This is a genomic window from Sphingomonas sp. NCPPB 2930 (assembly GCF_042867205.1).
Lineage (GTDB): Bacteria > Pseudomonadota > Alphaproteobacteria > Sphingomonadales > Sphingomonadaceae > Sphingomonas.
Genome location: NZ_JBHZQU010000002.1, coordinates 339,448 through 448,821, shown reverse-complemented (window position 1 = coordinate 448,821; position 109,374 = coordinate 339,448). Strand labels below are relative to the sequence as shown.

The 109,374-nt window shown below is 67.3% G+C and carries 80 protein-coding genes; 41 read left to right on the top strand and 39 right to left on the bottom strand.

What is annotated here, in order from left to right; genetic code table 11:
• The coding region (locus ACFX59_RS05215) for a hypothetical protein (protein WP_387430256.1) at positions 1 to 257 on the top strand (257 nt) is incomplete at its 5' end.
• 1,218 nt (positions 258 to 1,475) lie between these two features.
• On the opposite strand, the gene ACFX59_RS05210 is transcribed toward ACFX59_RS05215, so the two are convergent.
• The 5 genes from ACFX59_RS05210 to ACFX59_RS05190 form a co-directional block, all read right to left on the bottom strand.
• Entirely contained in the window at positions 1,476 to 22,304 is a 20,829-nt protein-coding gene (locus ACFX59_RS05210) for a cadherin domain-containing protein (RefSeq protein WP_387430254.1), read from the bottom strand.
• 291 nt (positions 22,305 to 22,595) lie between these two features.
• Positions 22,596 to 22,919, bottom strand: coding sequence for a PilZ domain-containing protein (locus ACFX59_RS05205; protein ID WP_309694170.1), 324 nt, complete (start codon positions 22,917 to 22,919; stop codon positions 22,596 to 22,598).
• A 5-nt stretch (positions 22,920 to 22,924) separates the two neighbouring features.
• Entirely contained in the window at positions 22,925 to 24,571 is a 1,647-nt protein-coding gene (locus ACFX59_RS05200; RefSeq protein WP_309694168.1) for a hypothetical protein, read from the bottom strand.
• A 5-nt stretch (positions 24,572 to 24,576) separates the two neighbouring features.
• A complete protein-coding gene (locus tag ACFX59_RS05195) occupies positions 24,577 to 25,341 on the bottom strand; it encodes a hypothetical protein (protein WP_387430251.1) in 765 nt (254 codons plus the stop codon).
• 49 nt (positions 25,342 to 25,390) lie between these two features.
• On the bottom strand, positions 25,391 to 27,538 hold the full coding sequence (locus tag ACFX59_RS05190) for an ATP-binding cassette domain-containing protein (RefSeq protein WP_387430249.1): 2,148 nt from the start codon (positions 27,536 to 27,538) through the stop codon (positions 25,391 to 25,393).
• A 170-nt stretch (positions 27,539 to 27,708) separates the two neighbouring features.
• On the opposite strand from ACFX59_RS05190, the gene ACFX59_RS05185 reads away from it, so the two are divergent.
• From ACFX59_RS05185 to ACFX59_RS05140, 10 genes are all read left to right on the top strand, one after another.
• Complete coding sequence (locus ACFX59_RS05185) at positions 27,709 to 29,082, top strand: HlyD family type I secretion periplasmic adaptor subunit (RefSeq protein WP_387430247.1); 1,374 nt, start codon at positions 27,709 to 27,711, stop codon at positions 29,080 to 29,082.
• 40 nt (positions 29,083 to 29,122) lie between these two features.
• Positions 29,123 to 30,577 carry a TolC family protein gene (locus tag ACFX59_RS05180; RefSeq protein WP_387430245.1) on the top strand — a complete coding sequence of 485 codons (1,455 nt, stop codon included), beginning with the start codon at positions 29,123 to 29,125 and terminating at the stop codon, positions 30,575 to 30,577.
• A gap of 277 nt (positions 30,578 to 30,854) precedes the next feature.
• Positions 30,855 to 31,280: a DUF983 domain-containing protein gene (locus tag ACFX59_RS05175; RefSeq protein WP_387430243.1), complete on the top strand. Its 426-nt coding sequence runs from the start codon at positions 30,855 to 30,857 to the stop codon at positions 31,278 to 31,280.
• Positions 31,258 to 31,596, top strand: coding sequence for a hypothetical protein (locus ACFX59_RS05170; protein WP_387430241.1), 339 nt, complete (start codon positions 31,258 to 31,260; stop codon positions 31,594 to 31,596). Before ACFX59_RS05175 ends, ACFX59_RS05170 begins: the two co-directional genes overlap by 23 nt.
• Before the next feature lie 68 nt (positions 31,597 to 31,664).
• Positions 31,665 to 33,065 (top strand): PLP-dependent aminotransferase family protein, encoded by a 1,401-nt coding sequence (locus ACFX59_RS05165; RefSeq protein WP_387430239.1) that lies wholly within the window; start codon positions 31,665 to 31,667, stop codon positions 33,063 to 33,065.
• 122 nt (positions 33,066 to 33,187) lie between these two features.
• Positions 33,188 to 34,579 (top strand): cytochrome ubiquinol oxidase subunit I, encoded by a 1,392-nt coding sequence (locus tag ACFX59_RS05160; RefSeq protein ID WP_387430237.1) that lies wholly within the window; start codon positions 33,188 to 33,190, stop codon positions 34,577 to 34,579.
• Positions 34,580 to 34,585: 6 nt separating this feature from the next.
• Entirely contained in the window at positions 34,586 to 35,593 is a 1,008-nt protein-coding gene (gene cydB, locus ACFX59_RS05155; protein WP_309703970.1) for a cytochrome d ubiquinol oxidase subunit II, read from the top strand.
• On the top strand, positions 35,593 to 35,715 hold the full coding sequence (locus ACFX59_RS05150; RefSeq protein WP_307104322.1) for a DUF2474 domain-containing protein: 123 nt from the start codon (positions 35,593 to 35,595) through the stop codon (positions 35,713 to 35,715). Before cydB (ACFX59_RS05155) ends, ACFX59_RS05150 begins: the two co-directional genes overlap by 1 nt.
• A gap of 75 nt (positions 35,716 to 35,790) precedes the next feature.
• Positions 35,791 to 36,423: a 2-dehydro-3-deoxy-6-phosphogalactonate aldolase gene (locus ACFX59_RS05145; protein ID WP_387430234.1), complete on the top strand. Its 633-nt coding sequence runs from the start codon at positions 35,791 to 35,793 to the stop codon at positions 36,421 to 36,423.
• Positions 36,416 to 37,456: a fatty acid desaturase family protein gene (locus ACFX59_RS05140; RefSeq protein ID WP_387430232.1), complete on the top strand. Its 1,041-nt coding sequence runs from the start codon at positions 36,416 to 36,418 to the stop codon at positions 37,454 to 37,456. The genes ACFX59_RS05145 and ACFX59_RS05140 overlap by 8 nt, the downstream gene beginning before the upstream one ends.
• A 6-nt stretch (positions 37,457 to 37,462) precedes the next feature.
• On the opposite strand, the gene ACFX59_RS05135 is transcribed toward ACFX59_RS05140, so the two are convergent.
• Positions 37,463 to 38,362, bottom strand: a complete 900-nt coding sequence (locus ACFX59_RS05135) for a LysR substrate-binding domain-containing protein (protein ID WP_387430230.1) — start codon at positions 38,360 to 38,362, stop codon at positions 37,463 to 37,465.
• Between the two features lie 124 nt (positions 38,363 to 38,486).
• Between ACFX59_RS05135 and ACFX59_RS05130 the strand changes: the two genes are divergently transcribed.
• Complete coding sequence (locus tag ACFX59_RS05130) at positions 38,487 to 39,161, top strand: DsbA family protein (protein ID WP_387430228.1); 675 nt, start codon at positions 38,487 to 38,489, stop codon at positions 39,159 to 39,161.
• 24 nt (positions 39,162 to 39,185) lie between these two features.
• Positions 39,186 to 39,794 carry an NAD(P)-dependent oxidoreductase gene (locus tag ACFX59_RS05125; RefSeq protein ID WP_387430226.1) on the top strand — a complete coding sequence of 203 codons (609 nt, stop codon included), beginning with the start codon at positions 39,186 to 39,188 and terminating at the stop codon, positions 39,792 to 39,794.
• A gap of 288 nt (positions 39,795 to 40,082) precedes the next feature.
• On the opposite strand, the gene ACFX59_RS05120 is transcribed toward ACFX59_RS05125, so the two are convergent.
• From ACFX59_RS05120 to pobA, 9 genes are all read right to left on the bottom strand, one after another.
• On the bottom strand, positions 40,083 to 41,033 hold the full coding sequence (locus ACFX59_RS05120; RefSeq protein ID WP_387430224.1) for a carbon-nitrogen hydrolase family protein: 951 nt from the start codon (positions 41,031 to 41,033) through the stop codon (positions 40,083 to 40,085).
• A gap of 85 nt (positions 41,034 to 41,118) precedes the next feature.
• The gene (gene pcaF, locus ACFX59_RS05115) at positions 41,119 to 42,321 is read right to left on the bottom strand and encodes a 3-oxoadipyl-CoA thiolase (RefSeq protein WP_387430222.1); all 1,203 of its coding nucleotides are present in this window, start codon (positions 42,319 to 42,321) and stop codon (positions 41,119 to 41,121) included.
• The gene (gene pcaD, locus ACFX59_RS05110; protein ID WP_387430220.1) at positions 42,321 to 43,502 is read right to left on the bottom strand and encodes a 3-oxoadipate enol-lactonase; all 1,182 of its coding nucleotides are present in this window, start codon (positions 43,500 to 43,502) and stop codon (positions 42,321 to 42,323) included. Before pcaD ends, pcaF begins: the two co-directional genes overlap by 1 nt.
• A 1-nt stretch (position 43,503) precedes the next feature.
• The gene (locus tag ACFX59_RS05105) at positions 43,504 to 44,646 is read right to left on the bottom strand and encodes a lyase family protein (protein WP_387430218.1); all 1,143 of its coding nucleotides are present in this window, start codon (positions 44,644 to 44,646) and stop codon (positions 43,504 to 43,506) included.
• The gene (pcaG, locus tag ACFX59_RS05100; RefSeq protein ID WP_387430216.1) at positions 44,643 to 45,338 is read right to left on the bottom strand and encodes a protocatechuate 3,4-dioxygenase subunit alpha; all 696 of its coding nucleotides are present in this window, start codon (positions 45,336 to 45,338) and stop codon (positions 44,643 to 44,645) included. The genes ACFX59_RS05105 and pcaG overlap by 4 nt, the downstream gene beginning before the upstream one ends.
• Entirely contained in the window at positions 45,328 to 46,035 is a 708-nt protein-coding gene (pcaH, locus tag ACFX59_RS05095) for a protocatechuate 3,4-dioxygenase subunit beta (RefSeq protein ID WP_387430214.1), read from the bottom strand. The genes pcaG and pcaH overlap by 11 nt, the downstream gene beginning before the upstream one ends.
• Positions 46,032 to 46,670 (bottom strand): 3-oxoacid CoA-transferase subunit B, encoded by a 639-nt coding sequence (locus ACFX59_RS05090; RefSeq protein ID WP_354295064.1) that lies wholly within the window; start codon positions 46,668 to 46,670, stop codon positions 46,032 to 46,034. The genes pcaH and ACFX59_RS05090 overlap by 4 nt, the downstream gene beginning before the upstream one ends.
• On the bottom strand, positions 46,667 to 47,380 hold the full coding sequence (locus ACFX59_RS05085) for a CoA transferase subunit A (protein ID WP_387430212.1): 714 nt from the start codon (positions 47,378 to 47,380) through the stop codon (positions 46,667 to 46,669). Before ACFX59_RS05085 ends, ACFX59_RS05090 begins: the two co-directional genes overlap by 4 nt.
• Positions 47,377 to 48,564, bottom strand: coding sequence for a 4-hydroxybenzoate 3-monooxygenase (pobA, locus tag ACFX59_RS05080; protein ID WP_387430210.1), 1,188 nt, complete (start codon positions 48,562 to 48,564; stop codon positions 47,377 to 47,379). The genes ACFX59_RS05085 and pobA overlap by 4 nt, the downstream gene beginning before the upstream one ends.
• A gap of 127 nt (positions 48,565 to 48,691) precedes the next feature.
• Here pobA and ACFX59_RS05075 point away from each other — a divergent pair, with 127 nt between their 5' ends.
• Positions 48,692 to 49,567: a helix-turn-helix domain-containing protein gene (locus tag ACFX59_RS05075; protein WP_309698292.1), complete on the top strand. Its 876-nt coding sequence runs from the start codon at positions 48,692 to 48,694 to the stop codon at positions 49,565 to 49,567.
• A gap of 39 nt (positions 49,568 to 49,606) precedes the next feature.
• On the opposite strand, the gene ACFX59_RS05070 is transcribed toward ACFX59_RS05075, so the two are convergent.
• Positions 49,607 to 50,551 carry a helix-turn-helix domain-containing protein gene (locus ACFX59_RS05070; RefSeq protein WP_387430208.1) on the bottom strand — a complete coding sequence of 315 codons (945 nt, stop codon included), beginning with the start codon at positions 50,549 to 50,551 and terminating at the stop codon, positions 49,607 to 49,609.
• A gap of 352 nt (positions 50,552 to 50,903) precedes the next feature.
• On the opposite strand from ACFX59_RS05070, the gene ACFX59_RS05065 reads away from it, so the two are divergent.
• From ACFX59_RS05065 to ACFX59_RS05035, 7 genes are all read left to right on the top strand, one after another.
• The gene (locus ACFX59_RS05065; RefSeq protein ID WP_387430206.1) at positions 50,904 to 53,690 is read left to right on the top strand and encodes a TonB-dependent receptor plug domain-containing protein; all 2,787 of its coding nucleotides are present in this window, start codon (positions 50,904 to 50,906) and stop codon (positions 53,688 to 53,690) included.
• 56 nt (positions 53,691 to 53,746) lie between these two features.
• Positions 53,747 to 54,730: a hypothetical protein gene (locus ACFX59_RS05060; protein WP_387430204.1), complete on the top strand. Its 984-nt coding sequence runs from the start codon at positions 53,747 to 53,749 to the stop codon at positions 54,728 to 54,730.
• Between the two features lie 115 nt (positions 54,731 to 54,845).
• Positions 54,846 to 55,850 carry a carbon-nitrogen hydrolase family protein gene (locus ACFX59_RS05055; RefSeq protein WP_387430202.1) on the top strand — a complete coding sequence of 335 codons (1,005 nt, stop codon included), beginning with the start codon at positions 54,846 to 54,848 and terminating at the stop codon, positions 55,848 to 55,850.
• Positions 55,847 to 57,124 carry an MFS transporter gene (locus ACFX59_RS05050; RefSeq protein ID WP_387430200.1) on the top strand — a complete coding sequence of 426 codons (1,278 nt, stop codon included), beginning with the start codon at positions 55,847 to 55,849 and terminating at the stop codon, positions 57,122 to 57,124. Before ACFX59_RS05055 ends, ACFX59_RS05050 begins: the two co-directional genes overlap by 4 nt.
• Before the next feature lie 55 nt (positions 57,125 to 57,179).
• On the top strand, positions 57,180 to 58,637 hold the full coding sequence (locus ACFX59_RS05045; RefSeq protein WP_387430198.1) for an aldehyde dehydrogenase family protein: 1,458 nt from the start codon (positions 57,180 to 57,182) through the stop codon (positions 58,635 to 58,637).
• Between the two features lie 68 nt (positions 58,638 to 58,705).
• Positions 58,706 to 60,418 carry a thiamine pyrophosphate-requiring protein gene (locus tag ACFX59_RS05040; RefSeq protein WP_387430196.1) on the top strand — a complete coding sequence of 571 codons (1,713 nt, stop codon included), beginning with the start codon at positions 58,706 to 58,708 and terminating at the stop codon, positions 60,416 to 60,418.
• A gap of 1 nt (position 60,419) precedes the next feature.
• A complete protein-coding gene (locus ACFX59_RS05035; RefSeq protein WP_387430194.1) occupies positions 60,420 to 61,541 on the top strand; it encodes an alpha-hydroxy-acid oxidizing protein in 1,122 nt (373 codons plus the stop codon).
• A 12-nt stretch (positions 61,542 to 61,553) separates the two neighbouring features.
• Here ACFX59_RS05035 and lldD read toward each other — a convergent pair whose 3' ends face one another.
• Together lldD and ACFX59_RS05025 are read right to left on the bottom strand one after the other, a co-directional pair.
• The gene (lldD, locus tag ACFX59_RS05030; RefSeq protein ID WP_387430192.1) at positions 61,554 to 62,735 is read right to left on the bottom strand and encodes an FMN-dependent L-lactate dehydrogenase LldD; all 1,182 of its coding nucleotides are present in this window, start codon (positions 62,733 to 62,735) and stop codon (positions 61,554 to 61,556) included.
• Between the two features lie 140 nt (positions 62,736 to 62,875).
• A complete protein-coding gene (locus tag ACFX59_RS05025) occupies positions 62,876 to 63,754 on the bottom strand; it encodes a LysR substrate-binding domain-containing protein (protein WP_387430190.1) in 879 nt (292 codons plus the stop codon).
• A gap of 103 nt (positions 63,755 to 63,857) precedes the next feature.
• Between ACFX59_RS05025 and ACFX59_RS05020 the strand changes: the two genes are divergently transcribed.
• Positions 63,858 to 64,961, top strand: a complete 1,104-nt coding sequence (locus ACFX59_RS05020; protein ID WP_387430188.1) for an FUSC family protein — start codon at positions 63,858 to 63,860, stop codon at positions 64,959 to 64,961.
• 23 nt (positions 64,962 to 64,984) lie between these two features.
• On the opposite strand, the gene ACFX59_RS05015 is transcribed toward ACFX59_RS05020, so the two are convergent.
• Complete coding sequence (locus ACFX59_RS05015; RefSeq protein ID WP_387430186.1) at positions 64,985 to 65,686, bottom strand: OmpW family protein; 702 nt, start codon at positions 65,684 to 65,686, stop codon at positions 64,985 to 64,987.
• Between the two features lie 127 nt (positions 65,687 to 65,813).
• On the opposite strand from ACFX59_RS05015, the gene ACFX59_RS05010 reads away from it, so the two are divergent.
• Together ACFX59_RS05010 and ACFX59_RS05005 are read left to right on the top strand one after the other, a co-directional pair.
• Positions 65,814 to 67,136 (top strand): radical SAM protein, encoded by a 1,323-nt coding sequence (locus ACFX59_RS05010; protein WP_387430297.1) that lies wholly within the window; start codon positions 65,814 to 65,816, stop codon positions 67,134 to 67,136.
• Positions 67,126 to 67,815: a Crp/Fnr family transcriptional regulator gene (locus tag ACFX59_RS05005; protein WP_387430184.1), complete on the top strand. Its 690-nt coding sequence runs from the start codon at positions 67,126 to 67,128 to the stop codon at positions 67,813 to 67,815. The genes ACFX59_RS05010 and ACFX59_RS05005 overlap by 11 nt, the downstream gene beginning before the upstream one ends.
• Position 67,816: 1 nt before the next feature.
• Here ACFX59_RS05005 and ACFX59_RS05000 read toward each other — a convergent pair whose 3' ends face one another.
• Both ACFX59_RS05000 and cydD read right to left on the bottom strand, forming a co-directional pair.
• On the bottom strand, positions 67,817 to 69,418 hold the full coding sequence (locus tag ACFX59_RS05000; RefSeq protein WP_387430182.1) for an amino acid ABC transporter ATP-binding/permease protein: 1,602 nt from the start codon (positions 69,416 to 69,418) through the stop codon (positions 67,817 to 67,819).
• Positions 69,415 to 71,049: a thiol reductant ABC exporter subunit CydD gene (gene cydD, locus ACFX59_RS04995; RefSeq protein WP_387430180.1), complete on the bottom strand. Its 1,635-nt coding sequence runs from the start codon at positions 71,047 to 71,049 to the stop codon at positions 69,415 to 69,417. Before cydD ends, ACFX59_RS05000 begins: the two co-directional genes overlap by 4 nt.
• Positions 71,050 to 71,173: 124 nt before the next feature.
• On the opposite strand from cydD, the gene ACFX59_RS04990 reads away from it, so the two are divergent.
• Genes ACFX59_RS04990 through ACFX59_RS04975 form a run of 4 tightly spaced genes read left to right on the top strand, consistent with a single transcriptional unit; the run spans position 71,174 to position 74,792 of the window.
• Positions 71,174 to 72,742 carry a cytochrome ubiquinol oxidase subunit I gene (locus ACFX59_RS04990; RefSeq protein ID WP_387430178.1) on the top strand — a complete coding sequence of 523 codons (1,569 nt, stop codon included), beginning with the start codon at positions 71,174 to 71,176 and terminating at the stop codon, positions 72,740 to 72,742.
• Positions 72,743 to 72,758: 16 nt separating this feature from the next.
• Positions 72,759 to 73,898 carry a cytochrome d ubiquinol oxidase subunit II gene (gene cydB / locus ACFX59_RS04985; RefSeq protein WP_387430176.1) on the top strand — a complete coding sequence of 380 codons (1,140 nt, stop codon included), beginning with the start codon at positions 72,759 to 72,761 and terminating at the stop codon, positions 73,896 to 73,898.
• A gap of 12 nt (positions 73,899 to 73,910) precedes the next feature.
• Positions 73,911 to 74,027, top strand: coding sequence for a cytochrome bd-I oxidase subunit CydX (cydX, locus tag ACFX59_RS04980; RefSeq protein WP_307104256.1), 117 nt, complete (start codon positions 73,911 to 73,913; stop codon positions 74,025 to 74,027).
• 57 nt (positions 74,028 to 74,084) lie between these two features.
• Complete coding sequence (locus ACFX59_RS04975) at positions 74,085 to 74,792, top strand: Crp/Fnr family transcriptional regulator (protein ID WP_387430295.1); 708 nt, start codon at positions 74,085 to 74,087, stop codon at positions 74,790 to 74,792.
• A gap of 7 nt (positions 74,793 to 74,799) precedes the next feature.
• Here the strand turns inward: ACFX59_RS04975 and ACFX59_RS04970 are convergent, their stop codons facing one another.
• Together ACFX59_RS04970 and ACFX59_RS04965 are read right to left on the bottom strand one after the other, a co-directional pair.
• A complete protein-coding gene (locus ACFX59_RS04970) occupies positions 74,800 to 75,336 on the bottom strand; it encodes a hypothetical protein (RefSeq protein WP_387430174.1) in 537 nt (178 codons plus the stop codon).
• Between the two features lie 85 nt (positions 75,337 to 75,421).
• On the bottom strand, positions 75,422 to 76,459 hold the full coding sequence (locus ACFX59_RS04965; protein WP_387430172.1) for a GAF domain-containing protein: 1,038 nt from the start codon (positions 76,457 to 76,459) through the stop codon (positions 75,422 to 75,424).
• Between the two features lie 186 nt (positions 76,460 to 76,645).
• Here ACFX59_RS04965 and adh point away from each other — a divergent pair, with 186 nt between their 5' ends.
• From adh to ACFX59_RS04925, 8 genes are all read left to right on the top strand, one after another.
• Positions 76,646 to 78,157 carry an aldehyde dehydrogenase gene (adh, locus tag ACFX59_RS04960; protein ID WP_387430170.1) on the top strand — a complete coding sequence of 504 codons (1,512 nt, stop codon included), beginning with the start codon at positions 76,646 to 76,648 and terminating at the stop codon, positions 78,155 to 78,157.
• Between the two features lie 69 nt (positions 78,158 to 78,226).
• Positions 78,227 to 79,261 carry a zinc-dependent alcohol dehydrogenase gene (locus ACFX59_RS04955; RefSeq protein ID WP_309694046.1) on the top strand — a complete coding sequence of 345 codons (1,035 nt, stop codon included), beginning with the start codon at positions 78,227 to 78,229 and terminating at the stop codon, positions 79,259 to 79,261.
• A gap of 50 nt (positions 79,262 to 79,311) precedes the next feature.
• Positions 79,312 to 80,826 carry an acetyl-CoA hydrolase/transferase family protein gene (locus ACFX59_RS04950; protein WP_309694043.1) on the top strand — a complete coding sequence of 505 codons (1,515 nt, stop codon included), beginning with the start codon at positions 79,312 to 79,314 and terminating at the stop codon, positions 80,824 to 80,826.
• A gap of 50 nt (positions 80,827 to 80,876) precedes the next feature.
• A complete protein-coding gene (locus ACFX59_RS04945; protein ID WP_387430167.1) occupies positions 80,877 to 81,389 on the top strand; it encodes a GNAT family N-acetyltransferase in 513 nt (170 codons plus the stop codon).
• Positions 81,390 to 81,565: 176 nt separating this feature from the next.
• A complete protein-coding gene (locus ACFX59_RS04940) occupies positions 81,566 to 82,813 on the top strand; it encodes a GTP-binding protein (protein ID WP_387430165.1) in 1,248 nt (415 codons plus the stop codon).
• Complete coding sequence (locus ACFX59_RS04935) at positions 82,810 to 83,373, top strand: superoxide dismutase family protein (RefSeq protein ID WP_387430163.1); 564 nt, start codon at positions 82,810 to 82,812, stop codon at positions 83,371 to 83,373. Before ACFX59_RS04940 ends, ACFX59_RS04935 begins: the two co-directional genes overlap by 4 nt.
• 10 nt (positions 83,374 to 83,383) lie before the next feature.
• Entirely contained in the window at positions 83,384 to 83,524 is a 141-nt protein-coding gene (locus ACFX59_RS04930; protein WP_387430161.1) for a hypothetical protein, read from the top strand.
• On the top strand, positions 83,517 to 84,689 hold the full coding sequence (locus ACFX59_RS04925; RefSeq protein ID WP_387430159.1) for a CobW family GTP-binding protein: 1,173 nt from the start codon (positions 83,517 to 83,519) through the stop codon (positions 84,687 to 84,689). Before ACFX59_RS04930 ends, ACFX59_RS04925 begins: the two co-directional genes overlap by 8 nt.
• Positions 84,690 to 84,740: 51 nt before the next feature.
• On the opposite strand, the gene ACFX59_RS04920 is transcribed toward ACFX59_RS04925, so the two are convergent.
• The 10 genes from ACFX59_RS04920 to ACFX59_RS04875 form a co-directional block, all read right to left on the bottom strand.
• A complete protein-coding gene (locus ACFX59_RS04920; RefSeq protein WP_309737031.1) occupies positions 84,741 to 85,136 on the bottom strand; it encodes a hypothetical protein in 396 nt (131 codons plus the stop codon).
• Between the two features lie 102 nt (positions 85,137 to 85,238).
• Positions 85,239 to 86,837 carry a PepSY-associated TM helix domain-containing protein gene (locus tag ACFX59_RS04915; RefSeq protein ID WP_387430157.1) on the bottom strand — a complete coding sequence of 533 codons (1,599 nt, stop codon included), beginning with the start codon at positions 86,835 to 86,837 and terminating at the stop codon, positions 85,239 to 85,241.
• 6 nt (positions 86,838 to 86,843) lie between these two features.
• Positions 86,844 to 87,140 (bottom strand): hypothetical protein, encoded by a 297-nt coding sequence (locus tag ACFX59_RS04910; RefSeq protein WP_307104233.1) that lies wholly within the window; start codon positions 87,138 to 87,140, stop codon positions 86,844 to 86,846.
• On the bottom strand, positions 87,137 to 87,412 hold the full coding sequence (locus ACFX59_RS04905; protein WP_387430155.1) for a hypothetical protein: 276 nt from the start codon (positions 87,410 to 87,412) through the stop codon (positions 87,137 to 87,139). The genes ACFX59_RS04910 and ACFX59_RS04905 overlap by 4 nt, the downstream gene beginning before the upstream one ends.
• Entirely contained in the window at positions 87,409 to 88,239 is an 831-nt protein-coding gene (locus ACFX59_RS04900) for an alpha/beta hydrolase (protein ID WP_387430153.1), read from the bottom strand. The genes ACFX59_RS04905 and ACFX59_RS04900 overlap by 4 nt, the downstream gene beginning before the upstream one ends.
• A complete protein-coding gene (locus ACFX59_RS04895; protein ID WP_387430151.1) occupies positions 88,233 to 90,395 on the bottom strand; it encodes a TonB-dependent siderophore receptor in 2,163 nt (720 codons plus the stop codon). Before ACFX59_RS04895 ends, ACFX59_RS04900 begins: the two co-directional genes overlap by 7 nt.
• A gap of 280 nt (positions 90,396 to 90,675) precedes the next feature.
• A complete protein-coding gene (locus tag ACFX59_RS04890) occupies positions 90,676 to 92,121 on the bottom strand; it encodes a TolC family protein (RefSeq protein ID WP_387430149.1) in 1,446 nt (481 codons plus the stop codon).
• Positions 92,118 to 93,191 (bottom strand): efflux RND transporter periplasmic adaptor subunit, encoded by a 1,074-nt coding sequence (locus tag ACFX59_RS04885; protein WP_387430147.1) that lies wholly within the window; start codon positions 93,189 to 93,191, stop codon positions 92,118 to 92,120. Before ACFX59_RS04885 ends, ACFX59_RS04890 begins: the two co-directional genes overlap by 4 nt.
• Positions 93,175 to 94,860 carry an ABC transporter transmembrane domain-containing protein gene (locus ACFX59_RS04880; RefSeq protein ID WP_387430145.1) on the bottom strand — a complete coding sequence of 562 codons (1,686 nt, stop codon included), beginning with the start codon at positions 94,858 to 94,860 and terminating at the stop codon, positions 93,175 to 93,177. The genes ACFX59_RS04885 and ACFX59_RS04880 overlap by 17 nt, the downstream gene beginning before the upstream one ends.
• A 146-nt stretch (positions 94,861 to 95,006) precedes the next feature.
• Complete coding sequence (locus tag ACFX59_RS04875; RefSeq protein ID WP_387430143.1) at positions 95,007 to 96,854, bottom strand: methyl-accepting chemotaxis protein; 1,848 nt, start codon at positions 96,852 to 96,854, stop codon at positions 95,007 to 95,009.
• A 234-nt stretch (positions 96,855 to 97,088) separates the two neighbouring features.
• Here ACFX59_RS04875 and ACFX59_RS04870 point away from each other — a divergent pair, with 234 nt between their 5' ends.
• The 5 genes from ACFX59_RS04870 to map all read left to right on the top strand — a co-directional run bounded on the left by ACFX59_RS04870 (position 97,089) and on the right by map (position 101,304).
• Positions 97,089 to 97,640 carry a TetR/AcrR family transcriptional regulator gene (locus ACFX59_RS04870; RefSeq protein WP_387430142.1) on the top strand — a complete coding sequence of 184 codons (552 nt, stop codon included), beginning with the start codon at positions 97,089 to 97,091 and terminating at the stop codon, positions 97,638 to 97,640.
• A 64-nt stretch (positions 97,641 to 97,704) separates the two neighbouring features.
• A complete protein-coding gene (locus ACFX59_RS04865; protein ID WP_387430141.1) occupies positions 97,705 to 99,825 on the top strand; it encodes a S9 family peptidase in 2,121 nt (706 codons plus the stop codon).
• A 97-nt stretch (positions 99,826 to 99,922) separates the two neighbouring features.
• On the top strand, positions 99,923 to 100,288 hold the full coding sequence (locus ACFX59_RS04860; protein ID WP_387430139.1) for a YbaN family protein: 366 nt from the start codon (positions 99,923 to 99,925) through the stop codon (positions 100,286 to 100,288).
• A 43-nt stretch (positions 100,289 to 100,331) separates the two neighbouring features.
• Positions 100,332 to 100,538: a ParD-like family protein gene (locus tag ACFX59_RS04855; protein ID WP_307104209.1), complete on the top strand. Its 207-nt coding sequence runs from the start codon at positions 100,332 to 100,334 to the stop codon at positions 100,536 to 100,538.
• A 1-nt stretch (position 100,539) separates the two neighbouring features.
• A complete protein-coding gene (map, locus tag ACFX59_RS04850; RefSeq protein ID WP_387430137.1) occupies positions 100,540 to 101,304 on the top strand; it encodes a type I methionyl aminopeptidase in 765 nt (254 codons plus the stop codon).
• A 170-nt stretch (positions 101,305 to 101,474) separates the two neighbouring features.
• Here map and ACFX59_RS04845 read toward each other — a convergent pair whose 3' ends face one another.
• Genes ACFX59_RS04845 through kdpF form a run of 6 tightly spaced genes read right to left on the bottom strand, consistent with a single transcriptional unit; the run spans position 101,475 to position 109,306 of the window.
• A complete protein-coding gene (locus tag ACFX59_RS04845) occupies positions 101,475 to 102,158 on the bottom strand; it encodes a response regulator transcription factor (protein WP_387430135.1) in 684 nt (227 codons plus the stop codon).
• Entirely contained in the window at positions 102,158 to 104,824 is a 2,667-nt protein-coding gene (locus ACFX59_RS04840) for a DUF4118 domain-containing protein (protein ID WP_387430133.1), read from the bottom strand. The genes ACFX59_RS04845 and ACFX59_RS04840 overlap by 1 nt, the downstream gene beginning before the upstream one ends.
• Positions 104,821 to 105,393 (bottom strand): potassium-transporting ATPase subunit KdpC, encoded by a 573-nt coding sequence (kdpC, locus tag ACFX59_RS04835; protein ID WP_387430131.1) that lies wholly within the window; start codon positions 105,391 to 105,393, stop codon positions 104,821 to 104,823. The genes ACFX59_RS04840 and kdpC overlap by 4 nt, the downstream gene beginning before the upstream one ends.
• A 54-nt stretch (positions 105,394 to 105,447) precedes the next feature.
• Entirely contained in the window at positions 105,448 to 107,484 is a 2,037-nt protein-coding gene (gene kdpB, locus ACFX59_RS04830; protein WP_387430129.1) for a potassium-transporting ATPase subunit KdpB, read from the bottom strand.
• Between the two features lie 15 nt (positions 107,485 to 107,499).
• On the bottom strand, positions 107,500 to 109,203 hold the full coding sequence (gene kdpA, locus ACFX59_RS04825) for a potassium-transporting ATPase subunit KdpA (RefSeq protein ID WP_387430127.1): 1,704 nt from the start codon (positions 109,201 to 109,203) through the stop codon (positions 107,500 to 107,502).
• Positions 109,204 to 109,216: 13 nt separating this feature from the next.
• Positions 109,217 to 109,306: a K(+)-transporting ATPase subunit F gene (kdpF, locus tag ACFX59_RS04820; RefSeq protein WP_037531783.1), complete on the bottom strand. Its 90-nt coding sequence runs from the start codon at positions 109,304 to 109,306 to the stop codon at positions 109,217 to 109,219.
• Positions 109,307 to 109,374 lie beyond the last annotated feature (68 nt).

Here is a 109,374-nt window from a genome sequence, read left to right as displayed (position 1 = left end):
TGCTTCACCTGCGCTCTTGCGCGACAACACCGGTCGGTCTCTGGTTGCCGCTGGTTGAAAGACTGGGGTCACGTCAATACTGGCCCGCAGCTATGGCGCTGCTCATCGAGGCCGGACAGATGACAGCATCCGACTACGTGCCGATCTACCCCGATTTACCGCTTGCATCCGAAGGGGCGTCCACAGAGGCCGTTCCGTTTTTCACCACCGATAGGCGTTCAAGCCCCCTACCTCATCATATAAACGAACGGGCATAAACCCCGACGGCTGTTCCAAAGCGGACGAACCGCTTTCCACCAGCTTCTCCTTGACGAATGGCAATTAGCGGGCTCATATCTTCATGCACGCGGGTACAGGCCGTGTGTACAAACCGATGGGCAAGCAACCCACGAAAACCGCAGAAATCCATGCTTTTCATGCTGGATTAACGCCTCCCGTAGGGGTCACCATTTCCAAGGCAAGAGCGGCAGATAACTGCGCTTTTTGCGGACATGGTGCGATTAGCGACATCGTCTGGTCCATTTAAAACAATCTGACCGCGATGGCTCGAAGCTCGCCCCTCATCGATCGAAATTTCTCGCTTAGGGGCATGCCATTGCGTCTCACATTCCAGCGCTAGCCATGTTCGAGAACAGGTTGATCCTGACCGAATTATGCCACTCGGCCTGAAGGTTGTTATGCACCTGCGGCGAGGGCGGCAGCCTGGTTCATCATGATGCAGTCCGGCAAGCTTCAACGTAGCGCTTATAGTCTTCGACGAGGCGGCGAAGCGGGTTGCCGATGCAAATCACCGCTCGCCCCAACCTTATGGCAGACGGACAAAGCCGCGCTATAAGGACAGCCAGCAGATAACCCGACGAGGTGACGGCCATGTGGATCTTCGAGGTCTTCTTCGGCTTGGCCCCGGCCATCAACCAGACCTTCGTTGTTACACCGTTACCCAAGTGGCAGATCGTTGGGCATCCGCCGCCACGCGGCGATTGTCTTCACGATGCTGCAAAGCACGTTGAACACCTCACACAGGTCGTGACTCCTGCTGGCCGACATCCTTGTGTAAAATAGCGGGCACGGCACATTCGGCGGCCATTCTCGCCGCATATGTCAGAGGGATATGGCTTGTGACAAACGCCTATCCCATCATGGATGAGCAGCAATCCCCGCAACTCCACACCAGCCTCTATTTCGCGGCTCTCCTCGCCCCGATTGTTCGGCTTCGAGCGATTGAACAGCTTCGCCAATCCTGCGATCCTGGCCCCAGAATATCCGTATCCCGGATAAGGATCCCTGAAGCGCTCGCCAGCCTCGTCCCGCACATCGCACCACAGGATGCCTAGGCGGCCGAAGTTTTCGTCGGAACAGCGGTGGTGCCGCGCATCGCATCATAGAGTCGATCGACGCCCGGCACACGACCGCTGACGAACGTCACGGTGAATTGCCGAGGCTTCGGACGGCTGGCGCAGCAACAGGCATTCGATTTATCCCGCAAGTGTCAAGGATGCGATCTGATGCAGGTGACTGCTATCGCTATAGAAGGTGTATTCGTTGCCGTTCTGAACCACGTTCCCGCCCATCGTCAGGGTGTCGTTCCCGTCCGTATGCAACGTCAAATGAGAACTATTGCCTGCACCAGCCAGAGCACGAATGAAATCCGCATCCACGGTCAGGTTCGCGCTGACATTGTTCTGCGTGAACGATATCTCTTCCACATGGCTTAGCACGGAGGTGAGATCGGTGTTCGTGACTGAACCGCTTCCGGGCGCAAGCGTCACCATGTCGTTCCCCGCCCCGCCGTCGATCGAAATTCCTCCCGACAGGCTGAGGACGAACTGGTCGTCATAATCCGTCCCGATGACCCGCTCGATACCGTTCAGCGTGTCGCCATTGGCGGCTCCGCTCGTACCGACACCCTGCCCCGACCCCATGCCGAGCGTCATCCCGATGCCGGTCGTGGCATCGGCGTAACTGACGGTATCGGTACCGGTACCGCCGATCAGCGTGTCGCCCCCGCCATGACCGTTCAGCACATCGTCCCCGGGTCCAGCATCGATGACGTTGCTACCGCTGCTGCCGAGTAGGACGTCGTTGTACAACGATCCGTTTATGTTCTCGATCCCCGCGAGCACGTCGCCCTGGGCATCGCCGCCGACCCCCGGTGTTCCGTCCAGATAGACCGTCACGCCCGCGGACGACTGGCCATAATCCACTTGGTCGCTGCCATCTCCGCCATCGAGCCGGTCCGCGCCGACACCGCCGATCAGGATATCGTTTCCGCCCAAACCGGAAAGGCTGTCGTTGCCGACGCCGCCATTCAGGAAATCGTCGCCGCTGGTGCCGACGACCACCTCACCTTGCACGTCACGCACGGTGACATGGGCATGCTGGATCGTCACCAGCGTGCCGTCCGACACCAGCACATCGACGTCATAAATGTTGTTGCCATCAGCGTCACTGGGCGCCTCGAAGTCGGGGGCGTTACGGAAACTGATCGCCCCCGTGGCGGAGTCCACATTGAAGAGCGCGCCGTCATTGCCGCCGCCCACCGCGTAAATCAACGACGCGCCCTCTGGATCACGCGCCTGGATCGTTCCGACCACAAGCTGGTTCTCGTCGATCGTGAAATCGCCGGAGGTGATGACCGGAGCCTCGTTGACGTCGGTGACGGCAACGCGGATCATCTGGCTGGTGGTTAGCGTGCCGTCCGATACGGACACCTGCACTTCGTTCAGATGGCTGCCGGTCTCATAATCCGGCGCGGTCTTGTACGATAGAACGCCGGTGGACGAGATCGAGAACAGCGACCGATCCGCCCCGCCCGTGATGGAATATTGCAGCGCATGCCCCTCGGGATCGCGCGCCGCGATCGTCATGACCGTGGTGCCGTTCTCCGCCACGCTCGCGCTGTTGGGCGAGGTGATTACAGGCGCTTCGTCCACGTCGGTGACGTTGACCGTCAGCGTCTGCGTCGTCGCCAGCGAGCCATCGGAGGCGAGCACCTTTACCTCGTAGCTATGCTGGCCGGCATCGTAATCGGGAGCGGTGCGGAAGCTGAGCACGCCGGTACGCGAGTCGATGGCGAAGACATTGGCGTCCGCGCCGCCTGCGATGGCGTAGACCAGCTGCGCACCCGCATCGGGATCATGCGCGACGATCGTCGTCACCGCCGTCTGGTTTTCCGCCACCGTCACCGTCGCGGTCGGGGTCAGCACAGGCGCTTCATTGACGTTTGTAATCGCCACATCGAAGGTCTGCGTCGCATTCAGCGTGCCATCGGACGCCGCGATGGTGACCTGATAATGGGCCGCTCCGACGGTTTCATAGTCCTGTGGCGACACCAGCGACAAGGCGCCTGTCCGGCTGTCGATCGTGAACAGGGCGGAATTACCGCCATTGACGATCGAATAGCTGACCGCGCCATGCTCTGGATCGACGGCCAGGATCGTCCCGACCGCCGTGCTGTTTTCCGGCACGCTGAGCGCTGCGCCCGTCACGAAAGCGGGAGCCTCGTTGATATCGGTCACAGTCACGGTGACCGCCTTGTCGCTGAAGAGCCCGGTCTGGTCCGTCGCACGCAACACGACCTGATACTGATTATCGCGATTCGCATCGGAGGGGGTGTCGTAATCCGGTGCCGCGACGAAGCGCAAAGCTCCCGTGCTGCTGTCGATCGTAAAGCGTGCCGCATCCGCTCCACTCGCGATCGACCAGCTGATCGTATCGCCCGCATTGGGATCGGTTGCGGTGGCCGTCGCGACACTGGTCCCATTCTCGGCGATCGTGAACGTCGCTGGCGAGGTGATCGTCGGCGGCCGCTGATCGCGCACCACGTCGATGGTCATCGCCTGTGTGGTGACATTGGTGCCGTCACTGGCCGAAACGACGATGTCATAGCGGTTGTTGCCGCCCACGTCCGTCGGGTGATCGAAATCGGGCGCCGCGATGAACCGCAACACGCCCGTCGTCGGGTCGATCGTGAACCGTGCCTCGTCGGTGCCGGACAGGCCATAGCGCAGCGTCTGTCCTTCCGGGTCCGTACCAGCCACGGTGGCGACCGCCGTCGTACCTTCCACCACGGTTGCCGCCGTGGCGGAGGTGATCTGGGGCGCCTCGTTCACATTGGTTACCGTCACCGCTAGGTTCTGCGTCACGACGTTGGTGCCGTCGCTCGCCGACAGCGTCAGATTGTAGACATTGTCGCGGCCCGCATCACGCGGTGCCTCAAAGTCGGGCGCGGTACGGAAGGTGATCGCGCCGGTCTGCGTATCGATCGCGAACAATGCCGCGTCGGTGCCGCCCAGCGAATAGGTAAGGACCGCGCCCGCATCGGGGTCGCTGGCATGCGCCACCTGCACCGCCGTGCCGTTCTCCACCATCGATACCGTCGTCGGTGTCGTGAACACCGGCGCTTCGTTGACGTCGCCGACATTGAAGGTCAGCGCCCGCGTCTGCGACAGACCGTGCGAGTCCGTCACGGTCAGCGTCAGGCTGCGGGTCGCCGCCTGCTCATAGTCGAGGCTGACGCCGTCCTTCAGGCGTACGGTATTGCCATCCACCATGAAAAGCGCCGCATCCGTACCGCCCAGCGTATAGGTCAGCGTATCCCCGGCATCGGGATCGCTGGCCACGAACGTCGCCACCGTCGCCGCGACCTGGTTCTCCATCACCGTGCCGACGCCGCTCAGCGTCAGCGACGGGGCCTCGTTGACGTTGGTTATCGTCACCGCCACGTTCTGCGTCACGACGTTGGTGCCGTCGCTCGCCGACACCGTCAGGTTGTACACATTGTCGCGGCCCGCATCCTGCGGTGCCTCAAAGTCGGGCGCGGTGCTGAAGGTGATCGCACCGGTCTGCGCATCGATCGCGAACAATGCCGCGTCGGTGCCGCCCAGCGCATAGGTGACGACCGCGCCCGCATCGGGGTCACTGGCATGCGCCACCTGCACCGCCGTGCCGTTCTCCGCCATCGATACCGTCGTCGGTGTCGTGAACACCGGCGCTTCGTTGACGTCGCCGACATTGAAGGTCAGCGTCCGCATCTGCGACAGGCCGTGCGAGTCCGCCACGGTCAGCGTCAGGCTGCGGGTCGCCGCCTGCTCATAGTCGAGGCTGACGCCGTCCTTCAGCCGTACGGTATTGCCGTCCACCACGAAAAGCGCCGCATCGGCACCGCCCAGCGTGTAGGTCAGCGTATCGCCGGCATCGGGATCGCTCGCGACGAAGGTCGCCACCGTCGCCGCGACCTGGTTCTCCATCACCGTGCCGACGCCGCTCAGCGTCAGCGACGGCGCCTCGTTGACGTTGGTGACGGTGACGGCAAGGTTCTGCGTGGTGACGTTGGTGCCGTCCGTCGCCGAGACCGTCAGGTTATAGACATTGTCGCTGCCCGCATCCTGCGGTGCCTCAAAGTCGGACGCGGTGCGGAAGGTGATCGCGCCGGTCTGCGCATCGATCGCGAACAATGCCGCGTCGGTGCCGCCCAGCAAATAGGTGACGACCGCGCCCGCATCGGGGTCGCTGGCATGCGCCACCTGCACCGCCGTGCCGTTCTCCGCCGTCGATACCGTCGTCGGTGTCGTGAACACCGGCGCTTCGTTGACGTCGCCGACATTGAAGGTCAGCGCCCGCATCTGCGACAGACCGTGCGAGTCCGTCACGGTCAGCGTCAGGCTGTGGGTTGCCGCCTGCTCATAGTCGAGGCTGACGCCGTCCTTCAGGCGTACGGTATTGCCGTCCACCATGAAAAGCGCCGCATCCGCACCGCCCAGCGTATAGGTCAGCGTATCCCCGGCATCGGGGTCGCTGGCCACGAACGTCGCCACCGTCGCCGCGACCTGGTTCTCCATCACCGTGCCGGCGCCGCTCAGCGTCAGCGACGGGGCCTCGTTGATATTGGTGAGGGTCACGGCCAGGTTCTGCGTCACGACGTTGGTGCCGTCGCTCGCCGACACCGTCAGGTTGTAGACATTGTCGCCGCCCGCATCACGCGGGACCTCGAAATCGGGCGCGGTGCGGAAGGTCAACGCCCCCGTGGTGGGGTTGATCGTGAAGAGATTGGCATCGGCACCGCCCGCGATCGCCCAGTTCAGCGTCGTGCCCGCATCAGGATCGCTGGCGGTCAGCGTTCCCACTACCGTTCCGTTCTCCGCCATCGAGAGGGTCGCTGGCGAGGTGATGACGGGCGCTTCGTTGACGTTGGTGACGGCGATGGTCACCGTCTGGATATGGGTCGATCCGTCCGCATCGGTCGCGGTCACCTGGACGTTGCGGGTCGCCCCCGCTTCGTAATCCAGCGACGCCCCGTTGGCGAGGACGATGGTGTTCCCCGACACCGTGAAGGACGCCGCATCGGGACCCCCGGTGATCGCATAGGTCGCGCTGTTGCCGTCCGCCATCGCCAGCGTAGCGGCGACGGTGCCGGCGGCGCTGTTCTCGGCGATGGTGCCGGTCGGCGTGATCGTCATCCCCGCAATCAACCGCGCCGCGCTTAGCGTGCCGTCGTCGAACCGGAACTTCTCGACATTGGTGACGGTGTCGTTTCCGTCCGGCCCGTTGATCGTATAGGTCTGTGTCGTGCTCGAATAGGTGACCGTATAGGCGGAACGATTGCCCGAATAGACCGCCGTATCGATGCCGCCGCCGCCATCGATCACGTCGTCGCCCGCACCGCCCCGGATGACATCGTCGCCGCCGACGGCGTTGGTGGCCCCGGCCCCACCGACTTGAACGAGGATGTTGTCGAAGCCCCAGCTTTCATCGCTGATGGGGGAATTGGCGTTGCTGCCGAAACCGATGCGAACGGATGTATCCCCCGCCGCGATCGGCGCATTCACCGTCAATTGGTAGATCGTATCGTTGGCTGTGTCACCGCCCCAGCCGGCGGAATAAATCCGCGTGGTCGCGCCACTGCTCAACGTCGCGGTCACCCCCGCATTGGGCAAAACCGTGGCCGTCGACGTGATCGTCGCGACGACCTTGCCGTTGACATAGACCGAGAGATTGTCACCTCCGTCAAGCGAGTCGATCCGAAGCGCGTCGAAGGTCAGCGTTACCTGCTGAGCACCGCCGCTATTGATCGCGAAGGTCTTCGAAATCTGTTCGGTAACGATCGCATTGTTACCCGATCCGCCCAGCGGCCCCAGATAATTGCCGCTACCATCCACGGCGGCAGTGACCGTCGCGCCGGTCCAGCCATTGAGACCGCCTTCGAACGTCTCGACCGGCGCAAGCGATGTCAGTGGCAGCGAGTCTCCATACAGGCGATCGTCGCCCGCACCACCGTCGATCATGTCATTGCCGGTGCCGCCGATGATGGAGTCGTCCCCATCGCCGCCATCGATCCGATCGTTGCCGGTGCCACCGATGATGGAGTCGTCTCCATCGCCGCCATCGATCTGGTCGTTGCCGAACCCACCATCGATGACGTCGCCGCCGCCGCCGCCCGATAGCGTGTCGTCGCCGCCAGCGTTGGCGAAAACGACCTTGTCCACCAGCAGGCCGTTACCATTGGTGGTAAATTCGATCTTGTCGCTGCCCCCCGTACCGGTGACGAGATAGGCGAAGCTCTGCCAGCCATTGGCGGCCACGACGGAATTAATCGTATCGATGATCGTGCCGTTGAACAGCACATTGATCGATCCGGCGGAGCCTCCGTTCCAGTTTCCCAGATCGAACTTCAGGATATAGGTTTCACCGGCGGTCGTCGTGACGTTCTGCCAAACGTCAGCGACTTGACCTGACTGAAGGCGCATCGCCTGGTTCTGCGGCGTTCCATCGGAATTGGTATAGTTGCTGAATATATCGATCCTTCCGATCGGACTGGTCCAGCCCGTCGCAGCGGTAGCCGTAAAGGACGTGGCGGAATGACCCGCCGCGCCCGTATAGGCTTCGAAACTTCCATTCACCAACAGATTGGCCGGGTTCCCAAAGGTGATCAGGTTCCGTAGATCGGCAGAGGTCGCCCCGTCGCCATAGATGGTGTCGTATCCATCGCCGCCGGCGATCGTGTCATTGCCCAGCCCACCCGTCAGGACATTGGCGTTGCCGTCACCGGTCAGCGTATCATTGCCGACCGACCCGGTGACATTCTCGATGTTTACCAGCGTGTCACCCTGCGCATCCCCGCCCAGGACAGCGCCCGTGGCGAGGTTCACAGTGACCGGCGCCGTCGACCCGGCATAGGACGCGGTGTCGGAGCCCGCCCCGCCGTCCAGCCGGTCCGCGCCGATGCCACCGATCAGGACATCGTCCCCCGCACCGCCGGAAAGCGTATCGTTGCCCAGCCCGCCGTCCAGCACGTTGTTACCGGCATCGCCGGTCAGCGTGTCGGCATAATCGGTGCCGGTCAGGTTTTCGATCGCCGACAGCGTGTCGGTCACCAGGCCGGAACCTTCCAGCCCCTTGGTCTGCATCGCGAGTTGCTGAATTTCCGCCTGGGTCAGTGCGGAGTTGAAGACGGCAAAATCGTCCATCTTCCCATCGAGCGGGCGAGCGCTCGAATAATCCCGACCGATATAGTTGTCATTGTAGGTGGTGTTCGTCAGCTTGGCCCCGGTATCCGCGCTGGCGACCACATCCCCGTTCAGGTAGATCGTCAAGCGGCCCGCCTGATAGGTGACAGCCACGTCGTACCAATTGCCTGCGGCGGTAAGACCGCCGCCCGTCTGCGCCCCGTAGATGGCGCCCGTCACACCGTCACGAATTTCATAGTACAGCCCCCCCGACGTGGTGCGGCTGAGAAAGATCTGGCCGGCGGAATTGGTGGAGTTGCTGATCCCGAAGCGGAATATTCCCTCGTTCGAGCCAGCAGGCTGATCGAAATTGACCTTGGTAGCGATCGTGAAGCTATCACCGAAGGTCAGCGCGCCGACCCTTGCATTGCTGTTGCCGTTCCCCGCGAAATCGACCGCCTTGCCGCCATGATCGTCGGCGACCCAGTTGGCGTTGCTCAGCACGATGCTCTGCGTCCCGCCAATCGCGGTGGCGGTATTGCCCGATCCTTCCGAAAAGCTCCAGCCGGCGATCAGGCTGGCATTGGCATAGGGCGTTGCCGCGCCGGGCGTGCCCGCATCGCCGCCAGAGGCGACGCCCGTCGCGAGGCTCGCGTTCACGCCGGAGCTGGACCCCGCCCAACTCGCGGTATCGGTGCCCCTGCCACCAATGAGGGCGTCCGCTCCCGTGCCGCCGATCAGGATGTCGTCCCCATCGCCGCCGAACAGCACGTCGTTGCCGCCGCCGCCGACCAGCGTGTCGTTGCCCGACGCGCCGTCCAGCGCATTCACGCCGCCATCACCCGCCAGATAGTCGGCGAAGTTGGACCCGATCAGGTTTTCGACATTCGTAATCTGATCGTTATTGGCCCAGCCACCCGATGCCTTGGTCGCCCCATTGCTGTTGGCGCCCAGATCGACCGTTACGCCGCCCCAGCTATTCGTTTCGATATAGGTCAGCGTGTCGATGCCCGCCCCGCCATCGATGCTGTTCGCATTGCTGTTCCCATAGATTAGGTCGTTGCCCGCGCCAGCCTGGAACCCATAAAGTTCCCGCCACCCCTTCAGAATGTCGCTGTATGCGGAACCTACCAGGATTTCGAAGTTACTCGTGATGTCCGCGCCGGCGCCGACGGTATTGCGCGGCAAATATTGCCAGACATTATTCAACCACCCGTTATAGTTCGCGACTACGATGACACCACTGGTCGCGCTGGCATAGCTCAGCGTGTCGGTGCCTGCACCGCCATCGAGCGTATCGTCGCCCGCACCGCCGTCGATCACGTCGTTGCCTGCGTCGCCGCTGATCTTGTTGTTATTCGCATCGCCGGTCAGCGTGTCGTTGAACGTCGATCCGAGCAGGCTTTCGATACCGGTCAACGTGTCGCCAGTGGCATAGCCGCCGGATGCGCTTCTGGTGGTCAGGTTGATCGTAACGGCCGCATTTGACCGCAAATAATTAACCAGATCATTGCCCGCGCCGCCATCGAAGACGTCATTCCCCGCGCCTGCGACCATGACGTCGTCGCCCGCGCCGCCTGTCAGCATGCCGCCCGAATCAGTAGCGTAGAGATAATCGTTGAACGCCGAACCAATGACGTTCTGGATATTGACCAGCGTGTCGCCCTCCGCATCGCCACCGACACCCTGACCGGCATTGGCATAGGTGCCGTTGACCAGACTCAGATTAACCGAAACCGCCGCACCCGATGCGGAATAATCGGCCGTGTTGCTGCCCGCGCCGCCGTCCAGCGTATCGGCGCCGCCCAAGCCCGCCAACACGTCGTTGCCGTCGCCACCCAGCAGGGCGTTGGCGTTGGCGTCGCCGGTCAGCGTGTCGTCAAAGGCGGAGCCGGTGACATTCTCAACATTCTGGATCAGGTCGCCCTGCGCGTCGCCGCCCAGATTGACGTTGGTGGTCAGGTTGACGGTGACACCCGTCAGCGAGGCAACATAGGTAATGGTATCGGTCCCGTCGCCGCCGTCGATCGTGTCGTCCCCGCCCAGCCCCACGAGCGTGTCGTTGCCCGCACCGCCGCGCAAGACGTTGTTGCCGCTATTGCCGGTCAGCATGTCGTCAAGCGCCGAGCCGGTCAGGTTCTCGATCCCGGTCAGCACGTCGCCGGACGCATCCCCCGTGGAGCTTTGCGCCGTCGCCACCCTCAGATCGACGGTCACGCCCGCGCCGGACCCGGCATAGCTCGCCGTGTCGCTGCCCGTGCCGCCGTCGAGCGTATCCGCGTCTGCGCCGCCCTCCAGAACGTCGTCGCCCGCGCCGCCGGTCAGCGTGTTCGCACCCGCATTGCCGGTCAGGATGTCCGCTTGCGCCGAACCGAGGATATTCTCGAAATTGCTCAGGATATCGCCCGATGCGTCCCCGCCCGACAGCTGCGCCGTGGTCAGGTTCAGGTTGACCGTGACGCCTTGCGCCGAATTGGCGTAGGACACGGTGTCGATGCCGTCCCCGCCATCGAGCGTGTCCGCGCCGCCCAGCCCCTCGATGATATCGTTGCCGGCAAAGCCCTTGATGATGTTGACGCCGCCGGTGCCGGTCAATGTGTCGGCGTTACCGGAGGCGTAGATGCCTTCGAGCCCGGTATAGGTATCGCCCTGCGCATAGCCGCCCGACCCGACACCTGTGGTGAGGTTCACGGTCACGCCGCCGTTGCTGTACGTATAGTTGACGAAATCTAAGCCGGCGCCACCGTCGATCTGATCGGCACCAACATTGGCGACCAGATTGTCGTCGCCGCCGCCGCCCTGCAACTTTCCTCCGCCTGCGGACGCGGCGAGAATGTCGTTATAGGCCGATCCGATCAGGTTCTGAATGTTGGCCAGCGTGTCGCCCTCGGCATCGCCGCCACGCCCCACCACACTGGTGACCATCCCCAACGGGGTCGCGATCTGAAGATTACCCAGCGTGACATAGACCGCCGCACCCGAGGCGCTGTAGTCGGCGGTGTTGCTGCCCGCGCCACCATCCAGCACGTCCGCGCCGCCTAGGCCCGCCAGCACATCGTCTCCGCCGCCGCCCTTGAGCAGGTTGACGCCCGCCGTGCCGGTCAGCACGTCGTTGCCGCTGCCGCCGGTGACGTTCTCGATCGCGATCAGCGTATCGCCATCGGCGTCGCCGCCCGACCCCGTGCCGGCCGTCAGGTTGATGGTGACGCCATTGGCCGACGCGCTGTAATCCGCCATGTCGGTGCCGTCGCCACCGTCCAGCACGTCCGCACCGCCCAGGCCCGCCAGCACGTCGTCGCCCGCGCCGCCGCGCAGGATGTTGCCGCCGCCATCGCCGGTCAGCGTATCGGCATAGGCCGTGCCGATGACGTTCTCGACATTGGTGATGACGTCGCCCTGCGCATCGCCGCCCGATGCCGTCTGCGTCGCCAGATCGACCGTTATGCCCGCCGTCGAGCCGGAATAGTCGATGGTATCATTGTCGGCGCCGCCGTCGATCGTGTCAGCCCCGGCGCCTGCAACCAGCGTGTCGTTGCCCGCGCCGCCCATCAGCGTGCTGCCCGTCGCCGCCGCCGTCAGCCGGTCGGCATAGGCCGAGCCCAGCACCTTCTCGAACCCGCTGAGGATATCGCCCGACGCATCCCCTGCGGACACCTGCGCGGTGGCCAGGCCCATATCGACGGTGACACCGACACCCGACCGGGCATAGGACACCGTGTCGATGCCAGCGCCGCCGTCGAGCATATCGGCGCCACCAAGCCCCTCGATCACGTCGTCGCCAGCGGCGCCACGGATATCGTTGCTGCCCGATGTGCCCGTCAGCGTGTCAGCGAAATTCGAGCCGTACAGAGCCTCGATCGCGATCAGCGTGTCGCCCGCCGCATAGCCGCCGCTGGCGGTGCCGAGCGAGAGGTCGATCACCACCCCTGCCGTGGAGAGCGAATAATTCGCGGTGTCGCTGCCGTCACCGCCGTCCAGCACGTCCGCGCCGACGGCCGCCAACAGAACGTCATTCCCACCGCCAGCGGACAGACGGCCACCTGACGCCCCTGCGATCAGATAGTCGCTGAACGCGGTGCCGATGACGTTCCGGATATTGCGCAGCGTGTCGCCCTGCGCATCGCCGCCCTGCCCCGAACCGGCCGTGATCGCACCGCCCGTCAGCTGGTTGGCGGTGATCGTCGCAGTCGACAGGTTGACCTGAACACCCGCCACAGACGCCGAATAGTCCGCCGTGTTGCTGCCAGTGCCGCCATCCAGCACGTCCGCACCGCCCAGGCCGGCCAGCACGTCGTCGCCGGCACCACCCATCAGCACGTTGGCGCCCGCGTCGCCGGTCAGCGTGTCGGCGTAGCGCGATCCGGTCAGGTTCTCGATATCGACCAGCACGTCGCCGGTGGCCTCGCCCGCGCTGCCCTGACCCGATGCAAGGCTGACCGCCACGCCCGCCGTCGCATTGGCATAGCTCGCGGTATCGTTGCCCGCGCCGCCGTCCAGCACGTCCGCGCCCACGCCGCCTTCCAGCATGTCATCGCCCGCGCCGCCAACGAGCATGTTGGCACCGCTGTCGCCGGTCAGCATGTCGGCGAAATCGGAGCCGACGACCTGCTCGATCGATACCAGCGTGTCGCCCTGGGCATCGCCGCCGCTATTGGTTCCCGTCGCCAGATTGACCGTCACCCCGGCGCTCGAGCGGGCGTAATCGGCGATGTCCGTGCCGCTGCCGCCGTCCAGCGTGTCGCTACCCGCGCCCGACACCAGCCGGTCGTCGCCCGCGCCGCCGGTCAGCCGACCGCCCGCCGCCGCCGCGGTCAGCACGTCGCCATAGGCCGAGCCGATCGCATTCTCGATCGAGACCAGCGTATCGCCCTGCGCGTCGCCGCCCTGCGCCGTCCCGGCAAGCAGATCGACCGTCACGCCCGCACCCGATGCGCTATAGTCCGCCGTGTCGTTGCCGTCACCGCCGTCCAGCACGTCCGCGCCGCCCAGGCCCGCCAGCACGTCGTCGCCAGCACCGCCGGTCAGCCGGTTCGACCCCGCATCGCCGGTCAACGTATCGGCCATCGACGAGCCGACCAGATTCTCGATGCGGACCAGGGTGTCGCCCTGCGCATCGCCGCCGATGCCCGTGCCGCTGGTCAGATCGACGGTCACCGCCGCCGCCGACCCGGCGTAGTTCGCCGTATCGCTCCCGGACCCGCCGTCCAGCACGTCGGCACCAGCTCCACCGGTGAGCAGATCGTCGCCCGCGCCACCGATCAGCGTGTTGGCATTGCCGTCGCCCATCAGCACGTCGTCGCCCGCCGAACCGATGACCCGCTCGATCGAGGTCAGCGTGTCGCCATCGGCATCGCCGCCCCGGCCGGTACCTGCGGCCAGATCGACCGTCACCGCCCCCGTGGAGGCGGAATAGTCCGCCGTATCGACGCCGCTGCCGCCGTCCATGACGTCCGCGCCGCCGCTGCCGACCAGCAGGTCGTCGCCCTCGCCACCGCGCAGCACGTCGGTGCCCACATCGCCTCTGAGCACATCCGCGCCGGCATTGCCGTCCAGCGTCGATCCCGTTGCCGCCGCCGACAGGCTGTCGTCATAGGCCGAGCCGACGACCCGTTCGATGCTGGAGAAGCTGTCCCCGGTCGCGTCGCCGCCGCTCGCGGTGCCGGTTTGCAGGTCGATCGTCACCCCGGCGCCCGAGGTCGCATAATCGATCGTGTCGAAGCCGTCGCCGCCGCGCAGCACGTCCGCGCCGACACCGCCCCGCAGGACGTCGTCGCCGATGCCGCCGTCCAGCACGTCATTGCCCGCACCGCCGTCCAGCATGTCGTTGCCCGCACCGCCGGTCAGCGTGTTGGCGGCGCCATTGCCGGTGATCGTGTCCGCCTGCGCGGTGCCGATCACATTCTCGACATCGCGCAGCACGTCGCCTTCGGCGTACCCGCCATGCCCGACCGATCCGTCCAGTCCGACGACGATGCCAGCGGCGGAGCCGGAATAATCGACGGCGTCGTTACCGTCGCCACCCGACAGCGTGTCCGCCCCGTTGCTGCCGACCAGGATATCGTCGCCCGCGCCGCCCAGCAGCGTCTCGGCACCGGCGGCGCCGACCAGCCGGTCGTTGAAGGTGGAACCAATGACCTTTTCGATCGAGATCAGGCGATCGCCCGCCGCATCGCCACCAGCCCCGGTGCCGGTCGACAGGTCTACGGTCACGCCGGCGCCCGAGGCGCTATAGTCCGCCGTATCGAATCCGTTGCCACCGTCCAGCACGTCGGCACCGCCCAGACCCGCCAGCACGTCGTCGCCAGCACCGCCCGTAAGGGTGTTCGCACCGCTGGTGCCGGTCAGCGTATCGGCCATTGCCGAGCCGGTGACATTCTCGAAATTCGCGATCTGGTCGCCGCTCGCGTCGCCACCGCTCGCCGTGTTGGTCGTCAAATTGACCGTCACGCCGCTCTGCGACGTCGCATAATCGAGCGTGTCGATCCCGTCGCCGCCATCGAGCTGGTCCGCCCCGCCCCCGCCGCGGATGACGTCGTTGCCAGCCCCGCCCAGCAGCGTATTGGCCCCGGCCGTGCCGCTCAGAACGTCGTCGAACCCGCTGCCGACCACCGCCTCGACGCTGCGCAGCACGTCTCCGGCCGCATAGCCCCCGCTCGCCGTCCCCGCAGCAAGGTCCACCGTCACCGCCGCAGTGGAGCGCGAATAGTCGACCGTGTCGGTGCCCGAACCGCCGTCGAAGCTCTCCGCCCCCGCACCCGCCTCCAGCCGGTCGTCGCCACCCTGGCCAGACAGGACATGCGCATTGGCGTCGCCGACGAAGACATCGCCCTGGTTGCTGCCGATCGCGGCCTCGATGCCCGAGAAGCTGTCGCCCTCCGCATCGCCGCCCTGGCCCGTACCGCTCGCAAGATCCAGCGTCACGCCCTGCGTCGACGCGCTGTAGTCGATCGTGTCGAAGCCCACGCCGCCTTCCAGCGTGTCAGCCCCTGCGCCGCCGACCAGCACATCGTCGCCCGCGCCCCCCGCCAGATGGTTGATGCCCGCATCACCGGTCAGCCGATCGGCAAAGGCCGAGCCGGTGACATCCTCGACGCCGGAGATGCGATCCCCCGTCGCGTCGCCGCCCGTACCCGTGCCGGTCGCCAGACTGACGCTGACCCCCGCACTGGAAGCGGAATAATCGATGCGATCGCTCCCCGCACCGCCGTCGATGGTATCCCCACCGGCCCCGGCATAGATCACGTCGTTACCGGCACCCGCGACGATCACCGACCCCGCTGCCGCCGTGCGGATCACGTCATCATGCGCAGATCCGATCGCATCCTCGATCGACACCAGCACGTCGCCCGTCGCATCGCCGCCGCTTGCCGTTCCCGCCGCAAGGTCGAGCGTCACGCCAGCGGACGAGGCGGAATAATCCACCGTGTCGCTGCCGTCGCCCCCATCCAGCACGTCCGCGCCGCCCAGGCCCGCCAGCACGTCGTCGCCCATTCCGCCGCGCAGCACGTTCGCGCCGCTGGAGCCCGACAACACGTCGTTGCCGCTGCCGCCGGTGACGTTCTCGAACCCGCTGATCTGATCGCCCTGCGCATCGCCGCCCGCTGTCGCGCCGGTGGCCAGGTTGACCGTCACCCCCTGTGCGGAAGTGGTATAATCGAGCGTATCGTTGCCGACGCCGCCGTCGAGCACGTCTGCCCCTGCGCCGCCGCGGATGACGTCATTGCCCGCTCCACCCGACAGCCTGTTGATGCCTGACGCGCCGACCAGCACATCGTCATGGGCGCTGCCCACCACGGCTTCGATGCCCGACAGCGTGTCGCCCTCGGCATCGCCGCCCAGCGCCGTGCCGGACGACAAATCGACCGACACGCCCGCTCCGGAGGCCGAATAATCCGCGGTGTCGACCCCGTCACCGCCCTGCAGCGTGTCGGCACCGGCGCCACCGACCAGGGTGTCGTCGCCCGAACCGCCGCGCAGCACGTCATTGCCCGCTCCGCCGTCAAGCCGATCGCTACCCGCTCCGCCCGACAGCGTGTTCGCCGCGGCATCGCCGATCAGCACGTCATCATTGTCGGACCCGGTCAGATTCTCGATCGAGATCAGGACGTCGCCCTCGGCATCGCCGCCATGGCCGACACCGGTGCCAAGGTCGACGCGCACGCCATCGGCCGATTGCGCATAGCTGGCGGTGTCGCGGCCATCGCCGCCGTCCAGCACGTCCGCGCCTGCGGCGCCGGTCAGCACGTCGTCGCCCGCGCCGCCCTGCAACGTGTCGGCCGCGTCCGATCCGGTCAGCGTGTCGTTGAACGTCGACCCGACGATCCGCTCGATGCTGTCCAGCACGTCGCCCTGCGCATCGCCGCCGCTGTTGACGCCGGTCGTCAGGTTGATCGTCACCGCCGCGCTCGACGCGCTATAGTCGGCGGCGTCGATGCCCGCACCGCCCTGCAGATCGTCCGCCCCCGCGCCGCCGATCAGCACGTCGTCGCCGGCGCCGCCAACCAGCGTATTGGCCCCGGCATTGCCGGTCAGCACATCGCCATAGGCGCTGCCCAGGACGGCTTCGATGCCGCTCAGCCGGTCGCTCTCGGCATCGCCACCCCGGCCGGTACCCGCCGACAGATCGACCGTCACCCCCGCACCCGATGCGCGATAGTCCGCAGTGTCGAAGCCCGCGCCGCCCTGCAGGCTATCCGCCCCGGCGCCCCCCACCAGAAAGTCGTCGCCCGAACCGCCGATCAGGGTGTCCGCGCCCGCACCGCCGGTGACGACGTCGTCGCCCGCGCCACCGTCGATGACCGCGCCGCCGTCCCCGCCGGTCAGCACGTCGTCATGGGCCGATCCGATCAGGCTTTCGATGCTGGTCAGCGTATCGCCGGTCGCATCGCCGCCATCCGCGCGGCCCGCCTTCAGGTCGACGGTCACGCCCGCCGCGGAATTGGCGAAGCTCGCGGTATCGATACCGGCGCCGCCATCCAGCCGATCAGCGCCCGCGCCCGCGATCAGCACGTCGTTGCCGGCCCCGCCGGTCAGGCTGCTGCCCGACGCTGCCGCGCGGAGCCGATCGGCGAAGGCGGTGCCGATGACATTCTCGATCCCGCTCAGTCGATCGCCTTCGGCATCGCCATATTGCGCGAAGCCGGTCGTCAGGTCGACCGCAACGCCGGCGGACGAGGCGGCATAATCGGCCGTATCGATGCCGTCGCCACCCACCAGCGTGTCGGCGCCCGCCCCGCCGGTCAGCAGGTCGTCCCCCGCCCCGCCGGTCAGGACATTGGCGCCGCCATCGCCGGTCAGCACGTCATTGCCCGCCGACCCGGTCAGGTTCTCGATGCCCGACAGCGTGTCGCCTTCGGCGTCGCCGCCATGGGCAAGGCCCGTCGCCAGGTTCACTCGAACCGCCGCCGCGGACGTGGCATAGTCCGCAGTGTCGCTGCCGCTGCCGCCGGTCAGCACGTCGGCGCCCTCGCCACCGACCAGATCGTCGTCGCCCTCGCCGCCGGTCAGCGTGTCCGCGCCAGCGCCGCCCATCAGACGGTCGTCGCCGCTGCCGCCCGACAGGATATCGTCGCCGTCGTTGCCGATCAGCTCGTCGGCACCCGCCCCGCCGTCGATCGTATCGGCCCCGGCCGTGCCGGTGATGCGATCGTCGAAAGAGGAGCCGATGACATGTTCGATCGAAACGAGCCGGTCGCCCTGCGCGTCACCGCCGCTGCCGACCGAGCCGTCCATGGCCATCGTGATGCCCGCGCCCGAATCGGCATAGCTGGCGGTATCGAAGCCCGCGCCGCCGTCCAGCGTGTCGGCACCCCCGCCGCCGGACAGCATATCGTCTCCCGCACCGCCCTCCAGCGTCTCGTCCGCGGCGCTGCCCTTCACCATATCGTTGAAGTCGGTGCCGACGACATGCTCGATCGAAATCAGCGTATCGCCGCCCGCCAGTCCGCCGGCGCCCGTCCCCGCTTGCAGGTCGACGGTGATCGCGGCGGAGGACGCATGATAGTCCGCGGTATCGAACCCGGCACCGCCATCCATCACGTCCGCGCCCAGCGAGCCTGACAGGATATCGTCGCCGCCACCGCCGTGCAGTTCGTCCGCGCGGTCCGAACCGCGCAGGCGATCATTCCATGCCGAACCGACCAGTGCCTCGATACTGTCATAGGCGTCACCCTCGGCGTCGCCGCCATGGTTGGCGTCACCGTCCAGCCCGATGTCGACCGCGCTCGTCGAGTCCGAATAATCCGCCGTGTCAAAGCCCGCGCCACCGATCAGCTGGTCGGCCCCGCCACGCCCGGTCAGCACGTCGTCGCCCTTGCCGCCGGTCAGCGTGTTGGCACCGCCATCGCCGCCCAGGTGATCGTCCAGGTCGGACCCGATCAGATTCTCGATGCCCGACAATGTGTCGCCCTGCGCACTGCCGCCCTGCCCGACGCTGCCGTCCAGAGAGACGGACACGCCCGCCGTCGAGCCGGAAAAATCCGCCGTGTCGATGCCGCCGCCGCCGACCATCTGGTCGGCGCCCGCGCCGCCGACGAACCGGTTGTTCTGGTCGTCGCCGATCAGGACGTCGTCGAACGCGGAACCGATGATGTCCTCGATCCCGCTCAGGCGATCGCCCTCGGCGTCCCCGCCATGCCCCTGCCCCGTCGACAGGTCGACCGTCACCCCGGCGCTGGAGGCGGAATAATCGGCGATATCCTCGCCCGCCCCGCCTTCCAGCGTGTCGGCGCCCGCGCCGCCCACCAAGACGTCGTCGCCACCACCGCCCGCCAGGTCGTTCGCCCCCGCGTTACCGACCAGCAGATCGTCATATCGACCGCCCAACACACGCTCGATGTTGATCAGCCGGTCGCCCATCGCTTCGCCAGTGGAGGCACGGCCGTCCAGATAGACGTTCACGCCGGCCGAGGCGTCCGAATAATCGGCGGTGTCGAACCCGTCGCCTCCGTCCAGCACGTCGGCACCCAGGCCGCCGACCAGCATGTCGTCGCCCGTTCCGCCGACCAGCACGTCGTCTCCGGCGCTGCCCTTCAGCACATCGTCGAACGCGGAACCATGCACCTCCTCGATGCCGGTCAGCATATCCCCATCGGCATCGCCGCCATGGGACACGGACCCGTCGAGCGCGACCTGCACGCCCGCCGCGCTGTTCGCATAGTCGGCGATGTCATGGCCCGCGCCGCCGTCGAGCGTATCGGCGCCCGCGCCGCCCACCAGCACGTCGTCACCGGCCCCGCCGCTCAGGCGGTTCGCGCCCGCGTCGCCGGTCAGAACGTCGTTGAAGACGGAACCCGTGACATTCTCGACGTTGCGCAACCTGTCGCCGTCGGCGTCGCCGCCCACACCGGCCGTTCCGTCGAGATAAGCCGTCACGCCCGCGCGCGAGCCGCTATAGTCGGCGGTATCCACCCCGTCGCCGCCGTCCAGCACATCCGCACCGCCCGCACCGACGAGATTGTCGTTGCCCGCGCCGCCGATCAGCGTGTTGGCCGTGTCGTCACCGGTCAGCACGTCATCGAAGGCAGAGCCTTCAAGCCCCTCGATCGAGACGAACGTGTCGCCCACCGCATCGCCCGTCATCGGCGATCCGCTGAGCGATGCCTGCACGCCAGACGCCGCACCGGCGTAACTGGCGATGTCGAAACCGTCGCCGCCCTTCAGCGTATCGGCCCCGGCCCCGCCTTCCAGGATGTCGTCGCCCTTGCCGCCGCTCAGAATATTGTCGGCGGCATCGCCGACCAGGCGATCGTTCAGGTCCGAGCCGACCAGGATTTCGATATTGGCATAGGTATCGCCCTCGGCATCGCCGCCATGGCTGACCCGCCCGTCGAGATAGACGCTTACGCCGACCTTGCTATCGGCAAAGCTGACGGTGTCGATGCCAGCACCGCCGTCGACATGGTCCGCCCCGGCCCCGCCGGTCAGCACATTGTCGCCCGCATCGCCGTATAGATTGTCGTCGAACGCGGACCCGACCAGATTCTCGATTCCCGACAGCTTGTCGCCGTCCGCGTCGCCGCCCCTGCCCGGCGTGCCGTCCAGATAGGCCGTAACGCCCGCGCTCGCGGTGGCGTAGCTCGCGGTATCGATACCATCACCGCCGGTCAGCGTGTCGGCACCGCCGCCACCGACCAGCAGGTCATCGCCCTTACCGCCCTCCAGCGTGTCGTTGGCCGCCGCGCCATAGAGGGCGTCGTTGCGATCCGAGCCGATGACATGCTCGACGTTGACGATCATGTCACCCTCGGCATCGCCGCCATGGCTGGCGGTGCCGTCAAGGTGGATTTCCAACCCCTTGGTCTTATCGGCGGGCGGGGTCTTCTCGTTGGCGAAGGCATCGGCATAGGACACGGTGTCGAAACCGCCGCCGCCATCGATCTTGTCCGCGCCCTCGCCGCCCTTCAGCACGTTGTCGGCGTCGCTGCCGGTCAGCGTGTCGTCGAACGCGGTGCCGATGACATTCTCCACCGACGCGTAGCTGTCGCCCTCGGCATAGCCGCCCTTGCCGGTCCCCGCCTTCAGGTCGACCGTCACCGCGGCGTTCGACATGGTGTAGCTGACCGTGTCGGTGCCGCCGTTGCCATCGATCTGGTCCGCGCCCGCGCCCGCGACGATCAGGTCGTTGCCGTCGCCCGCGTTGACGATATTGCCCGGCGGGTTCGAAAACAGCACATAGATCGGCGCGCCCGTGACTGGATCGACCGCCTTCATGTCGGCTTCGCCGGACACCATGTGGATGCCGAAATGCGTCGAAACGTCGACGGAATAGGTGTAATCGGCTCCCCCCGTGGACAGGCCCAGCGCGATCGGCAGAAAGAATTCGTTCTGGAATCCGCTGGACGCCACCGGCGTACCGAGTTTCGGCAGAACGTAGGTCAGCTGAACGTCGAAGGTGAAGTGCGTTTCCGTCGACGGATAGGTCACGGTCGCGCCCGTCGCATCGACGCCCGAGGTGACGACCTTGATATTGCCCTGGTCGATCGAGATGACCCAGCCCTTGTCGGTCTTGGTCGCGTTCTGGACCGAATAGCCGTCCGGCAGGGTGGGAACGAGCACTTGCTGCAGGGCGAGACTGCCCGCCGGCACCATCGCCTCGACATGCAGGGTGCGCGAGCTGGTGCCGGACGGCGCCTGCGCCGCACTGTCCACGACGATCACGTCGTCGCTGCCGGTTCCCGAAATCGTCTCCCGCGCCGATTGCGCTCCATAGGATTTGTCGGTGGACGAACTGGCCCCGCCCGTCGATCCGGTGATGTGGTTCGCCCCGCTCTCCGACGTCGTCTTGACGCCCTCCTGATTGTACAGGGTGAAGGTCAGCGTCGGCACGAGCTTGCCCAGCCCTATGCCCGTTCCCTTGTCGACAGTGTCCTTGGATTGTGAAGTGCCAGCCGGGTTGCCGCTGCTGGGTGGGGGCGAGGAAGACGCGTTGGTATCGCTGATCTTCTGCGTCAGCCGTTGGCGATCCTCGTCCGACTTGTGTTGCTGCTGCTGCTTCTGGACTTCGGCCTGCTGGATCTGGGTGGCATCCTGTGGCTGGATCTGGGACTGAGCCTGAGCCTGAGCCTGCGCCTGATCCTCTTTGGTGGCGGACGGTTCCTTGCGCGGCTTTGCGGCCTTCTCATCGGCCTGATCCGATGAGAGGCTGACGTTGATCAGCGCGCTCTTCTCGTTGATCTCGCCGACGGTGTTGATGACCTGCGCGGATGTGATCGTCTTATCGTTGAAGACCAAGGTCGGCGTTTGCCCGGAGAAGGTCGCTAGGGCCATGCCGGGAATGACGACCCGGCTACCATCGGCAAACACCAGGATGAGATCGACATCGGCGATCTGGGCCGTGAACGACGCATAGGGAATTCCCAAAAGCGCCTTTCCATCGGGGCCCATTTGTACGACCTTCAAGGCATCCAGGGACGGGATATCGCCCAGCATCGCCGCTTCACCGTTACCCGGCATCGCCGTTTGCGACGCCGTGTTGGTCTTATCCGGTTTGCCTGCGCCCTGCTGCGCTGCCTTGTTCGCCTGAACCATTTTTGACCTGCCAGACCGATTGAGGTTAAATATCAAATAAAACGGGTGAGCTCGTCATCATTCCGACAATGCCGCCCGTGTAATGCAATAGGCTTTTGGAGAAGACGCCGCCTTCGACTCGGATCAGGATATGATCGCGTCGAGTGACAACATCTCCCTGAAATGAACGCCATAGCCGCGCGGGGTGGTGTTTACGATCACACCTTCCACGACACTTTCTCCTACCGACAATCGCACAAAGCCTCCCGCGCGATTGAGGAGATAGACTTGCGGCGGACGAAACAAGGCCCCTTTGCTGGCAATATCCAGTATCTTTCCTTTCAGAACGATACCGCTCTCGATCAGTGTCAGACTGGCATCCAGCCGACATTCGAGCCGACGCTGAGATCGTGCGGCGGCATAATCCCGGTGGAAGACTTTCCAGACGACCGCCTTGGCGCGAGACATGCCCATCAATTTTTCCCCAGATTTTCGTTGATACGCGTCTCGGTGATGTCGTCACGCAGACGCTCCGCACGTGCGGTCAGAACATTCATATGCGCACGGGCATGCTCAAGCTCGCCCCGCACGGTCGCCGCCATTCCGCTGGCTTCGATCATCCCGGCCAGTGCGGAAAGACGTTCGCTTTCCTGCGCCAGCGCATCGAGAAGCGTGGCCGCCTTGACGCGGTCGGCCGAGACGGCATTCCGAAACCGGGCGACCTCCCGCTGCAATTCCTCTTGGAGACGATATTGCCGTTCCATCGTCTCCCGGATCTCGATGGCGAACCGGCGATAGTCACGCTTCGTCCGGATTTCGTCCCGGCGTCTGCCAAAAGCCGCCAGAAGACGATGATGCAGCATTCGCGCATCGAAGCGCGTGGATGCATCGTCCTTCATGACCGGCCATTGCAGGGTTACGGGTTCCCGATCGAGCAAAGCTTCCCCGCATGCGAGAATCTGGTCGAGCGTTCGGACGATACGATCCTCGCGTTCATTCTCGGCATGACGCTGCTGCCAGGCCATTTCGCGCAGCGACGTCATCACGTCATGCAAGTGGGCGCGGTCGAACCGAACCTCAGCGAAGAGCAATTCCATATCGGCCGCCAACCGAACCTGGTGCCGCCCCAGATCGGCCACGACATCGGCGATCGGCTGAAGCAGCGGTGTGGGGTCGGTAACGCGTGCCACCATGTTCGACAGGTCGGCCATGGCGTCGTGCAGACGGGACAATGTCACCTGTATCCCGAGGTCATTCCGCTGCCCCTGCTCCACCGCCTGGTGCAAGGTCGACAATTGACGCGCTGCCACGTCCATCGCGCGCACCAATGAAGGAGCCCCGGCCCCGACTACGCCTCGCGACTCCACTTCCGTGGCACCTTCGAGGGTCGTGACGCTCGACAGCCAATGCTCATAATCGTCCCTCAGCGACTTGGCCGCCTTGGTCATGCAACGCTCGAGCGCACCAAGCACCATCGATGTGGACAGGCCGAAGAGCGAAGAACTGAAACCCACCGACATACCGCGCAGCGGGGCCTTCATGCCTTCGATCATCTTGCCGAAGCTGTCGCCGCCCGCCGTGCCGGAGACATCCATACCCCCAATCAGGTCACCCACCGACCCGACCGTATGCATCAGGCCCATGAACGCGCCGATCAGGCCCATGAAGACCATCAGGCCCGAGAAGTAGAGAATGACCGACTTCTGTTCGTTGATGCGCTGGTCGACGCTGTGGACGAGCGATTCCGCCACCTTGGACGGCAGATTGACGACCCCGTCCTTGGCGAGCTGTTCCGCGATCAGGCGATAGCCCTGTCCCAGCAGGTGCGGCTCATGGAAGATGCTCGCGGGCGTTTCGTAGACGCTGTCGTCCGCCTCCAGGATCGCGCTGCTCTGTTGCAGCGCGCGCAGGGCCTGCACTTCGTTGCTCAGCGCCAGGACGTTGCGGAAGGCGATGATCGCTGCGACGGAAAACAACGCAAATATCGACAGGTTCAGCGCCATCTTGGCCTTGATGCCCGCGATGACGAAGTCGTGCGCATAGACGCCGACGCCGATCATGATCGTCATGACCGCCGACATCTTGATGAGTTCGTCGCGTATCTGGCGTTTCATGGCCATGCCCCTCAATTCTTGACGACGATGCGGACGGAGTTCGCGTCATCGGACTTGGGGTCCACCACGCGGGTTTCCGTGACGATATCATCGGGCTTGATACCGGCCTGGATCAGCAGGTTGCGGGTCGCCGCAGCCCGATAATATGCGATCCGCATCGGCTCGGAGATCGCCCCGGTACTGCTGACCAACGACCAGATCCCATATTTCCGGCCTGGCTGTGCCGCGCCTTTCAGGAAAGACTGCACCTTCGCCGCGTCCTCATCGGTGTATCGAACAGCGTTCGGATCGAAGTCGACCCGCAGGAGCGTCGAGGCGGTGGTGATGCGCATGCCCTTTGTCTCGCTGGGCCGCTCCGTCGACTTGGCAGCGATCCGCATCGTATCGGGCGTATCCCGGGTCAGGATGGACAACTGATCCTTTCCGTTCGTCGCGGTCTCAGACATCAGCGGAGAGCCGAGCTGCGCGATGGAACTGCCCGAAGCCGCATCGGACGGGGATTGGACAGGCCGCATGCCCTCGACACCCCGGCTGGCCGCCTTGTTCGCAGGGTTGCTCGCCGTCGGTGCCGTTTCCCCTGCCACCGCCCGCTGCCCGCTGCTCTGCTGCATCTCATTGATCTTCTGCTGCATGACCTGAACCGTCCGCTTGGACAGTTCCATGACCGCCGCACTCATGATGACCAGCAGAAAGGTCACGACCATGATCACCGCGGTCAGTACGTCCACGAATGCCGGCCAGTGATTGACTTCGCCGTCTTCAGATGCCCCTGCCACGTTACCCCTTTCCCTGATTGTCCGGTTGCTTGCCCGTGAATGGCGCCCTTCACGCGGCGCGTGCCGTCTGACGCTGGCGCAGGTGCGCCAGAAGCTGGTCCCTGGGTTGATCGGCCAGGATGCGTCCGTTCTCCATCCAAAGTACCCGGTCCACGAGGTCGAGCACGGCGAACCGATGGGTGGCGATGACCAATGTCCGGTCGGTGCTGAATTCCCGCAGTCCGCGGATCACGGCCTGTTCCCCATCGATGTCCATCGATGCGGTGGGTTCGTCCAACAACAGGATGCGGGGGTCGCGCATGAAGGCACGCGCCAGCACCACCGCCTGGCGCTGACCACCGGAAAGCCGGCAGCCCCCGCCGCCAACCGTGCGGCTCAGGCCCTCCTTCGACTGGGTGACGAACTGATGGACGCCCGAAGTCTTCAGGGCCCGCTCCAGCAATGCCGGATCGGGAGCCGCACGCCCCAGCACGATATTCTCATAGATCGTATCGTCGAAAAGCGTTGCATCCTGCGTTGCGAAAGCGATGTTCTCCCGCAGTAGAGAGGCCGCATATTGCTCTACGGCATGACCATCGATCAGGAACGCGCCTGAAGTGGGCGCGACCAGGCCCCCTAGCAGTTTGAGCAGCGTGGATTTGCCGGAGCCGGCCAGCCCGATGATCCCGATCTTCTCGCCAGGCCTAATCTCCAGGTTTATGTCATGCAGAACCGACGCACTTGTATCGGGATAGGCATAGCCTGCATTCTCGAAGGCCAATTGCCCGACAAAGGGACGGGCTTTGACTGCCATGTCCGACGTTTCGACCTCTGGCTCGAGCGCCAGGAGATTGGCGAGCGCCCCGAATTGCGTCAGACTCTGATAGCCCTTGCCGATGATTCCGATCGCCGACGAGACAAGGCCCATGGCGCGACCCGCCAACATGTTGCAGGCGATCAGCGCACCAGCAGTCATCACCCCGGCGCGGATTTGATAGATGCTGATGACGACGATCCCGATCGTCACCGCCTGGACGATAAAGGCCGAGGCGACCGCCGGAATCTCCTGCCAATGACGGGTGGCCTTGCCATTCATGCCGACATGGTCGGAGAGGATATCCCATCGGCGCAGAAAGCGCCCTTCGGCCTGATTGCTCTTGATCGTATGGAGGCTGCCGACGACGTCGGCGACCAGGTTGCTGCGCGCCTGCACCAACTTGCTGGACCGATGGCTGCCGAACTTCAGTCCATAGGCCGAGGCCAGTCCGATCAGGGACATCGCAAGCGCGCCGAATAGCGGCACCACCGCCACCCAGCCGCCGATCATGGCAATCAGGGCAAGGAAGGCGAAGAAAAAGGGAATTTCCACGCAGAAAGTGGCCGCCGCATGCGGTGCAAGCATCGCCATCGATTCGATATCGCGAAGCGCCGTCATCAGGCTTCCGACGGTCCAGTTCGACTTGTCGATCCGCGCGTGCAACACCGAGGCCATGGCGCGATGCTGTATGCCCTGACCGACGCGCAGACCGATCGCGTCGATGAAAACCGACCGCGTCTGCTTGAACAGGCATTCGAAGACCAGGATGAGCAGAGCGCCGAAAGAGAGCGCCCACAGGGTATCGACGGCCAGGTTCGGCACCACCCGATCGTAAATGGCCCGCATATACAATGGGATGGAGAAAGCGCACATGTTGAGCAGCAACGCGGCCAGCAACAATTGCGCAAAATTTCGCCGTTCCGAAAGGAAACATGAGAACAGCCAAGTGCGGGGATTGGCACGTATGCGTTCACGCTGGTCGCAGGCCAAACTACCGTTGACGGAATCGACATGGCCCACGATCAGCATCTGATCGGTGGTCGCTGCGGCAACCTCATCGATCGGGACAAGTCGTTCGCCCGTACCGTCGATTATCGTCAATTCTCCGGCGCTGGATTTCGACCTGGCGACCAGATAGCCCCCATCGATCAGGCAAAGCACCGCAGGCAGATGCGCCTCGGTCAGCTTCCGCACGTTGCGCCGTTCCCATCTGGCGTCCAGATCCACGCGCGCGCATGCGAACGGTGCGAACCGGGCATCGAGATCACCACCGCTCATCGGCAGTGACGCGCTCAGATCGACAGAGCCGACAGTAATACCCGAATTTTCGGCAATTTTTACAATTGCATCAACCAGCCCAAGCCGAACAACGCCGTTAAGTTTCGTGCCCTGGAAGCTCACGCGACTCCGCATCACAGTCGCGATAACCATTTGAAAGTATGACTTTCGCTTCCTCATAACAAGCACGATTCCCTCATTGCATCTCCACATCTACATTCTTTTTATATATTAAGCGTAAATCACAGGCAAACAGGATACCGCAAGGGCATATTCGAACAATGCTAAGACGCATGACTCGATTTCTGACTATTTTATCATGCTCTAGCAGCAGGATATTCCGCGCCGATGGCGGTTTAACGCAGGAAAACCTAAATTTTACAAGGATAGACGGACTTCAACCTTGGAGTGCAAGGATTGAAACCTCCAAGTCTTTCAACATCTTGAAAGTGCTGGCCGTTGCTCTTGCGAGCCTCCTGCTATGGGCGGCGCTGTTCCAAATCGACAAGGTCACGCGTGGCACCGGTCGCGTCCTGCCCTCGATCCAAAACCAGGTGGTCCAGCATTTGGAAGGCGGGATCGTGAAGCAAATCCTGGTTCGCGAAGGACAACGCGTCCACAAGGGCGATATCCTTCTGCGCCTATCCAACCAGCAATCGAACGCCGAACTCGACAACGCACAGACCGACGTTGCGGCGAAACATATCAGCATCCTTCGCCTTGAAGCCGAAGCATCCGGCGCAGATCATTTTACTGCGCCGCCCGAACTGGCACGATTGGCTCCTGATATCGCTCGGTCGGAAGAGGCATTCTTTGCGTCCCAGCGCGCCGATATTCAGCAGCAAATCAGCGTATACGACCATCAAATCCAGGGTTTCCGTGCCGACATCGCAAGTTCCACGGCGCGACTGGCCAGCCTTCGCAAAGAAGAGGGCACGGTCGAAACGCAACTGGAGCGGCTGCGGCGTGCCCTGGCATCCGAAGCGGTGTCGGAAAATGCCGTGCTCGAGAAACAGGGCGAACTGCAGCAGGTCCGCACCCGTATCTCCGATACGATCACGTCAATTCCCAAATCCCAGGCCGGGCTTGCGGAGGCGACGGCGAAGCGCGGCGAAGCCTGGACGAAATATCTGTCCGACACCCGCGAAAAAGCCGCGACCCTGAGACTGGAAATGACCAAGGCCGGGCACGCGCTCAACGCCTTTCAGGATCGCAATTTTCGCGAGGAGGTTCGCGCCCCGACCGACGGCTATGTCAACAAGCTGCTTGTCCAGACCCTGGGCGGCATCGCCAAGCCGGGCGAGCCTCTTGTCGAGATCGTGCCCGTCGACGACGCCGTGATGATCGAAGCGCGCGTTTCGCCGCGCGACCGCGGCAACATCTGGATTGGCCTACCGGCGGTCGTGAAGATCAGCGCGTATGATTCCACCATCTTCGGCGGGCTCGATGCCAGGGTCGAGGATATTTCCGCCGATGCCCTGCAAGATCCCAAGGGCGAGCTTTATTATCGGGTACGACTGCGCGCCGATACACGCCGGTTCGACAAAACAAAGCCCGTGCTGCCTGGCATGACCGCAGAAGTAGACATCCGGTCCGGTCACCAGACGGTGCTCAGCTATATTTTGGGGCCTCTGATCCGCGTGCGGGATGGGGCTTTCCGCGAATAACGATGATCCACCAATCTTTCTTTCCGGGGGGAATGCGACAATGACGAATAAATCCAAGCCGTCGTGGTATGCCGGGAACGGGCTTGTTCTTGGGGTTGCAATTGCGATAGCCGCACAGGCCGGTGGCGCGGAGCCACGCTCTCCGAATAAGCAAGGCGGGAGGCGCAGCGCCGCCGCCGCCGCCCCCACGACCACCGTTCAGCCTGATGCTCAGCCGAGTGCCGTGGCGAAGGAGTCGCTCCGTGACGCCATCGTCGCGTCGCTCAAGCAGAACCCGGATATCCAGATCGCCCTCGCGCAGCAGGACGACGCAAAATATGGCGTGAACGAAGCACGCGCGGCATATCTTCCCCGGGTCGACATGACGTTGGCCAGCGGTCCCGAATATGTCCAACCGAATGCGGCTAGCGACTCGCTGCTCCAGCGACGCGAGGGCGTGCTGAATATTCATCAGAACCTATGGGACTTCGGTGTCACGATCAATGACATCAAGCGTGCCAACGCCGCTTATGCCAGTGCGCGATGGGGCACGCGCAAGAAGATCGAACAGATATCGTTCGAAATATCATCCGCCTATCTCGGCGTTCTGGAAAAGCAGAAGCTTGTCGACCTGATCGGCGAAGAGATCGAGACGCAAGCGAAAATGTCCAAGATGATCGCGGTGCAGAAGGATCTGGGCCTTACGACCAGCGCGGATGTCAGCCGCGCACAGGTCCGACAGGACAATCTTCAACAGTTGCTGCTCGACGCGCAGAGTCAGCTTCAACAACAGCGCGAAGCCTATCGCCGTTTGACAGGGCGCCTTCCCGACCGGGCGACCGATCTGCCACCCGTCGACTCCGCCCTGCCGCCCAACCCCGATTCCGCCGTCGATGTGATCGAACAGCGAAACCCCGATCTGGCGCAGGCGAGCCAGGATCGCCGCTCGATCGAGCGTCAGCTTGCCAGTCAAAAAGGCAATTTCTTCCCGCGCATCGGCCTCGATCTCCAAGGCAACCATCGCTACGAGGTCCTCGGTCGCACGGGACGCGCCGACGATGCTCGCGCCGTCGTCACGATCAGCTACAATCTGCTTAACGGTGGCGCGGACATGGCGCTGAAACGCAGGATCGAAGCAAGGCTGCGCGAGGCGGATTACCAGTTGCTGAAAGTTCGGCGTGACGTCGAACAGGATCTGAGAGTCGATTTCCAGTCGCTCAAGGCAGCCAATGAGAAAATGACGACGATCGAGTCACAGATCGATGCTGCTCAAAAGGTGGTAACGCTCTACCGCGAACAGTTTCGATCCGGTCAGCGGTCCGTGTTCGATCTGCTCGATAGCCAGCAGGCTCTATTTCAAGCGAAGCAGAACCAGCTTTCGAACTATACGCAGAAACAGGTCAGCGGCCTCCGGGTATTGCAGAAGATGGCAGAATTGTTCCGCTTTGTGGGAGGAGGCGAACCGCCGCCGCTGAGCACCCCCGCACCCATTATCGTCGGCGTGCCGGCGCGTTAGGGCCAGGGTTTATGATTTGCACCCACTTGGCGATGGCGTCCCGATAATTTCGAGGGGTGATCGCCAAGTGGATGCAGGTCCCGTTCGCCCCCTTGGATCCAGACTCCTTGATCCCATCCAGAAGATGACAGTGGCAGCGAGGCCGATCCGCCGGTCGGCGACCTGACGCGAGCGGCTTGCGACCGGCGTGGGGGAAATCCGTCCAGCCATACATAAGATTCGACAAACCAGACATAATGCATTATGCATGGATAAACGACCATGCGATGGTGCTCCTATGCCTGCAAATATCCTTTCCGACGGCTTTCGCCGGATCCTGAAGAGTGGCTGGAAGGGGCTCTGCCCCCGATGCGGCCAGGGCCGGATGTTCGCGTCCTGGTTGAAGCTCGCGCCCCAATGCGAATGCTGCGGCCTGAACTATCGCTTTGCCGCCCCCGATGACGGGCCGGCCTTCTTCTCGCTGTGCATCGTCGCGTTCCCGCTGACCTTCGTGGTGGTGTGGATACAGGTCGCCTATAGCCCGCCCTGGTGGGTCCATCTGCTGACCTCCATGCCGCTGATGCTGCTCGGCTGCCTCCTGCCGCTGCGTCCGATCAAGGGGTGGCTGGTCGCATCGCAATATGTGAACCGGTCGGTGGAGGCGGGCACCGAAACGCTTTGGAACCGGATGGATGGACGGGATGACAACCGCTTTGGCGACTGACCGGGTGACCGGCGAATTGCGGGAGGAGGCCCGTCGCGCGGCGGCACAGCTGCTGGAAAGCCTCGGTCGGCACGAGGATGCGCGGATCATCCGGGCGGGCGGCGGAGACGATTTCCCGGAAGTCCGCGTCGCGCTTCTTGCGCTCTGCGGCATGGCCGCAAAGGTCCAGCGGCTGGAACGCGCCCTGCGATGCTATGCCGACGAAACCCTGTGGGAAGCACACCCGCATAGCGAACCGCTGGCCGTGCATGACGGTGGCGCCATGGCTCGCGCCGCGCTGGCGGGCCGTGAGGCGTTCGAGCTGCACCGCGACTGACCGCACAAAATGTCCAGCCCATGAATTATGCATGGACATTGCATGGATAGAAGAATAAAGAAATCCCCATGCAAAGCTGGACACCCGATATCGATTCGTCATCCGGACCCAAATATCTGGCGATTGCGGACGCGCTGGCCCGCGATATCGAGGCCGGAATGCTGGGACCGGGGGACCGCCTGCCGCCGCAACGCGCGCTGGCGGAGACGCTGGGGGTCGACCTGACGACGGTGACGCGGGCCTATGGCGAGGCGCAGCGGCTCGGACTGATCGAGGGGGACGGCCGCCGGGGCAGCTTCGTGCGCGAACAGCCCGTCCGATCGGCCGCACCCGACATGGCGCGGCCTCCTTTGGTCGAGCGGATCGATCCGGGCATGAATGCGCCGCCCGAGCTCCCCGGTGGAGAGCTGGTCGATGCCTTTCGCCAGACGACCGCCGCCCTGCTCGGCGGGCCGGACGGCGGCGCGCTGTTCCAGTATCAGCCGACCGGCGGCCTGCCGTCGCTGCGCGAAGCCGGGGCGGCGTTGCTGCGGCGGCGCGGCATCGCCACGCAGGAGGACATGGTGCTGCTCGCCGCCGGTGGCCAACAGGCGCTGCACGCGTTTTTCGGGGCCGAGCTGGTGGCGGGCGATCGCGTGGCGGTGGCGCCGTTCGCCTATCCGGGCCTCCTGGCGCTGGCGCGGCGCTACGGCGTGCTGCTCCAGCCGGTTGCGGTGGATGCCCAGGGGATGCTCCCGGACGCGCTGGACGCCGCCTGCCGCGCGGGGACGATACGCGCCGTCTATATCGTGCCGACCAATGACAATCCGACGACCGCGACGATGGGCCTGGATCGTCGCCGCGCCGTCGCCGAGGTGGCGGAGCGGCACGGACTGATGGTGATCGAGGACGACGCCTATGGACTGTTGCCGGAACGGCCGCTCGCGCCAATCGCATCCTTTGCCCCCGACCGGACATGGCATATCGCCAGCGTGTCGAAAATCCTGTCGCCGGGCCTGCGCGTCGCCTGGCTGCATGTGCCGGACATCGCCAAGGCCTGGCGACTGGCGGCGGACATGCACGAAACCGCGATCATGGCCCCGCCCCTCAATGCCGCAGCGGTCGCGGACTGGGCGGGCGGCGACACCTTCGCGCGCCTGGTGGCGGCGGTGCGAAGGGAGGCGCAGGCCCGCCAGGCGATGGTGCGCAAATGCCTGCCCAAGGGAAGCTATCATATGCAGGACGAAGGCTATCATCTGTGGGTTCCCCTGCCCGCCGATGCCGACGCCGGATTGATCGCGCAGACGGTCCGTCCGCATGGCCTGTCGGCCATTCCCGGCGAGGCCTTTGCGGTCGATCGTTCGGCGGTGTCCTCGGCGCTGCGGGTGTCGATCGGCGGGATGCTGTCCCACGACCGGCTGGAGCGGGGCCTGCGATTGCTCGGTGCGATGATCGCGCCGGACGCCACGCGAAAGATATCGCTGATCTGAGTTGATTTGATCCGATCCGGTCCGCCGGACCGAACGCACCGACGCATTTTCTTTGCCGCGTGGCGAAAGCCATGCCGTGTTGTCACGCGCCCCGACGGCGCGCCCGAGACAAGGAGTTCGCCATGGGTGACCAAGCCCTGTTACTGGCCCGTGCGCAATTCGCGTTCACGGTTTCCTTCCACTTCATATTCCCGGCCTTTTCGATCGGGCTGGCCAGTTTCCTGATGGTGCTGGAGGGGCTTTGGCTGCGGACCGGGCGCGGCGTCTATGCCAATCTCTATCGCTATTGGCTGAAGATCTTCGCCGTGGCCTTCGGCATGGGCGTGGTGTCGGGGATCGTCATGTCCTACCAGTTCGGCACCAACTGGTCGGTCTTCTCCGAAAAGGCGGGGCCCATCGTCGGCCCGCTCATGGCCTATGAGGTGCTGACCGCCTTCTTTCTGGAGGCGGGGTTCCTGGGCGTCATGCTGTTCGGCATCACCAAGGTCGGGCCGCGGCTTCACTTCTTCGCGACCTGCATGGTGGCGCTCGGCACCTTCATTTCCGCCACCTGGATCATCAGCACCAACAGCTGGATGCACACCCCGACCGGGTTCGCGATCAACGCGCAGGGGCAGTTCGTCCCCGCCGGATCGTGGCTTCCGATCATCTTCAACCCCAGCTTCCCCTATCGCCTGCTGCACGTCGTCATCGCCGCCTATCTCACCACCTCGCTCGTCGTCGGCGCGGTGGGCGGCTGGCACCTGCTGAAGGACCGGACCAATCCGGGCGCGCGCAAGATGTTCTCGATGGCGATGTGGATGGTCGCGATCGCCGCCCCCGCCCAGATCCTGGCGGGCGACGCGCACGGGCTGAACACGCTGGAGCATCAGCCGGCCAAGATCATGGCGATGGAGGGTCATTATGACAGCCATCCCGACGGCGCGCCGCTGATCCTGTTCGGCATTCCGAACCCGGCCACGAAGCATATCGACTATGCGATAGAGGTGCCCAAGGCGTCCTCGCTCGTCCTGAAGCACGATTGGAACGCGCCGCTCGCCGGTCTGGACACCGTTGCCGACGACCGCGAGCCGCCCGTGGCGATCCTGTTCTGGTCGTTTCGCGTGATGGTCGGGCTGGGCATGGTCATGCTGTTGCTGGGGCTGGCCAGCCTGGCGGCCCGGTTCCGTCGCAAGCTCTATGACTGGACGCCGCTGCACCGTCTGGCGATCGCCATGGGGCCGTCCGGCTTCGTCGCGGTGATCGCGGGCTGGATCACGACCGAGGTCGGCCGCCAGCCCTTCACCGTCTATGGCTATCTGCTGACCGCACAATCGCATTCGCCGCTCAGGGCATCGGCGGTCGCCACGTCGCTGCTGACCTTCGTGGTCGTCTATTTCGTCGTCTTCGGGGCGGGCACCTATTACCTGCTCCGCCTGATGGCCAAGCCGCCGGAGGCGCACGAGACCGAGCCCGCCTCCACCCCGCAACGCGCGGCGGGCATCACCCCCGCCCCCGCGCTCGACAAGGAGTGACCGGCGATGTTCTACGATTATGATCTCGCCACCATCTGGGCGTTCATCATCGCCTTCGCCGTGTTCGCCTATGTCGTCATGGACGGCTTCGACCTGGGCATCGGCATCCTGTTTCCGACGCTGAAGGTCGGCGAAGAGCGCGATCAGGCGATGAATTCGATCGCGCCGGTCTGGGACGGGAACGAGACCTGGCTGGTGCTGGGCGGCGGCGGCCTGATGGCGGCCTTTCCGCTGGCCTATGCGATCATCCTGCCCGCCACCTATCCGCTCGTCATCGCGATGGTGCTCGGCCTGATCTTTCGCGGCGTCGCCTTCGAGTTTCGCTGGCGCGATCCCCGGCACCGGGCCTTTTGGGACATCGCCTTTTGCGGCGGTTCGGTGGTGGCGACGCTGGCCCAGGGCGTGATGCTGGGCGCGGTGTTGCAGGGCATCCGGGTCGCGGGCCGGGCCTATGCGGGCGGTTCGTTCGACTGGTTGTCGCCCTTCAGCCTGTTAACCGGCGTCGCGCTGCTGGCGGGTTACGCCCTGCTGGGTGCGAGCTGGCTGATCGGCAAGACGCATGGCGACGTTCAGGACCATGCGCGGCGCATGGCGTTCCGCCTGGGCATCGCCACGCTCGTCGCGATGGCGGCGGTCAGTGCCGCGACGCCGTTCCTGGCGATCGACTATTGGCACCGCTGGTTCCGGATGCCCGGCGTCCTGTTCACCGCGCAGGTGCCGCTGGCCACGATCGTCTTCGGTTTCATCTTCTTCTGGAGCCTGAAGCGCGGTCGCGAGACATTGCCCTTCCTGGTCACGCTCATCCTGTTCGCGCTGGGCTTTGTCGGCCTGGGCATCAGCATGTTCCCCTATATCGTGCCCCGCGCGCTGACCATCTGGGACACCGCCGCACCGGAGAAGAGCCAGATCTTCATGCTGGTCGGCACCGTCTTCATCCTGCCGATCATCATCACCTACACGGCATGGGCCTATTATGTGTTTCGCGGGAAGACCGTCACCGAGGGCTATCACTGATGGTCGGCCAGCCCCCCGCGCCGCTGTGGCGCCGCCTCGGCTGGATGGCCGCGATCTGGCTGGCGAGCGTGCTGACGCTCGGCATCGTCGCCAGCCTCATCCGCCACTGGCTCCTCCCCTGATCCCGAACGCTGCGACGGAGCGAATGACATGACCGGCGATACGACCTGGCCGACCACCGACATGGAGGCGGCGGCATGAAGACTCTTTTTTCCGAGATCATGGCGGACCTTCCCTTGGTGGCGATCCTGCGCGGGATCACGCCAACGGAGGTCGAGGCGGTCGGCGACGTGCTGGTCGAGGCGGGCTTCCGGTTAATCGAGGTGCCGCTCACCTCGCCCGATCCGTTCGACAGCATCGCGCGTCTGGCCAGGCGATGGGGACAAAACGCGATCGTCGGCGCGGGGACCGTCCGCCGGATCGACCAGCTCGACCGGCTGATCGAGGCGGGGGGCCGCCTGATGGTCACGCCCCATGGCGATCCTGCGCTGATCGCCGCCGCCTGTGCGCGCGGACTCGTCACCCTGCCCGGTGTCGCGACCCCCACCGAGGCGTTCGCGGCGCTGGACGCCGGGGCCGACGGGCTGAAACTCTATCCGGCGGAGATGATCCCGCCGAGCGCGGTGAAGGCGTTCCGCACGGTGATCGGCCCCGGCGTCCCGCTCTGCCCGACGGGCGGCATCGAGCCCGAGGACCTTGCCCGTTATGTCGCGGCGGGTGCCGATGGCTTCGGGCTGGGCGGCGCGCTCTACCGCCCCGGCGACACGGCCGGGGATGTGGCCGTCCGGGCGGCCGCCTTCGTCTCGCGCTGGAAAACGCTTCATGGATGACCCGACGGCGCAGCGCCCCGAGGATCGCGAATTGCTGGCGGCGGCCGCCGCGATCGGCCGCGACCTCATGCGGCCCGATCCGCGCATCTACTGGGCCGACCTGCTGCTGACCGCCATGGTGGCCTATGCCAGCCTTGCGGGCGTGATCCGGCTTCCGCTCGGCGGCGCGACGATCGTCCTGGGCCTGGTCGCCATGCTCGCCTTTTATCGCGGGCTCAGCTTCATCCACGAGCTCGCGCATCTCCGCCGGTCGCAGCTTCCGGGGTTCACGGCTGCCTGGAATCTCCTGTTCGGCATTCCGTTGCTGACCCCGTCCTTCCTCTATGACGACGTCCATGTCCGGCATCATGCCCGAACCATCTATGGCACGACGCGCGACCCGGAATATCTGCCGCTGGCCTCGATGCGACCGCAGCATCTGGTCCTCTTCCTCGTGGCGGCGGGGTTGGCCCCGCTGGGCCTGCTGATCCGCTTCGGCCTGCTGGCGCCGCTCGGCATCGGCAGCGCCCGCCTGCGCCGGGCGACCGTCGCCCGCTATTCCGCGCTGGCGATCAACCCGGCCTTTCGCCGGACCGAGCCGCAAGGACAGGCGCGTCGCGAATGGCTCCGCCTCGAAATCGCGGCCGGCGCATGGGCCGTCGCGGTCATCCTGCTGGTCGCCACCGGAACTGTCGGCGTGACACAGGCGGGGCTGGCTCTCATCCTTGGCTCGGGCCTGGCGGTCATCAACCAGTTCCGCACGCTCGTCGCGCATCTGTGGGAGAATGAGGCGGGCACGCCGATGAGCCTGACCGCGCAATATCTCGATTCAGTCAATGTGCCGCCCCCCGCGCTACTGCCCGCGCTCTGGGCGCCGGTCGGTCTTCGCTATCACGCGCTGCATCATCTGTTGCCGTCGGTGCCCTATCACGCGCTCGGCACGGCGCATCGGCGGCTGTCGGCCCGGCTGGGGCAAACGCCCGAACGCGCGCGTGTCGACCATCGCAACATGCTGGCGCCGCTGCGTGCCATTTTCCGCACCGCAGGCCGCTGAGCCGGGCTAGGCCGATCGCCTGCGCTCGATTTCCGCGAGCACATCGATGAAATGCCGCACCCGCGCCGACCGGAACCGCGCCTCGGGAAAGACCGCATGGACGCCCCCATCCGGCAGCGACCATTGGGGAAGCAGATGGACGAGCCGTCCCGCCGCCAGGTCCGCCGCAACCACGAAGTCCGGCAGCACGGCCAGCCCGCACCCGGCCAGGACACAGGCATGGGTGGCGGGCGTCTTGTCCGCCATGACCACGGGCGACCCGGTGCAGCGACGCTCCTCCCCCTGGCGGGAAAAAGTCCAGTCGAGCGGATGCCGCAGCATCCGGTTGCCGATCCACGGCATCGCCTGAAGCGCGTCCGGCGACAGGGCATCCGCAGCGCGGCGCGCCATGCCGGGCGTGCAGACCAGCAACTGGCGAAAGCTGCCCAGCCGACGCATCTGCAACCCGCTGTCCGGCAACCAGCCGAGCCGGATGGCCACATCGACCTCCGCATCGATCAGATCGAGGACGGCGTCGTCGAACGTCACCTCGGCCCGGACAGCCGGAAAGCGCGCCAGGAACGCCGCCATGGCGGGCGCGACCACCACCCGGCCATAATCGCTGGGCGCCGTCACCGTCAGGGTGCCGGTCGGCGTCTCCACCCCCTGCGCCGCCTCGGCGAACGCATCGTCCGCATCGCGCAGGATCGCCATCGCGCGTTCGTGGAAACGCCGCCCGGCATCGGTCAGGTGCAGCTTGCGCGTGGTGCGCTTGAGCAGCGCGACACGCAGTTCCTCCTCCAGACGGGCGACCTGATGGCTGACGACCGTCTTGGCGACGCCCAGCCGCTCTGCCGCGCGGGTGAAGGAGCCCGTCTCCACCGTCGCGGTGAAATAGCGGAGGCGATTGAGATTGGGGGCGTCCATCGCATGATTGTCCTGTTTGGACTTACAGTGTGTACGATTTGTACCGATTTATCCAGATCATCGGACCGCCTATCTCCGTCATCGACAGGGCAGCCTTATGCTGCCGAGCCACAGGACGATGACCATGACCGGCATAGGCGACATGCAGTTCCGCTATTTCTTCGATCCGCTGTGCGGCTGGTGCTATGCCAGCGCGCCCGCCCTCGCCGCGCTCGCCGAGCAGGCGGGCGACCGGCTGGCCATGATGCCGTCCGGCCTGTTCGCCGCGCCCCGGCCGACCGCGTCGATCGCGGATCATGCCTGGCACAACGACCAGCGCATCGCGAGCATGACGGGCCAGCCGTTCAGCGAAGCCTATCACCAGCGCGTCCTCCAGGCGCCCAGCGGCGTGTTCGATTCCTCCGCCCTGACCCATGCACTGGTGGCGCTGGGCGAGTGGCAGCATGGCCTGGAGCCACGCTTCCTGCATCAGGCGCAGGTCGCTCGCTATGTCGGCGGAGAGGATACGTCGGACGCGATGGTGGTGGCGCGGATCGCCGCATCGGTCGCAGACCAGGCGGGAATCGCGCTCGACGCCGCGGCGCTGGCCGATCGCCTGCGCCACGACGCGGACCTGCACGCCCGGACCGACGCGCGGATCGGCGAGACGCAGCGGGCGATGGCGGCGCTGCGGATCAGCGGGGTGCCGCAACTGGTCGCGATCGTCGGCGGTCGGCACGTCATCGTTCGCGGGGACGATATCTATGCGGGCGGCGATCGCCTGCTCACCGCTCTGGCCGCGCTGGACCGCGCGGCGTAATTTCACAAGAAGGGACGTAACATCATGAATATCGCCTTAATCGGTGCATCCGGCAATGCCGGTTCGCGCATCCTTGCCGAACTCGTCCGCCGCAATCACATGGTGACCGCGATCGCACGCGACACCGCCAAGATCGCCAACGCTCCGGGTGTCCGCGCGGTCGGTGTCGACCTGCACGACGGCGCGGCGCTGGCCGACGTGCTGCGCGGCCATGACGCGGTCATCAGCTCGGTCCATTTCCTCGCCAGCGGCCCCGACGCGCTGATCGATGCGGTGAAGGCATCCGGCGTGCGCCGCTATCTGGTCGTCGGCGGCGCGGGCAGCCTGGAGGTCGCGCCGGGCCAGCGCCTGATCGACAGCCCCGATTTCCCCGCCGCCTATCGCGACGAGGCGCTGGCCGGGGCGGCGTTCCTCGACAAGCTGCGGGGTGAGACGGATCTCGACTGGACGTTCCTGTCGCCCTCGGCGGCCTTCGCCCCCGGCGAGCGGACCGGGACGTTCCGGCTCGGCGGCGACGCGCTCCTGACCAACGCGAACGGCAGCAGCATCTCGTTCGAGGATTACGCGATCGCGCTCGTCGACGAACTCGAGGTTCCGGCCCACATCCGGCGGCGTTTCACCGTCGGCTACTAAGGCCGATCGACATTCGGCGATGCCTTCTCTTCCCTCGCCCCTCGCAGAGGGGAGAGGGTTGCGCAGACTTGGTCTTTGCAAGAGCAAAGGCTTAGTCGGAGCTGGGTGAGGGGTGGGCGCTCGCTTGGCGAGCGCGCGAGCCTTTAGGCTCGCTCAACCCCTCACCCAAGCTGCGCTAGCCAGCAGGCTGGCAAGCTTCGCTAACCCTCTCCCCTGTCCAGGGGAGAGGGAAAGAAGACGCAATACTGAATGGCGATCCGACATGACGCGATGTCGGATCGCCACGCCTCATGCGGGCGAAGCGCCGTCCTCCGCTTCCACGGAGACCGCCGACCGGGGCGTCGCATCGACACGCAGCGCGAACACATCCGGCCGGGAATAGTGACCGGCCACGTCGAGATCATATCGCCCGCGCACGACGTCATCCAGGTCGATCGTCGCGGCCAGCACGCCTTCGCGGCCATGAAGCGGCCCCGCCACGATCTCGCCCATCGGATTGACGATGATGCTGCCGCCCTTGATCAATTCCGCCGTCGCATCCTCCCCGGCGAATGCGGCATAGTCCGCAGGCGCGTCGGCGCGGGTCATATATTGGCACGCGCTGAGCAGGAACATGCGTCCCTCATAGGCGATGTGGCGCATCGACGCCTGCCAGATGTCACGCTCGTCCACCGTCGGCGCACACCAGATTTCGACGCCGCGCGCGTACATCGACTGGCGCAACAGCGGCATGTAATTCTCCCAGCATATCGCCGAGCCGATCCGGCCGACCGGCGTCTGGAGAACGGGGATCGTCGAACCGTCGCCCTGCCCCCAGACCAGCCGTTCGCTGGCGGTCGGCATCAGCTTGCGATGCTTGCCGATCAGCGCCCCATCGGGCCCGAAGAACAGCGCAGTGCAATAGAGCGTGGCGCCCTCGCGCTCGATCACGCCCGTCACCAGATTCGCCTTCATATCGGCTGCGAAGCCGCCGATCGTACGGACTTCCGGCCCGTCGATCTCGATCGCCGCGCGCCAGTAGCGCAGATAATCCTCCCGCCCCTCGGCCGTGCGCGAGCCGATGCGCGCGCCGAAGTCCAGCCCCTTGGGATAGCCGCCGATATAGGCTTCCGGAAATACCGCGAGTTCGACGCCGTCACGTTTAGCGGCCTCGCAATGGGCGGCCATCCGCTCCAGCGTATGGGGGGTGTCGAACAGGGTCGTTCCAGCCTGCACGACGGCGACGCGATGTTGACGCACGCTATGTTCCTCTATCGTTCGGTGTTCTTCAAAACGGGTCCATCGATGCCCCTGGGCCGATGTCCTATAGTAATTGCGGCCTCGATCAGATTCGCTCGATCATCAAGGCGATCCCCTGCCCCACGCCGATGCACATGAAGGCCATGGCATAGCGACCGCCGGTGCGATGCAGCTCCTCGACCGCCGTCATCGCGATGCGCGCGCCCGACATGCCGAGCGGATGGCCCAGCGCGATCGCACCGCCATTGCGGTTCACGCGCGGATCGTCGGGCGCGATGGCCAGGTCGCGCAAGGTCGCGATCGCCTGCGCGGCAAAGGCTTCGTTGAGTTCGATCACGTCGAGCTGGTCCAGGCCTATGCCTGTATTCCGACACAGCTTGCGCGCGGCCTCGATCGGTCCCGCCCCCATGATCCGGGGCGCGATGCCGGCCGATGCCAGCCCCAGGATACGCGCGCGCGGCGTCAGGCCGTGGCGGGCCGCCGCCGTTTCCGAGGCGATCAGCATCGCCGCCGCGCCGTCGTTGAGGCCCGACGCATTGCCCGCCGTCACCGTGCCGTCGGCGCGGACGACGGGTTTCAGCTTCGCCAACGCCTCCAGGCTGGTGGCGCGGGGGTGTTCGTCCTGCGACACGACGATCGGCTCCCCCTTTCGCTGGGGGATGGTGACCGGCACGATCTCCACGGCCATGCGACCGCTCGCGATCGCCGCCGCCGCCTTTTGCTGGCTGGCAAGCGCGAAGGCGTCCTGGTCCTCGCGACCGACCCGCCATTGGTCGGCGACGTTTTCCGCCGTCTGGGGCATGGTGTCGACGCCATACGCCGCCTTCATCGCCGGATTGACGAAGCGCCAGCCGAGCGTGGTGTCCTCGATCTGCTGGGCCCGGTCGAAGGGGCCCGCCGCCTTGCCCATGACATAGGGTGCGCGGGTCATGCTCTCGACACCCCCGGCCATGACGAGTTCGGCATCGCCGCTGCGGATCGCCTGCGCCGCGATGCCGACGGCGTTCAGCCCCGACCCGCACAGCCGGTTGACCGTCCCGCCCGGCACCACCTCCGGCAGACCGGCGAGCAGCACCGCCATGCGCGCGACGTTGCGATTGTCCTCGCCCGCCTGGTTGGCACAGCCCAGCAGCACGTCATCGACGCCCTGCCAGTCGACGTGGCGGTTGCGCTCCATCAGCGCACGCAGCGGAATGGCGGCAAGGTCGTCGGCCCGAACGCCCGCCAGCGCGCCGTTCAGCTTGCCGATGGGGGTGCGGATCGCATCGCAGATATAAGCGTCGGGCATCAGGCGTCCTGTTCCAGCATGTCGATGATCTTCTGCGCCTCGGCAAAGCCGGTATTGGCGGCGGGCACGCCCGCATAGATGGCGGCCTGCATCAGCACTTCCTTCAGCTCGTCGCGGGTAAAGCCGCCCTGGGTCAGCCCGGCGCGCACATGCAGCGCGAACTCCTCCCAGCGCCCCAGTGCGCAGGTGATCGCCAGCACGATCAGGCGGCGGGTCCGATCGTCCAGCCCCGGGCGACCCCAGATCTCGCCCCAGGCGATCCGAGTGATCATGGCCTGGAAATCGGCCGTCAGGGGCGTGCGCTTCGCCAGGCTGCGTTCGACCCATTCGTCGCCCAGCACCCGGCGGCGGTTGATTAGCCCCGCCTCGAACAGTGTATCGCTCGCCGCCTCGACCGTTTTGTCGGCGGTCAGGAAGCGGCGCAGCGCGGTGGCCAGCGCGGTCGGCGCCTCGATCGGCGGCAGATGCGCACCGTCGACTCCGACATGCCGCGCACCCGGAATGGCCGCGACCAGATGCTCGCCATGCCCGGCATAGGGGGTGGAGACGTCGCGCATCGCGGTGACGACCAGGGTCGGCACGGCCAGCCCCGCAATCCGCTCGAGCAGCGCCATGTCGCGGATCGCCGCGCCCGCCCCGGCATAACCCGTATCGGCCTGGCGCGCGATGCCGTCGCGCAGCGTCGCGGCGATGTCGGGATGCTGCGCGGCGAAGTCGGGTGACAGGAACCGCCCGACCGCCATCTCGGCGATGGCGCCGGTGCCCTTTGCGCGCACCGTGTCGATCCGCGCGCCCCACGCCGCCGGGTCCATCGTCGCCGAGGTGCAGATCAGCGCCAGCGCCGACACCCGTTCCGGATGGTCGAGCGCCAGTTGCATCGCGACCATGCCGCCCAGCGACACACCCGCCACCGCCGCCGTCCGGATGCCCGCATCGTCCATGATCGCGGCGACATCGGCGGCCAGCATCGCCAGGCTATAGTCACCGTCCGGCGCGTCCGATCCGCCATGCCCGCGCGCATCGATGCGCAACAGGCGAAAGGCGGGGAGCAGCAGCGGCACGGTCCGGTCCCAAAGGCCGATATCCGTACCGATCGAGTTGAGCAGCACCAGCACCGGACGATCGTCCGCGCCCTCCAGCCGCCAGTGCAGGCGGGTGCCGCCGCGTGTCGTGAACGCCATATCAGTTCCCTTCGAACCCCAGCAATTCGGCGATGATGGCCGCGCTTTCGCCCAGGTCGTCGCCCATGCCCGCGCTGGCCAGATTGCGCGCCACCGCCGCGCGGTCGATCTCCAGCCCCTCGGCCACCACCGCCATCGCAGCGGCGCTGCCCGAGGCGAGCAGGAACAGCTCGGCCAGGACCGGACCCTCCGCCTGCCAGCCGCCGAGCCCGCGTTCCTGTTCCTGCGGCATCCCCGCCAACAGCGCGGCGACGAGGCCCGGCGCGCGGATCGCGGCGGACAGCGCGACCTGACAGCCGGTCGGATTGCGCTTGTGCGCCATCGCCGAGGAGCCGCCGCGTCCGGCGATCGCGGGCTCCCGCGCCTCGCCTACGCCGTTCTGTGCCAGCAACGACACGTCGCGGGCCAGCTTGCCGAGCGCGCCGATCAGGATGCCGATCGCCGCGCCGATCGACGCCACGCCCGTCCGCCGCGCATGCCAGGGCACCCCCGCCGTCAGCCCCAGGGTCTGCGCCATATGCGCCGCGATGGCCGCGCCGTTCCCGCCCGATCCTGCGCGCGTTCCCGCGGCGCCGCCGAACTGGATGATGGCATGGCGTTCCACGGCCTCTTCCAGTTGATCGAGCGCCTCTGCGATCCCCGCCGCAGCCTGCGCCAGCCGCAGGCCGAAGGCGACCGGGATCGCGTCCTGCAGCAGCGTGCGCCCGATCGCCGGGGTCGCACGATGCGTCGCCGCGAGGTCCGCCAAGGCCGTGACCACCCGGCGGCCATCATGCGCGATCAGGGGAAGCGCGGCGCGGACCTGCATCATCATCACGCTGTCCGCCACATCCTGGCTGGTCGCGCCTCGATGCAGCGCCCTGCCCGCCTCGCCCGACAGCGCGCCGCCCAGATGCTCGACCAACGGGATGGCCAGCGTCCCCGCCAGGGCCGCCGCATCCGCCAGCACGGCCGGGTCGATCCGCACCTGGGAGACACCCTTGGCGATGGCCTCCGCCACCGCTGCCGGGATCAGCCCATGGTCGGCCTGCGCCTGTGCCAACGCCACCTCGAAGGCGCAGGCATGGGCGATGGTCGCCGCGTCGTCGAATATCGCGATCATCTCCGGCGTCGCGGCCGGGCGGAGGCGCAACAGGCTGGTCACAGGTCGAACATCACCGTTTCGCGCGCCCCCTGCAGCACGAGGTCGAGCGACCAGACGCCCGGCGCACCCTGCACCGCGATCAGCGTGGCGCGACGCTCCGGCGGGACGAGCGCGAGGACCGGATCGGTGTCGTTGCCGTCCGCCCCGTCGAAATAGATGCGGGTGGCCAGCCGCCTGAGCAGCCCGCGCGCAAAGATCGACACCGCCAGATGCGGCGCCTGAAGGCCATTGGCCGGTCCCGGCACCCGGCCGGGCATGATCGTGCGGAAACGGAAGCGGCCCTCCTCATCGGTCGCGGACCGGCCGAAGCCGACAAAATGCGGATCGATCGGCAGCTCCTGCCGGGTATCGTCCAGGCTGCGATAGCGACCCGCCGCATTGGCTTGCCAGATCTCGACCATCGCATCGGGCACCACGGCACCCTGTCCGTCGAGCACGCGGCCGGTAACCTCGATGACCTGCCCCTCGGGCGTGCCGGTGGGCGAGGACAGGTTGAGCACATAATGCGCCTCGGGCATCAGTTCGGGCCGTGCGCCCATGTCCGACCGGCCGACCAGGTCCGCGCCGCCCCGCCAAGGCAGACCGTAGTGGAAGAACGGCCCGACCGTCTGGCTGGGCGTCTGGCCGAACAGCGCCGGGTCCTGATTGTCGGCGCGCGCCTGGGGGCGCAGGTCGGCGGGATCAATGGTCATGATGATCCTCCTCGAAGGGCGTCTGCTCGCGTCCCTTCAGCACCACGTCGAAGCGATAGCCGAGCGCCCAATTGGGCTCGGTCACATCCATGTCCAGCCGCGCGACCAGCCGCTGGCGGTAGGGCATCGGCACCGCATTGGCGATCGGATCGATCTCGATCAGTGGGTCGTCGGGGAAATAGAGTTGCGTCACCAGCCGCGTCGCGAAGGCGGGGCCGAGCAGCGAGAGATGGATATGCGCGGGCCGCCAGGCATTGCGGTGGTTGCCCCAGGGATAGGCGCCGGGTCGCACCGTGACGAAGCGATAACGCCCCTCCGCATCGGTCACCACCCGCCCCGCGCCGGTGAAGTTCGGGTCGTGCGGCGCGTCCCATTGGTCCTTGGCATGGATATAGCGTCCGGCGGCGTTGGCCTGCCAGATTTCCATGACGGTATCGGGCACCGCGCGCCCCTGTTCGTCCAGCACGCGGCCCGCGACGATGATCCGCTGGCCCAGCGGCTCGGCCTTGTGCTGCTTCGTCAGGTCGGCGAGCGCCGATCCCATCAGCCGGTCCCAGCAGCCGCCGGGCCCGGTCGTCTCGGTCAGCGTCGGCGGGATCGCGATCGGCGGCCGAAGCGGTGCCCGCGTCGCCGTGGAGCGATAGTCGGGCACCAGCAGCGGCGGCGCGCCCGCATCGTCCCTGCTATAGCCGATCATGCCGGCTGCTCCGCGAAAGGCGCACCCGTCTTGGCGCGCACCTCGTCCAGCGTCACGCCGGGCGCCAGTTCGATCAGCCGCAGCCCAGGCTTGTCGCACGCCATCACGCACAGGTCGGTAACGATCAGGTCGACACAGGCCTTGCCGGTCAGCGGCAAGGTGCATTCGGGCAGGATCTTGGGGGTCCCGGACTTGCTGGCATGGTCCATCACCACGACGATGCGCTTGACGCCCGCGACCAGGTCCATCGCGCCGCCCATGCCCTTCACCATCTTGCCCGGAATCGTCCAGTTGGCGATGTCGCCGCCCGCCGACACCTCCATCGCGCCCAGCACCGCCATGTCGATATGGCCGCCCCGGATCATCGCGAAGCTGTCCGCGCTGGAAAAGAAGCTGGAGGTCGGCAGCGTCGTCACCGTCTGCTTGCCCGCGTTGATCAGGTCCGGGTCCGCCTCGCCTTCATAGGGAAACGGCCCGATGCCCAGCAGCCCATTCTCCGACTGCAAGGTCACGTCGATCCCGGCGGGCACATGGTTGGCGACCAGGGTCGGGATGCCGATGCCCAGATTGACGTAGAATCCGTCCTGCAGCTCGCGCGCGGCGCGCGCCGCCATCTCGTCGCGGGTCCAGCTCATGCCGCATCCTCCCGTGCGCGGGTCGTCAGCTTCTCGATCCGCTTCTCGTTGATGGTCGAGCGGACGATCCGGTCGACGAAGATGCCGGGCGTGTGGATGCAGTCGGGGTCGAGCGCGCCGGCCTCGACGATCTCCTCGACCTCGACCACGGTCACCTTGCCGGCGGTCGCCATGTTCGGGTTGAAATTGCGCGCGGTCTTGCGGAACATCAGGTTGCCCGCCGGGTCCGCCTTCCACGCCTTGATGATCGACAGGTCGGCACGCAGCCAGGTCTCGCGGACATAATCCTGCCCGTCGAACGTCTCGACCGGCTTGCCCTCGGCCACCACCGTACCGACGCCGGTCTTGGTGTAGAAAGCCGGAATGCCCGCACCGCCCGCCCGGATTCGCTCGGCCAGCGTGCCTTGCGGGTTCAGTTCCAGCGCCAGTTCGCCCGACAGATATTGCTGCTCGAACAGCTTGTTTTCGCCGACATAGCTGGAGATCATCTTGGCGACCTGGCGGCTTTCCAGCAACATCCACAGGCCGAACCCGTCCGCGCCCGCATTGTTGGAAATGACGGTCAGGCCCGTCACCCCGCTCGCGCGGACCTCCGGGATCAGGCTTTCGGGGTTGCCCGACAGGCCGAAACCGCCAGACATGATCGTCATGCCGTCGAACAGCAGCCCGTCGAGTGCAACCGCAGGGCTGTCATAGATCTTGCTCTTCATGCCATCTCCAGGGGCAGGCCCACATAATTCTCGGCGAGCGTCCGCTGCGCGGCGGGCGAACCGCGCAGATATTCCAGCTCGGCCATCTGGATGCGCCGGTCGAAGCCATCCATCGTCGGGAAACGGTGGGTCACCGAGGTGAACCACCAGGAAAAACGCTCCGCCTTCCACACCCGCGCCAGCGCGCGGGCCGAATAATGGTCGATCCCCGCATCCGACCGTTCGTGATAATGTTCGGTCAGCGCACGACCCAGCATCGTCACGTCGGACACGGCCAGGTTCATGCCCTTGGCCCCCGTCGGCGGCACGATATGCGCCGCGTCCCCGGCCAGGAACAGCCGCCCCCAGCGCATCGGCTCGGCGACGAAGGAGCGGAGCGGCGCGATCGCCTTTTCGAAGCAGGTTCCGCGCGTCACCCTGGCCGCCATGTCCGGGCCGAGGCGGACGCAAAGCTCGTCCCAGAAGCGATCGTCGGACCATTGCGCCAGGTCCTCGTCCAGCGCGCACTGGACATAATAGCGGCTGCGCGTCGACGAGCGCATCGACGCCAGCGCGAAGCCGCGTTCGTGATTGGCGTAGATCAGTTCGTGATCGGCGGGCGGCACATCGGCCAGCACCCCCAGCCAGCCAAAGGGATAGACCCGCTCGAACACCCGCAGGAGGTCGGCCGGGATGGCCGCGCGACTGATGCCGTGAAAGCCGTCGCAGCCGACCACGAAGTCGCAATCGAGCTGATGTTCCGCGCCATCCTGCCGCCAGGTCACGCTCGGCCGATCGCCGTCCAGCCCGGACAGGGTGACGTCCGCCGCGTTCCAGACGATCGACACGCCGCGATCCTCGGCGGCGTCGAACAGGTCGCGCATCACCTCCTGCTGGCCATAGACGGTGACGGTCGATCCGCCCGTCAGCGCCGCCATGTCGATGCGGAAGACCTCGCCGTCGAGCGCCAGATTGGTGCCGCCATGGACCAGCCCCTCGCGCTCCAGCCGCGCCGACAGGCCCAGCCGCCGCATCAGCGCGACCGTTCCCTGTTCCAGCACGCCCGCGCGGACCCGTCCCTCGACATAGGAACGGTCGCGTCGTTCGATCACGACGGCGTCGATCCCTTCGGCGTGGAGCAGATGGGCCAGGAACATGCCCGCCGGTCCCGCCCCGATTATCGCCACCTGTGTCCGGTGCCTCATATCCATCCTCTCGACTGTCGGCCTGTCCGCCGACTTGTGCCGATCATGCGCCTTGCGATGGCGGCGCACGATGGACGGGGCGCGCAAAAAGTTGGACGATCCGGTTGCCGCGCAATAGCATGGCCGGATGGTGTCCGCGGCCATTCCCAGCTTCTATCTCTATGGCGAACCGCACCGCGCGGTGGAGGAGGGCTTCGTCCATGCCGAACGGCTGGACAGCCGCTCTCGCCCGCATGAATGGACGATTCTGCCGCACGCCCATGCCGATCTGGTCCAGCTCTTCCTGCTGGAAGAGGGCGGCGGCACCATGCGCGCCGAGACGAAGAGCCTCGCCGTTAGCGCGCCCGCGCTGGTGATCGTACCGGCGGGGATCGTGCATGGTTTCGACTGGCATCACGAGTCGGCGGGTGCGGTCGTGACCTTGTCGGTCCGGCATCTGACGCTGCTCGATAGCCGCTATCCGGGACTCGCCGCCGTCTTCGAACAGGCTGGGGTCATCGGCTCGGACGATATGCCGACCGACCGGATCGGCGCGCAGATCGCGACGCTGATGCGCGAATTGCTATGGTCGGGACCGGGGCACCGCGCGGCGGTCGATGCTGCATTGCTGACGATCCTGGTCGAGACGCTGCGCTCGCTCGACAGGATGCGCGACCATGCCCCCGCCATCCCCGGCCATCACCACAGCCTGGTCGCCCGCTTCCGCGCCAGGATCGACGAGCGTTTCCGCCTGCGTGAGCCGATCGCCGACTATGCCGAGGCGCTGGGAACCAGCGAAAGCCGCCTGCGCGTCGCCTGCGCGCGGGTCGCGGCGCTGTCACCCGCCGCGATGCTGGACCAGCGCGCCATGCTCGATGCCAAGCGCGCGCTTCTCTATACCAATATGTCGGTGGCGGAGGTCGGCTATGCGATCGGCTTTTCCGACCCGGCCTATTTCACCCGCTTCTTCAGCCGCCATGCGGGCGTGTCTCCCAGCGCCTATCGCAAGGCGGCGGGCGACTGACGCCCGGACGCGGCATCGGCCATTCCGGCGGAGTGGAGGTCAGCGCCGTGCGTAATCGCGCGGGGTCATGCCGTATTTTTCCTTGAAGGCGCGGCTGAAATGCGCGGGATCCTTGAACCCGCAATCATAGGCGACCGACGTGACGGACGACCGATAGGCCAGATTGCCGCGAAGATCGCGCTTGGCCTTTTCCAGCCTGAGGTGCCAGATCCGTTCCGACAGCGACCGTTCGCTTTCCGCGAACAGCTTGCGCAGATAGCGCTCCGACAATCCGAAGGTTTCCGCCACGCGCTCGCACGTCAGCGTCTCTTCGCAGAAATGCGTGTCGACGAACTGGACGATACGGGTCATCAGCACATGGCGCTGTTCGCGCAGCGGCGGGCGCCGGTCGGAGGTCTGTTCGGTGAAGGCCGCGCCGACCAGATCGATCAGCGCACCATGGAGCGCCGGTGCACTGCTGGGATCGATATGGCCCAGCTGATCCTCGAGATCGCAGATAAAGCGTGCCGCCAGCCGTCCGGTGCCCCGCGCGCCCGAGATGGGGCAAGCGGTCAGATCATCCAGGCTGCGGATCTGGCGGGCCATGTCCTTCCGGCTCAGCCGCAGGACGGTCTGGACGAAGGGTTCCTCCACGAAGAAATCATAGGGCCGCGTGCTGTCGTAGATCGCCATGTCGCCGACCTGAAGACGCGCCTCGCGGCTGCCCTGACAGATCGTCACCCGGCCCTCGACCAGCACGGTCAGCAGGACATATTCGTCATGGTCGGATGCGATCCGACGCCGATCGCGCGAGACATGGTGGCGCCCGGCGGCGACCTTGGCGATGCGGGTTCCCAACAGGTCGCAACTGCTGATCGAGGCGTGGAACGGGCCGTCATCCGCGCGCGCGCAATCGAGATCGACGATCTGCTCGCGCACCGTCTCCCGCCAAGCGGCAAAGCTGACGGCATCGACCTGCCTGCGCTTCATGCTTTCAACGTCCACGATGCATCCTCGTGTGCCGGAGGGCTCAAGGCAGCGATGCTCTCATAGGGACCGGTTCGGCCGCAAGCCCTTATTCCATGGCCCGGTCGCCAGCGCCCCGACCGGCCCCCAGGGACGCCGAGGCCCCTTTTCTGCGCCGCTCCAAACCTGAAAACAGGCCGTCCCGTACAAGTTTTTCCGATCGTCCTCGCAGACTATCCGTCTTGTGGGTCGGGCTTTGCAGGTTCGCACCCATAGGCCGACATCCAGCCCGAAAGAGGCTCGAGCGGCGCCGTCAGGAGGTCCTGGTTCATAGGAAGGGGGCGTTATGCGCGTGCAATATAGTTCGATGTTATTGGCCGGTGTTTCCCTGATGGCGTTGCCGCACGCGGCACTAGCGCAGGAGGCGACACCCACGACCGCCACCGGGATCGAGGCCCAGGCCAGCCCGGCGAACGACGGCGCCGATGGGCAGAAGGACATCGTCGTCACCGGATCGCGCGTGGTGCGCGACGGCAGCAAGTCGCCCAGCCCCGTGACCGTCCTGAGCGCGGGCGAACTGACCCGCACCGCGCCCAGCAACATCGCCGACGGGCTCAACCAGTTGCCGCAGTTCAGCAATTCGGTCAGCCAGACCAGCTATGGCCAGACCAACGCCAACACGCCCAGCAACGGCAACTATCTGAACCTGCGCGGCATCGGGCCCGCCCGCGCGCTGATCCTGTTCGACGGGCGGCGGTTGCCGCCAACCAGCTTCGACGGCAGCGTCGACGTCAACACCCTGCCCCAGATGCTGGTCCAGCGCGTCGACGTGGTCACGGCCGGTGCGTCGGCGACCTATGGTTCGGACGCGGTCAGCGGCGTGGTCAACTATGTCCTCGACAAGACATTCACGGGCGTCAAATACACGCTGCAAAAGGGCGTCTCGACGCGCGGCGACGCGCCCAGCCTGCGCGCGGGCGTGGCGGTCGGGACGGGGCTGCTCGGCGACCGGGCGCACCTGATCGTGAGCTTCGAACATTACGACTCGGCCGGTATCTTCAGCCGTTACGACCGACGCTATGCGGGCAATCTCTACAGCCTGGTGGGCGCCGGGACCGCCGCCAATCCCTATGTCACCGCGGCCAATACCCGGCTGAGCTTTTCGTCGTTCGGCGGGTTGCTGCCTGCGCTTGGCCTCGCCTTCCAGCCGGGCGGCGCGCTGACCGCGTTCAACGGGGGGACGGCGACGGGCAATCCGTCGATCAATATCGGCGGCGACGGGGCCTATTTCGATCAGCTCGGCCTGACCGGCAGCCTGAAGACCAACCAGGCCTTTGCGCGCCTGTCGATGGACGTCGCGCCGGGCGTCAACGCCTTCGTCCAGGGCAGCTACGCCGACTCGCGCAATATCGGCTATTATGGCTCCGACTTCCATTTCGGCAGCATCCTGTTCTCGCCGACCAACGCCTTCCTGTCGGCGCAGCAACAGGCCCAGCTCACCGCCGCGTCGGGCGGCGCGCCGATCACGATGTCGCGCTACAGCCGCGATCTGGGCCAGCGCGTGTCCGACGCGTTCAACCGCAGCTACAATGTCACGGCGGGCGTCGACGGGCGCTTCGGCGATTATCGCTGGAACCTGGCCTATTCCCATGGCCGCACCCAGCTCGACGTGAAGGGGCTGGAGGTCAACAACCAGAAATTCTACGCCGCGCTCGACGCGGTGAGGGACGGCAGCGGCAATATCGTCTGCCGCGTCAGCCTCACCAATCCCGGCCTCTATCCGGGCTGTGTTCCGCTCAACCTGTTCGGAGAGGGTTCGCCGTCGGCCGCAGCGGTCGCCTATGTCAACGACTATTCGCGCTACCGCGTCGTCAACGAACTGGACGTGGTCAGCGCCTCGATCTCGGGTTCGCCCTTCTCGTCATGGGCGGGGCCGGTGTCGGTGGCGGTCGGCGGCGAATATCGGCGCCAGTCGCTGGTCGAGACCAGCAATTCCGATCCCGGCGTGGCGACCGACTTCACCGGCATCCGTTTCGTGCCCAGCGGGACGCTCGGCCACAGCTTCACGAACGTCGGCAGCGCCAAGGGCCGTTACGACGTCAAGGAGGTGTTCGGCGAGGTCGACATTCCGCTGGCCAAGGACAGCGCGCTCGGCCGCTCGCTCAACCTGAACGGTGCGGTCCGCTATACCGACTATAGCACCAGCGGCGGCGTGACGACGTGGAAGGCGGGCCTGGTCTATCAGCCGGTCGACGATCTGGTCATCCGGGCGACGCGCTCGCGCGACATCCGGGCACCCACCCTGTACGACCTGTTCGCCTCGCGCTCGATCAACGTCTTCGGCCTGTCGATCCCCGGCGTGGGCAATTTCCCCACCCAGGCGATCTCGGGCGGCAACGCCGCGCTCAAGCCCGAGAAGGGGCTGACCACCAGCGCGGGCTTCGTCTATTCGCCCTCCTGGCTGCCCGGCGCCCGCCTCGCCATCGATTATTTCGACCTGAAGCTGCGCGATGCGATCACCGTGCAGGACGCGCAACAGGCCTATGACGATTGCCAAGCCAGCGGTGGAAACGCCCCGGTGTGCAACCTGATCGTCCGCACGTCCGGTTCGAGCGTGCCCACGGCGATCCTGGTTTCGCCGCTGAACAGCGCCTCGCTGCGGACGCGGGGGTTCGATTTCGAATCCTCCTACACCTTCGGCGTGGGTCGGGGGCAACTGGCCCTGCGCGCCTTCGCCAGCTATGTGCCGGTGCTCAGGTTGCAGACGAGCGCGACGCAGCCGGCCGAGGAACTGGCGGGCACCGCGAACACCTCCGTCGGCGGCAACGGCGCGGGCTATCCCAAATGGCGGGGCAACCTGTCGGTGAACTACGCGAACGGCGGCTTCAACCTGAACGTGCAGGAACGCTGGATCGGCCGCTATGACCGCTCGACGCGGGCCAGCTATGTGATCGCCGACGCGTCCAACCGGATGCCGAACGTGTTCTACACCGATCTGAACATCAGCTACGACGTCGCGGGCGGCCAGTTCTCGCCGTTCATCAACGTGCGCAACCTGTTCGATCGACAGGCCCCGCTCTACGCCAGCGCGCTGCCGGGCCTGTCCTATCCGGCCAATCAGAGCCTGCACGACGTCGTGGGACGCTACGTCACCTTCGGCATTCGCGGCAAATTCTGAAGGATCGGGGCCGATCGCGCGTCGGCCCCCTTTCCTTCCGCCAGAGAGATCATTCGATGAAACCATGGTTCCCGGCCTTCGCGGCGGTGGTGGCGGTGGTGGCGGTGGCGACACCCGCTGCCGCCGCGCCCCGCACGCCCGCATCCCCCGCGCCCGCCGCCCGCTCGGGCTGCGATCGCGGGTGCCTGCTCGACATGACGAACCGCTATCTGCTGGCGCTGGAGGCGCATGACGCCGCCCGCCTGCCCCTCGCCCCCGGCGCGATGGTGTATGAGAATGGTCGGCCCGGCAGGCTCGACGACGGCGTGTGGAAGGACGCCACGATCATCACCGGCCGATCGACGATCGTCGACCCGGAGGCGGGGCAGGCGATCTTCTTCGGCATCGTTCGCCGCAAGGACGCAGGCCAGGCGCTGTACGTCGCCCGGCTGAAGGTCGCGGACGGCCGGATCACCGAGGTCGAGCAGCTGACGGCTGGCAAGGACGACCTGCTCTTCAACCCGGACGGCGTTCATTTCCCCAAGCCGATCTGGTCCGACGTCCTGCCGCCGGAGGAACGCGTCCCCGCCGCCGAGCTGCGGCGCATCGCCAACCTCTATTTCCAGTCGATCCAGGAGCATGATCCGACGATCGTGCCGTTTCATCCCGACTGCAACCGGACCGAAAACGGGACGCCGACCACCAATACCAACCGGCCCGACGTCATCACCTCCGACAGTTGCGACATCGGCGTCACCAAGTTCGGCTGGATCCCGGTGGTCCGCGAACGCCGCTTCCCGATCGTCGACACCGCGCGCGGCCTGGTCATCGGGATCAGCCATCTGGACGTGGTGCCCGGCATCAGCAGCAACAACGGGCCCAGGGCCGATGCGCCCTTCACCTTCGTGATCTATGAGATTTTCAAGATCGTCGACGGCCGCATTCTCGATATCGAATGCTTCATGATCACGCCCAAGGACCGGCGCTCGATCTGGCCGGTGGGGCCGTTCTACGAAAAGCTCCATCCCTATCGGCGGGCGGCCTCGCCCGCCGCGAAATAGCCCGCATGCGGCGGCGCGCCATGCCGGTCCGGGCCATTTTTCGGGCCGCAGGCGGCAAGCGCGGTTCGATGCCGCCGCTAGCCTTCATTCCATATCAGCGAGGGGGAAGAGTGCGTTGACGAAGCCCATGGTTCGGCTCGCCGTCGTACAGGCGGCGCCAGTCTATCTCGACGCGCAGGCGTCCACCGACAAGGCCATCGGCCTGATCGCCCAGGCGGCGGCGAACGGCGCGAAGCTGATCGCCTTTCCGGAAATCTGGATCCCGGGCTATCCCTGGTGGATATGGCTGGGCGCACCGGCATGGGGGGCGCAGTTCCTGCCGCGCTACCACCGCAACGCCCTGGCCGCCGACGGCCCCGAACTGGGCCGCATCCGCGAGGCCGCCGCGCGGCATGGCATCCACTGCGTCATCGGCTATGTCGAGCGCGCCGACAGCACGCTCTACATCAGCCAGATGCTGATCGACGACACCGGCACGACGGTCTTCAACCGGCGCAAGCTGAAGCCGACCCATGTCGAGCGCACCGTGTTCGGCGAGGGCGACGGGTCCGACCTGAAGGTCGTCGACACCGCCATCGGTCGCCTGGGCGCGCTATGCTGTGCCGAGCATGTCCAGCCGCTGAGCAAGTTCGCCCTCTATGCGCAGGGTGAGCAGATCCATGTCGCCTCCTGGCCGTCCTTCACGCTCTACAAGGGCATCGCCTATGGTCTGAGCGCCGAGGCGAACCTGGCCGCCAGCCGCGTCTATGCGCTCGAAGGCGGATGCTTCGTCCTTCATGCGACCGGCGTGATGTCGCCCGACGTCTATGACACCCTGTGCGACACGCCCGACAAGGTGGCGTTGCTCAACGCGGCCGGTGCGGTGCAGGGCGGCGGCAATTCGATGATCTTCGGACCCGACGGCCGCTCGCTGACCGAGCCGATGCCGGAGGATGAAGAAGGGCTGCTCTATGCCGATGCCGATTTCGACGCGATCGTCCATGCCAAGAGCGCGCTCGATCCGACCGGCCATTATTGCCGCGCCGATGCGACGCGGTTGCTGCTGAACGCCCGACCGCGCCGCCCGGTGGAGCCGTTCGGCGCGTCTTTGCCCGATGGTGACACATGGGAGGCGCTATGACCCCCTCCCTCACCGCCAATGGCGGCGCCTTGAGCGGCGACCGCCGCTATGAGTTTCGCGCGATCGCGCTGCTCGCCTTGGGGTTCGGGCTGGTCGGGCTCGATCGTTGGCTGGTGATGCCGCTCGCGCCGCAGATCATGCGCGACCTGAAGCTGGATTATCAGGACCTCGGCAACCTGGCTGCGGCGGTCGGCCTGTCATGGGGCGTGTTCGCGATCCTGATGGGCAATCTGGCCGACCGCATCGGGCGTCGCCGGATCGTGATCGCTGCCGTGATCGGCTTCTCGCTGCTGTCGGGGGTCAGCGGACTGGCGGGCAGCCTGGCGATGCTGATGGTCGCGAGGCTGGCGATGGGTATCGCGGAGGGGGCCTATTGTCCCGCGAGCTACGCCGCCGCGCTGGATGCGTCACGCCCGGCGCGACGCGGCCTCAACCTCGGCATCATCCAGGGGGCGTTCGCGCTGTTCGGGCTGGCGCTCGGCCCGATCATCGCGACGCAGCTGGTCGCGATCGTCCCGTCGTGGCGCGCCGTCTTCCAGATCGTCGCGGTGCCCGGCCTCGTGCTGGCGGGTGCGATGTTCGTGGTGCTGCGCGATCCTCCCCGCGCGGCCCGCCCCGCCGTGACGGACGATCCCGCCGCCCGCGCATCGTGGCGCGACGTGCTGGCGCGGCGCAACGTGCGGGTCGCCATCCCGGCGATCTTCTGCTCGATGAGCGGGATCTTCGTCCTCGGCGCGATGACGCCGGTGTTCCTGACCGATGTCGTGCGGCTGGACGGCCCGCAAATGGGGCTGGTGATGTCGGGCCTGGGCTTTGGCGGTTTCGTCGGACAGATCGCGCTTTGCGGCATATCGGACGTGATCGGTCGCCGCCCGGCGCTGGTCGCTGCCTTTCTCGGCGGGGCGGCGGCGCTCGCCGCGCTGGTGCTGACCGCGCACACGCCGCTGCCGCTGTTCGCGCTGCTGTTCCTCGCCGCCTTTTGCTGCTGTGGCGCGAATGCGCTGCTGGCCGGGCCGGTGGCGGGCGAGGCCGTGCCCTATACGCTGTCCTCGACCGCGATGGGACTGGTGGTGGGGCTGGGCGAGATTTTCGGCGGCGGGATTGCGCCGAGCATCGCGGGGCGCATCGCCGTCACCACCGGGCTGCCGACGACGCTGCTCACCGTGTCAGGCGTTCTGGTCCTGGGCGCGGTCGCCAGCATCGCACTGATCGAGACCGCGCCGCGGCGCGGCCATGGGGCGGCCCGCCCCGAAACGCCCGCCATCGCCGTTTGAGGCCCGACCCGCGACCGGCATAGCATCGACCGACAAGGAAAAAAGGAGTGAGAGGATGACCCGCTACAGCTTCGAGGCGCAATATATCGACGGGACATGGCGGCCCGGTTCGGGCGAGGAAACCATGGAGGACCGCAACCCCTATTCGGGCGAGTGCCTCCTCCGCCTGCGCGCCGCCGACCTTACCGACGTCGATGCCGCCTATCGCGCCGCCGCCAAGGCGCAGCGGGAATGGGCGCAAACGCCTCCGGCGGTCCGGGCCGACCTGTTCCGGCGCGCCGCGAATATCGTCCAGGCCCGGCGCGACGAGATCATCGACTGGCTGGTCGCGGAATCGGGTTCCACCCGGATCAAGGCCGGGATCGAATGGCAGGCGGTGATGGGCGGTCTGAACGAGGCCGCGTCGATCCCCTATCGCATCAACGGCCGCATCCTGCCGATCGACCTGCCCGACACCGAAAGCCGCGTCTATCGCCGCCCCATCGGCGTCGTCGGGGTGATCAGCCCGTGGAACTTCCCGCTCCACCTGTCGCACCGCACGATCGCGCCCGCGCTGGCGGTGGGCAATGCCGTGGTCGTCAAACCGGCCGAGGACACCCCCGTCACCGGCGGCCTGCTGCTGGCGCGCATCTATGAAGAGGCGGGCCTGCCGCCCGGACTTTTCAACGTCGTCACCGGCAGCTCGCGCGTCATCGGCGACGGCTTCTGCACGCATGATGTCCCGCGCTTCCTGTCCTTCACCGGCTCGACCGGGGTGGGGCGACGTATCGGTAGGCTGGCCATCGAGGCCCCGGTCATCAAGCGGGTCGCGCTGGAGCTAGGCGGCAACAACCCGTTCGTGGTGCTGGCCGATGCGGACCTCGACCAGGCGGCGCAGGCGGCGGCGTTCGGCCGGTTCCTGCACCAGGGCCAGATTTGCATGAGCACCAACCGCGTGATCGTGGAGGACAGCGTCCACGACGCCTTTGTCGAGAAGTTCGCCGCCTGCGCCGCGCGGCTGAAACATGGCGATCCCGCCGAGGCGGACACGCTGATCGGCCCGGCGATGAACGCGAAGCAACTGGCCGCGAACCTCGATCACCTCGCCGCCGCCAAATCCCGCTTCCGCCTGGTCCTGGGGGGCGAGCCGTCGGGCGCGGTCGTCCCGCCGCACATCTTCGCGGATGTCGACAATGACGATCCACTGGCACAGGCGGAGATGTTCGCGCCGATCGCCTTCGTCATCCGGGCGCGGGACGAGGCGCATGCGCTCGAACTCGCCAACGCCACCGATGCGGGCCTGTCCAGTGCGGTCTTCACCCGCGACGAGGCGCGCGGGCTGCGCTTCGCCCATGGGCTCGACGTCGGGATGACGCATGTCAACGACATGACCGTCGCCGACATGCCGTTCAATCCGTTCGGCGGCGAGAAGAACAGCGGCATCGGCCGTTTCGGCGGCGACTGGATCGTGGAGGAGATGACCACGACGCACTGGGTGACGATCCGGCGCGGTGCGGTCGACTATATCCCCTGATCGCCGCCTCTTGCCCCGACGACGACCCCCGCCGGGCGACCGGCGATGCGACAAGGCCCAGCCCCCCGATGTACACCACCTCCAGCGCCTTCCTCGATGCCCTGATCGAGCATGGCGTTTCCCATGTCTTCGCCAACCTCGGCAGCGATCACCCCGCGCTGGTCGAGGCGATCGCGGAGGCGCGCGCCGCCGGGCGGCCGATCCCGCGCATCGTCACCTGCCCCAATGAAATGGTCGGCATGAGCGCCGCGCACGGCTTCTGGCTGGCGAGCGGCGTGGCGCAGGCGGTGGTGGTGCATGTCGAATGCGGGACCCAGGCGCTGGCGGGCGCGGTCCACAACGCCGCCAAGGGGCGCGCCCCGATGCTGATCTTCGCGGGTGCGTCCCCCTTTACCCAGCATGGCGAGTTGAAGGGATCGCGCAACGAGTTCATCCAGTGGATCCAGGATGTCCATGATCAGCGCGGACTGGTGCGCGGCTATATGCGCTATGACAACGAGATCCGCACCGGGCGCAACGTCAAGGAACTGGTGCACCGCGCCTTTCAGTTCGCCGGGTCCGATCCCAAGGGCCCCGTCTATCTGATCGGCGCGCGCGAGGTAATGGAGGAAGAGGTCGCGCCGACCCCCGACGAGGCGGCGGCGTGGCGCTGCATCGGGCCGGGCGCGCTGCCGCCCGAGACGGTCGCCCTGATCGGCGAGGCGCTGTTGGCGGCGCGACGGCCGCTTGTCGTCACGTCCTTCCTGGGCCGCAATCCGGCGGCGGTCGCGCCCCTGGTGGCGCTGTGCGAGCGGCTGGGGATCGGGGTGCTCGAATCCGTGCCCAATGCGATGAACTTCCCGCACAGCCACCCGCTCTATCTCGGCAACCAATGGAATCAGCCGCAGCAGAATGCCGATCTGGCCGCGGCAGATATGGTGCTGGTGATCGACAGCGACGTGCCGTGGATCCCGACCGTGTCGGCGCCGGGCGATGCCGCGCGGATTTTCCACATCGATGTCGACCCGCTGAAGGAACAGATGCCGCTGTGGCGGATCGGGGCGGAGGCGGTGTGCCGCGCCGATGCCGCGACTGCGCTCGCCCAGCTGGACGACTGGCTCGCCGCGCAGCCCCTCCCCGCCGCGCGCATCGAGGAGCGGCGCGCGCATTATGCCGATCGCCACGCGGCGCGCGAAACGGTGCTGCGATCGCGCGAGGCGGTTCCGGCGGGAACCATCACGCCGGAATATTTTGTGTCGCGTCTGCGGGCGGCACAAAGCGATGACATGCTTTTCGTCAACGAGGCAATCTCGAACTATGGCGTGGTGTTCGATCACCTGCGGCTCGACACGCCGGGGGCGATCTCCACGAGCGGCGGCGGATCGCTGGGGTGGAATGGCGGCGCGGCGATCGGCGTCCGGCTGGCCAGGCCCGACGCGACGGTGGTGGCGCTGACCGGCGACGGTTCGTTCCTGTTCACCGTGCCCAGTTCGGTGCACTGGATGGCGCGACGCTATGACGCGCCATTCCTGCAGATCGTCTTCAACAATCGCGGCTGGAAATCGCCCAAGCTCTCGACGCTGGCGGTCCATCCGGACGGCTATGCCGCGCATGCCGACGATCTGGACACCTCGTTCGACCCCGCCCCCGATTATGTCGGCATCGCCGCCGCGTCGGGCGGCGCATGGGGTCGACAGCTTCGCGACCCGGCGGAGATCGACGATGCCATCGCCGAGGCGCTGCGGGTCGTGCGCGAGGAACGGCGCTGCGCCGTGCTGGACGTGTGGCTGGACCATCACTGACATGACCCGCGCGCTCATCACGCTCGACGATTATCGCGATGCCGCGCGTCGCCGGTTGCCGCGTATCGTGTTCGACTATCTGGAGGGCGGTGCCGGTTCCGAGCGCGGCCTTTCGCGCAACCGCGAGGCTTTCGCGCGAACCCGGCTGGTGCCGGATCGCCTGACCGATGTCTCGCAGCGCCGACAGGCGATCGCGCCGTTCGGCCGCCCCTGGGAAAGTCCGTTCGCGGTCGCGCCGATGGGCCTGACCGGCGTGGTGCGACCGCAGGGGGACCTGATCCTGGCCCGGGCGGCGGCGCGGGCGGGCATCCCCTTCTGCCTGTCCACCGCGGCGACCAGCACGATCGAGGCCGTGCGCCGCGCCTCGGACGGGGAATTGTGGTTCCAGCTCTATGTCGTCCAGCGCGCACTGGCGGATCGACTGGTGGCCCGCGCGCGCGAGGTGGGGTGCACGACCCTGGTCCTCACCGTCGATGTCGCGGTGAATGGCGACCGGGTGCGCGACCGGCGCAACGGCTTCGGCGTTCCCCTGCGCATGACGCCGCGCATCCTGCTCGACGGTGTCCGCCATCCGGTCTGGTCGCTCCGGCAGGTGCGCCAGGGCTTTCCGCAGCTCGCCCATTTCGTCGCCGCCGGTGACGGGGACGTGGAGGCACAGGCCGCGCTGATGGCGCGCCAGATGGATGCGAGCTTCGACTGGGCGGCGCTGGCGCGGCTTCGCGACGACTGGCGCGGCACGCTGATCGTCAAGGGCGTCGTCTCCGCCGAGGATGCGCGCCGTTGCGAACGGCTGGGGGTGGATGGTGTCGTCGTCTCCAACCATGGCGGCCGCCAGTTGGAGGACGCGCCCGCCCCCATCGACCTTCTGCCCGCCGTCGCGGATGCGTGCGGGCTGCCCGTGCTGATGGACAGCGGGGTTCGGGACGGTGCCGATGTGGTGAAGGCGATGGCCGCCAGTGCGAAGGGCGTGCTGGTCGGCCGCCCGCTGCTCTATGCGCTGGCGGCGGATGGCGAGCGCGGCGTCGATGCCGTACTCGCCATGCTGCGGCGGCAGGTCGATACGACGCTGGCGCTGCTGGGGACGCCCGACGTCACCCGACTGGAGCGCCGCCATTTGGCCTGAGGCGGCCGCTTGTCACCCGCCGCCCCGGAGTGCCTCCGACCGGCCCTGCACCGAGGGCGGCAATCCGGCGAGACTGTCTCGGGTGATCGCGCCGGGACGATCGGCCCCGATCAGGGTCATCGTCACCCGCATGTCCGCCGCGATCAGGTCGAGCAGTTCGCTCACCCCCCGCTGCCCCCGCGCCGCCAGCGCATAGATATAGGCCCGGCCGAGCAGCACCGCATCCGCGCCCAGCGCCATCATGCGCACCACGTCGATCCCCGAGCGCACGCCGGAATCGGCCAGCACCGCGATCGCTCCGGCGACCGCATCGGCGATGGTGGGAAGCGCCGTGGCGGTGGGCATGGCCCCGTCGAGCTGCCGCCCGCCATGGTTGGACACGATGATCCCGTCCGCCCCGAAACGGACCGCCTCGCGCGCGTCCTCGGGGTCGAGAATGCCCTTGAGGATCAGCGCGCCCTTCCAGTCCTGGCGCACCCATTCCAGATCGCGCCAATGGATGGTGGGGTCGAAGTTGCGCGCCAGAAAGCCGGTATAGTCGGCCATGCTCATCGAATGGCCGACATAGGCCTCGATATTGCCGAAGGAGAGCGGGCGGCCGCGCAATCCCACATCGATCGCCCAGCGCGGATGGCGGAGCGCCTGCGCATATTGGCGCAGCGTCGCGGCGGGCCCGGCCATGCCGGAGCGCCGATCGCGATAGCGCGAGCCGGGCGTCGGCATATCGACGGTGAACACCAACGTCCGCATTCCCGCCGCCCAGGCCCGGTCGAGCGCGTTGCGCATATAGCCGCGATCCTTGAGCACATAGAGCTGCGACCAGAGCTGCCCCGGCGCGTCGCGCGCCACCTCCTCGATCGACGCGACCGAGACGGTGGAGAGGGCATAGGGGATGCCCGCAAGGCCCGCCGCCCGCGCCGCCTGCACCTCACCGCGCCGGGCATACATTCCCGTCGCCCCGACCGGCCCCAGCGCGACCGGCATCGCCCATGGCTGGCCTAGCACCGTCACCGCCAGCGACGGGTTCCCCGCCCCCTTGAGGACGCGTTGGCGCAGCGCCACCCGCTGCAAGGCGTCGACATTGCCGACCATGGTGGACTCAGTGACGGCACCGCCATCGATATAGTCGAACAGGAAGCGCGGCAGGCGGCGCCGGGCCGCCTCGCGGAAATCCGTGGGGGCGGAAATGATCATCGAAAGACCTCGCTTGACGGGTCACCGACCCGGTAAGCGACGAAAATAGGCCAAGGGTCGGGTTGCGAAAAACGAAAGCTCCGACTGGCCTCTATTCCCAAATCGACTGGCCCGGAGGGATCGCCGCCCCGGCCGACCGGCTAATCCGCCTGGTCGGCCACCATCTGCAACCAGGCGCGCGCGGCGTGCGACAGGAAGGCGCCGTTGCGCCAGACCATCGCCAGCCGCCATTCGATATAGGGTTCGGTCACGAGCACGCCGCAGATACGCTCCGCATTGAGCTGGTCCACCAGCAACCGGGGCAGAAAGGCGATGCCGATCCCCGATGCGGCCAGTTCGAGGATGAATTCCACCTCGCTGCTCTGGACCGCGATGTTCGGCTTGAACCCATGGCGGTGGCACGCATCGACCACCATGCGATGCAGCACGAAGCTGTCGGAAAACAGGATGAACGGCTCGTCCCGCAAGGCGTCAAGCGACAGCGACCCGGCCTTGGCCAGCGGGTGATCGCGCGCCATCACCGCCATCACCGGATCGCGCCAGACCTCCTGACTATGCCATTCCGGCGCATTGGGATCGACCGTCGCCGCCAGCTCGATCTCGCCGGTGCGCACCATGTCGAGGAGTTGGTCGCCGCCATGCTCGCGCAATTCGATGGCGATGCCCGGATAGGTCCGGCGATAGCGGGCCAGCATCGGCGCGAAGATCCGCGCGCTGCCGACCGGGGGCAGGCCGATCCGGAGGCTGCCCCGCTGCAATCCGCGTATCTCGTCCAGTTCGACGAGCAGGTCGCTGCGTTCCGCCAGCAGGCGCGCGGCGCGCGGATACAGCGCCTCGCCAAAGGTGGTCAGCTTCACGCGCGGACCGATCCGGTCGAACAGCGGCGCGCCGAGTTCGTCCTCCAGCTGCTTGACCGCCTTGCTGACCGTGGACTGCGTCGCGAAGATCGTCCTGGCCGCCTGCGAAAAGCTGCCCTGGCGAACCACTTCGACAAAGGCGCGTAGCGTTCGGAACTCCATGTCATTCCTTTAAGGAATAGCGCCCATGCCAACAAGTCGCTCCAGGCGTGACCGCAAAACGGCTATCGGGGCGTGTTCCCCTCGGTTATCCAAAGAGCCCGTCGTGCCCGTGCCGCCCCCTTCCGTCCCTGCCCGTGATCGGGCGATCGCCCGCCGCCTGGTCACCGGGCTGGCGCGTCGTGGCATACAGTTCCGCGCGGGCGAGTTCGCACTGCTGGAGGGCGCATCGGGCAGCGTCGCGGTGCTGGCGATGATCCTGTGGGCGCAGGCGTCCCATCGCCCGGCGGATATCTGGGGGGCCTATGCCGCGTTCTGGGCCTGTCTGGCGGACAACCGGCTCCATGCCGCATCGCGCCTGCGGGCCATGGCCTTGTTCGTCATCGGCGGCGCGGTGCTGGCGACCGCCATGACGGCCATGGTCCATCCCGCCCTTCCGCTGACCGCCACGCTGGCGGCGGTGGCGGTCGCGACGATCACCTTTGTCGCCAGCCGGTCCTATGGCATGGCCACGGTGGGCATGCTGCTGGGCGTCGTGGTGGTCGTGGCGGCGGAATGGCCGGTCGATGCGGCAGGCCCGATGGCGGTCGGCATCGCGTTCCTGGCCGGTGGGGGCCTGGCGCTGCTGCTTCGGATCGGCAGCGTCTATGTGCTGGAGCGGCCAAATCGTGATCGCGATGCGGCGCCCCCCGCCCCGCCCGAGCTTCCCTCGACCCGGTCGGCGCGGCTTCATGCCGCCAGCGCCGGTGTCGCGGTGTTCGCCTGCTTCCTGGCGGCGCATGGCCTGGGGCTGGCCTATCCGCAATGGGCGACGATGACGGCGGTGGTCGTCATCACGGTCAATATCCGCACCTCGTCCTGGCGCGTGGTCGAGCGGATCGCGGGGACGTTGATCGGGACCGCGATCGTGATGGTCCTGATCGGCCACGCCAACGGCCCGGTCGCGCTGGAGGCCCTGGTACTACCGCTGGCCGCGCTGACGATCGCGCTGCGTGCGGTCAACTATACCATGTTCGTCGGATGCGTGACGCCCCTGTTCGTCGTGATCGCCAAGATCGCCCTTCCCCTGCAAAGCGCGGGCGCACCCCAGGCCCGCGCCGTCGATACGATCGTGGGCACGTCGATCGCCCTGATGATCTGTACGCTGATCGCGGGGCTCGTGCGATGGATCGACACCAGGCGCAGCCCCGCGCCCTCAACCCGCCGATAGGCCTCGACGCCGACCGGCCATTCTCACAGGCGCAGCCCCAGGCCGATCCCGAACACCAGCGGGTCCAGCGAGACGTTCACCCGCTGGCGGCCCAGCGCCGCATTGTCCAGCCGCGCGGTGGTGTCGATATCGATATATTTGACGTCGAGGTTCAGAAAGACCCGGCGGGTGAGGTCCATATCGACGCCCGCCTGCACCGCCCAGCCTGCGCTGTCCTTCAGATGGACCCTGGTCGGCCCCACCGCGCTTTCCAGCCCGTCCGAAGCCGCCTCGTTCCAGAAGATCGTATAGTTCACGCCCGCACCGACATAGGGCCGGACATGCCGGGTCGGCGTGAAGTGATATTGGACGGTCAGGGTCGGCGGCAGGACCCAGGTGGAGGCGAGCCTGCCGATACCGCCGGTCGTGCCCCGCACCCCGCCGATCGCATGCTTCGTGGTCGAGGCGATCAGTTCGACGCCGATATGGTCGGTTGCCATATAGGTCGCGTCGACCTCCGGCATCACGCGGTCGTCGACCTTTACCGGCTCACCGGGGAAGGCGGGCAGGATGCTGCCCGACCGCTCATTGGGCGCGACGAGGATGGCGCGGGCGCGGAGCAGCACGTCCCCGGCGCGAGTCCCGACCCGAGCGTCGCGTCCCCCGCTATCCTGCGCCCATGCCGACGTACCGATTCCCGTCGCGGCGAGCGCGAACAGGGTGGCGGCGGTTCTGATGACGGTCATCCCATGTCTCCTGTGAGGCTGTGGACGTCGGGATAGGAGCGCCCCCGCCCCGCCGCCTTGACCATCGACAAGCGCCGGTTTGACGGCGGTCAAAGGCATGCGCGCACCGCCGGGGCACGGCATGGGCATGTGGCCCTATCATCCCGATCTGCTCGCCCGGCCCGTGCCGCGCTACACCAGCTATCCCACCGCCGCCGAGTTCGGCGACCATGTGGACCATGCCGACATGGCGGCGGCGCTCGACATGGTCGGGGCGGACGAGATCGTGTCGCTCTATCTCCACATTCCCTATTGCCGGGCGATCTGCTGGTATTGCGGGTGCAACACCGGGGCGGCGAACCGGACCGCGCGGCTGGACGCCTATCTCGCGCGGTTGCATGCCGAGATCGATCTGGTGGCCGCCCGGCTGAAGGGACGCGGACAGATCGCCCGGATCGCCTTTGGTGGCGGAAGCCCCAATGCGATCCCGCCCGTGGCCTTCGCCGCGCTGGTCGCCCATCTGCGCACCGCCTTCGCCAGCCAGGGCGCGACTCTGTCGCTGGAGATCGATCCGCGCGGTTTCGATGCGGACTGGGCGAGCGTCATCGCGGAGACCGGCGTCGCGCGGGCCAGCCTGGGGGTGCAGACCTTCGACCCGGCACTTCAGGCGGCGATCGGTCGGGTCCAGCCGCGCGACCAGATCGTCCGCGCCGTCGCCCTGTTGCGCACCGCCGGGGTCGGATCGATCAATTTCGACCTGATGTACGGCCTGCCCGGCCAGGACGACGCGACGCTGGCCGCGACGCTCGAGGAGACCATCGCGCTGGCCCCGGAACGGCTGGCGGTGTTCGGCTATGCGCATGTGCCGCACCTCATCCCCCGCCAGCGCCGCATCGACGCGCGGGCCCTTCCGGGTGCGGCGGCGCGTTTCGGCCAGGCGGCGCTGGCGCATGACCGGCTGACGCGCGCAGGCTACCGCGCCATCGGCTTCGACCATTTCGCGCAAGGCCATGACCCGCTGGCAAGCGCGGCGGCGAACGGACGGCTGCGCCGCAATTTCCAGGGCTTTACCGACGATCCCGCCGACATCGTGATCGGCCTGGGCGCCAGCGCGATCAGCGCCTTTCCCGATCGCCTGCTCCAGAACGCCAAGAATGCGGGGGCATGGCATCAGGCGATCGGCGCGGGTCGGTTCGCGACGGCGCGCGGCCTTCATCGCGGCCCCCTGGAGCAGCGCCGGGCTCGGGCGATTGCGGGCGTGCTGTGCCACGGCGTCGCGAACCTCGATGGCCTGCCCGAGCGGACCGCCATTCGCGAACGGCTCGGTCGGTTCGAACAGGTCGGGTTGATCGCCTGGGACGGGGCATGCCTGCGGCTGGCGGCGGAGGCCCTGCCCTATGCCCGCACCATCGCGGCGGCCATCGATGCCTGGCGCAACGAGGACGATACCCGCTTCAGCCATGCCGTCTGACCTTCCGCCGCGCTGCGCGGCCTGTGCCGGGCGGAGCATGGCGCTGTGCGACGGTCTGGACGAGGCCGCCCTGGCCGCGATCCATCATATCGGTCACCGCCGTCGGCTGCACGCGGGGCAGGCTTTCGGCTGGATCGGCGATCCCGCACGCCATTGCGCGCATCTCGTCTCCGGCGTGCTGAAGGTGACGCGCATGCAGGCGGATGGCGGCGTCCAGATCGTCGGCCTGCTCTATCCCGGCGATTTCGTCGGCACGCTCTTCGCCGACCGGTCCGCCGATGCGATCACGGCGCTGGGCGATGCCGATCTGTGCGTCTATCCGCGCCAGGCGCTGGAGGAGATGCTGGTCCGCCATCCCGCCGCCGGACGACTGCTGCTGCGCCGGACGCTGGCGACCTTGGGCGAGGTGCGGCGCTGGATGCCGATGCTGGCCCGCGCCCGCGCCGATGCACGGGTGGCCGCGCTGCTGCTCGACATGGCGCGGCGCTGCGGAGCGGAGGGGGACGGCATGTTTCGCCTGCCCCTGTCACGCGGCGCGATGGCGGAGGCGCTGGGCCTGGCGGTCGAGACGGTCAGCCGCCACATGACCGCCCTCCAGAATGACGGGGTGATCCAGCTTTGCGGTCTGCGCGGCGTGCGCCTGATCGACCGGACGCGCCTCGCCATCGTCGCGGGTTAGCTCAGGCGGCGGAGCGGCGGGACGCATCGTCCGCCGCCCATTGCCGTTCGCACAGCGCGCTGAGCACGGGGCGATGGCTGACGAGGATCATCCCCTGCCCGGTCCGCTCCAGCCGGGCGGCAAGGCGACGCGCGACCTCCGCCGCGACATCGGCGTCCAGCCCCTCGCCCGGTTCGTCGAGCAACAGCCAGGGCGCATCGCCCAGATAGGCGCGGGCCAGCGACAGCCGCCGACGCTCTCCGCCCGACAGTCGCGCGCCATCGTCGCCCAGCCATGTGTCGAGCCCCTCGGGCAAGGCGCGCACCACGGTATCGAGCGCGGCATCGTGCAACGCCTGCCACAGCCGATCCTCGGTCGCATGCGGGTCGGCCATGTGCAGATTGTCGCGAACCGTGCCCGCGATCAGCATCGCCTCCTGCGGCGCCCAGGCGAAGAGAGCGCGCAGCGTCGCGGGCGGCAGATCGGCCGCATCCCGGCCATCGATCCCGATACGCCCGGACCCTAGCGGATGCAGCCCGAGCAAGCCTTCGATCAACGTCGTCTTGCCGCAGCCCGATGGCCCGGTCAGCGCGATCCGGCTGCCCGGCATGCACCGGTCGCCATCGAGGACGAGGGTCGGCTGGCCGGGCGCTCCGACGGCGGGACGCGGTTCCGCCGCCGCATCGAAGACCGCATCCAGCCGCGCCTCCGCCTCGCGCAGCCGTCCCCTTTCGATCGACGCCCGCAGGATCGGCGCGAGCCCGTCGACGGTCATCGCCGCCGCCAGCGCCGCGAGCGCCGCAACCGGCGCACCGGCGTCGAGCGACAGCATCAGGGCCGACGCCGCCGCCACGGCCACGCCGGTCGCGTGCAGCGCCTCGAACCGCGCGGCGACCGCGGCCTGCCGGATCTGCGCTTCGGCTAGGCGATCGCTCGCCGCCGCGACGCGCGCGGCCGCCCAGTCCTCCAGCGCGAAGCAGCGCAGCTCCGCCGCCGCGCTTCCCAGCATCGCCACCTCCTCGCGCAGCGCGCCCGTCGCCCGTTGCACCGCGCGGCCGGGCTGCTCCAACCGGCGCGCGCCCTGAAGGGTCAGGGCCAGGACGCCCCCGGCACAGGCCAGCGTCGCCACCATCGCCGGCCAACCACCGAGCAGGGTCAACGCCGCCCCCGCCATGATCGCCGCGACGGCGCCCCACGGCCCCGACAGACGGACGAAGCGCCATTCCACCGCATCGACATCGCCGATCAGCCGCGCGGTCGCCTCGCCCCGCCCCAGCGCCAGCGCGACCTGGGGCGGGGCGGCGGTGATCGCGCGGTAGAGCGCGGGGCGCAGCCGGGCGAGCGCACCGAACGCCGCGCCATGGCTCGCCAGCCGCTCGCCATAGCGCGCGCCGGTCCGGACGATCGCCAGCAGGCGGATCGCGGCGGAGGGCAGCATATAGTTGAACGCCTGCGCCGCCACGATCCCGGCCCCGCCCGCCAGCGCGGCGGCGGTCAGGAACCAGCCCGACAGCGCGAGCAGCAGCACCGATGCGGCCGCCACCGACGCGGCACAGCCACCCGCCCGCCACAAACGGCGACGCTCGCTCCGGCGTTCGGCGGCGATCCATGTGCGAAGGGTCATGCGGCTGGTCCCAGATGGATGACGCGCGTCGCGATGGCGGCGAGCGCGGGGCTATGGGTGGCGATCAATGTCGTGCGCCCGCGCGCCGCCCCGCCGATCGTCCGGATCAGCGCGGCTTCGGCCACCGCATCGAGATGCGCGGTCGGCTCGTCGAGCAACAGGAAGGGCGCGGGGTTCAACAAAGCGCGGGCCAGGGCAATGCGCCGCCGTTCGCCGCCCGACAAACCGCTTCCCCGCGCATCGAGGGGCGCATCCAGGCCGCCCGGACGACGGCGAAGCATTGGCACCAGCCCCGCGACGACGACGGCCCGTTGCAGGGCCAGCGCCGTGGCCTCGGGATGGGCCAGCAACAGATTCTCGCGGATCGTGCCCGCGATCAGCAGCGGATGCTGGCCGACCCAGCTCGCCTGCCCCGCCAGCGAAGTCAGGGCCACGCCGCCCATCTCGACCGTTCCGGCCGATAGCGGCGCAAGGCCCAGCAGCAGGTGCAGCACGCTGGTCTTGCCGCTGCCCGACGGCCCCAACAGCGCCACCGTCTCACCGGCCCCGACGGACAGGGAAAGACGCGAGACGGCGGGCGTATCGCTGCCGGGATAATGGATCGTGACGTCGCGCAGGGTCAGCACCCCGGCCGCCGCCACGACCGGAACCGCGCGCTCCGGCTCGCCCAGCGGCATCAGCGTCTCGGCGGCCGTCTCCGCGCCTTGTTTGTCATGATAGGCGGCGGCCAGGCGGCGCATCGGCGCATAGAATTCCGGCGCCAGGGCCAGCACGAAGAAGGCGCGCGGCAAGCTCAGCGTCTCGGGGGCCGCAAAGGGCAGCAGGCCGAGCAGCGAGAAACCGCAATAGACCGCGACCAGCGCGACCGACAGCGCCGCGAAGAATTCCAGCGCGGCGGACGACAGGAAGGCGATCCGCAGGACCCGCATGGTCCGCTCCGCCAGTTCCTGCGCGGCGGCGCCGATCGCCTGGGTCTCGCGCGTCTCGGCGCGGAAGGCCAGCACCACGGGCAAGGCGCGCACCCGGTCGGCGAAACGCGCCGACAGACGATGCAGCGCAAGGAACTGCCGCCGCGACTCGTCCGCCGCCGCGCCGCCCGCCAGGATCATCGCCGCGACGAAGGGCAGCAGCGTCGCCGCCAGGATGACGGCCGCGACCGGGCTGGCACAGGCCGTCGCGGCCAGGACCAGGACCGGCGCGATGGCGGCGGCCCGGCGTGCGGGGAGGAAGCGGGCGACGAACCCGTCCAGCGCCTCGACCGCATCCACGGCCTGCGTCGCCAGCTGGCCGCTATCCACCGGCATGCCCGCCTCCCGAAACAGGGCGGCGGCGACGACGCGCCGCCGTTGCGCCCGCTTGACCAGTCCCGCCCGCGCGGCCCCCTGTCGCACCGCCAGCATCGCGAACCACCCGCGCGCCATCCCCATGCTGATCGCGAGCAGGGCCCAGGGCAGCACCGCCCCCCGGTTCGCCACCGCCGCCACGCCCCCCGCGATCCCGGCCGCAAAGCCGATGGCGGCCAGCGTATCGAGGAGCAGCAGGCCCGGCGTCCCGTCACGGCCCGCGGCCGCATCCTTCAACCAGCGGCTCCGCATCCGGGCGGCGGCGGCATCATGGGCGATCGTCGTCATGCCGCGACCGTCGCAGCGGCGTGGGCGGGCGTCTTTGACCGCGGTCAATGTCGGGGGGCGGACCGGGGCGTAGCGAATCCGTGGACAAGGGGCCGGGGGGCGGCTCCTTTTATGGAGACATGCCATGGACCCCGGGGTCGTCGACCTGTCGCGGCTGCAATTTGCGGCCACCGCCTTGTATCATTTCCTGTTCGTGCCGCTGACTCTGGGCCTGTCGATGATGCTGGTCATCATGGAATCGGTCTATGTCATGACCAATCGCCCGGTGTGGCGGGTGACGACGCGCTTCTGGGGCAAGATCTTCGGCATCAACTTCGTGCTGGGGGTCGCCACCGGGCTGACCATGGAGTTCCAGTTCGGCACCAACTGGTCCTATTTCTCGCATTATGTCGGCGACATCTTCGGCGCGCCGCTGGCGATCGAGGGACTGATGGCCTTCTTCCTGGAGGCGACGTTCGTCGGGCTGATGTTCTTCGGCTGGGACCGGCTGTCGAAGCTGGGCCATCTGATCGTCACCTTCCTGGTGGCGCTGGGCACCAATTTGTCGGCGCTGTGGATCCTCATCGCCAATGGCTGGATGCAGAACCCGGTCGGCGCGACCTTCAATCCCGACACGATGCGGATGGAGGTCGCGGATTTCGGCGCGGTGCTGTTCAATCCGGTGGCGCAGGCCAAGTTCGTCCATACGGTCAGCGCGGGCTATGTCTGCGCCTCGGTCGTGGTGCTGGGCGTGTCGGCCTTCTGGCTGTTGAAGGGGCGTTTCGTGTCCGTCGCGCGCCGGTCGATGACGGTGGCGGCGGCGTTCGGACTCGCCTCCTCGCTGTCGGTCGTCGTGCTGGGCGACGAGAGCGGCTATGCGCTGACCGACAACCAGAAGATGAAGCTCGCCGCGATCGAGGCGGTCTGGCACACCGAACCCGGCCCGTCGGGGCTGACGCTGTTCGGGCTGCCCGACATCAAGGCGCATGAGACGCGCTACAAGGTCGAGATCCCCTGGGTCCTGGGCCTGATCGCGACGCGCAGCCTGGACGGCACGGTGACGGGCATGTCCGAACTGGTGCTGAAGGCGCAGGAGCGGATCGCATCGGGCGTGATCGCCTATGACGCGGTACAGCGGCTGAAGGCCGATCCGCAGGACCTGGCCCAGCGGGCGCGGTTCGAGGCGCATAAGCGCGACCTGGGCTATGCCCTGCTCCTCAAGCGGCAAATGGCCGATCCGCGCAGCGCGACGCCGCAGCAGATCGAGGCGGCGGCATGGGACACGGTGCCCGATGTCGGCCTGCTCTTCTGGAGCTTTCGCATCATGGCGGGGATCGGCTTTGCGATGATCGCGCTGTTCGCGACCGCCTTCGCCCTGTGTTCGCTGCGGATGCACATGGACGCACGCTGGTTCCTCAAGCTGGCGGTGGCGGCGATCCCGCTGCCCTGGGTGGCGATCGAGCTGGGCTGGCTGGTCGCCGAACTGGGGCGTCAGCCCTGGGCGATCGAGGGCGTGCTGCCGACCTTCCTGGCGACCAGCTCGCTGTCGCGCGGCGCGCTATGGACCACGCTGGCGGGCTTCACCGCGCTGTACGGCGTGCTGGCCGTGATCGAGGTCCGGCTGATCCTGGCCGCCATCGCGCACGGGCCGGAGGAACGGGACGACCAGCCCGGCCCCGGCCCGATCCCCGCCGCCATTCCCGTTGCAGCCTGAGCCGAAGGACTGGGATATGTTCGATTACGAGATGTTGCGCCTGATCTGGTGGGCGCTGCTGGGTATATTGCTGATCGGCTTCGCGCTGACCGACGGCTTCGACCTGGGGGTCGCCGCCCTCCTGCCCTTCGTCGCGCGGAACGATGCCGAGCGGCGGATGGTCATCAATTCCATCGGGCCGACCTGGGAGGGAAACCAGGTCTGGTTCATCCTGGGCGGCGGGGCGATCTTCGCCGCCTGGCCCTTCGTCTATGCGGTCAGCTTTTCGGGCTTCTACCTGGCGATGTTCCTGGTCCTCGCCGCGCTGATCCTGCGGCCCGTGGGGTTCAAATATCGCAGCAAGCGGCCCGACCCGGCATGGCGCACCCGCTGGGACTGGGCGCTGTTCGTCGGCGGACTGGTGCCCGCGCTCGTCTTCGGCGTCGCGGTTGGCAATGTCCTGCTGGGCGCGCCCTTCCGCCTCGACAGCGATCTGCGCGCCTTTTACGACGGAACGCTGCTGGGCCTGTTCACGCCCTTCACGCTGCTGTGCGGGCTGTTGTCGGTGGCGATGCTGGTGCTGCACGGCGCGGCGTGGCTGTCGATCAAGGTCGAGCACGGGCCGGTCCACGACCGCGCCCGGACGTTCGGGACGGTGGCGGCGATCGCCGCTATCCTGCTGTTCGCGGGCGGTTTTGCCTTCGTCGCCTGGGGCGGCATGGGCTATCATGTCGTCGGCGCGGTCGATCGTCTCGGCCCGTCCAATCCGCTGCACATGACGACGGAAGCGGCGGGCGGCGCGTGGCTGGACAATTATGCCGCCTATCCCTGGATGATGGCGCTGCCCATTCTGGGCTTTGCCGGGCCTGTGCTGGCCCTGATCGGTATCAGGAGCAGGCGCGAGAGCGTCGCCTTTGCCGGGTCGTCGCTGGCCGCGACGGGCATCATCGCCACGGTCGGCTGCTCGATCTTCCCCTTCATCCTGCCCTCCAGCATCGACGCGCATAGCAGCCTGACGGTGTGGAACGCCTCGTCCACGCAGAAGACGCTGGGCATCATGCTGTTCGTCACCATCGTCTTCCTGCCGATCGTGCTGGCCTACACCGCCTGGGCCTACCGGGTGATGTTCGGCCGCGTGACGGCGGACGCGGTGCGCACCAACCCCGACTTCTACTGAAAGGCCTCGTCCATGTGGTATTTCTCCTGGGTCCTCGGCCTCGGCCTGGCCATCGGCTTCGGCATCCTCAACGGCATGTGGCATGAATTCCATTTGCCGCAGGAGGAGGATGTGTCGCCACGACACTGACGGATGGGACAATCCGTCCGACGACAAGGGATCATGGCCATGCTATCGGGCAAGGCCATGATCCCGAACGACGTTTGTGCCGACTGCGCGGTGCGCGACCGGGCCCTGTGCGGCAGCCTCGACGACCGCGAGCTGATCGCGCTCAACACGATAGGCCAGCGCCGCCATGTCGCGCGGGGCCAGACCATCGCCTGGGCGGGCGACGAGGCGGTGCTCTGCGGCAATCTGCTCTCGGGGGTGCTGAAACTGGTCGCCGCCACCGCCGACGGGCGCGAACAGACGGTCGGCCTGCTCTATCCGGCCGATTTCTTCGGACAGCCCTATGCGGGCGATGTCGACTTCACCCTGACCGCGCTGACCGATGCCGAGCTTTGCGTCTTTCCGCGCGCCGCCTTCGAGCGGGTGCTGGAGGATCACCAGCGCATGGAGCGGCTGTTGCTCCAGCGGACCTTCGAGTCGCTGAACGAGGCGCGCGGGCGGATGCTGGTGCTGGCGCGCCAATCAGCGGGGGAGAAGCTGGCCGGGTTCCTGCTCGACATGGCGGCGCGTGCCGGAGCCGGCGGGTGCCGGGCCAGCCGCGACGGGCCGCTCACCTTCGACCTGCCGCTGACGCGCGGACAGATCGCCGACGTGCTGGGCATGACGATCGAGACGGTCAGCCGCCAGCTGACCCGGATGAAGCAGAGCGGGATCATCGGCCTGCCCGGCGGCCGGGCCATCACGATCAGCGACCGCGACGCGCTGGCCGCCCGCGCCGCGGCCTGAGAGGCGGTCAGGCCGCGACGTTGTCCGCCAGCGCCTCGACCAGCAGCGCGCGGGCCTCGCGCGTCAGGCGGTGCCCGGCCAGGGCGATGATGGTCAGCTGCTCGAAATCGACCGCGCGGCGGCACCCGGTAAAGAAACAGCGCAGCATATGGCCAAGCGCCTCGGCCCCCATGGCGGCATCCGCCCCGTCAAAAGCCTCGATCAGATCGCGCGCCGCCGCGCCGTCCGCCATGTGCCGATGCCGGACATGGTCGAGCAGCGTCCAGGCGAGCGGGTCTTCATGCCCGTTCAGCAGCATCGCCGCCAGATAATCGGCATCGACCCGCTCCCCCTTCGCCACCAGCCCCTGCAAGGCGGTCAGGAATGCCGCCGTCATCGGCGCATCGGGCCGCGCCGGCAGTCCGTCCGCGATCGCCTCCGCCTGGTCGCACAGGGCCAGGCGACGGCGATGTTCCTGGATCAGCCGGACCAGGTCGATTTCGTGGATGACGTGCCAGCGACGCGCGAACGGCACGACGCTGCCTTGAAGCGGGTTGCGGTCCATCGCGCAGGGTCTCCTTCGCCGCCCTCGTGACGCAGGAGAGCTTCGCCGACATTGACGATGGTCAAAATGCGGGCGCCCGGCCCCTTCAACGCTGGCGGGCGAGATGCCGGTGGATCGTACTGCGGTGGACGCCCAGTTGCCGCGCCGCCGCCGAGACATTGCCGCCATGGGCCGCCAGCGCCGCGTCGATCGCCTCCGCCCGGTCATCCGCCAGCGGACGCGCGACCGACAGTTCAATGCCGCCGCTTCGCGCCTCCGCATCCCAACCGCCAATCAGCGTCGCGCCATTGGCCAGGCGCAGCTGCCCCTTCGCCGCCTGGCCGCGCATGTCGACCAGCTCGGCGAGCGCGGTGTCGTCCAGCGCCTCCCAGCTACGCCCGACCAGCGAGAGGCCGCGCCGGTTGGCCGCGACGAGCCGGTCGTCGCGAAACACCAATATCCCCTCTCGCGCCGTGCCCAGCATCGCCGCATCGTCGTGCATGCGCAGCACGCGACAATCCGCAAAGCCGGTGCGGAACAGCCGATGCTCGATCTGGTCGACCGCCAGGCGGATCAGCCCCAGCGCATGCCCGTGCCCGCTGACCGAAGGGCCGGAAATGTCGAGCGCCCCGACGATCGCACCGCGCGGATCGAGGATCGGCGTCGCGGCGCAGCTCAGCACCGCATGTTCGGCGAAGAAATGCTCGCCACCATGCACCGCGATCGGGCGACGCTCGGCGATGGCGGTGCCGATCGCATTGGTGCCGGTGCTCGCCTCGGTCCAGGACACGCCGGGCCGTAGCGCCACCTGCGCCGCCCGCGACAGGAAGCCGGTGTCGCCGATGGTGTCGAGGATCATGCCGTCGGCATCCGCCAGGATCACGACGCTGCCCGTGTCGCGCGCCTCGCCCGCCAGCATCTCCAGTTCGGGACGGCAAAGGCGGCGCAGCGACTCGCGACGCTGGCGCAGGGCATGGAGTTCGCCCTCGGTCAGCGGCCCGCCATCGCGCAGCCGCCCCTGCGCCAGCCCCATGTCGGTACAGCGCAGCCAGGAGCGCAGCACCGGCTGGCGCACGCTCTCGAGCGGCAGCTGCCCCTCGTCGAAATAGGCTCGCCGGCCCTGTTCTATCCCGGCGCCGTCCATCGCCGCATCCTTCTCCGACTGTCGCAAAGTGCGACACCGGCGCGGCTTTTGCGTCGCGCCGTGCGACACATGCTACGCCTTGCCGACGGAAAGTCCATCGGCGCCGCGCATCTCGTCGCGGATCGGCTTGCCCCATGCGCCGCACAGGCAGAGCCTTGGCGTCATAACAGACCAAGGAGAGGTTCCATGACGATCCAGGAAAGCATCAAGGCACGCACCGCGCCGTTCAAGGAACGCTATGCCAATTTCATCGGCGGCCGCTGGGTCGATCCGGTCGACGGACGCTGGTTCGACAACCGATCGCCGATTGACGGACAGGTCATCTGCCAGGTCGCACGCAGCCAGGCGGCCGATATCGAACTCGCGCTCGACGCCGCACACAAGGCCAAGGACGGCTGGGGCCGCACCAGCGTCGCCGAGCGGGCGCTGATCCTCCACCGCATCGCCGACCGGATGGAGGAGAATCTCGGCCGCCTCGCCACCGTCGAGACCTGGGACAATGGCAAGCCGATCCGCGAGACGACCGCCGCCGACCTGCCGCTGGCGATCGACCATTTCCGCTATTTCGCGGGCTGCATCCGCGCACAGGAAGGCGGAATTTCGGAGATCGACCACGACACGGTCGCCTATCATTTCCACGAGCCGCTGGGCGTGGTGGGGCAGATCATCCCGTGGAACTTCCCGCTGCTGATGGCCTGCTGGAAGCTGGCGCCCGCGCTGGCGGCGGGCAATTGCGTGGTGCTGAAACCCGCCGAGCAGACCCCGGCGTCGATCATGGTGCTGGCCGAACTGATCGCCGACCTGCTGCCCGACGGCGTGCTCAACATCGTCAACGGATATGGCGTCGAGGCGGGCAAGCCGCTGGCGCAGAACCCGCGCATCGCCAAGATCGCCTTTACCGGCGAGACGACGACCGGGCAGCTCATCATGTCCTACGCGTCGGAAAACCTGATCCCGGTGACGCTGGAGCTGGGCGGCAAGAGCCCCAATATCTTCTTCGGCGACGTCGCGGCCGAGGATGACGATTATCTGGACAAGGCGATCGAGGGCTTCGCCATGTTCGCGCTCAACCAGGGCGAGGTCTGCACCTGCCCCAGCCGCGCGCTGGTCCACGAATCCATCTATGACCGCTTCATGGAAAAGGCGGTCGCGCGGGTCGAGGCGATGATCCAGGGCGATCCGCTCGACCCCGCCACCATGGTCGGCGCGCAGGCGTCGCAGGAGCAGATGGACAAGATCCTCGGCTATCTGGACATCGGCCGCGACGAGGGCGCGAAGGTGCTGACCGGCGGCACGCGCAACCGGCCCGAGGGGCTGGAGGGCTATTATGTCAAGCCGACGGTACTGAGCGGCAACAACCGGATGCGCGTGTTCCAGGAGGAGATTTTCGGGCCCGTCGTCTCGGTCGCGACCTTCAGGGATGATGAGGAGGCGCTGCGCATCGCCAACGACACGCTCTATGGCCTGGGCGCGGGCGTTTGGACGCGCGACGGCACCCGCGCCTATCGCATGGGCCGCGCGATCCAGGCGGGGCGGGTGTGGACCAACTGCTATCACGCCTATCCCGCCCATGCGGCATTCGGCGGCTATAAGCGCTCGGGCATCGGGCGCGAGACGCACCGGATGATGCTCGACCATTATCAGCAGACCAAGAATCTGCTGGTCAGCTACTCGGCCAAGAAGCTCGGCTTCTTTTGACCGCGGTCAAGGCGGGGATCGGCCGCCGCGCCCATCCCCGGCCTATCCTCATTCGACAGGAGAAACACCATGGCGAAGACGATGAAGGCGGCGGTCGTCCGTGCGTTCGGCGAACCGCTCAGCATCGATGAAGTCCCCGTTCCCGAAGTCGGCGACGGCATGATCCAGGTCGCGATCCAGGCGTCGGGCGTCTGTCACACCGATCTGCACGCGGCCGAGGGCGACTGGCCGGTCAAGCCCAACCCGCCCTTCATTCCGGGGCATGAGGGCGTCGGCTATGTCTCGGCGGTCGGCAAGGGCGTCAAGCACATCAAGGAAGGCGACCGGGTCGGCGTGCCCTGGCTCTACACCGCCTGCGGCCACTGCGTGCATTGCCTGGGCGGGTGGGAGACGCTGTGCGAAAGCCAGCTCAACACCGGTTATTCGGTCAATGGCGGTTTCGCCGATTATGTCATCGCCGACCCCAATTTCGTCGGCCACCTGCCCGCCAATATCGGCTTTACCGAGATCGCGCCCGTGCTGTGCGCCGGGGTCACGGTGTATAAGGGGCTGAAGATGACCGACACCAAGCCGGGCGACACGGTCGTCATCTCCGGCATCGGCGGCCTGGGCCATATGGCGGTGCAATATGCGGTCGCCATGGGGCTGAACGTCGCGGCGGTCGATGTCGACGATGCCAAGCTGGACCTGGCCCGCCGTCTGGGCGCGAAGGTCACGGTCAATGCGCGGACGGAGGCGGACCCGGCGGCGGCGATCAGGCGCGAGACGGGCGGCGGGGCGCAAGGCGCGCTGGTCACGGCGGTCAGCGAAAAGGCGTTCGCGCAGGCCGTGGGCATGATGGCGCGCGGCGGCACGGTGGCGCTCAACGGCCTGCCGCCCGGCGACTTCCCGCTCAACATCTTCGGTCTGGTGCTGAACGGCATCACCGTGCGCGGATCGATCGTCGGAACCCGGCTCGACCTTCAGGAGTCACTGGACTTCGCGGCGGACGGCAAGGTCAGGGCGACGGTTTCCACCGCGCCGCTAACCGAGGTCAATCACGTGTTCGACCGGATGCGCCAAGGGCAGATCGAGGGCCGCATCGTCCTCGACCTCGCCGCCTGACATCAGGGCGGGCGGCGGTTTCGGCGCCGCCCGCCGCTTTGGGAGTGACAATGACCGATCGTATCGCCTGCCCGACCCTTCGTTCGCGTATCACCGATGCCGATAGCGCCGCCGCCCTGATCCGCCCCGGCGAGACGGTGGCGACCAGCGGCTTCACCGGATCGGGCTATCCCAAGGCCGTGCCGCAGGCGCTGGCGCGGCGGATGGCGGCGGAGCATGCCGAGGGGCGGCCGTTCCGCGTCAACCTGTGGACCGGCGCGTCGACCGGACCCGAATTGGACGGCGCGCTGGCGGCGGTCGACGGCATCGCGCAGCGCCTGCCCTATAGCGGCGATCCGGTCGCGCGCGAGAAGATCAATCGGGGCGAGATCGACTATCTCGACATGCATCTCAGCCAGGTCGCGCCGATGGCGTGGGAGGGGGTGCTGGGCACGCTCGACACCGCGATCATCGAGGTGTCGGGCATCCGCGCGGACGGCTCGCTGATCCCCTCCTCCTCGGTCGGCAACAACAAGACCTGGGCCGACCGGGCCAAGCGCGTCATCCTGGAGGTCAATCGCTGGCAGGATGCGGCGCTGGAGGGGATGCACGACATCTATTACGGCACCCGCCTGCCGCCCGACCGCGTGCCGATCCCGCTGGTGCGGCCCGACGATCGCATCGGCACGCCCTATCTGGCCTGCGATCCCGACAAGATCGTCGCCGTCGTCGAGACGGACGCGCCCGACCGCAACCTGCCCTTCGCCGCGCCCGACGATACCGCGCGCGCCATTGCCGGGCATATCATCGAATTCCTCGCCCATGAGGTGTCGCGCGGGCGCCTGCCCCCTGCCCTTCTGCCGATCCAGTCGGGGGTGGGCAATATCGCCAATGCCGTGCTGTCGGGGCTGATCGACACGCCCTTCGAACCGATGACCGCCTATACCGAGGTGATCCAGGACGGGATGCTCGACCTGCTGGACGCCGGCAAGCTGCGCATGGCCTCCGCCACCGCCTTTTCGCTCAGCCCGCAGGCGGCGGCGCGGCTGAACGCAAACATGGCCGGTTATCGCGATCGCATGATCCTGCGCCCGCAGGAGATCAGCAACCATCCCGAACTGGTCCGCCGCCTGGGGTGCATCGCGATGAACGGGCTGATCGAGGCCGACATCTATGGCAACGTCAACTCGACGCTGGTCATGGGATCGCGCATCCAGAACGGCATCGGCGGATCGGGCGATTTCGCGCGCAACGCCTATGTCTCGATCTTCATGACCCCTTCGACCGCCAAGGGCGGCAAGATCTCCGCGATCGTGCCGCAGGCGGCGCATGTCGATCACATCATGCAGGACGTGCAGGTGATCGTGACCGAACAGGGGCTGGCCGATCTGCGCGGCCTGTCGCCCCGCCAGCGCGCGCGGGCGGTGATCGAACGGTGCGCGCATCCCGATTACCGCCCCCTGCTCGCCGACTATGCGCTGCGGGCCGAGGGCGGTTCCTATGGCCTTCATGCACCCTCGCTGCCCGCCGAGGCGTTGTCCTGGCATCGTCGTTTCATGGAAACGGGAACGATGCGGCCATCTTGACCATGTCGAAGGTCGCCCCGACCATGAAGGCACCCAGTCAGGAGGACAGGATGATGATCGCGGATACCGAGTTGCTCGTCACTCGCCATAGCGTGCGGCTGCACGTTCGTCCCACGCGCGAGGAGGACGAGGCCGCGCTGGCCGAGTTCTTCGCGCGCGTCTCGCCCGAGGATTTGCGCTTCCGCTTCCTGACCAGCGTGCGGCAGGTCAGTCACGAGCGGTTGACCGGGATGATCCGCGCCAACGATGCCGCCAGCACCAGCCTGATCGCGCTGGCCGATGACGGATCGGTGCTCGCGGCGGCGATGCTGGTGGGTGACAATGCGACCAAATCGGCCGAGGCGGCGATCGCGATCCGGCATGACCGAAAGGCGCAGGGCATCGGCTGGACACTGCTCGACCATCTGGTCGGCCATGCCAGGCAGAAGGGATATCGCACGATCGAGGCGCTGGAGGATCGCGACAACCGGTCCGCCATCACCCTGGAACGCGAAATGGGTTTCGAGCCCCATCCGGTCGAGGGCGACCCCATGCTGATCCGGCTGAAACGCACCATCCCCTGACCGAACGGCCCGCGGATCGCCCGTCAGGGGCGGCGATCCGCGGGCGGACCTACCCGCCCTCCCCCTCCTGTCCGCAGGCCGATGGCCACCCGTGCGACGGCTGCCCGGGTCAAACGCTTTGACTTACCACGCCTTGATGACGTAATGATACATCATATCAATGATGAGAGCTTGGTATGAACAGCGCATTTTCGATCGTCGAGACCGGGCAGGCCCGCCTGCCGGTGACCGTCCTGTCGGGCTTTCTGGGGGCGGGCAAGACCACGCTGCTCAACCATATCCTGGCCAATCGCGAAGGGCGGCGGGTGGCGGTGATCGTCAACGACATGTCCGAGGTGAATATCGACGCCGATCTGGTGCGCGGCGGCGATGCCACGCTGTCGCGCAGCGAGGAGACGCTGGTCGAGATGACTAATGGCTGCATCTGCTGCACGCTGCGCGACGACCTGTTGCAGGAGGTGCGCGCGCTGGCTGAGGCCGGGCGGTTCGACCATCTGGTGATCGAGAGCACCGGCATCTCGGAGCCATTGCCGGTCGCCTCCACCTTCTCCTTCCGCGATGAGGCGGGGCAGTCGCTGGGCGATGTCGCGCGGCTCGACACGATGGTTACGGTGGTCGACGCCATCAATCTGCTGAAGGACTATTCGAGCCAGGATTTCCTCGCCGATCGGGGCGAGTCGCTGGGCGAGGAGGACACGCGCAGCCTGGTCGGCCTGCTGGTCGAACAGATCGAGTTCGCCGATGTTGTGGTGGTCAACAAGGCGTCGTCGGTGTCCGCCGAACAGCTCGCCACCGTCAAGAAACTGGTCGCCAGCCTGAACGCCGATGCCCGGATCATCGCCTGCGACCAGGCGCGCGTTCCGCTGGATGCCATTCTCGACACCGGTCTGTTCGACGAGGAAAAGGCCGCGCAGCATCCGCTCTGGGCGAAGGAGCTGTACGGCTATGCCAACCATGTCCCCGAAACCGAGGAATATGGCATTGAGAGCTTCGTCTACCGCGCGCGCGCGCCGTTCGATCCGGTGAAGTTCCATGGCTTCCTGACCGATGGCGGACTGGATCATGTCGTGCGGGCCAAGGGGCATTTCTGGCTGGCGACACGGCCCGGCTGGGTCGGCGAGCTGGCGGTCGCGGGCGCGCAGACGATGACCGCGCGCCTGGGCCGCTGGTGGGCCAGCATCCCGCGCAACCAGTGGCCCGACGACGACCGTTTCGAGCGCTTCGTCGCGGGCCATTGGAACGAGATCTGGGGCGACCGGCGGCAGGAACTGGTCTTTATCGGCATCGGCATGGACGAGGCGCGGATCCGCGCCCGGCTCGACGCCTGCCTGTTGCCGGTCAAGGCGTTTACGCCCGACCTGTGGATGGGCCTGCGCGATCCTTTCCCGGCCTGGGGCGAGCGCGCGCTGGAAATGGCCGAATGAGCCGGATCGCGACCGCCGCGCACGCGCTTTCGCGCCTGCCGATCCGCGCCTCGCTGGCCTGCGCCCTGCCGCTCATGCTGACGCTGACCGCTCCGGTCGCGGCGACCGAACCCCAGGCGAGCCCGATCCTCGCCGCCGACGGCACGCGCCATGGCAGTGTCAGCGTGCGGGATACGGCGTCGGGCGTGCTCCTGCGGATCGAGGCGACCGGCTTGCCGCCGGGATGGCACGGCATGCACTTCCACGAGAAGGGCGATTGTTCCAGCGCAGGCTTCACCTCGGCGGGCGGCCATGTCCATGCCGCCAAGCCGGTCGTGCACGGTTTCCTTGTGCCGGGCGCCAATGACGCGGGCGACCTGCCCAACCTGTTCGTCCGGGCGGACGGCAGCGCCACCGTCGAGCTGCACTCCACGCTGGTATCGATGACCGGCGCGGGCGGACGCCCCGCGCTGAACGATGCCGACGGCGCCGCGCTCGTCATCCACGCCGCCCCGGACGACTATCGGACCCAGCCCATCGGCGGCGCGGGCGCGCGCATCGCCTGCGCCGTCCTTCGCTGAGCCGTTCCGCATGACGCTCTTCCACGACGGCGCGAAGTCCGACCCGTTCACCCCCGACAAGGATGAAGACATGATCCGCAAGGCCGGCACTCCGGCAATCGAGCCGTTTTCCGGCGCCCTCGCTCGGCGGGGATGGACCGCCCATGGCTGAGTCGCATCCGGCGCTGTTTTCCGGTCCCGAGTCGCTGATCCCCGTTTCGGTGCTGACCGGCTTTCTGGGCAGCGGCAAGACGACCCTGCTCAACCAGCTGGTGCGCGCGCCGCAGATGAGCCGCGCGCTGGTCATCATCAACGAGTTCGGCGCAGTCAGCCTCGACCATGATCTCATCGCCCGGTCGAATGACGATCTGGTGGTCGAGATGATCGGTGGGTGCCTGTGCTGCACCGTCCGGGGCGACCTGGCGCGCACCCTGCGCGATGCGCCCTGGCGTTTCGCCCGCGACGGCCTGTGCTGGTTCGACCGGGTGGTGATCGAGACCACGGGCCTCGCCGACCCCGCGCCGATCCTCCACACGCTGATGACCGACCATCGGCTGCGCACGCTCTACCGGCTCGACGGCGTGATCGCGACGGTCGATGCGGTCAACGGCATGGCGACGCTCGACGCGCAGGAAGAGGCGGTGAAGCAGGCCGCCGTCGCCGACCGCATCCTCCTGACCAAGACCGACCTAGCCTCTCCGCAGGACCAGCAGGCCCTGACCGGTCGGCTGCGCGCGCTGAACCCCGCCGCGCCGCTGATCGTGGCGGTCAACGGCGCGGTATCGCCGGACGTGCTCTTCGATGCCGGTCTCTACAATCCCGAGACCAAGAGCAACGATGTCCGCCGCTGGCTGGCGGCCGAGGCCTATGACGATCCACACCATCATGGCCATGGCCATGGTCATCATCATCACGGGCACGATCACCACCATCACGACCATGACCATCATCATGACGTGAACCGGCATGACGATCGTATCCGCGCCACCTGCCTGACCTTCGACGAGCCGCTGAAGGCGCATGCGTTCGAGCGGTGGCTCGATGTCCTGGCCATGTTCAAGGGGCCGGACATCCTGCGCATCAAGGGCATCGTCAATCTGGAGGACGAGCCGAACCCGGTGGTGATCCACGGCGTGCAGCATGTCTTCCACCCGCCGGTGGTGCTGGACGCCTGGCCGTCCGACGACCGGCGAACGCGGCTGGTGTTCATCACCCGCGATGTCAGCGCCGACGAACTGCGCGGCACGCTGGCGCTGATGACGCTGGGGCTGGACTGCTTCGGGTTGCAGGGTCTGGTCGAGGATGTTCCCGCCTCCGGCCTGCTCGGCGTTCCATAGCCCGCCCTACCCTGGCCGCCCCGCTCGTCGCGGGCGGCCAGGGCGCGACGGTCACTGAAGCCCATATCCTCGCGGCGCGCCCAGCGTCATCGCCAGCATGATGCGCGTCGAACAGATGGCGCAGTCGAGCGCGCTGGCCGCGCCCTTGTTGCAGTCGATACAGGCGCGGCGGCGCATCGATCCGTCCAGCAGCCCGAGCAGCAGGCATTCGTCGGCCGACCGCGCGCACTCCCCCACATCGATGCAGCGGCCGAGCGCGGCCTCGCACAAGGTCAGATAGCTGTCGAACACCGGCGCCAGCATCTCGCAGCGATGCGGGGCCAGCATGCGGTGCAATGCCTGTTGCACCGGCCTGCCCCCGTCGCGCGCATAGCGCCAGCAGCGCGCGGCGGCCGTCAACAGCCCGGCGGCATCGGGGGCCGCGCCCATCGGCGCTGGCGGGTTCATGAGGCTTTCCGCTCGCCTCGGACATGGGCTCATGCCGGTTTCCTTCGACGCCTTACTGGGACTCCATCATTACAGCATTTGATAGTCATTATCAACAAAGAGTCATGTCGTGGCGATGCGCGGCGCGGCCCAGACGCTGTCGCGGGGCCCCGCCACCGCACGCCGCCGGGCGGCACGCGCCATGACGGCAAAGCCGATCGCCCCCAGGGTCGCGACCCCGTCGACCAACTGGCTCGCACCGGGATGGCTCCAGCCCTGGGCGAATATGGGGGACAGGAGCGTGGTGAGCGGAATGGCGGCGGTCGCGCCGGCGGCGACCCACAACAATTCCGATCCGCTGCGCGCCGCACCGCGGATCAGCGCCCAGGCGACCGCCGCGACGAACAGCAGATAATAGATGCGCCCATGCCATGCGCCGATATCGGCGCGGTCGGCGGGCAGCCACTTGGCGGCGGCGATCGTCAGCGAGATCCCGGCGACGCAGCCCAGCGGCACGCCCACGGTCAGGCTGCCGAGGATGCGGGTCGCGCGCGTCTGCTCCACCATAGCCGCCTTGCGCTCCTTGCGGCGGCGGCTCTCGATCCACAGCAGATTGCCCGAGTAGAACAGGAAGGCACCGGCAAGACCCAGCAGGAAATAGGACCAGCGCACCGGCGCGCCGCCGAAGCTGCCGAAATGCAGCGCGAAGAAGGAGGTGACCGCCGCGAACCACGGCCCCTGCCGCCCCGGCATATAATCCGCCTCGGTAATCGCACCGGTGCGGGTGTCGATCTCCGCCCGGCCATAGGTGGGCGCGCGCATGCCATAGCGTTGGTCGACGCCCGTGAGATCGCCCTGGGCGCCCCGCTTGGCATCATGGCGATAGGTGATCGAGCGCAGCGCGAAGCCGGGCGCCTGTGCCGCGATCCGCCGTTGCAGTTCGACGGGCGACAGGGTGCCCTGCACCGCCTCCAGCGCGGGCGGCTCCGGCGGGCCGGGCGGCGGCGGGGCTCGCCGCTCGACCCTCGCCGCGCCGACCCGATACACCGCGCCCTGGGCGGCATAGATCTGGTCGTGAAACGCGAAGATGACGGCGGTGATGGCCATGACGATATGGAAGGGCAGGCTGAACAGACCCAGCAGATTGTGAAGGTCGAGCCACATCCGCTTGATATTCTTGCCGAAGCGCAGCGCGAACAGGTCCTTGGCAAGGCTCGGCAGCAGGCAGATGACGCCCGAGACGATGGCAACAGCGTAAAGCAGCGAGACCAGCCCCATGATCGGCATCGCCGCCCTGCGATCGAGCGGCAGGCCGACCTGCTGGTGCAGCACGTCGACCAGCTCCGCGACCGGCGAGGCGTCCTGCCGGACCACCTGCAACGCACCCTCGGGGGTCAGCGCGGCGAGGAAGGTCGGGCCCGGCGCGCGGCGGTTGCCGGTGGTCCAGCTCAGCCGTGCGGGCATGTCGGGGCCGGTGTCGAAATGCACGGTATAGGCGGCACGCGCATCGGGCCGCGCGCGCAGCACCTTGGCGATCAGCTCGGGCGTGCGATCCAGCGACGGCGGCGGCGCGATGCTGGCGGGCGCGGAGGCCCATCGGTTCAGCGGCTCGGCGAACATCGTGATCGCGCCGGCATAAAAGGCGATGAACAGCGCCAGCCCGGCGATGATGCCGACCCAGCTATGCACGTCCTTATAGGTCTTCAGAATATCGGTGCGCATCGGCGATCACCCCAGAAGCAGGCGCGCGGCGATATAGGCCGCCCAGGCCATCAGATTGGCGAGCGCCAGCCAACCCCATGCGCGCGCGCCGCTGCGGAACAGGAAACAAAGGCCCAGCACCAGGCACCAGATCGGCGACACCAGCCACATGGCGAGCTGTTTCTGCGCGCTGAACGGGCCATCGTCCGTCGAGAACAGCGCCGCGAACAGACAGGTGAGCGCCAGGGCCAGCGTCAGCCCCAGCAGGGCGGCGGCCGATACCTTGCCGAACCAGTCGCGGCTGGTGAGAAGCGGACGGCTCATCGCGCCGCCTCCCGCCGGAAGCGCCACCAGCGGACCGCCACCGGGACGATGCTCCAGACCAGCATCGCCCCCGTCATCCAGGTGAAGACGGCGGTCGCCGGACCCTGCACGGTCATCAGCAACGCCAGCGCGACCGCCAGCAGCACGATCCCGGCGATCCGACCGGACCGGCGCGCCCCGCCACCGGCGATCAGGGCCTGATGCGGCGTGCCCACATAAAGGCATAAAGCTCCGCCGATAATGGCGAAGGCGGCGCACCAGGCCGCGATCACGGCGCAGCCCGTGCAAAGGCGAAGCGGATCGCCGGTGCCATCGCCGCCAGCATCGTCGTTCCGTGCGTCTGGCCCGGCAGCGGCAGGAAGCGGACATGGTCCGCATCGCCGCCCCGATCGAGCGACCGCGCCAGCTCGGCGGGAGGGGCCGCGGCCGCGTCGCCCTCCGCGATCAGGATGCGGGGGCGCGAGGCCCCGGCGGTCGCGGCCTCGCGCGCGACAAGGCCGTTGCCGAACCAGAGCGACGGGCTGACCGCGACGACGCCGCCGAACATCGCCGGACGAGTCAGCGCGGCATGCAGCGCGAGCAGGCCGCCGAAGCTGTGGCCGAGCAGCGTCTCACGCGATCGATCGACCCGCCAATGCTGGCGGACGAACGGCTGCACCTGTCGCTCGACGAGGTCGAGAAACGCCTCGGCCCCGCCGGTCGGCCATCCGCTGCCGGGCATGGTCGTGGGGATCGTCCAGCCGGGCGTGGCGGGGGTATAGTCGCGGGCGCGGCGCTGGAGCGAGCCCGCCGCGATCCCGACGACGATGCCCTCCCCCACGCCGCTGCGCGCCCCCGCCCCGGCCAGCCGACGCGCGGTCAGCGCCGCGATCGCGAAATTATCCTCGCCGTCCAGCACATAGAGCACCGGATAGCCGGAGGGCGGCGGCGGTGCCTCCGGCCAGGCGACGAAGAGGCGATACGCCTCTCCGTCCGGTGCATGGACGACCCGCTCGACGCTGCGCGGCAGCGTATAGGGCGGTCCCGCGGGCGGCTCCGGCATTGCCGCCGCAACCGGCGACGCCAGCGCGAGCAGGCCCGCCAGCCACGCGCTTACCACCGGTATTGCAGCCGCAGGTTGAGCGTGCGTCCCGACCCGTAGAAACAGGCCGATGCCGACGAGCACAGGGCGACATAACGCCGGTTGGTCAGGTTGCGCGCATTGACCGACAGGATGATGCCGCTGGCAAAGGCCTTGCGCAGGAACAGGTCGTACAGCGTATAGCCCGGCACGCGATAGGCGTTGGCGGTATCGCCATAGGACACGCCGACATAGCGCACCCCGCCGCCCAGGCCGACGCCGCCCAGCGCCCCGCCCTCGGCAAAGCGATAATCGGCGAACAGCGACCCCATCCAGTCGGGCACCTGGGTCAGCCGGTTGCCCTGCTGCCCCTTCGCCCCGCGCGTGATCTCGCTGTCCATATAGGTGCCGGTCGCGATCAGGCTCAGGCCGCCGATCAGCGTCGCCTTGCCCTCCAGCTCGACGCCACGGATGCGACCCTGTCCGGTCTGCACCTGACAGGTCGTGCCCGCGCAGACATGGCTTTCGTCCGGGTCGGGGCTGGCGAGGTTGTTCTGGGTCAGCTGGTACATCGCGGCGGTGAGCAGCGCGTTGCTGCCCTGCGGCTGGTATTTCACGCCGACCTCATATTGGTCGCCGGTCGTCGGCTTGAACGGCGTGCCGTCGAAATATTGCCCGGTCGTCGGCTGGAACGAGGTCGAGTAGCTGGCATAGGCCGCCACGCCGCTCGGCGAGAGCCAGGTCGCGCCCGCGCGCCACGTCATCTTGTCGGCCTTGGTCACCGTCACCGGATCGGTGGTGCCGGTCGCCAGTTCGTTGACCTGATGGTTCTTGGCCCAGTCGTAGCGCGCGCCCAGGGTGACATGCAGCTGGCCGAGCGAGAGCTGATCCTGGCCATAGGCGCCGACCTGTTTCAGCCGCGCGTTCAGATGGACCTGTGGCCGGAGCGTCGAGAGGATCCGCCCCACCCCTTGCGACACGGGGTTGAAGATGTCGGGCATCGCCGGAACGTCGGTCGACAGGTCGCGCAGGTGCCGCCATTCGGTGTCGAGCATGTCGACGCCCAGCAGCACCCGGTGCGCCAGCCGCCCGGTGTCGATGCGCCCCTCCAGCTTGGTATCGAGGCCATAGCCGTCGGAATGGCCGACGCCGCGCACCGCGCGCCGGTTGATCGTCTTGCCGTTGGACAGGGTGCCGCCGCGCAGCACCGTCCCCTCGAACAGTGTCTCGACCCGGGTGTAGCGACCATTTTGCCGCAGCTCGAAGCGATCGGAAAAGGCATGCCGCAGCTCGTAGCCGAGCAGATACTGGTTGCGGTCATAGGTGTTGAATTGCGGCTCGCCCAGAAACGCGTCCAGCCGGATATGACGTCCGCCCGCGCCCGGCTGGCGCGATCCGATATCGGGCAGGAACTGGAAGGTCGATCCGCCCTCGTCGCGCTGATATTGCGCCATCAGCGTGACGCTGGTCGCCGCATCGGGCGCCCAGGTCAGGCTGGGCGCGATGTAATAGCGGCCCGTCTTGATCGAATCGATCTGGGCATCGCCGTAGCGCGCCAGGCCGACCAGCCGTGCGGTGACCGTGCCATCGGCGGTCAGCGGCCCCGACACGTCCGCCGCGCCCTGATACTGCCACTTGCCGAGACTGGTGAACCCGGCCCCCTGCAACATGATCTCGCCGCGCGGGGTCGCGGTCGGCCGCTTCGTCACCAGATTGACGATACCGCCCGGCGCCACCTGCCCGAACAGCACCGCCGAGGGGCCCTTCAGCACCTCGATCTGCTGGAGCGCGAAGGGATCGAAGGCGGTGCGCGTCCATTGACCGCCCGCCGGCAACCGGATGCCGTCGAGGAACAGATTGTCGCTGAAGCTGCCCGCCGAAAAGCCGCGCACCGAAAAGCTGTCGGCGCGGCTGTCGATGCCGTCCTGCTCGGCCTGGACCCCGGCGGTATAGGCCAGCGCCTCGGTCACGCTGTGCACCGCGCGGACGTCGAGTTCCTCGCGCGTGATGACCGAGATGGATTGCGGCACTTCGATCAGGCGCGTCGCGGTCTTGGTGCCCGACGTCGCCTGGGTCTGCCCCGTGGCGGTCACGACGATGTCGGTATCGCGAAGCGCATCGCCCTTGTTATCCTGGGCCGCCTCGGCCGAGGTCGCCGCCGACAGCAGCAACCCGATACCCAAACAGATTTTCATACGTCTCCCGCCCCTTGGTACGCGCCGCCCTGACGGCGCTTCCGTGATAATTCGGGGGCGTCTAATGGCGTCAGCTAATGAGAGTCAATCGCATATGAACAGGATGTTGTAATGTTTGAGGAATATCGGCCACATCCGGCAAAGGGCGACGCTCGCTTGGCGAGCGCGAGAGCCCTTGGGCTCGCTCAACCCCTCACCCAAGCTGCGTGGCAAGCTTCGCTAACCCTCTCCCCTGTCCAGGGGATAGGGAAGAAGACGCAATCTTGAATGTCGATCCGACCTAGGGGTCGAGCCCCAGCGCGGCGCGATCGGCGGTGGCGCTGGCCAGTTCGGCGCGCGCGGCGGCGATCCGGGCCTGGGCGTCGATCAGGCGGACACGGGCGTCATTGGCGGTTTCCTCGCGCTGGTTGACCAGGAAGAAGTCGCTCGATCCCAGTTCGAAGCGGCGCCGCTCGGCCGCCGCGAGCCGCTCGGCCAATTGCCGTTCCTGGTCGGCGATCCCCGCCAACTTCTCGGCCGCGCCGACACCGATCAATATGCCCTCCACCTCGACCGCGATCTGGTCGCGCAGGAACCGGCTGCGCGCCGCCAGCGCGTCCATCTCCGCCTGCGCCTCCGCGATCCGACCCTTGGCCGCGCGGTTCTGGAGCGGCAGCGAAAAGCGAAAGCCGACCGCCGCCTCCAGTGGGGTGCGCGACGGTCCACCCAGCCCGACCGGACCGATATCCTTGCCCGCCTCGCCCCGCAGGTCGAGCCGGGGGCGCAGGTCGTTCTGCGCCAGCGCCAGCCGCGCCGTCCCCTGGTCGATCCGCGCCAGCAGCATCTGGATGTCGGGCCGCTGCCGCGCGAAGTCGGCGCGCGCGGCCGCCGCCACCCCCGACAGCGCCTCGGCCCCCTGCGGCAGACGGTCCGGCCCGACCAGCAGCGGCTCGCCCGCCGCATCGCGGAAATAGAGCGACAGCGCATTGGCCGCCGCCTGGAAATCGCCCTCCGCCCGCACCACCAGCGCCCGGCGGCGCACGAGATTCTGGTCGTTCTCCGCCAGCAATATGTCGGGCCGCGCGCCCAGCTGGACCTGACGCGCCAGGCCGCCGCGACGGCTCTCGGACAGGGCCAGCAGGTCGCGATAGGCGCGCAACCGCAGGCCCGCCGCCACCCAGTTCTGATAGGCGTCGATCGCGCGCCGCTGCACCCCGATCGCCACCGCCTCGCGCTCGAACCGCGCAATGTCGATATCGCCCGAGGCCAGCGTGCGGCGGGTCCGACGCTCGTCCACCAGCCGGTCGCGCAGCAGCGAATAGAGCGCGCCGACCTTCACCTCGCCCAGGCGGTTGGTATAGTTCTGGTTCTCATAGACGGGGAAATCGCCCCGGCTGACCCGGTAGCCGCCATAGACATAGCCGCCATTGTCGCCCAGCGGACGGGTCGCGGTGGCCGAGGCGACGGTGCCGTCATAATAGCCCAGCGTGCGCGACCGGCCCTCCGCCTCGAACACCGTGTCGAACGCGCCGTTCGCGGTCAGGGCCCGCCCCTCGGCCGCGCGGACCTTGGCCAGCGCCTCGACGATCTGCGGCGCGGCGCGGGCGGAGGCACGCAGCACCTCGTCCAGGGTCAGCGGCCCCGTGCCAGTGGCCTGCACCGGCACCGGGTTGGGCTGGATACGCTGCGCCGTGGCGGGCACGGCGGGCGCGGCGAGCATCGACAGGATCAGCAGCGGCCGGATCATTTGGGCTTGCCCGCCTTGGCCGCGATCTTCTTGTCGTCCTCCTTCTCGGTGGCCTTGTCGGTCGCGACCTTGCCGAATTCCAGCGGGAAGTCGTTCAGCTGGCGCCAGAGTTCATAGCCGACGCTGACCGTTTCCCCCTGCACCCAACCCTGCACCTTGCCGCCCAGCCGGACGAAGCGCCGCTCGGGCCAGGCGGGCTTGCCCGGCACCGGCTCGACCAGGATGCGGAACAGCCCCTGGGCGTTGGCGGTCGGGTCGATGCTGCGGATGCGGCCGTCGAAAAAGCCGTAGGCGACCGATGGCCAGCCGCTGAACTGGATTGCGGGCCACCCCTCGAACTCCAGCCGCACCGGGCGGCCGGGCCGCAACAGCGGCACGTCGCGACCGTCGATCATCAGCTCGACCGCGCGTTCGACCTGCTCCGGCGCGACCACCGCCAGCGCCGTCCCGGCGGATACCAGCGCACCACCGGCGGTGGCGTTGAGGTTCTGGATACGGCCGTCGCGCGGGGCGCGGACGAGCTGGGCCGACTGGCGGTTCAGCTGGACGTCGATCCGGTTGAGCTTGGCGCGCGACTCCGCCAGCTTGGCCCCGGAGTCGGACACCTTGATCTGCGCCTGTTCATAGTCGCGCCGCGAGGCCAGCCCTTCGGCGAACAGCTGGCGGGTGCGGTTGACGTCGATCTGCGCCACCGCCTGCGACTGGCGGACCGAGGCGATCTCCGCCTCGACCTGCGCGCGCTCGGCGGCCAGGCGCGACAGCAGATTGGGATCGAGATCGACGATGCGCGCGATCGGGTCGCCGCGCTTCACCGGCTGGCCGTCCTGGACATACCAGCGCTCGACCCGTCCGGGGACCAGCGCGGTCACGTCCTGCGCGCGGTCTTCCGGATCGAGCGCGACGACCTGCCCCCGCCCCTGCGCGGTCTGGAGCCAGGGCACCGCGAACAGGATGAAGACCACCACCGCGATGCCGACCGTCAGGATCCAGGCGATGGCGACCGCCACGCGCGGCGGACGCAGCGAGGTCAAAGTGCGGAAATGCGCGAGATGCTCAGGCAGATGCGACATCGCCACCCTCCTGACGATAAGCGGCCTGAAGATCGGCGAGATGGTCGAAACGCCGCTGTTCGGTCAGGCCCAGATAGAGATACCCGTCCAGCGTCAGATCCTCGGGTCGGCCGGTGCAGAGCAACACGGTGGTTCCATGCGTCTTCAGCAGACGCAGCGCCGCCAGCAGCCGTTGCGGCGGCAACAGGTCGAACAGCTGGCCGAGCAGCAACAGCCGGGGCCGGACGAGCAGCGCATTGGCCAGCTTCAACGCCATGGTCTCCCCGACGCTGAGCGGATAGCCGGTCGAGCCGAGCAGGGTGTCCAGCCCCTGCGGCAGGCTGGCCAGACGCCGCTCGAGACCGACCATGGCGAGCGCCGCCATCGCATCCTCGGCGCGTTCGCCCGATGCCAGGCGCAGATATTCGCGGATCGTGACCTCGACGATGGTCGAACGGTCGAGCACCGTCACGTCCGAGCGCAGATGGTACATGTCGAACGACCCCAGATCGGTGCCGCCGATCCGCACCAGCCCGCGTTCGGGCACCACGTGCCGTTTCAACAACATGGCCAGCCGCCGCTCCGCGCCGGGTTCGGCGACGGTGACGAGCTGCTCCCCCGCCGCCAGGGTCAGATTGTACCGCGCCTGGTCGAACCGGACATCGGTCATCTTCACCGCGCCGTCTCGCGGGCCGTTGTCGCCCAGCACCTTGGGCTCCTGCGGAATGGCGAACAGCAGCGACAGCTCCTCGGAACTGGCGACCAGGTCGTAGAAGGTGTCGAGATACAAGCCGAGCTGCGAAATGCCGTAGAAGACGCCCGACAGGATCAGCTCGGCGGCGACCAGCTGGCCCAGCGACAATTGCCCGCGCAGGATCAGCATCCCGCCCAGCAGCAGCAATCCAGCGCTGGCAAAGGCATAGATCAGCAGGAACGCGATCGTCTGCGCGAACTGATAGCGGAAATAGCGGCGATGCGTGTCGACATAGCTGGCGGTCATCGCCTCCGACCGCGCCATCGCGAAGTCGAGGTGGCGCAGCGACTTGTAGAAACCGTTCGATCCGCCGACGCTCTCCAGCCAGCGCGCGGCATTGTGCTTGGCATGGCTGAGCGCGACCGCGCCGCTGATCGCCCCGCGCCGCCAGAGCAGCCAGACGAGCAGCACCGCCGCCACCAGCACGGCGTTGAAGGCCAGGAAGACCGGGTGGTAGAAGCTGGTGATCGTCAGCCCGATCGCCGCCTGCAACATGATGGTGAACGCCCCGATCACCAGGCTGGGCACCGATTTCTGGACCACGACCAGATCGAAGAAGCGATTGAACAGGTCGCCGCGATTGCCGTCGGCGAAGAACGGGTCCTGCGCATGCACCGCGCGCAGCGTGACCTCGGCCACCACGCGCGAGAACAGGCGGCGCTCGAACGCGGCCATGATCCACACCCGGAGCGCGCTGAGCCCCGCGACCAGCAACAGCAACAGCAGCAGCACGCCCGACAGCGCCCAGAGCGGGGCGGGCATCGCGGTGTTGGCCACGCTGTTGATCAGCAGCTGGACCGAGATGGGCGTGGCCAGCGCCAACAGGCTGATCGCGATGGTATAGACCATGCCCAGCCGCACATAGGCCGCGTCCGGCCCCATGATCTGCGCCAGCCAGCCGACCGCGTCCCGAAATCCCAACCGCTTCGCTGCCACGAAGGCCCCCTTTTCCGTTTCGACGCGCCCCATCGCACCAAAATTTTTCTGGATCGTTTCTGCGGCGTAAAGAAAGGTACGAAGCGGCCTAATCTATGTCGTTTTTCCCATCATGCCCTCCAGTGGGCCGCAGCGAGGCCGACGGATCAGAAGGCATCCCAGTCATCGTCGGCCAGCGCGACATTGCCCTGGACACGCGGCGCCGGGGCGCTGCTGCGGATGCGCGGTGCTGCGGTCGCCACCCGGTCCTGAAGCGCATGGACCGGCGAGGTTGGCGCGGGCGCGGGCATTCCGATGCGGAAACGGGCGATCTGGTTGGCCAGGCCATCGGCTTCCGCCGCCAGGCTGCGCGCGGCAGCGGTCGCTTCCTCGACCATCGCGGCGTTCTGCTGGGTCACGCTGTCCATCTCGCCGACCGCGGTATTGACCTGCTGGAGCCCGGCCGCCTGCTGTTCGGCCGCGCTGGCGATCTCGCCGACCAGGTTGCTGACCTCGACGATCCGGTCGATGATGCCGGTCAGCGCGTCCCCGGTCTCGCCGACCAGACGGACGCCCTCGGCCACCTGTTCGGACGAAGCGCTGATCCGGTCCTTGACGTCCTTGGCGGCGTCGGCCGAACGCTGCGCCAGCGCGCGGACTTCGGAGGCGACGACGGCGAAGCCCTTGCCCGCATCGCCCGCGCGCGCCGCTTCGACACCGGCGTTCAGCGCGAGGAGATTGGTCTGGAAGGCGATGCCGTCGATCACGCCGATGATCTCGGAGATTTCGTTGGACCGCCGCTCGATACCGCTCATCGCCTCGACCGCGTTGCGGACGATGCCCCCCGACCGCTCGACCAGTTCGCGCGCGTTGCGCACCGCCGCATTGGCGCTGGCGGTCCGCTCGACGGTCGAGCGCATCGTCGCGGTGATCTCGTCCATCGCCGAGGCGGTTTCCTCCAGGCTCGCCGCCTGCTGCTCGGTGCGCATCGACAGGTCGTCGGAGGCGGTGCGGATTTCGCTCGCGCCGCCGTTAATGCCCGACACGGCGGTCGACACCCGGCCCAGCGCGTCCTGCAACGCCTCGGCGGCGGCGTTGAAGTCGGTCTTCAGCTTGGCGAACGGGCCGGTCAGCTGCGTGTCGATCCGGGTCAGCAGGTCGCCGCGCGCCAGTTCCGACAGGCCATGGCCGATGCTGTCGACGATCAGCGTGGTCTGCTCCGCCTTGGCCCGCTCCGCCGCCGCGAGTTGGTCGCGGAACCGGGTCATCGCCTGGGCCAGATCGCCGACCTCGTCGCGGCGATCGGCTTCGGGGACGGACACATGCATATCACCCGCCGCCAGTCGGCCCATCGCCTCGGTCATCGTGCCCAACGGCTTGGCGATCTGGCGGATCAGCAGGACGAGCAGCGCCACCGTCAGCGCCACCGCCGCCAGGATCATCGCGAGGGTGATCAGTCGCCCGGTCGAGGCGATCGAATCCGCCTTGGCACGCGCCGCGTCCATCGCGGCGGTATAGGCTTCCTCCGCCCGGCCGAGCGCGGCGTTCTGCGCGTCATAGTCCTTGACCTCCGTCAGCGCGCTGGCCTGCGCCGCGGCGACCTCACCCTGGCGGGACAGGGCGATCGTGGCGGGGACATGGTCGAAATAGCGTTGCCAGACGGCGGCGAAGTCCTGCATCGCGGCCTTCGCGGTCGGGTCCTGTTCCAGCGACGCGACCTCCACGAGCGACTTGTTGATGATGTCGGCCGCCTTGCGCATCGCCTTTTCATGCGCGTCCATCACCTCGGGCGAGGTGCTGACGATATGGGTCATTTCCTCGGCGCGGGTGTTCGACGTCTGCGTATCGATGCTGTGGGTCAGCTTCTGGAGACGTGCCAGCCGCTGGGCGATGTCGGCGGCATTGGCGCTCAGGGCGTTCTGATTGCGAATGGACAGCCCGCCGACGATCAGCAAGGCCACCAGCACGACGGCGAAGCAGCTTATCAGCTTCGTACCGATCCGCAGGTTCTTCATTGCAAACTCCCTGTGTCTCTCGAATTCGTCGCCATGCCCCCCGCATAGTGGCATGGGACGATAGACATGCCGGGTTAACAAAAACCTTTGCAACGGGCCCCTCCCCGTGCCGGACCGTCACCCCTACCGCATTCGCCCCCAGTCATGGGACAGGCCGAAAAGGATCGCGCGGCGTGCCTGTCGCATCGGCGGCAAGCCGTGTACGACCCGCCATCAAGCGGCAGGGAGTGTGGTGTGGCAGGCGGCGAGGCACGACGGAACGATCCCGAACGGCGGCAACGCATCATCGACGCGACGCTGGATGTGGTCGCCGAGCAGGGCGTGCCGGGGACCACGCATCGCCGGATCGCAGCGAAGGCGGCGGTGCCTCTGGGGTCCGTCACCTATTATTTCGCCTCGCTGGAGGAACTGCTGACCACCGCCTTCGTGCAGCTGGCCGAGCGTTCTTCCGCCGCCTTCGCCGCGCACATGGCGCGGGCCAGCGATGCGGACAGCGCGCGCGAGGCGATCATCGACATCATCGCGGGATCGGTCTGGGCGGAGCCGCGCACGCTGCTGTTGAGCTATGAACTCTATGCCTTTGCCGCGCGCCACCCCTCGGTCTCGGCCGTGATGCAGGGATGGATGAACAATAGCCGCGCCGCGCTGGAGCGTTTCTTCGACCCGCTGACCGCCCGCGCGCTGGATGCGCTGGTCGAGGGGATCGGCATCCACAACTCGATCGATCGCGATCCGCTCGACCGGGAGGCCATTCGCACCATCGTCCACCGGATCGCGGCGCCCTGACGGGCTTGCACCGGCGCGCAGGCCCCGCCATCCTGCCCCCCATGGATCGATCGGGGGAAAGCGAATGACGATGCGTTGGATGGCGGCGGCAAGCCTGGTCGCGCTGGCGATCCCGGCCATGGCGCAGCAGGCTCCGGTCCGCCCGCCCGTCGCCGCGAAGAAGCCCTATCAGGTGCCCTCGCCCAACGGCGCGCGCGAGGATGATTATTACTGGCTGCGCGACGACACCCGCAAGAATCCGGAGATGCTTGCCTATCTCAATGCCGAGAACGCCTATGCCGATGCGCAGCTGGCCGGGCTCAAGCCGCTCCAGACCCGGCTCTATGACGAGACGGTCGCGCATATCAAACAGGATGACAGCAGCGTCCCGTATCGCAAGAACGGCTATTGGTATTCCTCGCGCTTCGTCACCGGTGCCGACTATCCGCTGATCGAGCGTCGGCAGGGCAGCCAGACCGCCCCCTCCACCCTTCTCTTCGACCAGCCGGCCATGGCGAAGGGCCACAATTTCTTCTCACTGTCCGACTGGTCGGTCAGCCCGGACAACAAGATGGTCGCCTGGGCCGAGGATACGGTCGGGCGGCGGCAATATGTGTTGAAGGTCAAGGACATCGCGACCGGCCGCATCCTTGCCGACACCGTGACCAATATCGAGCCCAACATCGTCTGGGCCGATGACAACCGCACCATCCTCTATATCGCCAAGGACCCGGTGACGCTGCGCGGCTATCGGGTCATGGCGCATCGGCTGGGCACGCCGGTCGGCGACGACCACATGCTCTATGAGGAGAAGGACGACACCTTCCAGATGGGCATCGGCCGGACGACCGACGATCGCTATATCTGCATCGGCGTCCAGAGCACGGTCAGCGACGAGCAACGCTGCGCGCCGGCGACCGCGCCGACCCGCTTCACCGTCATCGCCCCGCGCGAGCGCGAGTTCCGCTACAGCCCCGACCATCTGGGCCATCGCTGGATCATCCGCACCAATCGCGGGGCCAAGAACTACAAGCTCGCGACGCTGGCCGATGCCGACATGGCCAAGGGGGTCGCCGCCTGGCGCGATCTGGTGCCCGGCAGCGACACGGTCTTCATCGAGGATTTCAAGCCGTTCGAGGGGTTCGTCGCGATCGACCAGCGCGAGGGCGGCAACCGGATGATCCGCCTGCTGACCGATGCGGGCAAGTCGATCCCGGTCAAGGCGGACGAACCCGCCTATCGCATGAGCCTGTCGACCAACGAGGAGCCGGATACGCCCTGGGTCCGCTATACCTATGGTTCGCTGGTCACGCCGACCACGACCTTTGAGGTCAATGCCCGCACCGGCGAGCGCCGGACGCTCAAGGTGACGCCGGTGCCCGGCTATGATCCCAGCCGCTATGTCACCGAACGCGTCTGGGCCCCGGCCCGCGACGGAACGCGCGTGCCCGTCTCGCTGGTCTATCGCCGCGACGTGAAGCGCGACGGCACTGCGCCGCTCTTTCAATATGCCTATGGCAGCTATGGCAATTCGACCGATCCGGGGGTCGATCCGGGGCGGATCGGGCTGCTCGATCGCGGCGTGGTCTATGCCATCGCGCATATCCGCGGCGGGCAGGAGATGGGGCGCGGATGGTATGATGACGGCCATCTGCTGAACAAGAAGAACAGCTTCACCGACTTTATCGACGTCACCCGCTATCTCGTGGCGCAGAAATATGCCGCGCCCGGCCGAGTCGTGGCGATGGGCGGCAGTGCGGGCGGGCTGCTGATGGGCGGGGTCGCGAACATGGCGCCGCAGGATTACAAGGTCATCATCGCACAGGTGCCCTTTGTCGACGTGGTGACGACGATGCTCGACGCCTCGATCCCGCTGACGACCTTCGAATATGACGAGTGGGGCAATCCGGCGAACAAGCCCTTTTACGATTACATGCTCAGCTATTCGCCCTATGACAATGTGGCGGCCAAGGCCTATCCGGCGCTCTATGTCGGCACCGGGCTGTGGGACAGCCAGGTGCAATATTACGAACCCGCCAAATGGGTGGCCAAGCTGCGCGCGACGAAGACCGACGCCAACCCGCTGCTGTTCCGGGTGAATATGGAGGCCGGGCATGGCGGCAAGTCGGGGCGGTTCGAGCGTATCCGCCAGAATGCCGAGTGGCAGGCATTCATGCTGTCGCAGCTGGGCATGGCGGGCGAATAATGGGCGGGGCGGGCTTTGCGGCCTGCCCTCCCCCCAAGGCCATGTCACGGGCGCGGGTCCCCTTCCCCCCATCGTCGCACCCCGCTACGCATCATCCATGATACGGCTCGGCTGGCTTGTCCTGGGATTGCTGTTCGTCGCGCTCGGCGTGATCGGGGCGATCCTGCCGCTGATGCCGACGACGATCTTCCTGATCCTGGCGGCGGGCTGCTTCGCGCGCTCGTCGCCCCGGCTGGAGGCGTGGCTGCTCGATCATCCGCGCTTCGGCCCGACCTTGCGGGCCTGGCGACGGGACGGCGCGATCGGGGTCAAGGGCAAGGTGATGGCGTGCAGCGGCATGGCGCTGGGCTATGGCCTGTTCTGGCTGACGGCGGCCCCGCACTGGCCGCTAGCGCTGCTGGTCGGGGTGGTGATGGCGGGCTGTGCGGGCTTCGTCCTCAGCCGCCCAACCGCGCGCTACTGAACGCGGTTGCGTCAGTAATATATGAACCGTATATGCTTCGTATATGGGTATAGTCAAAATCGACGATCACCTCCATGAAGAGGTCCGCCGCGCGAGCACGGTCATGTGCCGCTCGATCAACGCACAGGCCGAATTCTGGATGAAGATGGGCATGCTGGCCGAGGCCAATCCGACGCTCAGCTTCCATGACATCGTAAAGGCGCAGATGGCCGCCGCCGATGCCGCTCTGCCCCAGCCGATGGTCGCCTGACATGGTCAAGACGGCGGACGAGCTGGCGCTGATGCGCGTGTCGGGACGGCTGCTCGCCCAAGTGTTCGAGATGCTCGACGGGCTGACGCTGGCGGGCATGTCGACGCTGGCGATCAACGATAGGGTCGAGCATTTCATTACCCACGACCTGTCGGCCCGGCCCGCGAGCAAGGGGCAATATGGCTTTGCCTATGTGCTCAACAGCTCGATCAACCAGGTCGTCTGCCACGGCGTGCCCAGCGCCGACGACGTGGTTCGCGACGGCGACATCGTCAATCTGGACATCACGCTGGAAAAGAACGGCTTCATCGCCGATTCCAGCAAGACCTATATGGTCGGCGAGGTCGCGCCCGGCGCGAGGCGGCTGGTCCGCGTCGCGCAGGAGGCGATGTGGAAGGGCATCCGCCAGGTCCGGCCCGGCGCACGGCTGGGCGATGTCGGCGCGGCGATCGAGAAACATGCCAAGGCGAACGGCTATTCGGTGGTCCGCGACTATTGCGGCCATGGCATCGGGCGCGAGATGCACGAGGAACCCAATGTGCTGCACTTCGGACGGCCGGGAACCGGCGCGGTGCTGCGCGAGGGGATGACCTTCACTATCGAGCCGATGATCAACCAGGGGAGGCACAAGGTGTCGACCGGCGAGGATGGCTGGACGGTGGTGACCGATGACGGGAAGCTGTCGGCGCAGTTCGAACATACGGTCGCGGTGACGAATAGCGGGGTGGAAGTGCTGACGCTGCGGGCGGACGAGAAGCTGGGTTGAAATCCGTTCCCCGGCGTAGGCCGGGGCCCAGTTACGATGTGGCCGATGGCGCGCACGGCGATGCGTGGGAGGCATCAACGACGCGGTCGCTATGGCCTCCCCGCATCGGCTGGCGCGCCACGCTGTTCGTAGAAACTGGGCCCCGGCCTTCGCCGGGGAACAGGGCGTTCTTACCCCTCCACCCGCAACCGATACCCCACGCCGAGTTCGTTCGCGATGACGCTCCCGACCGGCTGCGGTGCTTCCAGCTTCTGGCGCAGGTTGCGCACGACGATGCGTAAGTAATCGATACGCGGGTCCTCGTCCCCGCCCCAGGCCGCGTCGATGATCCGGTCATGCGTCACCACCCGGCCGGGATGGCGGGCGAGCACCGCCAGCACGTCATATTCCTTGCGGGTCAGATGCTGTTCCTCGCCCCCGCGCGTCACCAAGCGCCGGTCGAGATCGATCGCCAGTTCGCCGGTCCGCACCACGCTCGGTGCCGCCTCCGCCGCGCGCGCATGGCGCAGCGCGACCCGGAGCCGGGCGAGCAGTTCCTCGCTGTCGAACGGCTTGGTCACATAATCGTCCGCACCCAGATCGAGCGCGGCGACCTTCTCGTCGGTCGCGTCGCGCGCCGAGACGACCAGCACCACCCGCTCTGCCGCACGCAGCAGCGGGATCAGGCCCAGCCCGTCGCGATCGGGCAGCCCCAGGTCGAGCAGCACCGCATCGGGATGCTCAGCCGCCGCGCGTGCCAGCGCGTCGCGGCCGTCGCGGGCCTCGACCACCTTGTGCCCCGCCTGCTCCAGCGTGTTGCGCAGCAGGCGACGGATCGCGACTTCGTCGTCCACCACCAAAATCGTCGCGGGCATCAGGCCATTCCCTCCGGCGCGCCGTCGCGCATGATCAGGTCGCGCGGAAAGACCAGGGCGAAGGCCGCACCGCTTTCATCGTCGCGATTGCCCGCCTCTACGCTCAGACCCATCGCCTCCGCAAAGGCCTTGACGATGGCAAGGCCCAGCCCGGTGCCGCCCGCCACCCGGTCCGATCCCTCCAGCCGCCGAAACGTCTCGAACACCTCCGCCTCGCGGCCCGGCGGCAGGCCGGGGCCATGGTCGAGGACCGAGAGACGCAAGCTGCCGTGGCGATGCCGCCCCTCGATCACGATCTCGGTCCCCGGATCGCCATAGCGCCCGGCATTGTCGAGCAGGTTGAGCAGGCAGTGGTGCAGCAACTGCGGATCAGCGCGCACCAGCGGCAGGTCGGGCGGCACGTCGAGCCGCACCGCATGCCCCTCCAGCGCGCGGCGCGCGTCATGCGCCGCGCCCGTCACCGCATCGCTCAGGTCGATCGCCTCGATCCTCAGCTTCAGCGCCCCCGCCTCGACGCGGGCCATGTCGAGCAGATTGGCAACGAACCGGTTGAGCCGCGCCGCCTCCCCCTCGATGGTCGCGACCAGATCGGGCGTCGCACCCTGCCGCAACTGCGCGGCGGCGGCCATCACCGCGGTCAGCGGCGTGCGCAGGTCATGGCTGACCGAGGACAGCAGCGCCGCCCGCAGCCGGTCGCGGGTGCGCACCGCATCGACATCGCGCACCTCCGCCTCCAGCCGCAACCGTTCGAGGATCAACGCGGCCTGGTCGATCAGCCCGGTCAGCAGCGGCAGGCGGTCGGCACGCACCGGCTCGCCCCCCGCCTCACGCGCCAGCCCGAGGACGGCGAGCGTCCGGTTGCCCGCCTTGAGCGGCTGGAACAGCCATTCGGACGCGGCCAGCGTCGCCGAACCCTTGCCCGCCGGCGTGCCGGTATCGAAGGCCCAGTGCGCGGCGGCCATTTCCATCGTTTCCAGCCGGTAATCGGGCTTGGTCGCCGCCTGCACCGCCAGCCCGGCGGGCGACGGGGTCAGCAGCACCGCCTGCACCTCGAACAGCCGGGCAATGTCTTCGCAGATCACGCGCGCCGCCTCGGCCGGGTCGGCGAGGCCGCTGAGCCGATGGAGGAAGCCCGCCAGCGTCGCATTGTCGCGCGCGCTGCTCGCCGCGAGGTCGGCCTGCGCCCGCACGCGTGAGGTCAGCTGGCTGGTCGCGACCGCGACGCCCAGCAGGACGAAGATCGAGATGACATTCTCGGGATTGCTGACGCTCAGCGTGCCCACCGGGGGCAGGAAGAAGAAATTATAGGCGAGGCTCGACGCCAGCCCCGCGAACAGCCCGGTGCGCAGGCCGTACAGGCTCGCCGCCGCCATGACCGGCAGCAGATAGAGCAGCGCGACATTGCCGAGGTTGAGTATATGGAACAGCGCGCTCGCCAAGCCCGTCACCAAGGCCACGCCGAGCAGCGTCAGGCCATAGCCGTTGGGAGAGCCCCATTGCCCGCGCCGCCGGGTCCGCTCGCTCTCGACCGGGACCTCGCCGACCGGCAGGACATGGACGGTGACGCCCGGCGTCTCGCGCACCAGCCGGTCGACGACCGAGCCGTGGCGCAACTCGAACCAGCGCGATCTTTTGGCCTTGCCGACGACCAGCTGGGTGGCGCGCGCGTCGGTCAGGAAGGCGCAGATACCCTCGACCACGCTGGGGGCGGGCACGGTCGCCACCGCCGCGCCCAGTTGCGTCGCCAGCGTCATCGTCGCCGCCAGCCGCCGATGCTGCGCCTCGCCCAGGGTCGCGGTGCGCGGGGTGTCGATGAACAGGGCGGTCCAGGGCGCGCGGAGCGCATCGGCCGCGCGCTTGGCGGCGCGGACCAGTTCGTCGGCGCCGGGCAGCTCGCTGACCGCGACGACCAACCGCTCGCCCGCCGCCCATTGCCCGCCGACGCCGAGCGACCGGACATGGTCGAGCATCTGCGCATCGACCGCCTGTGCCGCGCGCCTGAGCGCCAGTTCGCGCAGCGCCGACAGGTTCGACTTGGAAAAGAAATGCGACAGCGCCCGCGTCGCCTCCTGCGGCAGATAGACCTTGCCCGCCTTCAACCGCTCGATCAGTTCGTCGGGGGGAATGTCGACCACCTCGATCTCGGCAGCCTCCAGGATGCGGTCGGGCACCGTCTCGCGCACGCGGACACGGGTGAAGCTGGCGACGACGTCGTTCAGACTTTCGACGTGCTGGATATTGACGGTGGAATAGACGTCGATCCCCGCCGCCAGCAGCTCCTCGACATCCTGATAGCGCTTCGGGTGGCGGCTGCCCGGCGCGTTGGTATGCGCCAGTTCGTCGACCAGCGCGAGGCGTGGCGCGCGGGCCAGCACCGCATCGATGTCCATCTCGTGCAGCGTCCGCCCTTCATAGGGAACGGCGCGGCGGGGCATGACCTCCTGGCCGCGCACCAGCGCCTCGGTCTCGACCCGGCCGTGCGTCTCGACCACTGCGACGACGACGTCGACGCCGTCGCGGCGCCGTGCCGCGCCCTCGGACAGCATCTCGAACGTCTTGCCGACGCCGGGTGCCGCGCCGAGGAAGATCTTCAGGCGGCCGCGCCCCTCACGCTCGGCGGCGCGCAGCAGGGCGTCGGGGTCAGGGCGCGGCTCGCCTGCCGTCATCGCGCGGGCGTTGCGTCCAGCGCGCGGTTGAGGGCCAGGACGTTGACATGGGGGTCACCCAGCACCGAGCCCTCGGTCCTGGCGACGACCAGCGCGCGGACCTGCTCGACGCCCAGGCCACGGACGCGGGCGATGCGGGCGGCCTGCGCCAGCGCGGCTTCGGGCGATAGATCGGGGTCCAGCCCCGAACCGCTGGCGGTAACGAGGTCGGCGGGCACTGGTCCCATCACACCCTCGGCCCGACGCCTGGCGACATCGGTCTTCACCCGGTCGGCGAGCGCCTGCGACGTCGGCCCCAGGTTCGAGCCCGACGAGGCCAGCCCGTCATAGCCCTTGCCCGCCGCCGAGGGTCGCGTCTGGAAATAGCGGTCGCTGACGAACGCCTGCCCGACGACTTCGGAGCCGATTACGCGACCCCCGACCTGCACCAAACTGCCATTGGCCTGATGCGGGAAGATCGTCTGTCCGATTCCGGTCATCGCCAGAGGATAGACCAATCCGAGCAGGACCGCGAACAGGATCGTCATGACGATCGCGGGCCGAAATGCGGAGGTAATGTCGGTATTCATGATGCTTCCTTCCTCAAGCCCCTCCCCTTCAGGGGAGGGGCTTTTGCCCTCAGTTCACGCTAGTCCCAGGCCACCGACCACAAGGTCGATGATCTTGATGCCGACGAACGGCGCGATCAGGCCGCCCAGGCCATAGATGGCGAGGTTGCGCGCCAGCAGCGGCCCTGCCCCCATCGGCTTGTAGGCGACGCCCTTCAGCGCCAGCGGCACGAGCAGCGGGATGATGAGCGCATTGAAGATGATCGCCGACAGGATCGCCGATTGCGGCGTCGCCAGACCCATGACGTTGAGCACGCCGAGGCCGGGATAGAGCGCCACGAACATCGCCGGGATGATCGCGAAATACTTCGCCACGTCATTGGCGACCGAGAAGGTCGTCAGCGCGCCGCGCGTCATCAGCAACTGCTTGCCGAGGCCGACGACCTCGATCAGCTTGGTCGGATCGCTGTCCAGATCGACCATGTTGCCCGCCTCGCGCGCAGCCTGGGTGCCGGTGTTCATCGCCACGCCGACATCCGCTTGCGCCAGCGCGGGCGCATCGTTGGTGCCGTCGCCGCACATCGCGACCAGCTTGCCGCCCTGCTGTTCCTGACGGATCAGCGCCAGCTTGTCCTCGGGCGTCGCCTGGGCGAGGAAGTCGTCCACGCCCGCCTCGGCGGCGATGGCGGCGGCGGTCAGGGGATTGTCGCCGGTGATCATCACCGTGCGGATGCCCATGCGGCGCAGCTCGCCGAAACGCTCGCGGATGCCCGCCTTGACCACGTCCTTCAGGAAGATGGCGCCGAGCAGACGACCATTTTCCGCCACCGCCAGCGGCGTACCACCGGCGCGCGCGATCTCGTCGGTGATGCGGCGGAGTTGCGTCGCAGCCGCCGTCTCGCCCACGCCCGGATGGGCGCGCAGGATCGAGTCGACCGCGCCCTTCTGGATCAGCCGCTCGCCGATCTTCACCCCCGAGATACGGGTCTGCGCCGTGAAGGGAATGATCTCCGCATCGGCGGGAAGCCCGGCGACCGAGACCCCGAACTGCTCGCGCGCCAGGACGACGATCGAGCGGCCCTCGGGCGTCTCGTCGGCCAGGCTGGCCATCAGCGCCGTCTCGGCAAGCGCATCGACGTCCGAGCCGCCGACGGCACGGAACTCGCTCGCCTGACGGTCGCCGATGGTGATCGTGCCCGTCTTGTCGAGCAGCAGCACGTCGACATCGCCCGCCGCCTCGACCGCCCGGCCCGACTTGGCGAGCACGTTGAAGCGGACCAGACGGTCCATGCCCGCGATACCGATCGCCGACAGCAGGGCCGCGATGGTGGTCGGGATGAGCGTGATGAGCAGCGCCGCCAGGATCGCCACCGGGATGCTGCCGCCTGCGAAGGCCGCAAAGCCCGGAATGGTGCCGACCGCGATCAGGAAGATGATGGTCAGGCCGACGAGCAGGATGGTCAGCGCGACCTCGTTCGGGGTCTTCTGACGCTCGGCCCCCTCGACCAGCGCGATCATGCGGTCGAGGAAACCCTGGCCCGGATTGACGGTGACGCGTACTCGGATCTCGTCCGAGATGACGCGGGTGCCCGCCGTCACCGCCGAACGGTCGCCACCCGCCTCGCGGATCACCGGCGCGCTCTCGCCGGTGATCGCCGCTTCGTTGACCGACGCCACGCCGGCAACGACTTCGCCGTCCGAGGGGATGAGGTCGCCGGTCTCGACCAGCACGACGTCGCCGATCTTGAGCGCGCTGGCGGGGACATTCTCCCACTCATGGCCAACGCCCTTCAGCCGCTTGGCGGTCAGTTCGGCCTTGGCGGCACGAAGCGAGGCCGCCTGCGCCTTGCCGCGCCCTTCGGCCAGCGCCTCGGCGAAGGTGCCGAACAGCACGGTCAGCCACAGCCAGACGACCAGCTGCAGCTTGAACCCGGTGGTCAGCCCGTCATGCCCGACGACGAGCAGCACGGTCAGCAGCGCGGCTACCACCGCGGTCACGAACATCACCGGGTTGCGGATCAGCTCGCGGGGATTGAGCTTGACGAACGAGGCCTTGATCGCCGGGAGCACCAGCTCGGCGGTAAACAGGCTCTTGGTAGGGGAATTGGCCATGAATGGCGCTCCCGATCAGAAGAGTTGACCGCGGATCATCGCGAGATGATCGGCGATGGGACCAAGGGCGAGGCTCGGCAGGAAGGTCAGGCCGCCCAGCACCAGCACGATGCCGACGAGCAGACCGATCCACAGCACACCCGTGGTCGGGAAGGAGCCGGCCGAGGCCGGGACATGCTTCTTCGCGGCGAGACTCCCGGCAATGGCGAGCATCGGCACGATGATGAAGAAGCGGCCGACCCACATCGCGACGCCCAGCAGACCGTCATACCAGGGGGTAGAGGCGGTCAGGCCCGCAAAGGCCGAGCCGTTGTTCGCCACCGCGCTGGTAAAGGCATAGAGGATTTCGCCGAAACCATGCGGCCCCTTGTTGAGCGGACCCGCCAGCCCCTGCCCCGTCACGCAGGACAAAGCGGTCATCCCCAGGATGAACAGCGGCAGGACGGCGATGGCGAGGACGGCGAGCTTAACCTCGCGGCTCTCGATCTTCTTGCCGACATATTCGGGCGTACGGCCGACCATCAGCCCTGCGACGAACACCGCCAGGATGGCGAACAGCAGGAAGCCATAGATGCCAGCCCCGACGCCGCCGATGACGACTTCGCCCAGCTGCATGTTGAACAGCGGGATCATGCCGCCCAGCGCGGTGAAGCTGTCATGCATCGCATTGACCGCGCCGCACGATGCCGCCGTGGTGACCGCCGCGAACAGCGCCGAGGCGGCGACGCCGAAGCGCACCTCCTTGCCCTCCATATTGCCGCCCGCCACGCCCAGCTGGTGCAGCACGGGGTTGCCCGCCGCTTCCGCCCAATAGGCCACGGTCGCGCCGCCCAGGAACAGCAGGATCATCGCGGCCAGGATCGCCCAGCCCTGGCGCGTATTGCCGACCGCCTTGCCGAAGCACCAGGTCAGGCCGAAGCCGATCACGAAGATCGACAGCATCTGGACGAAATTGGTGAGCGCGGTCGGGTTCTCGAACGGATGCGCGCTATTGGCGTTGAAGAAGCCGCCACCATTGGTGCCGAGCATCTTGATCGCTTCCTGGCTCGCCACCGGGCCGAGCAGGATCGACTGGCGCACGCCCTCCAGCGTGTCGATGCTGACGACGCCCGCCATGGTCTGCGGCACGCCGCTGGCGATCAGGAACAGGGTGTAGACGACGCAAATCGGCAGCAGCAGATAGAGAGTGATGCGCGTCACATCGGCCCAGAAATTGCCGAGATTCTTCGTCTCGCGCCCCGCAAAGCCCCGGAACAGCGCAAAGGCCAGCGCGATGCCGGTCGCCGCCGACAGGAAATTGTGGATGGTCAGACCGAGCATCTGGGACAGGTTCGACATGGTCGACTCGCCCGCATAGCTTTGCCAGTTGGTGTTGGTGGTGAAGCTGATCGCGGTGTTGAACGCCAGATGCGGGGTCAGCCCGGCCAGCCCCTGCGGATTTCCCGGCAGATAATATTGCAGGCGCAGCACCGCATAGGTGAAGACCATCAACGCGATGTTGAAGATCAGCATGTGCAGCGCATAGCGGCGCCAGCCTTGCTGCGCCTCCGGGTCGATGCCCGACAGCGCGTAGAAGCCGCGCTCGACGGGACCGAGCACAGCGTGGAGGGCCGTGCGCCGCCCCTCGTACAGCGCGAACAGCCATGCGCCGACCGGCTTGGTCAGCGCGAGCAGGATCGCGACGAAGCCCAAAATCAGGGCCCATCCTTGAAGCGTCATGATGCCGCCTCCTTCAGAAGCGTTCGGGGCGGATCAGCACCGCCACCAGATAGACGAGAAGGCCAAGCGCGGTCAGCGCCGCCAGCCAGAGGTCGAGGGTCATGGCTCCGCCCTCCTCACGCGTGGTCGCAAAGGCGGGCATAGGCGAGCGTCGCCGCCACCAGCCCGGCC

Excerpts from the sequence above, each read along its gene's own strand:
- ACFX59_RS05000 (WP_387430182.1), bottom strand. The coding sequence starts at position 69,418 with ATGACCCTTCGCACATGGATCGCCGCCGAACGCCGGAGCGAGCGTCGC.
- ACFX59_RS05130 (WP_387430228.1), top strand. The coding sequence starts at position 38,487 with ATGACCGGCATAGGCGACATGCAGTTCCGCTATTTCTTCGATCCGCTG.
- cydD (WP_387430180.1), bottom strand. The coding sequence starts at position 71,049 with ATGACGACGATCGCCCATGATGCCGCCGCCGCCCGGATGCGGAGCCGC.
- ACFX59_RS05160 (WP_387430237.1), top strand. The coding sequence starts at position 33,188 with ATGGGTGACCAAGCCCTGTTACTGGCCCGTGCGCAATTCGCGTTCACG.
- pobA (WP_387430210.1), bottom strand. The coding sequence starts at position 48,564 with ATGAGGCACCGGACACAGGTGGCGATAATCGGGGCGGGACCGGCGGGC.
- ACFX59_RS05015 (WP_387430186.1), bottom strand. The coding sequence starts at position 65,686 with ATGACCGTCATCAGAACCGCCGCCACCCTGTTCGCGCTCGCCGCGACG.
- ACFX59_RS05125 (WP_387430226.1), top strand. The coding sequence starts at position 39,186 with ATGAATATCGCCTTAATCGGTGCATCCGGCAATGCCGGTTCGCGCATC.
- ACFX59_RS04845 (WP_387430135.1), bottom strand. The coding sequence starts at position 102,158 with ATGCCCGCGACGATTTTGGTGGTGGACGACGAAGTCGCGATCCGTCGC.
- ACFX59_RS05045 (WP_387430198.1), top strand. The coding sequence starts at position 57,180 with ATGACCCGCTACAGCTTCGAGGCGCAATATATCGACGGGACATGGCGG.
- ACFX59_RS05165 (WP_387430239.1), top strand. The coding sequence starts at position 31,665 with ATGCAAAGCTGGACACCCGATATCGATTCGTCATCCGGACCCAAATAT.
- ACFX59_RS04875 (WP_387430143.1), bottom strand. The coding sequence starts at position 96,854 with ATGAAGAACCTGCGGATCGGTACGAAGCTGATAAGCTGCTTCGCCGTC.
- ACFX59_RS04965 (WP_387430172.1), bottom strand. The coding sequence starts at position 76,459 with ATGGACGGCGCCGGGATAGAACAGGGCCGGCGAGCCTATTTCGACGAG.
- ACFX59_RS04915 (WP_387430157.1), bottom strand. The coding sequence starts at position 86,837 with ATGCGCACCGATATTCTGAAGACCTATAAGGACGTGCATAGCTGGGTC.
- pcaF (WP_387430222.1), bottom strand. The coding sequence starts at position 42,321 with ATGCCCGACGCTTATATCTGCGATGCGATCCGCACCCCCATCGGCAAG.
- ACFX59_RS05180 (WP_387430245.1), top strand. The coding sequence starts at position 29,123 with ATGACGAATAAATCCAAGCCGTCGTGGTATGCCGGGAACGGGCTTGTT.
- ACFX59_RS05050 (WP_387430200.1), top strand. The coding sequence starts at position 55,847 with ATGACCCCCTCCCTCACCGCCAATGGCGGCGCCTTGAGCGGCGACCGC.
- map (WP_387430137.1), top strand. The coding sequence starts at position 100,540 with ATGGTCAAGACGGCGGACGAGCTGGCGCTGATGCGCGTGTCGGGACGG.
- ACFX59_RS05075 (WP_309698292.1), top strand. The coding sequence starts at position 48,692 with ATGGTGTCCGCGGCCATTCCCAGCTTCTATCTCTATGGCGAACCGCAC.
- ACFX59_RS05010 (WP_387430297.1), top strand. The coding sequence starts at position 65,814 with ATGTGGCCCTATCATCCCGATCTGCTCGCCCGGCCCGTGCCGCGCTAC.
- ACFX59_RS05170 (WP_387430241.1), top strand. The coding sequence starts at position 31,258 with ATGACAACCGCTTTGGCGACTGACCGGGTGACCGGCGAATTGCGGGAG.
- ACFX59_RS04950 (WP_309694043.1), top strand. The coding sequence starts at position 79,312 with ATGACCGATCGTATCGCCTGCCCGACCCTTCGTTCGCGTATCACCGAT.
- pcaH (WP_387430214.1), bottom strand. The coding sequence starts at position 46,035 with ATGATCGGCTATAGCAGGGACGATGCGGGCGCGCCGCCGCTGCTGGTG.
- lldD (WP_387430192.1), bottom strand. The coding sequence starts at position 62,735 with ATGATCATTTCCGCCCCCACGGATTTCCGCGAGGCGGCCCGGCGCCGC.
- ACFX59_RS04930 (WP_387430161.1), top strand. The coding sequence starts at position 83,384 with ATGACGCTCTTCCACGACGGCGCGAAGTCCGACCCGTTCACCCCCGAC.
- pcaD (WP_387430220.1), bottom strand. The coding sequence starts at position 43,502 with ATGGCGTTCACGACACGCGGCGGCACCCGCCTGCACTGGCGGCTGGAG.
- kdpB (WP_387430129.1), bottom strand. The coding sequence starts at position 107,484 with ATGGCCAATTCCCCTACCAAGAGCCTGTTTACCGCCGAGCTGGTGCTC.
- ACFX59_RS05175 (WP_387430243.1), top strand. The coding sequence starts at position 30,855 with ATGCCTGCAAATATCCTTTCCGACGGCTTTCGCCGGATCCTGAAGAGT.
- ACFX59_RS05005 (WP_387430184.1), top strand. The coding sequence starts at position 67,126 with ATGCCGTCTGACCTTCCGCCGCGCTGCGCGGCCTGTGCCGGGCGGAGC.
- ACFX59_RS05025 (WP_387430190.1), bottom strand. The coding sequence starts at position 63,754 with ATGGAGTTCCGAACGCTACGCGCCTTTGTCGAAGTGGTTCGCCAGGGC.
- ACFX59_RS04940 (WP_387430165.1), top strand. The coding sequence starts at position 81,566 with ATGAACAGCGCATTTTCGATCGTCGAGACCGGGCAGGCCCGCCTGCCG.
- ACFX59_RS05060 (WP_387430204.1), top strand. The coding sequence starts at position 53,747 with ATGAAACCATGGTTCCCGGCCTTCGCGGCGGTGGTGGCGGTGGTGGCG.
- ACFX59_RS05145 (WP_387430234.1), top strand. The coding sequence starts at position 35,791 with ATGAAGACTCTTTTTTCCGAGATCATGGCGGACCTTCCCTTGGTGGCG.
- ACFX59_RS05065 (WP_387430206.1), top strand. The coding sequence starts at position 50,904 with ATGGCGTTGCCGCACGCGGCACTAGCGCAGGAGGCGACACCCACGACC.
- ACFX59_RS04890 (WP_387430149.1), bottom strand. The coding sequence starts at position 92,121 with ATGATCCGGCCGCTGCTGATCCTGTCGATGCTCGCCGCGCCCGCCGTG.
- kdpC (WP_387430131.1), bottom strand. The coding sequence starts at position 105,393 with ATGAATACCGACATTACCTCCGCATTTCGGCCCGCGATCGTCATGACG.
- ACFX59_RS05085 (WP_387430212.1), bottom strand. The coding sequence starts at position 47,380 with ATGAAGAGCAAGATCTATGACAGCCCTGCGGTTGCACTCGACGGGCTG.
- ACFX59_RS04975 (WP_387430295.1), top strand. The coding sequence starts at position 74,085 with ATGATCCCGAACGACGTTTGTGCCGACTGCGCGGTGCGCGACCGGGCC.
- ACFX59_RS04895 (WP_387430151.1), bottom strand. The coding sequence starts at position 90,395 with ATGAAAATCTGTTTGGGTATCGGGTTGCTGCTGTCGGCGGCGACCTCG.
- ACFX59_RS04935 (WP_387430163.1), top strand. The coding sequence starts at position 82,810 with ATGAGCCGGATCGCGACCGCCGCGCACGCGCTTTCGCGCCTGCCGATC.
- pcaG (WP_387430216.1), bottom strand. The coding sequence starts at position 45,338 with ATGACCATTGATCCCGCCGACCTGCGCCCCCAGGCGCGCGCCGACAAT.
- ACFX59_RS05135 (WP_387430230.1), bottom strand. The coding sequence starts at position 38,362 with ATGGACGCCCCCAATCTCAATCGCCTCCGCTATTTCACCGCGACGGTG.
- ACFX59_RS04855 (WP_307104209.1), top strand. The coding sequence starts at position 100,332 with ATGGGTATAGTCAAAATCGACGATCACCTCCATGAAGAGGTCCGCCGC.
- cydB (WP_309703970.1), top strand. The coding sequence starts at position 34,586 with ATGTTCTACGATTATGATCTCGCCACCATCTGGGCGTTCATCATCGCC.
- ACFX59_RS05035 (WP_387430194.1), top strand. The coding sequence starts at position 60,420 with ATGACCCGCGCGCTCATCACGCTCGACGATTATCGCGATGCCGCGCGT.
- ACFX59_RS04970 (WP_387430174.1), bottom strand. The coding sequence starts at position 75,336 with ATGGACCGCAACCCGCTTCAAGGCAGCGTCGTGCCGTTCGCGCGTCGC.
- ACFX59_RS05200 (WP_309694168.1), bottom strand. The coding sequence starts at position 24,571 with ATGGCCATGAAACGCCAGATACGCGACGAACTCATCAAGATGTCGGCG.
- ACFX59_RS04860 (WP_387430139.1), top strand. The coding sequence starts at position 99,923 with ATGATACGGCTCGGCTGGCTTGTCCTGGGATTGCTGTTCGTCGCGCTC.
- ACFX59_RS05140 (WP_387430232.1), top strand. The coding sequence starts at position 36,416 with ATGGATGACCCGACGGCGCAGCGCCCCGAGGATCGCGAATTGCTGGCG.
- kdpA (WP_387430127.1), bottom strand. The coding sequence starts at position 109,203 with ATGACGCTTCAAGGATGGGCCCTGATTTTGGGCTTCGTCGCGATCCTG.
- ACFX59_RS04945 (WP_387430167.1), top strand. The coding sequence starts at position 80,877 with ATGATGATCGCGGATACCGAGTTGCTCGTCACTCGCCATAGCGTGCGG.
- adh (WP_387430170.1), top strand. The coding sequence starts at position 76,646 with ATGACGATCCAGGAAAGCATCAAGGCACGCACCGCGCCGTTCAAGGAA.
- ACFX59_RS04955 (WP_309694046.1), top strand. The coding sequence starts at position 78,227 with ATGGCGAAGACGATGAAGGCGGCGGTCGTCCGTGCGTTCGGCGAACCG.
- ACFX59_RS05185 (WP_387430247.1), top strand. The coding sequence starts at position 27,709 with ATGACTCGATTTCTGACTATTTTATCATGCTCTAGCAGCAGGATATTC.
- ACFX59_RS04990 (WP_387430178.1), top strand. The coding sequence starts at position 71,174 with ATGGACCCCGGGGTCGTCGACCTGTCGCGGCTGCAATTTGCGGCCACC.
- ACFX59_RS05040 (WP_387430196.1), top strand. The coding sequence starts at position 58,706 with ATGTACACCACCTCCAGCGCCTTCCTCGATGCCCTGATCGAGCATGGC.
- ACFX59_RS04925 (WP_387430159.1), top strand. The coding sequence starts at position 83,517 with ATGGCTGAGTCGCATCCGGCGCTGTTTTCCGGTCCCGAGTCGCTGATC.
- ACFX59_RS05205 (WP_309694170.1), bottom strand. The coding sequence starts at position 22,919 with ATGTCTCGCGCCAAGGCGGTCGTCTGGAAAGTCTTCCACCGGGATTAT.
- ACFX59_RS05090 (WP_354295064.1), bottom strand. The coding sequence starts at position 46,670 with ATGAGCTGGACCCGCGACGAGATGGCGGCGCGCGCCGCGCGCGAGCTG.
- ACFX59_RS04885 (WP_387430147.1), bottom strand. The coding sequence starts at position 93,191 with ATGTCGCATCTGCCTGAGCATCTCGCGCATTTCCGCACTTTGACCTCG.
- ACFX59_RS04865 (WP_387430141.1), top strand. The coding sequence starts at position 97,705 with ATGACGATGCGTTGGATGGCGGCGGCAAGCCTGGTCGCGCTGGCGATC.
- cydX (WP_307104256.1), top strand. The coding sequence starts at position 73,911 with ATGTGGTATTTCTCCTGGGTCCTCGGCCTCGGCCTGGCCATCGGCTTC.
- ACFX59_RS04910 (WP_307104233.1), bottom strand. The coding sequence starts at position 87,140 with ATGAGCCGTCCGCTTCTCACCAGCCGCGACTGGTTCGGCAAGGTATCG.
- kdpF (WP_037531783.1), bottom strand. The coding sequence starts at position 109,306 with ATGACCCTCGACCTCTGGCTGGCGGCGCTGACCGCGCTTGGCCTTCTC.
- ACFX59_RS04920 (WP_309737031.1), bottom strand. The coding sequence starts at position 85,136 with ATGAACCCGCCAGCGCCGATGGGCGCGGCCCCCGATGCCGCCGGGCTG.
- cydB (WP_387430176.1), top strand. The coding sequence starts at position 72,759 with ATGTTCGATTACGAGATGTTGCGCCTGATCTGGTGGGCGCTGCTGGGT.
- ACFX59_RS05150 (WP_307104322.1), top strand. The coding sequence starts at position 35,593 with ATGGTCGGCCAGCCCCCCGCGCCGCTGTGGCGCCGCCTCGGCTGGATG.
- ACFX59_RS04840 (WP_387430133.1), bottom strand. The coding sequence starts at position 104,824 with ATGACGGCAGGCGAGCCGCGCCCTGACCCCGACGCCCTGCTGCGCGCC.